Genomic DNA, 112156 nt, shown 5'->3' with positions numbered 1-112156 from the left:
TCGACCGTTTCGACCGCCTGAATCAGGCGTTGGGCCGCGCCGCGGGCGATGCTATTCTGCGCCAGTTGGCCGATCTGACAAGGAATCTGCTGCCGTCGTTCGACATGCTGGCGCGAGTGGGCGGCGATCGCTTCGCCGTGCTCGTTCCGGCTTCGCTGGCGGAGACGCTCGCCATGTGCGAACGCCTGCGCCTGCATGTGGGCGGACGCCAGTTCGCGCTGCGGGGCAGCCTGGGCACGCAGATCACCCTGTCGGTGGGCGTGGCCCAGGCACAAGGGGATTTCGAGGCGACGCTGTCCAGGGCGCAGGCGGCACTGGAGCGCGCCAAGACACGGGGCCGCAATACGGTCGAACCCCCGCCGGGCTGAGTCGTTTCTTCCTAAACCGCCGTGCCCCCAAGGAGGGTTCCATGGATAGCCCGGGTACCGAATTCGACAGTCTCCTGCCGCCCCTCGGCCTGAACCGGCGCGGCTTTCTTACCACCACGCTGGCCGGCGGCTTCACGCTGGCCGCGGGGCCCGTCATGGCCCAGACGGTGGTTCGCACCGATACGAACGGCCTGGTCGCGGGCGAGGTCAGGATTCCCGTGCGCGACGGCGAGATCCCCGCCTACCGGGCGGCGCCGGCCGGCACGAAGAACGCGCCGGTGGTGCTGGTGGTGCAGGAGATCTTCGGCGTGCACGAGTACATCCGCGATGTCTGCCGCCGCTGGGCCAAGGCCGGCTACCTGGCGGTCGCGCCCGAGCTGTATGCGCGCCAGGGCGACCCGTCCAAGTACACCGAGATCGCCAGGCTGTCCGCCGAAGTGGTCAGCAAGGTGCCCGACGACCAGGTCCTGGCCGATCTCGACGCCACCGCGCGCTGGGCCGCCGCGCATGGCGGCAGCCGTTCCCGGCTGGGCGTGACGGGTTTTTGCTGGGGCGGGCGCATCGTCTGGCTGTACGCGGCCCACAATCCCGCGGTGAAGGCCGGCGTTGCCTGGTACGGAAAGCTGGTCGGCGATCCCACCGCCTTGCAGCCGCTCAATCCCGTCGACATCGCCGCGCAGGTGAAGGCGCCGGTGCTGGGGCTTTACGGCGGCCAGGATGCGGGCATTCCGCTCACCTCCCTCAACGCCATGAAGGATGCCCTGGCCAAGGGGGGCCGGGCCGCCCGCGAGTCGAGCTTCGTGCTGTTTCGCGACGCGCCCCACGGATTCCACGCCGACTACCGGCCAAGCTACCGCGAAGCCCAAGCGAAGGAAGGCTGGCGGCTGGCCCGGGACTGGTTCGCGCGGCATCTGTGAACGCGGTTCCTCCGATATCCCGGCCGGTGGCGGACCCCCCGCCGCTATGGCTGGTCCTGGATGCCTGCGTGCTGATGTCCAGCATCCTGCGGCCGCTGTTCCTGGACCTGGCGCAGTCCGGCTGGTTCCGGCCGGTCTGGAGCGAGCGCATCGGGCTGGAATGGCGGCGCAACGCGGCTCGCATCTGGGAGGTCGCGCCGGCGCTGCTGGAAGAGGAGTGGGCGGCCATGGGCCGCCGCTTTCCCGAGGCCGACGCCGGCGATGTCTCGGCCTACGAGGTTGGCCTGCACTACAGCGATCCCAAGGATAGGCATGTGGTGGCCGCGGGGCTGGCCAGCCGTGCCCGCGGCGCCTCGGCGGTGCGCCCCGAGGTATGCGTGCTGACCTGGAACCTGAAGGATTTCAACCGTTCGGAACTGCGGCGCCTGGACGTGTCCGTCAGGGATCCTGACCGGCAACTGGCGGCCTGGGTGGACGGCGACCGGGCCGGTCTCGTGGCCGCGCTGCGGCGCCTGCCCGACTATGCCCGGATCCTGGGGCGCGAGGAGTCGCCAGCCGCCATCCTGAAGCGCGAACGCCTGTTCCGCACGGCGCGGCTGTTGGCCGACGACATCGGTTCGTAAAACTCCGGAAGTTACGTATACTTCTGTTTCTGCAACTGAGTTTCACGAGCATCCCGTGACCTTAACCTACATCCTGCTCGCCACGCTGGCGAGCGGAGTCCTGTCGGTGGTCGTTGCCGGCTGGCTGGCCTTCCGGTATTTCGCCCGCTTTCTTCACCAGATGATCAGCTTTTCGGTCGGGGTCATGCTGTCGGTGGCGCTGCTGCACACGCTGCCCGAGGCGTTCGAGTCCGAGGCCGACACGCGCGTGCTGTTCGCGCTGCTGCTGGCGGGCCTGCTGGGTTTCTTCATGCTCGAGAAGCTGGCGATCCTGCGGCACAACCATCACCACGAGCACGATGGCCACGGGCATCCGCCGGGGCATGATGCCCACGAGGCGGGGCGCGGCGGGATGGCCGTGCTGGTGGGGGACGGGCTGCACAATTTCTGCGACGGCATCGTCATCGCCGCCGCCTTCCTGGCCGACCCCATGCTGGGGCTGCTGACCACGCTGACCATCGCCGCGCACGAGATCCCGCAAGAACTGGGCGATTTCATCGTGCTGGTCAACGCCGGCTTCACCCGCAAGAAGGCGCTGCTATTCAACGTGCTGTCGAGCATGACTGCCATCGCCGGCGGGCTGGTGGGCTATTACCTGCTGGCCGGCTCCAAGCAGTGGGTGCCGTATGTGCTGACCCTGGCGGCCAGCAGTTTCCTGTACATCGCGGTGGCGGACCTGATGCCGCAGATGCAGCGCCGCACCACGGTGCGCGAGAGCCTGCCGCAGTTCGTGCTGATCGCGGCCGGCGTGCTGGCGATCTACGCCGTCAATTCCGTGTTCCACCGCCACGCCCATGGGCCGGAGGTGGGGCAATCGGCCGAGGCGGCCATTACCGCCGACCCCGTTTCCCCGCCTTCGCGGCCCACGCATTGAGCGTCATTCCGGCGTCCCGGCGGCTTCCGGGGCGCCGGCCGTGACCGGGGCCGTGCCGCCGGGCGCGCTTAGCACCTCCGGCGCGGCATAGGCCGCCGATGCCACCAGATGGCTGTTGATGCGGCGCAAGTCGCGCAGCACGTCCAGGTGCAGGGCGCTGGTTTCGGTGGTGTCGACCCGGCCGCTGCGCAGGCGCTCGAAATGGGTTTGCGTGGCCTGGCCTTCCATGCCGCGGAAGGTTTCCTTCTCGGCCGCGAGCAGCCGCGCGGCACGCGCGTCGGCCGTCACGAACAGCGAGGCGGCCAGGCGCAGGTTCGCTTCCAGCCGCCCATGCATGTCGTCCAGCTCGCGCCGCCCCTCGGGCGAGAAGGCGAGCCCTCGCTTGGTCAGCTTGCTGATGTCGTTCAGCAGGTTCTTGTCGACGACGTCGCCGGCATGTTCCAGGTTGGTGATGAAGGTCAGGATCTCATCGGCCCTGCGCCGGTCTTCGCGCGTCAGTTCGTCGGGGTCCAGGCCCGCGACGTAGGTCTTGATCGCGCCGTTCAGGCGATCGAGCACGTCGTCCAGGCGCCGCGCTTCCGCGACGCGCTTGCGGTCGCCGGTGGCCAGCGCCTGGCGCGAGTGGTGCAGCATGGTCTGCAAGGTATCTGCCATGCGCAGCGCTTCGCGCGCCGCATTGCCCAGCGCCACCACCGGCAGGTCGCGCGCGGCGCTGTCCAGGTACAGGGGCTGCCCGGGATCGGCGGCGGGGTTGGCCGGCAGCCAGCGGCGCAGCAGCGCGGCGTAGGGCGTCAGCAGCGGCAGGAATAGGGCGGCCAGCACCAGGTTGAAGACCGTGTGGAAGTTGGCCACGGCGCGCGCGTTGTCGCCCGCCAGCTGCGACATCCAGGGATGGATGTGGTGCAGCATGGCGAGTCCGATCAGCACCCCGACGACGCGGTTCAGCAGGTTGCCCACGGGTAGCCGGCGCGCCTGCGGGTCGTCCTTGGCGGAGCCTTCGAGCAGCGGATTGATCGCCGTGCCCAGGTTGGCGCCCAGCACCAGCGCGAAGGCGACGCTGATGGGTAGCAGCCCCTGGGCCGAGAAGGACATGACCAGGACCACGATCGCCACGCTGGAGTGCGCGGCCCAGGCCAGTACGGCGGCCAGCAGGATCGCCAGCCCGGGCTGGCCCGACAGGGCCTCCAGCGCCGAGCGCAAGGCGGGCAGGTCGCGATAGGGCTCGAGCTGTGCGAGCAGCAGGTGCAGGGACAGCAGCAGCAGGCCCAGGCCGATGAAGACCCGCCCCAGGTCGCGCACGTGCGTGGCGTTGCCGCGTCGGAACATGACCACGCCGATCAGCACCAGGATGGGCGCGATGCGCGAGATGTCGAACGACAGTACCTGGACGATGAGGGTGGTGCCGACGTTGGCGCCCAGCATGGCGGCCAGTGCGGGCACCAGGCCCACCAGGCCGTTGGCGGCGAAGCCCGCCACGATCAGGCCGGTGGCGGTACTGCTTTGCAGGACGGCCGTCACGCCCAGGCCGGCGAAGAAGGCGTAGACGCGATTGCCCAGCGCCACGCCCAGGGTGGTGCGCAGGCGCGGACCGAAGGCCCGCTGGATGCCGGTCTGCACCATGTGTACGCCCCACAGCAGCAGGGCCACGAAACCGGCGATATCGAAGAGCGTGAGATAGGCGTTCATGACGTTCAGCGGCCGTCCGGGGGCCGGTGCACGTCGTGTGTGACGAACGGATGGTCGGCGCTGGGTACCTCGAGCCAGGACGGATGTTCAAGTGTACGGCGTATGTCCGCCAGGCCCCCGCTCCAGCGTTCTTCCATGCTCAGCCGGCCGAACTGGTAGTCCTTGTAGGGCGCCTCGCATTTCTCGCCGCGGTAGATCAGGTGCAGCACGTTGATGCGCCGGTCGCTGGCCAGCTCGCGCGCCCGCTTCATCCACGGCTCGCGGCCGTGCCCGGCCGGCATGTGCTTGAGCAGTTCGCGCAGCAGGCCGCGGTACTCCTGGACCTCGCGCATGTAGTCGGTCACCAGGCGCGTGCGGCTGGAATACTGGATGTCCTTCTGGCGGATGGGCACTTCGCTCAGGTTGCCCGGCACCTGGCCGTGCGCGCTCCACAGGTCGACCTGGAAGACCAGCGAATAGCGGCGCGGACTCGATTGCAGGATCTGATGCAGCGGCGTGTTCGAGACGACGCCACCGTCCCAGTAGTATTCGCCGTCGATCTGCACCGGCGCGAAGCCGGGCGGCAGGGCGGCCGAGGCCATGATGTGGTCGGCCGTCAGCACCCGGGTGGTGTTGTCGAAATAGGCGAAGTTGCCGGTGCGGACGTTGACGGCGCCCACCGAGATGCGGGTCCCGCCGTTGTTGAGCCGGTCGAAGTCGACGAATTCTTCCAGCGTGCGCTTGAGCGGCGTGCTGTCGTAGACGCTGGCGGTGCCGGGATCGTGCTGCGTGGGCCATGAGGGCACCAGCCTGGGCACGAAGAAGCCGTTCTGTCCTTCCAGCACCGCGCGCCAGGCCTCCCAGGCGCTGAGCGCGGCGCCGGCCGGACCGGGAAGATGCGCCAGCGCATCGCGCAGCGCGTCGACCGGCGTGGGCGGCAAGAGCGGCGGACGGCAGATATGGTCCCAGAACCGCTGCAATTGTTCGACCCGGCGCTCGGGCGGATTGCCGGCGATGACGGCGGCGTTGATCGCGCCGATGGAAATGCCGGCGATCCAGTCCGGATGCAGCCCGGCCTCGGCCAGGCCTTCGTAGACGCCACCCTGGTAGGAACCCAGCGCGCCGCCTCCCTGCAGGACGAGCGCGACGGTGTCGTAGCCGAGTTCGCCGCGCCGCGATTGGATGGAACGAGTCATTTCAGTCACCCATGGCGCACGTAGCGGATGTCTCCGGACCCAGGGCACCGCGGATCCGGCTCCGCCGGTCCGCCAGTGCCGCCCCCTGGGGGGCGCGCGTAAGCGCGTAGGGGGGGCTCCCATCTCTAGTGCATATACCAGCCGTGGCTGACGACGAACGATTGTCCGGTGAAGGCCGCCGTGGGGAAGGTGGCCAGGAACAGCACGGTCTGCGCGACGTCCTGCAGCGTGGTGAATTCGCCGTCCACGGTGTTGCCCAGCATGACCTTCTTGATCACTTCGTCTTCCGGGATGCCCAGTTCGCGGGCCTGCTCGGGAATCTGCTTTTCCACCAGCGGCGTGCGCACGAAGCCGGGGCAGACCACGTGCGAGCGCACGTTGTGCCGGGCGCCTTCCTTGGCCAGCACGCGGGCCAGGCCGAGCAGGCCGTGCTTGGCGGTGACGTAGGCCGACTTCAGCGGCGAGGCCTCGTGCGAATGCACCGATCCGGTATAGATCACGATGCCGCCGCGATCGTCGCGGTACATGTGCTTGAGGGCCGCCTTGGTGGTCAGGAAGGCGCCGTCGACGTGGATGGCCATGACCTTCTTCCAGTCGGCGTACGCGAACTGGTCGATGGGATTGACGACCTGGATGCCGGCGTTGGACACCAGGATGTCCACGCTGCCGAAGGTGTCGACCACCAGTTGGGTGCCGCGCTCGACCGCCGCTTCGTCGGTCACGTCGAAGTCCACCGCCATCGCCTGGCAGCCCTTGAGCTTGAGTTCGTCCACCACCGCCTGGGCGGCCTTCAGGTTGATGTCCGCGATGGCGACGGCGGCGCCCGCCGCGGCCAGCGTATCGGCGATTTCCTTGCCGATGCCGCTGGCGGCGCCGGTGACGAGAGCGACTTTTCCATGAAGCTGCATGTTGGATCCCTTGGTATGCGCGTGGGGGGGAAGCGGTCAGGCCATCAGCGCCGAGGCCAGCAACTGGTAGCTGCGGACCCGGTACTCGTGGCTGTGGATCTGGGAGTTGACCATGACCTCGTCGGCCTGCGTGGCCCGGGCCAGCGCGCCGATCGAATCGGCCAGCGCCTCGGGCGTGCCGATGTGGATGCGGGTGCGGTTGTACTGGCGCAGCGCCTCTTCGTCGGGCTGGTAGACGTAGGCCAGGGCCTCCTCGACGCTGGGCAGCGGGGTGCGGGTGCGGCCGCTGCGCGTGCGCATCATGCTGAGGTCGGCGGTGGAGGCCAGGCGCTCGGCTTCGTCGGCGGTGGGCGCGCAGACGGCCGACACCGCCAGGATGGCGCGCGGCTCGTGGCCGAACGGCGACGCGCGGAATTCCTCGCGATAGAGCCGCATCGCCGCATGGACGTTCTCGGGCACGATGTGATGGGCATAGGCGAAGCCGAAGCCGTTGGCGGCGGCCACGCGCGCGCCGAACAGACTCGAGCCGAGTATCCAGATGGGCGGGCAGGGCACGCCCACGGGCGTGGCGCGCACCCGCGCATGGGGATGGTCGGACGGCATGACGTCCTTCAGATAGCCGACCAGGTCGGCCAGTTGCTGCGGGAATTCATCGGCATCGGCATGGCCGCGGCGCAGCGCGCTGGCGGTGACGGGGTCGGTGCCGGGCGCGCGTCCCAGGCCCAGGTCGATCCGGCCCGGGAACATCGCTTCCAGCACGCGGAAGGTCTCGGCCACTTTCAGCGGGCTGTGATTGGGCAGCATGATGCCCCCCGATCCCACGCGCAGCCGGGTGGTGGCGCCGGCGATCCGGCAGATCAGCAGTTCGGGCGCCGAGCACGCCAGCATGCCCGTGTTGTGGTGCTCCGCCAGCCAGTAGCGATGGTAGCCCGCGGCCTCGGCCTGGCGCGCGAGGTCCACGCTGTTGGACAAGGCATCGGTGGGCGTGTAGCCGGCGGGGATGGGGCTCAGGTCGAGGACGGACAGCTTCAGGGACATGGGGGAGGGAAGGACGGCGGTTAACGCATCAAGTGTGAACCCGGCGGCGTTTTGCTGCAACCCAGCATGGCCGGCGGGAAGAGTTCGGTGCGGTCGACCGCGGGCTCAGGCCCGCCGGGCCAGCGCCAGCGTGCGCCAGGTCGAGACCAGGCCCGCCGCCGCGATCAGCACCATGCCGGCCCAGCCCAGCATGTCGGGATGGTCGTCCCAGAACAGGTAGCCGAGCAGGACCGAGAACGGGATGGTGCTGTACTGGAGCACCGAGGACAGGGCGGCCGAGCCGCGGCTGAACGCGCGCGTCATCGCGAACTGGCCCAGCAGGCCGCTGATCCCGACGCCCAGCAGGGTGAACCAGCCATAGAGCGAGGGCGGTTGCCAGCCGGTGAGCGAGGTGGCGACGCCGCCGGTCAGGCAGGACGAGAGCGCGAAGAACAGCACGATGCGCCATTCGGGTTCGCCGGACTGGCCCAGTGAGCGCACCTGCATCACGGCGATCGCGGTCAGGCTGCCGGCGGTCAGGCCCAGCAGCGCCGCCAGCCACTGCGAGTGGTCCAGTGTGGGTCGCAGGATCGCGATCACGCCGATGAAGCCGATGACGACCGCCAGCGTGCGCAGCCGGTCGGTCAGGTCGTGCTGGCGCCAGATCATCCAGCCGGCGATGAACAGCGGCGAGGTGTAGTTCAGGGTGATCGCGGTCGCCAGCGGCAGCCGGCCCATGGCGAAGAACGACAGCCAGATCGACCCCACCCCGGCGATATTGCGCATGATGTGCAGCCGCCAGGTCGGCGGGATCACGACGCGCCGGGTGGCCCAGGCCCAGGCCAGGATGCCCGCCGCCGTGGGCAGCCCGCGGAACAGGATGATCTGCCCCAGGCTGGCCTCCTCGGAGGCGAATTTCACGAACATGGCCATGATCGCGAACATCAGCGAGGCGAAAAGCATCCAGAGGGCTTGCATGGAGGGCGGGCGGCGATGAGGTGGCCTCGATTGTAACTGCTGGGGTTAACCCCAGTATTCACCTTGAAATCATCGTCCCGGCTACCATATAGCCCCAACCGGGAAACGGGTATCGTCCCTCTCGCCGTTCTGCGGCGGCCGGAGGGAACTTCCCGATGCCTGTTGCCGTCACATTCGGCGCCGCGCGGGGCGGTTCCCGGTGGCCGAGGGGAAAACCCACCCCCGGAAAAAACATCAAAGGTTTTCGGAGCTTCCTGCCCTCATGAAACGCATCGTGCTATTTCTGGCGACCAACGTCGCGGTCATGCTGGTCCTGACGGCGACGCTGAGTCTGCTCGGCGTCAACCGTTTTCTGACCGCGAACGGCCTGGACATCCAGGCGCTGGCCATCTTCTCGCTCGTCGTCGGCTTCACCGGCTCCATCATCTCGCTCCTGATGAGCAAGCCGATGGCCAAGTGGAGTACCGGCGCCCGGGTCATCGACCCCAACGCGCCCAACGGGGCCGAGGAACAGTGGCTGGTCGACACCGTGCACCAACTGGCCGACCGCGCGGGCATCGGCCGCCCCGAGGTCGCCATCTACGAGGGCGAGCCCAACGCCTTCGCCACCGGCGCCTTCAAGAACGACGCGCTGGTCGCGGTCTCCACCGGCCTCTTGCGGGGCATGACCGAGGAAGAAGTCAGCGCGGTGCTGGGACACGAAGTGGCCCACATCGCCAACGGCGACATGATCACGTTGACCTTGATCCAGGGCGTGGTCAACACCTTCGTGGTGTTCCTGGCGCGCGTGGTCGGCTACGTGGTCGACCAGATGGTGCTCAAGAACGAACGCAGCGGCGGCATCGGCTATTTCGCCACCGTCATCGTCTGTGAACTCGTGTTCGGCATCCTGGCCTCCATCATCGTCGCCTGGTTCTCGCGCCTGCGCGAATACCGCGCCGACGCCGGCTCGGCCTACCTGCTGGGTTCGCGTGAACCGATGATCCGCGCCCTGGCCCGCCTGGGCGGCATGGAACCGGGCGACCTGCCCAAGAGCTTCGAGGCGTCCGGCATCGCCGGCGCGGCCAAGGGCTTCGGCGCCTTGTTCGCGTCTCACCCGCCCATCGAGCAGCGCATCCGCGCCCTGATGAACGCAAAAGGCTAGTAGAGGGCCCCCTACGCCCTGTGGGCGCCCCCTCAGGGGGGCGTTTTGGCTGGTCGCTGGTTGGAATGAGAAAACGGCTTCGCTTGTTTGAGCGAAGCCGTTTTTTATTGCGTGCGCGTCAGCGCACAGGGGCCTCTATCGAGGACTGTTCTTCACCCGCAGGTCGTTGCGGACGCTTTGGACGCCTTCGACGCCCCGGGCGACTTCCACGGCACGGGAGGCTTCGGCTTGGGAGTTGACGAAGCCGGAGAGCTGAACGGTGCGGCGGAAGGTTTCGACGTTGACGTCGACGGCGCTGACATCCTTGGCCGCGACCAGGGCCGCCTTGACCTTGGCGGTAATGGCGGCGTCGCTGGTATATTCGCCCGCGGATTGCTGGGTGCGGGTTGCCGTGCAGCCGCCCATGACCGTGGCGGTGCCTATGATGCCGGCGACGAGCAGGGTACGAACGTTCATGATTTTTCTCCTTGGGCGTGAATCATTTTCGGAACAGGCCGCTCAGCAGCGACAGGACCGCAAGCACGATGAAAATGAAGAACAATATCTTCGCGATCGACGCGGCGCCGGCAGCGATGCCGCCGAATCCCAAAACCGCCGCGATGATGGCGATGACGAAAAATACGACTGCATAATGCAGCATGCTTTTCTCCCGTCTTTTCTTGCTATGGCGAAAATCCGGCCTATATGCATCCGGGCCCGGCTTTCGTTTTAAAAGCTACGCGCCGGCTCCCCTGTTGACAAGGCGGCAGTGTATATATTTGTAATGATGCGCATGCCGTCGAGTGGCCGTGTATTTATTACAGATCGGTGGGTAGCGCCTTCAAACCCGTCATGAGCGACGGGGGCTTGCGGCGATTGAAAAAAAGAAAAGCGCCCGTGAAGGGCGCTTTGATGGGCAGTCGGACAAAAGTTACGTCTTCACATATTTTCCGGTTCGTCCATTACCTTCCGATACCACTCGTGGAAGTGCTGCATGCCGTCCTCCATGGGGGATTGGTAGGGGCCGGCCTCGTTGGCGCCGCGCTCCATCAATGCCTTGCGGCCGGCATCCATGCGTTCCGCGATCTCGTCGTCCTCGACGGCGGTTTCCATATAGGCCGCCTGCTGGGCCTCGACAAAATCCCGTTCGAAATGGACGATTTCCTCGGGATAATAGAACTCGACGATATTGACCGTTTCCTGTGGGCTCTTGGGGTAGAGCGTCGACAAGACCAGCGTGTGCGGATACAGCTCGATCATGTGGGTCGGAAAATGGGTGACCCAGATCGCCCCGAATTCCGGCGCGCTGCCATTGCGGTAGGCCAGCAGGGCATCGTGCCAGCGCTGGTAGACGCCCGAGCCGGGGTGCGCCAGCGCGTTGTGCACGCCCACCCGTTGCAGGCTGTAGTAGTCGCCGAATTCCCAGCTCAGGTCATCGCAGGTGACGAAGCGGCCCAGGCCGGGGTGGAACGGGCCGACGTGGTAGTCCTCGAGGTAGACCTCGATGAACGTCTTCCAGTTGTAGTTGCACTGGTGTACCTGCACCCGGTCCAGGACGTAGTCGCTGAAGTCGAACTCGGGCCTGCCGTCCAGGGCGGCAAGCTCGGTGGCGATCTGGCGGCCGCCCGCGCGAGGCGATTCGAACAGCGAGCCGTTCCATTCCTGCAGCTTGAAGCGTTGCAGGTCGAGGCCCGGTGTTTCGCTGAACAGCGGGGCGCCGATCAGCTTGCCGCGGGCGTCGTAGGTCCAGCGGTGCAGCGGGCAGACGATGTTGCCCGGGCGGCCCAGGTTGCCGCTGCAGTGCGCGGCCTGCCGTTCGCCGCCAGGCTGGTACTTGCCCAGCATCAGCGCCTGCCGGTGACGGCATACGTTGGACAGCAGCTCGACGCCGGCGTGGTTGCGCACCAGCACCCGGCCGTCGTTTTCCTGTATCAGGGTACGGTAGTCCCCGACTTCGGGGACGCCTTTCTGGTGGCCCACGTACATCGGGGCCTGGCCAAAGACGTTTTGCATTTCGCGCGCGAAGCGCGCTTCATCGAAATAGGCACTGACTGGGAGCTGCGCTCGGCTCGCCGCCACGTGTGCCACGCGACCGATATCGGTCATGACTTCCCTCCGCGAGAGTTGTGAAGCCAGTCCCCCTCGCTGCGAAACCACCCCTTACGCGACCTGGAGCGGTGTTTGGACTTCGCAGATGGTACTGGCGCGAAGAAAATGATCTGCCCGATCAAGCCGGCTATTGTACCCCGGACGGCCCGAGAAGTCCCCGCCGCCGCCCCGGCCCGGCCCGCCCTGTAGCGGGGGTGGAATCCCGTCATCCCGTACAATTCCGGGTTCGATGCCGTGACGAGATCCAGGAGGCTTGATTGGCCGACAAATTCGTGAATGTTCCCGATGCGCAGGGCGACGCCCCCGCGCAGGCCCTGCCTCAGGACTTCGAGGCCGCGCTGGGCGAGCTCGAGGCGCTGGTGGCGATGATGGAGGATGGTTCCATGCCGCTGGAGTCCTCGCTGGCCGCCTACCGGCGCGGCGTCGACCTCGTGCGGGTCTGCCAGGACAGGCTGGCGCGCGCCGAGCAGCAGGTCCGGGTCCTCGAGGGAGAATTGCTGCGTCCTTTCGAAGAGGCCGGGGACTGAGTTGATGGCTGGCAGTCGCGAAGAGTTTTCCGCCTGGATGGCGGCGTGCGGGGTGCGCGCCGAACAGGCGTTGGCGCGCTTGTTGCCCCCCCAGGACGCCGAGCCGCGCACGCTGCATGGCGCCATGCGCTATGCGGTGCTGGGCGGCGGCAAGCGCGTGCGCCCCATGTTGACCTATGCCGCGGGCGAAGCCTGCGCGGCATCCGGCGCCGGCAGCGAGGCGGCGCTGGACGCCGCCGCCGCCGCGGTCGAACTGATCCACGCCTACTCCCTGGTGCATGACGACATGCCGTGCATGGACGACGACGTCCTGCGCCGCGGCCGTCCGACCGTGCACGTGGAGTTCGGCCAGGCCACCGCGCTGCTGGTGGGCGACGCCCTGCAGGCCCTGGCCTTCGAAGCCCTGGCGGGCATGCCGATTGCCCCTGGCCTGACCGTGCAGGCGGTGCAGGTGCTGGCGACGGCGGCCGGCAGCGTGGGCATGGCCGGCGGCCAGGCCATCGACCTGGGCAGCGTCGGCAAGCCCTTGCAGCGGGACGAACTCGAGGCCATGCACCGGCTCAAGACCGGAGCGCTGCTGCGCGCCAGTGCCGCCCTGGGCGGCATCGTGGTGGGCGCGAGCTCGGCCCAGCGCGCGGCGCTCGACGCCTATGCGCAGGCAGTGGGGCTGGCGTTCCAGGTGGTCGATGACATCCTCGATGTCACGGCCGACTCGACGCGCCTGGGCAAGACGGCCGGCAAGGATGCGGCCGCCGACAAACCCACCTATGTATCCATACTGGGCCTGGACGAGGCCCGGACCCTGGCGGAGCGTTTGCGCCAGGCCGCGCACGAGGCCATCGCTCCGCTGGGCGCGGGCGGTGCGCGCCTGGCTGCGCTGGCCGATTTCATCGTGCTGCGCGACCGCTGAACGGAGATACCGAAACATGCCCACCGATATGCTCGACCGCATCGAATCTCCGGCCGACCTGAAAAAACTGGACCGCTGCCAGTTGTCGGCGCTGGCCGATGAACTGCGCGCCTTCGTGCTGGAGTCGGTGTCCCGCACCGGCGGCCACCTGTCGTCCAACCTGGGCACGGTCGAACTGACCCTGGCGCTGCACTATGTCTTCGATACGCCCGACGACCGCATCGTCTGGGACGTGGGACACCAGACCTATCCGCACAAGATCCTGACGGGCCGGCGCGCCGGCATGGCGACGCTGCGGCAGCAGGGCGGCATCTCGGGCTTTCCCCGCCGCAGCGAATCCGACTACGACGCCTTCGGCACCGCGCATTCGTCCACCTCCATCTCGGCCGCGCTGGGCATGGCGGCGGCCGCCCGCTATGCCGGCATCGACCGCAAGCATATCGCCGTGATCGGCGATGGCGCGATGTCCGCCGGCATGGCCTTCGAGGCGCTGAACAACGGCGGCGTCATGCCCGACGTGGACCTGCTGGTGATCCTGAACGACAACGACATGTCGATCTCGCCGCCGGTCGGTGCGCTGAACCGCTACCTCGCGCGCCTGATGTCGGGCAGGTTCTATGCCGCCGCGCGCAACGTGGGCAAGGCCGTGCTGTCGCACGTGCCGCCCGTGTTCGAACTGGCCCGCCGCATCGAGGAACACGCCAAGGGCATGGTCACGCCCGCCACGATGTTCGAGGAACTGGGCTTCAACTATGTCGGCCCCATCGACGGACACGACCTCGATTCGCTGATCCCCACGCTGCAGAACATGCGCAAGCTGTCGGGCCCGCGCTTCCTGCACGTCGTCACCCGCAAGGGACAGGGATACAAGCTGGCCGAGGCCGATCCCGTCCTGTACCACGGACCCGGCAAGTTCGATCCCGCAGTGGGCATCAGCAAGCCGTCCACGCCGCCCAAGAAGACCTTCACCCAGGTGTTCGGCGACTGGCTGTGCGACATGGCGGCCGAGGACACGCGCCTGATCGGCATCACGCCGGCCATGCGCGAAGGCAGCGGCCTGGTCGAATTCGAGCGGCGCTTTCCCGACCGCTATTTCGACGTGGGCATCGCCGAACAGCACGCGGTGACCTTCGCGGGCGGCCTGGCCTGCGAGGGGCTCAAGCCGGTGGTGGCCATCTATTCCACCTTCCTGCAGCGGGGCTACGACCAGTTGATCCACGACGTCGCGCTCCAGGACCTGGACGTGACCTTCGCGCTGGACCGCGCCGGACTGGTGGGCGCGGATGGCGCCACACATGCCGGCAACTACGACATCGCCTTCGTGCGCTGCATTCCCAACATGGTGGTGGCCACGCCGTCGGACGAGGCCGAATGCCGGCTGCTGCTATCGACCTGTTATCGGCATCCCGGACCCGCCACGGTCCGCTACCCGCGCGGCGCGGGCCGGGGGGCGTCGCCGGCGGCGAATCTCGATGCCGTGGCCCTGGGCAAGGGTGTCGTGCGGCGCGAAAGCGGCCGCGCGCAGCCCGGCGGCAAGGCGGGCGTCGCGATCCTCGCGTTCGGCACGCTGGCCGTTCCCGCCTTGCAGGCGGGGCAGGCGCTGGATGCGTCGGTGGCGGACATGCGCTTCGTCAAGCCCATCGACCGCGAACTCATCCTGGACCTGGCCGCGCGGCACGCGGCGCTGGTGACGGTGGAAGAGGGCAGCATCATGGGCGGCGCCGGCAGCGCCGTCTGCGAGGTGCTGAGCGAGGCCGGCGTGAGCGTGCCGGTGATGCAGCTCGGCCTGCCCGACCGCTTCATCGATCACGGCGACCAGGCCGCGCTGCTGGCGGGCCTGGGGCTCGACGCCGCGGGCATTGAAGCGTCCGTGCGCGGGCGTTTTCCCGATCAGGTGAGTTGACCCGAATGCGGGAAGCAGCCGCTTCCCGCTTCAGGCGCGCCGTGCATGACCGAGGGTTAGCCCCGTATGTGTGCCGCTCCCCGACAGGCGCAGAATTACTTTTGCTGAAGCGCTTTGCGAAGCGTTGCAATCGCGTCCAGTAAAAGTGATGTAAAAGCGGTAGATATAACGCGCTGTCGTGGGGAGTATGCGTCAATGCCCGCACCTCTGAGATCCCCCAATCCGTCGGCGTCCTTGACGACGCTGCGCGAGATCCTCGGCTACAACGTACGAGCGTTCCGGGTCGCGCAGAAGATGTCGCAGGAGCAGCTCGGGTTTGCCGCCCACCTCGACCGGACCTTCGTCAGTCAGGTCGAGCGGGCACGTGTCAACATCTCGGTCGACAACATCGAGAAGCTGGCCAAGGCGCTCGAACTCGACCCCGCCATGCTGTTCAAACGCCCCGTGCTTTGAGTCCCGGCGGGGCGTCCATGATCGTTACGCGAGCAGGACCGCTCAGTCCCTGAAGTTCTCGAAGCCCAGGGGCAGGTCGGTCACGTCCTTCTTCAGCAGCGCGATGGCGCTTTGCAGGTCATCGCGCTTGGCGCCCTGCACGCGCACGGTGTCGCCCTGGATGCTGGACTGGACCTTCATCTTGCTGTTCTTGATCAGGGCCACGATCTTCTTGGCGGCGTCCTGGGGCACGCCGTTGCGCACCGTCAGCACCTGCTTGACCTTGTCGCCGCCCATCTTCTCGACCTTGCCGTGATCGAGGAATCGCACGTCCACGCTGCGTTTGGTCATCTTGTTCAGCAGCACGTCACGCACCTGGTTCAACTGGAAGTCGCTGTCGGCATAGGCCGTGAGTTCCTTGTCGGTCTGTTCGACGCGGGCATCCGAACCCTTGAAGTCGAAGCGGGTGGTGATTTCCTTGTTGGTCTGCTCGACGGCATTGCGCAGTTCGACCAGATTGGGTTTGCAGACGACATCGAATGTAGGCATGGGTGAGCTCCTTGCATGCGGCTTGCGGCCTATCTTGGAATAGGGGAATTGTAGTCAAGTAAGATGGCGGGGCTGCGGGAAATCCGTCCCGCCGCCCTTGTTCGTCCCGCCTGGTGCCCAGATTGGCTGTCGCTCCTGATTCCGGCGCTCGCACGGGCCTCGTGCCCGGTGCCTGCGATCTTTCGTCTCTCAACACCCTGGGGCTGGCCAGTTCGGCGCCGGCCTGCGTCACGCTGAGCAGCCGCGACGAGCTGCCGGCGCTGGCCTGCCTGGCGCGTTCCGACGGTGCGGGGCTCCTGGTGCTGGGCGGCGGCAGCAACGTGGTCCTGCCGCCCCGGGTGCGCGGCCTGGTGGCGCGGATGGCGCTGCGCGGCATCCGGCTGTTGGCCCAGGACGACGAGTCCCGCGTGGTCGAAGCCGCGGCGGGCGAAATCTGGCACGACTTCGTTACCTATTGTGTCGAACAGGGCTGGGGCGGGCTGGAAAACCTCGCGCTCATTCCCGGTACCGTCGGCGCGGCGCCGGTGCAGAACATAGGTGCCTATGGTGTCGAACTGCGCGACCGCTTCGCCGGCCTGACGGCCTACGACCTGCAGCGCGACGCCTGGGTGGAGATGGACGCTGCGCAATGCGCCTTCGCCTACCGGGACAGCGTCTTCAAACGCGAACCCGGACGCTGGGTCATCACCGCCGTGCGGCTGCGCCTGCCCCGGCAATGGACGCCCGTGCTGGACTATCCCGATCTGCGGCGGCACGAGAGCCTGGCGGGCTCGCCCACGGCACGCGACGTATTCGAGGCGGTCTGCGCGATCCGGCGCGCCAAGCTGCCGGACCCGGCCGTGCTGGGCAATGCCGGCAGCTTCTTCAAGAATCCGGTGGTGCCGGCCGCGCAATACGAGCGGCTGCATGCCCGCTTTCCCGGCCTGGTGGCGTATCCGCAAGAGGACGGCGGCTACAAGCTGGCCGCCGGGTGGCTGATCGACCAATGCGGCTGGAAAGGGCGCCGCATGGGGCCGGTGGGGGTGCACGAGCGCCAGGCGCTGGTGCTGGTCAATCATGGCGGCGCGCAATCGGGCGACGTGCTGGCGCTGGCGCAGGCCGTGCGGCACGACGTGCGCGAACGCTACGGCCTGGAGCTGGAGATCGAGCCGGTCGTGGTGCCGGGCATCGATTCCTAGGCGGCTTCCCGCAACGCGGCGTGCTGCCGGACGAAGCGCAGCAGCAGTTCGCGGGCCTCGGGCGCGGGCCGCAGGCGGGTGCTCAGCGCCTGGACGTCGAAGCCTTCCTCGCCCAGCCTGGGGCCGAAATGCGTGAGATAGGTCCCCATGATGTCGGGGCAGAACTCCGGATGGTACTGGCTGGAAATCACGCCATCGCCGTATTGCACGATCTGGTGCGCGTCGTGGTCGGAGCGCGCGAGCACGGTGGCGCCGGCCGGTACCTCCATCACGCTCTGCTGGTGGATCAGGTGCGCCGGAAAGTGCGAGGGCAGCCCCGCCAGCAGGGGAACGTCGCCGGCGGCGGGCAGCAGTTCGACCGTCTGGGTACCCACTTCACGGCCGCGTGGATGGAAATCGACCCGGCCGCCCAGCGCGTGGGCCAGCAACTGGTGTCCGTAGCAGATGCCCAGGATGGGCAGGCCCAGGTCCACCGCCCGCCGTATCCAGTCGGCCGTGCGTTCGCTCCAGTCGGCCAGGTCGGTGACCATGGCGGGCGAACCGGTGATGATGGCGGCGCGATAGCTCGAAGGGGGCCGCAACTGGGCTCCCTGGTGCACGGCCACGATCTCGATGTCCCCGGCGCGCAGCCCGGCCGCTTCGCGGATCATGCAGCTGAAGGTGCCGTGCCGGTTGGACACCGGTTCGGGCGGGAGCCCGGTCTGGATGATGGCCAGGGGCGGATGGGTGTTCTCGTTCATGGCGCTCGAAAAACAAATCGGCGGCCCGAGGGCCGCCGACGGTAGGTCAACGCCAGCCCGTCTCCGGGCTGGTGCTGGGCACAGGTTCGGACGGTTGGTTCATCCGCGCTTGCGACGGGCGTTTTCCGCGATGCGCATGCGCAGGGCGTTCAGCTTGATGAAGCCGCCGGCATCCGCCTGGTCGTAGGCGCCGCCGTCGTCGTCGAAGGTCGCGATGGTCTGGTCGAACAGCGTGTTCTTCGAGTCGCGGGCAATGGTGTAGACGTTGCCCTTGTACAGCTTCAGGCGCACCCATCCGTTCACGGCCTGCTGGGTATGGTCGATCAGCACCTGCAGCGCCTTGCGCTCGGGGCTCCACCAGTAGCCGTTGTAGATCAGGCTGGCGTAGCGCGGCATCAGGTCGTCCTTGAGGTGGGCGACTTCGCGGTCCAGCGTGATGGATTCGATCGCGCGGTGGGCGCGCAGCATGATGGTGCCCCCCGGGGTTTCGTAGCAGCCGCGGGACTTCATGCCGACATAGCGGTTTTCCACCAGGTCCAGGCGTCCGATGCCGTGCTTGCCGCCCAGCTTGTTCAGCTCGGTCAGCACTTCGGCGGGCGTCATCCGCTTGCCGTTCAGGGCGACGATGTCGCCGTGCTCGAATTCGACGTCCAGGTATTCGGGGGCATCGGGCGCGGCTTCCGGGGCCACGGTCCAGCGCCACATGGATTCCTCGGCCTCGGCCTTGGGGTCTTCCAGGTGGCGGCCTTCGTAGCTGATGTGCAGCAGGTTGGCGTCCATCGAGTAGGGCGCGCCGCCCTGCTTGTGCTTCATCTCGATGGGGATGCCCGCCTTCTCGGCGTAGGCCAGCAGCTTCTCGCGCGAGAGCAGGTCCCATTCGCGCCACGGGGCGACGACCTTGATGCCCGGTTCCAGCGCGTAGTAGCCCAGTTCGAAGCGGACCTGGTCGTTGCCTTTGCCGGTGGCGCCATGGGAGACGGAGTCGGCCTTGACCTCGCGCGCGATCTCGATCTGGCGCTTGGCGATCAGCGGGCGGGCGATGGAGGTGCCCAGCAGGTACTCGCCTTCGTAGATGGTGTTGGCGCGGAACATCGGGAAGACGAAGTCGCGGACGAATTCCTCGCGCAGGTCGTCGATGTAGATGTTTTCCGGCTTGATGCCGAACTTCAGGGCCTTGGCGCGTGCCGGTTCGAGCTCTTCACCCTGGCCGATGTCGGCGGTGAAAGTGACGATTTCGCACTGATATGTGTCCTGAAGCCATTTCAGGATCACGGATGTGTCAAGACCGCCCGAGTAGGCAAGTACGACCTTCTTTACTTCGCTCATTGATGTTCCCAGGGCATGGACGGCCCGCGCTTGGGCGGTGCAGCTTTCTGGCCGGTCAGGTCACCGGATATGGGGGCGCACCCAGGGGGCGCTCCGTGCCATATGCGCGGGATCGTGCAATCGCCCCCCGGCCTAACAGGGACGATCTGTGATTGTACCACCCCCTACCCGCTTCGCGGGCCCCCTCAAGGGGGCGGCGCTGGCGGACCGGCAAAGGATCCGCGGCGCCCTGGGCCTAGTGCCTGTTTCTTGGTACGCCACACCGTTGCTACCGCTGGCAGCCAGCGAAGCCTGGGTGCGCAACCCAAAGAGCCGGTACTAGACCCAGGATGCGGTGGATCCGGCTCCGCCGGTCCACCCGCATCGCCCCTGGGGGCGCGCGTAAGCGCGTAGGGGGGGCTATAGCCGGCCTAGAAGGAGAAATTCCATCAGGGCCTTCTGGACGTGCATGCGGTTCTCGGCTTCGTCCCAGACCACGCTCTGGGGGCCGTCGATGACGTCGGCGGTGACTTCCTCGCCGCGGTGGGCGGGCAGGCAGTGCATGAAGACCGCGCCGGGGTCGGCCACGGCCATCATGTCGCCGTCGACGCACCAGTCGGCGAAGGCGGCGCGGCGTTCCTCGTTCTCGGCCTCGAAACCCATGCTGGTCCAGACGTCGGTAGTGACCAGGTGGGCGCCCTTGCAGGCTTCCATGGGATCGGCGAACTGCTTGAGCCGCTCGGCGTCGATGACGCCCGCGCGTTCGGGCTCGAGTTCGTAGCCGGGCGGGGTCGAGACGTGGAGGTTGAAGTCCAGCAGCTCGGCCGCCTGCAGCCAGGTGTTGCACATGTTGTTGGAGTCGCCCACCCAGGCTACGGTCTTGCCCTGGATCGAGCCGCAATGCTCGATGTAGGTGAAGATGTCCGCCAGGATCTGGCAGGGGTGGAACTCGTTGGTCAGGCCGTTGATGATGGGCACGCGCGAATAGGCGGCGAAGCGCTCGATCTTGGTCTGTTCGAAGGTGCGGATCATGACCAGGTCGACCATACGGGAGATGACCTGCGCCGAATCCTCGACCGGCTCGGAGCGGCCGAGCTGGGAATCACCCGTGGTCAGGTGGATGACCGAGCCGCCCATCTGGTACATGCCGGCTTCGAACGATACACGGGTGCGGGTGCTGGCCTTCTCGAACACCATGGCGAGGGTGCGGTCGCTCAGGGTGAAATGCGGCTCGTAGTTCTTGAACTTGCGCTTGATCAGCGCGGCGCGGCTGAACAGGTATTCGATTTCCTCGCGCGTGAGGTCGTTGAACTGGAGGAAATGGCGCAGGGGAGGATTGGTCTTCGAGTTTTGCTGGGGAGTTGCGTTCATACGACGCCTCTGACAGAGAGTTGCCGAATCGGCGGGCGGCGCCATGGCGCCGCGGGCCATCGACTCATCGGCTCGTTTCGCGGAAAGGATCAATGATACCCGAGGCATTGTTACAGGCGGCGGGGGCCAGATGGTGCGCGATCGCGTCGGCGACGAAGGTGGCGTGAGTCTGCGCCAGATCGTGATTTCCGCCGGGAACGACCTGCAGCCGTGCATGGCGGAGCAGCGAGGCCAGGCGCTGCCCGACGGCCAGGGGGCTGACGGGATCCCGGTCGCCCCAGAGCAGGAGGGTGGGGGCCGCGATCGACGGGATGTGCGCCGACAGGTCCTCCGGTGGGTCGGCGATCCATCGGGCCGCCCCGGGGTAGGCCAGGAAATAGTCGGTGCGCCAATCGGCTCCGCCAAGGTCCGCGACAGGGATGCCGCCCGAGGTGGCGGCCAGAACCAGGCGGTTGACCCGAGAGGGCGCCGCGAGCGCCAGGCGGATCGCGACCAGGCCGCCCATGGATTGCGCGACGATGTCGACCGGTTCGGTCATGTGGCGCAACGCCAGGTGCACGAGGTCGTCGATCCCGTTCACGTCGGGGTGGGCGGGCTCGTTTCCCAGTCCCGGCCATGCCAGCAGGGTCCCGTCCCGCCCGAGGCGGTCGGCGACCGGTTTCCAGAACGAGGCGCTTCCTCCGGCACCGGGAAGAAAGAGGGTTTTGGTGGTGTGGGCGGTCATGGTTTGGGGGTGACGGAAATCGTGCCGTGCGCTTTCGCGCCGTTCAGCGTGAGGGTGGAGGCCGGGTGGGTCGATAAGCTACAATGCCGAGCTTCTCTGGCGGGGCGTAACCCCGCCCGTCGCGAGTCCTGCCGGGCCCTATCGGGTCTTGCCTGGCCCGCGTCGAGTCCCGCGCCGCCGCGCGGGGCGGTCCGGCCGGCGCATGCAGCGCCTGTGTGCGACAGGCCGGGCTCAAGATCCAACGGGTTCACGAGACCCCTCACCGCGGACTCCTTCCGCAGACAACGACGATGGCTGAAAGCGTCAGGCAGTTCATTATCCAGGGTATCACTTCCGGTGGCAGCAAGTTCCGCCCCAGCGATTGGGCCGAGCGCCTGGCCGGGGTCATGTCGCCCTTTCGGCCCAAGGGGAGCGTGGCGAGCCCCTTTACCTATTCCCCCTATGTCGTGCCCACCTTCATCGACGGCGTCAAATGCGTGGTGGTCGACGAGCGGCTGCGGGCGCTCGAGCCCCTGGCCTGGCAGTTCGTCAACGATTTCGCGCGCGACAACGATTTGCGCACGGTCGAGGCCTGCCTGATTCCCGACGCGCCGGGCAAGCCGAAGCAGCCTTGAAGGGCTGATCTAGCCTGATCCCCGGGTTGGGGCGGGCTCTTGTCATGAAATGTATGGACGAACGAAAGCCAGCTTGGCGGGAGGGTATCCTGCCAAGCTGGCTTTCGTTGCTCGCGCGCGGCGCCAGGCCGCGCAGCGGAATCAGATCAGGCCAGGGCCTTGACGGCGGCGGCCAGGCGGCTCTTGTGGCGAGCGGCCTTGTTCTTGTGAATGATCTTCTTGTCCGCGACGCGGTCGATGACGCTGGTGGCTTTCTGCAGCACTTCCGTGGCGGCGGTCTTGTCGCCGGCTTCGACGGCCTGGCGCACGCGCTTGATCGACGTGCGCAGCATCGAACGCAGGCTGGAGTTGTGCTTGTTGCGGACCACTGCTTGGCGGGCGCGCTTGCGTGCTTGGGCGGTATTAGCCATGAAAATTCCGTATCTGGTAGGGCGAAGTCACGACTTGCTATATATGCTATACGCGGCGGCAGGAGCTTCGCAAAGCCAGAGACTATAGCCCCAAATGGCCGTAAAATCAAATGCTTCGTGGCCGGGTCCCCGTAAAACCACGAGCAAGGCAACCATACTCGCGCGGCGCCCCGCGTACAAGGTCATCCATGAATTTGCTGCGCGCCGCGGCCACCATCAGTAGTTATACCCTGTTGTCCCGCATTACCGGCCTCGTGCGCGACGTACTGATCGCCCGGGCCTTCGGCGCCGGCAGCCTGACCGATGCGTTCTGGGTGGCCTTCCGCATTCCCAACCTGCTGCGGCGGCTGTTCGCCGAGGGCGCGTTCTCGCAGGCCTTCGTGCCCATCCTGGGGGAGGCCCGGAACCGGCATGCGCCCGAGGACACCCGCCGCCTGCTGGACCACGTCGCCTCGCTGCTGACCTTCGCGCTGATGGCGGTGACCGCGGTCGGCGTGATCGCGGCGCCCTGGGTGGTCAGCGCGATGGGCAGCGGGCTGCGGGGCGCGGAGCGCGCGGCCGATTTCCAGGCGGCGGTCTGGATGACCCGCGTCATGTTCCCCTACATATTGTGCATGTCCCTGGTGGCCTTTGCCTCGGGCGTGCTCAATACCTGGCGGCATTTCGGCGTGCCGGCGTTCACCCCGGTGCTGCTGAACCTGTCCATGATCGCCGCCAGCCTGTGGCTGGCCCCACACCTGGAGGTGCCGCTTTACGCCCTGGCGGTAGGCGTGATGGCCGGCGGGGTGGCGCAACTGGCGGTGCAGTTCGCCGCCCTGGCGCGGCTGGGCCTGTGCCCCCGCATCGGGCTCGGGCTGCGCGCGGCCTGGGCGGACCCCTACGTGCGGCGCATCCTGCGGCAGATGCTGCCGGCCATCGTGGGCGTCTCGGTGGCCCAGGTATCGCTGCTGATCAATACCAACATCGCGACCTGGCTGGCGCCGGGCAGCGTCACCTGGCTGTCCTTCGCCGACCGGCTGATGGAATTCCCGACCGCGCTGCTGGGCATCGCGCTCAGTACCGTGCTGCTGCCCAACCTGTCGCAGGCGCATGCCGCCGGCCACGCCGAGGAATACAGCGCGCTGCTGGACTGGGGGCTGCGCCTGACGCTGCTGCTGGGCCTGCCCGCCTGCGTGGGGATGGCGCTGATGTCCGAGGCCCTGGTCAGCACGCTGTTCCACTACGGCGCCTTCACCGCCGCCGACGTCTCCCAGACCCGGATGGCGGTGGTGGCTTACGCGGTGGGCCTGATCGGGCTCCTGTCCGTGAAAATCCTGGCGCCCGGCTTCTACGCCAGGCAAGATATCCGCACGCCGGTCAAGATCGCGCTGGTGGTGCTGGTGGCCACGCAATGCCTGAACCTGGTGTTCGTGCCGTGGCTGCATCATGCCGGGCTGGCGCTGTCCATCGGCCTGGGGGCCTGCATCAACGCGCTGGCCCTGCTGACCGGACTGCGCCGCCGCGGCGTCTACCGGCCGGCGGCCGGGTGGGGCGGCTTCCTGGCCAGGCTGGTGGCGGCGCTGGCGGCCATGGGCCTGACGCTGTGGCTGGCCGAGCAGCGCGTGGACTGGCTGGGGCTGCAGGCCCACGCCTGGCTGCGGGTGGCGTTGCTGCTGGGCGTGATAGGCGGCGCCGCCGTGGTCTATTTCGGCGTGTTGTTCCTGCTGGGCTTCCGGCTGCGCGACTTCCGGCGCCGCACGGCCCCGCCCAGGGAATAGCCCGCGCCGGCAACCGGGAGCACCGACGCGATGCCTGAGGCGCCGATCAACCGCACCAGCGAATACCTTCCGCATACCGCGTTCTGGATCCGCGACCAGGCCACCTCGGTCGGGCAGCCGCCGCTGCACAAGCACGAGTATTTCCAGATCTATGTGAACCTGGCAGGCCGCACCGAGCATGTGCTGGGCGCGACGGTCCGGCCCATCCTGCCGGGCACGCTCAGCTTCATCATGCCGCTGCGCGTGCATTGCATCCGGCACGTCGAACCGGCGGAGTTCTTCGTCATCAATTTCCGTCGCGATTTCCTGCGGCCGGAGTCGCGCATCGACCTGCTGGAATTGGAGGACGTTGCCGTCGACGAGATGCCCGAACTCGCGCCCTTCCTGTACCAGGAACACCTGGATTTCGAACTCGGCGCCGACGAACTGGCCGAGGTGCGCCGCTTGTGCCTGCGCATGCAGGCCGAGCACGGCGGGGGCGGTTTCTATGCCGCCGAGTTCATCCGCGCCGACCTGTTCCGCCTGATCGGCCTGGTGTGCCGCCGGCACCAGGACGATCTCCAGGCCCTGGCCCGGACCTCGATGCTGCAGGGCAGCCGCCGGGCATCGCTGGCGCGCGTGAGCCGCTTCATGCGCGAGCACCTGGCCGAGCCCATCACGCTGGCGGACGCGGCGGCCGCCGCCTATCTGTCGACCCACTACCTGGCGCACCTGCTCAAGCGGGAGACCGGCAGGACCTTCACCGAGATCCTGGCCGACCAGCGCATGGACCTCGCGTGCCGGATGCTGGCGGGGTCGCCGCGCCCGATCGCCGAGATCGCGGCCAGCGTGGGCTTTCCCGACGAGGCCTACTTCGCCCGGCGTTTCCGCCAGTTGCGCGGCGTGACGCCCAGCGCCTACCGCGGCCAGGCCGGCGGCCGCGAGAACCCGGCCCAGCGGGGCGAGGCCACGCACGGACGTGATTTGTCCAAATAGTCGCCAATCCCGTCCATGGCCGGCGGCGGCCGCGCTTCCTATACTTTTCAGCACCGGAAAAAGGGAGGGGCGCCATGCATCGACCGTTACGCCGTCTGGGATTTGCCGCGTGCCTGTGGGCATGCGCGCTGGGAGCCGCCGCCGCGGCCGATGCGGACTATCCGTCCCGTGCGGTCCGCATGGTGGTGCCTTATGTCGTGGGCGGCAGCACCGACCTGCTGGGCCGCCAGTTCGCGCAGCGGCTGAGTACCGCGCTGGGCCAGCAGGTGTTCGTCGAGAACCAGGGCGGCGCAGGCAGCACGATAGGCACCGCCACGGTGGCGCGGGCGCAGCCGGATGGCTACACCATCGGCCTGCTGGACACTGCCTTCGCCATCAATCCCAGCCTGTACGCCAAGCTGCCCTATGACAGCCTGAAGGACTTCGATTTTCTGTCGGTGGTCGCTACCGCGACCGGCGTGCTGGTGGTCAACGCCAAGCGGGTCAAGGCGCGGACGCTGCAGGAACTGGTGGCCGAGGCCAAGGCCAGGCCCGACCAGCTAAGCTTCGCGTCCGCCGGCGCGGGCACGGTCGTCCATCTGCACGGCGAGACCTTCAAGACGGCAGCGGGCATCAAGCTGCTGCACGTGCCCTACAAGGGGGCGGGGCCGGCGATCGCCGATCTCCTGGGCGGGCAGGTCGACATGATGTTCAACCTGCCGGCGCTGGTCGCACCGCAGGTCAAGAGCGGCGTGTTGGCGCCGATCGCGGTCACCGGCGGCAAACGCTCGCCGATGTTCCCCGACACCCCGTCCTTCGCCGAGGCGGGCTATCCGGGCGTCGATGCCGTGTCGCTGTGGGTGGTGGCCGCGCCCAAGGGCCTGCCCGCCGCCGTCCACGACAAGCTGGTGGCCGCCATCGGGCAGGCCATGGACGGGCCGGACATGCAGGCCAAGCTGGCCGAGAGTTCGTTCGAGCGCACGGTCGTGCCGTATCCGCGCAGCGTGGATTTCGTGCGCGAACAGATGGCCAAGTTCGCCGCCGCGGTGAAGGCTTCCGGCGCGACGGTGAACTGATGCGTATCGTCCAGATCATCGAGCGCACGGTCGCGCTGGAATCGCGCTTGTCCAATGCCCGCTCCGACTTCAGCCAGATGACCGCCACGGTGGTGGCGGTGGTGTCGGACGTGATCCGCGACGGGCGGCCGCTGGTGGGTTTCGCGTTCAATTCCTTTGGCCGCTATGCCTGCGGCGAGCAGATCCGCGACCGGATCGCGCCGCGCATCGTGGGGGCCGATCCCGACAGCCTGCTGGATGCGACGGGACGCAATTTCGACCCCGCGGCGATCCTGGCCTGCGGGCAGCGGCGGGAGCGGCGCGGCGGCTACGCGGAGCGCGCCATTCCCATGGGCACGGTGGACGTGGCCGTGTGGGACCTGGTGGCCAAGGTCGAAGGCAAGCCGCTGCACGCCGTGCTGGCCGAGCGCCACGGCGGCGGCCGGGCGCGCACGCACGCGCCGGTGTACGTCGGCGGCGGCTGGTACTTTCCGGGACAGAACGCGCGCGACCTGAAGGACGAGATGATCCGGTACCGCGACGCCGGCTACCGGATGGTGAAGATGAAGATAGGGGGCCTGTCCGTGGCCGAGGACTGCCGGCGCATCGAGGCGGTGCTGAGCGAGATGGGCGACGGCCGGGCCCTGGCCGTGGACGCGAGTTGCGCGTTCGGCCGCGACACAGCGCTGGACTATGCGCGGGCCATCGCGCCCTACGGCCTGCGCTGGTACGAAGAACCCTGCGATTTCCTGGAGTACGGCATCTACGCCGACCTGGCCCGCGCCTACGAGGGGCCGCTGGCCACCGGCGAGAACATGGCCTGCGGCAAGGAGCTGGACCATTTCCTGTCCTATGCGGGCTTTCGCGCGGATCGCGACATCATCCAGCTCGATCCGCCGCTGTCCTTCGGCATCACCGAATACCTGAACGTGCTGGCGGTCGCCGGCAGGCATGGCTTCGCCCGCTCCGCGATGTATCCCCACGGCGGCAACCTGATGTGCCTGCACCTGGTCGGCGGCCTGGGGCTGGGGGGATGCGAGTCCTACCCGGACACGTTCGGCATCTTCAGCGGTTTTGGCCAGGAGGTCGCCATCGCCGATGGGCAGGCCACGCTGCCGCAGTCGCCGGGCATAGGTTTCGAGCGCCAGCCCGGCCTGTACGCCGTGATGAAGGACATGGCGGGATTCTGACACCAAGCGAGGAGTGAAGATGAAGATAGGACGCATGGCCACCGTGGCCGGAGCGCACGTGTGCGCGATCGAGGGCGATCGCGTGGTCGACCTGGCGCTGGCCGCCCATGCGGCGGGTCGCGAATGGATGGCGCCGCTGTTCCACGACCTGCGGCTGTTCCTGGCGGCGGGCGACATGGCCCGCGACGCGGCCGCCGGCCTGGCCGCGTCCGGTCCCGCCGTTGCGCTGGAGTCGGTGCGCCTGCTGGCGCCCATCGAAGCGGGATCGAAGATCCTCGCGCACGTCGTCAACTATTTCGACCATGGCGCCGAGGGCAAGCTGACGCCGCCCGAGCAGCCGTTCTTCTTCACCAAGCTGCCCGGCACGGTGGTGGCCCCCGGCGACCCCATCGGCGGCCACGATTTCTCGCGCAAGATGGACTACGAGGCGGAACTGGCGGTCGTGATCGGCCGGGAAGGGCGCGACATCGCCGAAGCGGACGCCTACGACCACGTGGCGGGCTATACCGTCTGCAACGACGTGAGCTACCGCGAGCTGCAGGCCAACGAGGCGGCGCCCACCCTGACCGGCCGCTATGGCCAGAACTGGATACAGGGCAAGAGCCTGGATCGTTCCTGCCCGCTGGGGCCGGTCATCGCGCTGGCACGGGACATTCCCCGGCCGTATCCGCTGCGCATTCAGTGCCGGGTCAACGGCGAAATCCGGCAGGATGCGTCCACCGAGCAGATGATCTTCAAGATTCCGACGCTGGTCGCGCACATTTCGCGCGCGATGACGCTGCGGCCGGGCGACGTCATCGCCACCGGCACGCCCGCGGGCTGCGGGGTGGCCGACGGCCGCTACCTGCGGCCGGGCGATGTCGTCGAATGCGAGATCGAGAAGGTGGGAAGCCTGCGCAATACGGTGATGGCGGCGGTCCGGGCCTGAGGGGCCCGGGCGCCGCCACCGCGCCCGGCCGCTAGAGCAGCGGCACCAGCAGCAGCGCGACGATGTTGACGATCTTGATCAGCGGGTTCACCGCGGGGCCGGCCGTGTCCTTGTAGGGGTCGCCCACGGTGTCGCCGGTGACGGCGGCCTTGTGGGCCTCGGAGCCCTTGCCGCCGTGGTGGCCTTCCTCGATGTATTTCTTGGCGTTGTCCCAGGCGCCGCCGCCCGTGCACATGGATATGGCGACGAACAGCCCGGTCACGATGGCGCCCATCAGCATGCCGCCCACCGCCATGCGCGCCGATTCGCCGCCCATCAGCACGCCGATGACCAGGGCCAGCACGATGGGCACCACCACGGGCAGCGCCGAGGGCACCATCATTTCCTTGATGGCGGCCTTGGTCAGCATGTCCACGGCCTTGCCGTACTCGGGCTTGCCGGTGCCTTCCATGATGCCGGGGATCTCGGTGAACTGGCGCCGGACCTCCACCACCACCGATCCCGCGGCGCGGCCCACGGCCTCCATGGCCATCGCCGCGAACAGGAAGGGGATGAGGCCGCCCACGAACAGGCCGATGATGACGGCCGGCTCGGCCAGCGAGAAGTCGACGTTCTTGCCGAGGTGGTCGAGCGCGTGGGTGAAGTCGGCGAACAGCACCAGCGCGGCCAGGCCGGCCGAGCCGATGGCATAGCCCTTGGTGACCGCCTTGGTGGTGTTGCCCACCGCGTCCAGCGGATCGGTGATGTTGCGCACCGATTCGGGCATCTGCGCCATTTCGGCGATGCCGCCGGCGTTGTCGGTGATGGGGCCGTAGGCGTCCAGCGCGACGATGATGCCGGCCATGGACAGCATGGCGGTGGCCGCGACGGCGATGCCGTACAGGCCCGCCAGCGTGTAGGCGCCGTAGATGGCCAGGCAGACCAGGATCACGGGCGCGGCGGTGGATTTCATCGAGACCGCGAGGCCGGCGATGATGTTGGTGCCGTGTCCGGTGGTCGAGGCCTGCGCCACGTAGCGCACCGGCTTGTATTCGGTGCCCGTGTAGTACTCGGTGATCCAGACGATCAGGCCGGTCAGCACCAGGCCCACCACGGTGCAGCCGTAGAGCCGGCCCAGGCTGTTGCCGTCGTCCAGCGGGGTGCCGGCGAAGACCCAGGCCGTCAGCGGATAGAACGCCACCAGCGCCAGGATGCCTGCCACCGCGAGGCCGCGGTACAGCGCGCTCATGATGCGCTTGCCGGGGCTGGCCTTGACCGCCATGCAGCCGAGGATGGACGCGATGATGGAGAAGCCGCCCAGGACCAGCGGGTAGATGACCGCCTGCAGCGGCGCCACCTCGATCACCAGCGACCCCAGCAGCATGGTGGCGACGATGGTGACGGCATAGGTCTCGAACAGGTCGGCCGCCATGCCGGCGCAGTCTCCCACGTTGTCGCCGACGTTGTCGGCGATGACGGCGGGGTTGCGCGGATCGTCCTCAGGGATGCCGGCCTCGACCTTGCCCACCAGGTCGGCGCCCACGTCGGCGCCTTTGGTGAAGATGCCGCCGCCCAGCCGGGCGAAGATGGAAATCAGCGACGAGCCGAAGGCCAGGCCGATCAGCGGCTGCAACTGCTCGTGCAGCCCGGCGCCATCGGCGCCCGACAGGTTGGTGCCCAGCAATACCCACAGCAGCACGGTGATGCCGGTCAGCCCCAGCCCCACCACCAGCATGCCGGTGATGGCGCCGCCGCGGAAGGCGACGGTCAGGGCTTCGTTCAAGCCCCGCGTGGCAGCCTGGGCGGTACGCACGTTGGCGCGCACCGAGACGTTCATGCCTATGAAGCCCGCGGCGCCGGAAAGCACGGCGCCCACTGCGAAGCCCAGTGCGCACGGCCAACCCAGGCCGGGCACGAGGCCGATGACGATGAACAGCACCACGCCGACGATGGCGATGGTCGTGTACTGACGGGCGAGATAGGCTTGAGCGCCCTGCTGCACGGCCGTCGCGATTTCCACCATGCGGGTGTTCCCGCTTTCCTGCTTGAGAATCCAGAAGGTGGAAATCGCGCCGAACGCGACGGCCAGAAGGCCGCATACGAGCGCAAAGGACAGACCGGTTGCCATGCAACTCCTCCTTTTGTTCAACTACGAAAGTTTCAAAAACTACCGAGCAAACAAAAACAGTGAAGCAGTTACCGCACCCGACCCAACCCCACCTCCACCCAGACCGGGGAAACCGCGGATCTGGCTTTGCCAGTCCGCCGGTTTCGCCCCCTGGGGGGCGCGCGTAAGCGCGTACGGGGGGGCTTTATTTCAACGCATCGAACAGGCGGGTCTTGATCTCGTCGACCGAGCCGACACCGGAGATCTTGCGATAGCGGGGCGCCTTCGCATCGCCTTCGGCGGCCCACTGCGAGTAATAGTCGACCAGCGGCCGGGTCTGCTGGCGATAGACCTCGAGACGCTTGCGCACGGTCTCTTCCTTGTCGTCGTCGCGCTGGACGAGCGGTTCGCCCGTGACGTCGTCGACGCCGGCGTTCTTGGGCGGATTGAAGCGCAGGTGGTAGGTGCGGCCGCTGGCCAGGTGCACGCGGCGGCCGCTCATGCGTTCGATGATCTCTTCCTCGGGGACGTCCACCTCGACCACGAAATCCAGCGACACGCCGGCCGAGCGCAGCGCCTCGGCCTGGGGAATCGTGCGGGGAAATCCGTCGAACAGGTAGCCGTTGGCGCAGTCCGCTTCCTTCAGCCTGTCCTGGACGAGGCCGATGATGATGTCGTCGGAGACCAGTCCGCCGGCATCCATGACTTTCTTGGCTTCGATGCCCAGGGGCGTGCCGGCCTTGACTGCGGCCCGCAGCATGTCGCCGGTGGATATCTGGGGAATGCCGTAGCGGTCCTTGAGGAACGCGGCCTGGGTGCCTTTGCCGGCGCCGGGCGCTCCGAGCAAGATTAGACGCATTGATGCTTCCTGATTGAGTTGGTGTTCTTGGCCTGCGGCGCTACCGGCGCACACACCGCTGGCCCGGCCCATCAGGGTCCAGGCTGCGAGCGAGTCGCCGGGATGGTGATGAAGGCCGATGCGCTGCGGCATGCGGTCGATGTCGGTATGCCGACCCCCCTATGGCCGCGTGTTTCAGGCACGAGTGCCCCCAAACTTACCTCAAGCGCGCGGCGCCGGTCAAATCAGCCTTGGGCGTCCACCAGCCGCCGCACGAATTCGAGATCGGCGGCCGTGTCGACGCCGGGCGCGGGGGCCTGCGGCGTGACGTGGACCTGGATGGCGTAGCCGTGCTCGAGCGCGCGCAATTGCTCGAGCGACTCCCAGCGTTCCAGGCGGCCCTGGGGCAGCGTGGGGAAGCGGCGCAGGAAGCCGACGCGGTAGGCGTAGAGCCCGATGTGGCGCAGGGCGGGCAGGCCGGGCGCGAAGACGCGCTCGCCGCCGGCCAGCGCATCGCGGGCCCAGGGGATGGGGGCGCGCGAGAAATACAGGGCATGGCCGTCGGCGCCGCAGACGACCTTCACGAAGTTGGGGTTGAACAATTCGTCGGCGGTGTCGATGGGATGCGCCGCCGTGGCGATGGCCGCCGCGCTGTGGCGGTCCAGCGTCTGGGCCACGTGGGCGACCAGCGCGGGATCGATCAGCGGCTCGTCGCCCTGGATGTTGACCACGATCTGCGTGTCGTCGAGTTCGAGCGCATCGCAGGCTTCGGCCAGCCGGTCGGTGCCGGTCGGATGGTCGACGCGGGTCATCAGGCTGTCGAAGCCGTGGGCGCGCACGGCGTCGCGGATGGCGGCGTCGTCGGTCGCCACCAGGATGCGCGATGCGCCGCTGGCCTGCGCCTGCCGCGCGACGCGGACGATCATGGGGACGCCGCCGATGTCCGCCAGCATCTTGCCCGGCAGGCGCGTGGAAGCGGCGCGCGCCGGGATGATGGCGGTGAAGTCGGCCGGATCAGGCATGGGGCGCCTCGGCGGCCGGGGCATCGGATTCGTCCTGCCACGGCTGGGCCTCGGATTCGAGCATGACCGGGATGCCGTCGCGGATGGGGAAGCTCAGGCGGTCGGTGCGGCAGCCTAGCAGGTGCGCGGCGCGATCGTGGCGCAGCGGGCCCTTGCAGAGCGGGCAGACCAGGATGTCAAGCAGGCGTATGTCCATGGAGTCGGGTTTCCAGCCAATCGAAGAACGCGGGGTCGGACAAATGCGCCGAAACCGTGACGGCCCACACGCGCGGGTCGTCCGCAGCCGGACATTTTACGGCGTCCTTGTCGGTGACGAGGATGATATCGGCCTCGATCGCGGCGAACGGCGAGCGGGTGTAATCATAGTGGTCGGGCAGGCCCAGCGTGGTGTCCAGCCGGATGCCGGCGCGGCGCAGCGTGGCGAAGAAGCGCTCGGGATTGCCGATGCCCGCCACGGCGGCGATACGAGGCATCGAGCCCAGCTCCGCCAGCGGCAGGCGCTTGCCGTCGGCCACGCGCCAGGCGCCGTCGATGACGAGGTCCATGTCCACCGCGCGCACGCCGTCCGGCGCGGCGGGCAGGGCGCCGGACGTGCCGCCGCTGCGATTGGTGACGATCGCGTCCACGCCGCGCAGGCGCGAGGCCGGCTCGCGCAGCGGGCCGGCGGGCAGCAGCCGGCCGTTGCCGATGCCGCGTTCGTCCTGCACCACGATTTCCACGTCGCGGGCCAGCGCCAGGTGCTGCAGGCCGTCGTCGGACAGGATCACGTCGACATGGGGATGCGCCGCCAGCAGGGCGCGGGCGGCGTCGGCGCGGCGGGGATGGACGGCCACCGGGACGTCCGCCTGGTGCGCGATCAAGGCCGGTTCGTCGCCGAAGTCCGCGGGATCCAGCCGGCCGCAGCCCACGCGGGGGGCGGGGCCGACCCGCACGCCGTAGCCGCGGCTGATCACGCCGGGATGGCGGCCGCGCGCCCGCAGCGCGTGCGCCGCGGCCACGATGAAGGGGGTCTTCCCGGTGCCGCCGACATAGACGTTGCCGACCACGACGACCGGCACGCCTACCCGCTCGGCCCGTCGCCAGCCTGCCCGGTAGGCGAGGCGCTTGGCGGCGACGGCAGCGGCGGCCAGCAGGGACAGGGGGGCAAGCAGCCACGACAGCCATCCGCCCGTCTGCCACTGGCGCTGCAGCACGGTGCGCAGGGCCGGGCCCGGCGTCATCTGCCCGATCCCGCGGGCGCGGCCTGCGTGGTGAATCCTATGCGCGAGATGCCGGCGCGCCCCGCCGCTTCCATGGCCCGCACCACGGCCTGGTGGGTGGCCGAGGCGTCCGCGTCGATCACCAGCGAGGGATCGTCCCGTCCGGCCGCCGCCTTGCGCAGCGCCTCGGACAACTGGTCGGCGTCGGTGATGGGCAGCGCCTTGCCGTTGAGCGCGTAGCGGCCGTCGGCGGCGACCGTGACGGTCAGGCCCGCGGCTGCTTCGGCGGACTGGGCGGCGGCGTCGGGCAGGCGCACGGACAACTGGCTGAAGCGCGAGAAGGACGTGCTGGCGGCCAGGAAGATCAGGATGACCAGCAGGACGTCGATCAGCGGGATCAGGTTGATGTCGGGTTCGTCGGTCTCGAGGTGGCGGCGGAAGTTCATGGCTGGGCGCCGGGCGGCATCACTCGGCTTGCAGGCTGTCGGCCAGGCGGGCGGCGGCCCGTTCCAGGTCGTGCAGGCTGTCGGTGATGCGGGCGCGGAAATAGCGGTAGAAGATCATGGCGGGAATGGCGATGAAAATGCCCAGCCCCGTGTTGTACAGTGCGACCGAGATGCCGTGCGCCAGTTGCGCGGGGTCGCTGCCGGCCGGCGCGTACGAGCCGAAGATCTCGATCATGCCGACCACGGTGCCGAACAGGCCCATCAGCGGCGCCACCGCGGCGATGGTGCCGATCGCGCCGACGTAGCGGTTCAGGTTGTGCGCGACCGTCTCGCCCGATTGCTCGAGCGCGTCCTTGAGCGCGGGGCGCGAGCGGTGGGCGTTGCGCAGTCCCGTGGCCAGGATGCGGCCCAGCGGCGAATCGGCTTCGAGCCGGGTCACGATCTCGGGGGTGATGCGCCGTTTCTGCACCAGGGCCAGGACGTCTTCCAGCAACCTGGGCGGGGCGATCCTGCTGCGGCGCAGGGCAAGCAGGCGTTCGACGATGAGCGTCAGCGCGATGAACGAAGTGGCGATCAGCGGCCAGATGGGCCAGCCGGCCTCGCGGACGATGGCGAGCAAGAAACCTCTCCTTTTCGATGAAGGCGAGAATGTACGGGCGCGGACGGACGAGGGCAAGTCGCCGGCCGGAAAGTATCCACAGAATCTGTGGATAATTATGTGTGTAACTTGGCCCGGGGCCACGGAATATGCGGTTCTTGCTAGGATGCCCGCTTTTGATTCAGTGGCTGGTGAAGTCAAAAAATCAATCAAATCAATGGCTTATAAGAAAATAATGCCGTCTGTGACAGAGAAATTACTTGACAACCATAGTTTTCAAGCCTGTGGAAAGCTTCTTGCCTGGAAACCCTCATGAATTCTGGTTTTGCGTCCGCACATGACGATTTCTCGCGGGGGATTCTGACTATCTCCCAGCTAAACCGCGCGGTGGCGGGCTTGTTGGAGCGCAACATTCCCCTGGTATGGGTGAGGGGTGAGGTGTCGAATTTCACCGCGGCGGCTTCCGGCCATTGGTATTTCACGCTCAAGGACGGCGGCGCCGCCGCGCGCGGCGTGATGTTCCGCGGTCGGGCCATGCTGGTGGGCTTCACGCCCCGCGAAGGCGACCGCATCGAGATCCGGGCCCGGGTATCGCTGTACGAACCGCGCGGCGACTACCAGTTGCAGGTCGAGGCCATGCGCCGGGCCGGCCAGGGCGATCTGTTCGAGGCCTTCCTGCGGTTGAAGGAAAAGCTGTCGGCCGAGGGACTGTTCGATCCGGCCCGCAAGCGCACGCCGGTGGCCGTGCCGCGCGCGCTGGGTGTCGTCACCTCGTTGCAGGCGGCGGCGCTGCGCGACGTATTGACGGCGCTGGCGCGGCGGGTGCCGCACGCCCGGGTGGTGATCTATCCGGCTCCGGTCCAGGGCGACGAGGCCGGCCCGCGGCTGGCGCAGGCCATCGCGCTCGCGAACCGGCGCGCCGAGGTCGATACCCTGTTGCTGGTGCGCGGCGGCGGCAGCATCGAGGACCTGTGGGCGTTCAACCATGAAGGGCTGGCGCGGGCCATCGTCGCCAGTGCGATCCCCGTCATCAGCGGCGTCGGCCACGAGACCGACTTCACCATCGCCGATTTCGCCGCCGATCTGCGGGCGCCCACGCCCACGGCGGCGGCCGAGATGGCGGGCCTGCCGCGCGAACAGTGGCTGGCGCGCCTGCGCCAGGCGGCCCAGGACCTGCGGCGGGCGCAGCGACGCCGCCTCGAGCAGGCCGGGCAGCGGCTGGACCGGGCGGCGGCGCAGTTGATTTCCCCGCGTGAACGCCTGGCGCGGCAGCAGGAGCGGCTGGCCGCGCTGGTGCGCGGCCTGGACGCGGCCTGGACCGGCGCCCAGCGCGACCGCGAGGCCGAGGTCGGCCTGTTGCGGCAGCGGCTGATCGCCCAGTTGCCCGATCCCGCGCGGCTGTCGGCGCGGGTGGACGACCTGGCGCGGCGCGTGCGGCAGTGCCAGGCGTACCAGCTCGCCCGCCTGCAGCAGCGGCTGGCCTCGCATGCCGCGCATCTGCGCGCGCTCGGGCCCGAGCAGACGCTGGCGCGCGGCTATGCCATCGTGCGCGACGAGCAGGGCGGCATCGTTCGGCAGGCACGCAGCTTGCAGCCTGGCGCCCGACTCGACCTCCGCTTCGCCGAAGGCGCGGCCCAGGCCTCGGTGACGGCGGTCGAAGCCGATCGCGGGCTGGTGTGACGGCCAGAATCCGCGCGGCCGCCAGGGCATGACATGACTGCGTCGCCCTGGCGCGTTAACCTTGCGTAACGCGGGGACTTCCGGGCCAAGCGGCATACTTGCCGATAAAATGCCCCCGCAAACCTCCCAACCAGAAGCAGGAGCTCAGATGGAACACACTCTTCCGCAATTGCCGTATCCCCAGGACGCCTTGGCCCCCACCATCTCCAAGGAAACGCTGGAGTACCACCACGGCAAGCACCACCAGACCTACGTCACCAATCTGAACAACCTCATCAAGGGCACCGAGTTCGAGAACGCCTCGCTCGAGGACATCGTCAAGAAGTCGTCCGGCGGCATCTACAACAACGCCGCCCAGCACTGGAACCACTCCTTCTACTGGAACTGCCTGACGCCCAAGAGCACGCCGCCCGCCGGCAAGCTGGCCGACGCCATCAATGCCAAGTGGGGCAGCTTCGACGCCTTCAAGGACACCTTCAACAAGCAGGCCGCCGCCAACTTCGGTTCGGGCTGGACCTGGCTGGTCAAGAAGGCCGATGGCTCGATCGACATCGTCAACACCGGCGCCGCGGGCAACCCGCTCACCACTGGCGACACCCCGCTGCTGACCTGTGATGTGTGGGAACACGCCTACTACATCGATTACCGCAATGCCCGTCCGAAGTACCTCGAGAGCTTCTGGGGCATCGTGAACTGGGAATTCGTGGCCAAGAACCTGGGCTGATTCCCGTCGCGGCCCCGCGGGGCCGCCGCATGACGCGCGCTGTCGCAAGCTCAGGCTTGAATGCTCAGCGCGCGTTTTTCATTGCCCCGCCCCAAGGTGAAAAACGCCCCCTTGGGGGCAGCGCCACCGCGAAGCGGCAAGCGTGGGGGCATTTTCTCATTGCTTCGCCTCCATGAAAGTCCGACGCTCAGTGCCCTGGCGCGACCAGGCCTCCATCACCGTGCGACGCAAGGGCCGGCAGGTCCTGCGGGTGTCGCGCAAGACCTTCCGCTACGCGCTCGTCCTGTGCGGGGCGGCGGTGGTGGCCTTGCTGTCGCTGGCGTTCGCCTGGCTGGCCGAGATCGCGCTGGAGTGGAACCGCCACTGGACCTCGGCCGCGCCGTGGGCCGCGCTGGTGGTCATCCCGCTGGCGATGGCGGGCCTGCGCTGGTTGACCTTGCGGCTCGCGCCGATGGCGCGGGGCAGCGGCATCCCCCAGGTGATCGCGGCCACTTCCATACCGGCACCCATCGCCTCCTCGGGGCTGGTGTCGCTGCGGCAGGCGCTCTGGAAGATTCCCTTGACCGCCGTGGCGCTGCTGGCGGGTGCCTCGGTGGGGCGCGAAGGACCTTCGGTGCAGGTGGGCGCGGCGGCCATGCTGGCCTGGGGCCGGTTCTGGCAGGAGCGGATAGGCGTCAAGCTGGAGTTCCGGGCGAACGAGCTGATTGCCGCGGGCGCCGCCGGCGGCCTGGCCGCGGCATTCAACACGCCGTTGGCCGGGGTGGTGTTCGCCATCGAGGAGCTGGGGCGGGGCGCCGCCGTGCGCTGGAACCGCCTGGCGCTGTCGGGCGTGCTGGCGTCGGGTTTCATCGCGCTGGCGATCGCCGGCAACAATCCTTATTTTCATGCCGCGGCGGCGGCCGGGTTCGTCCAGGGATCGTGGGGCTGGACCCTGGCCAGCGGCGTGCTGAACGGCGCCATGGGCGGACTGTTCGCCGCCACGATGGTGCGCGGCGTGACCGGGCTGGCCCCCGCGCGCTGGCGTCCCTGGCTGCAGCGCCATCCGGTGCGGGTAGCCTTCTTGTGCGGCCTGGTCGTGGCGGTGCTGGGCTGCCTGACGGGAGGCGCCACCTACGGTACCGGCTATGAACAGACCGCCGCGCTGCTGAACGGCCATCCCGTCGAGAGCGCCTGGTTCGGTATCGCCAAGTGGGTGGCGACCGTGGCCTCGTACGTGTGCGGCATTCCCGGCGGCATCTTCACGCCGTCCCTGGCCATAGGCGCCGGCATGGGCGAACACATCGTGCAACTGGCCGGACCCGCCGCCGATCCGCGCACGCTGGCGCTGGTGTCGATGGCGGCTTTCCTGGCGGCGGCCACCCAGGCGCCCATCACGGCCAGCGTGATCGTCATGGAGATGACGCGCAGCCAGGACCTGATGTTCCACCTGCTGATGGCCACGCTCGTCGCGTCGCTGGTGTCCCGGCAGTTCTGCCCGCGGCCGTTCTACCATGCGATGGCGCTGCGCTTTCACAAGGAAGTCATGCACCCTCATCATCGGCCATCCGCCGGCCCGGCAAGCGCCGCGCCGCCAAGTGGTGCCCAAATGTAATTTTGTGAAGTCCATGCTTCACAATAGGCGGGCTCTCACCCTCTAATAGCGCTACGGAAAGCACGCACGAAGGCGTGTCCGGGGGATTTCATGGCAGACAGGAAAAAGGCGGCCGCCTGGGCCGCGGGCGTGGTATTGCTGGCCGCGGCGGTGGGCGGCGCATGGTGGGCGGGCAAGCAGTCCGGCGGCGGAGGGGGCGAGCCGCCCGCTTCCGAGCTGGTCGGCAGTGCCGATCCCTTCACGTTGCTCGAATGCCGGACGCGCCTGTTCGACGAGTCGCTGGCGCTGGCCGTGACGTTCTCGCAGCCGCTCGATCGCCGCCAGTCGCTGGGCAAGCTGCTGCAGGTGGTGGACCTGGGCGCCGCTTCCGGCGATGATGAGGCCGCCAAGACCCTGGGCAAGCCGCAGCCCGGCCAGGCCCTGCCGGAAGGCAAACCGGTGGCGGGCGACTGGTCGCTGGGCGACAACCCGCGCGTCGCCTACTTCCCCTACATCCAGCCGAACCGCCGCTATGCGATCGCGGTGCCCGAGTCCGTCAAGGGCGCGGGCGGGCAGGCGCTGCCCGAGGCCTTCGGCTGCGAAGTGGCTAGCGAGGCCATGCCGCCGTCCTTCTATTTCGCCAGCCGCGGCGTGGTGCTGCCCGCAGGCCAGAACGGCGGGCTGCCGGTGGTCACGGTCAATACGCCCGAGGTCGACGTGCAGTTCCTGCGCATCGATCCCGCGCAATTCCCCCGCTTCTTCGAACAGGTGCTGGGCGTGCGCCGGCCCGTCGCCAAGACCGACCCGGATGCCGAGGACGACAGCGACGAAGACGACGAGTGGCGCTACAGCGGCAACCGCAGCCTGAAGGGGACGGTGGGAAGCTGGGACCTGGATCGCCTGAAGGATGTGACGCGCAGCGTCTATGCCGGCCGTTTCCTGACCGACGACAAGGCCAATCGCCGCCATGTCACCTTCCTGCCGGTCGAGGGCATCAAGGAACTGAAGGAGCCCGGGATCTACGTGGCCGTGATGAGCCAGTCCGGACGGTTCCGCGACGAATACCAGGTCACCTATTTCTACGTCAGCGACATCGGCCTGCACACGCGGCGCTACGCCGGCCAGCTCGATGCGTTCGCGACCTCGCTCAAGAGCGGCAAGGCCATGGACGACGTCGAGTTCGAGCTGCTGGACGCGAACGCGAAGTCGCTGGGCCGCGCCAAGGCCGACGGGCAGGGGCGCGCCGTGTTTTCGGGCAGCTTCGAGGCCGCGCGCATCCTGTTGGCGCGCCGGGGCGCGGAGCTGTCCGTGGTGGCGCTGGCCGAGCCGGCGCTGGACCTGTCCGAATTCGACGTGGGCGGCTATCCGTCCCGCGACAACAAGCTGTTCGTCTACGCCGGCCGCGATCTCTACCGGCCGGGCGAGCGCTTCGACGTTTCCGTGCTGGTGCGCGACGCCGACGGACGGGCGGTGCAGGCCGCGCCGGTCACGGCCACGCTGAAGCGGCCCGACGGCCGTACCGTGCGCACCGCCTTGTGGCGGCCCGATGCGCAGGTGCCGGGCTATGTGCGCCAGGCCATCGAGCTGCCGGCCGACGCGCAGACGGGCACCTGGCTGCTGGAGACGCGCCTGGACCCGGCGGCCCGCTCGGCCGATGCCTCGTGGAAATTCCAGGTGGAAGAGTTCCTGCCCGAGCGCATGAAGCTGGACCTGAAGTCGCGCGAAGGCGTGCTGGAGGCTGGCCGGCCCCTGAACGTGAAGGTGCAGGGCGACTACCTGTACGGCGCGCCCGCGGCCGGCAACCGGCTGCTGGGCACGGTGTCCATCGATCGCGACCGCTATGCGCTGCCGCAGCAATGGCCGGGTTTCCTGTTCGGCGATTTCGCCGACGACGACCGCAAGCAGCGGCGCGACCTGGACGAGACCACGCTGGACGACAAGGGCGCGGCGGCGGTTGCCGTCCCGGTGGATGTGTCCGGCACCGCCTCGCCCATGAAGGTGAAGGCAAGCTTCAGCCTGCTGGAGTCGGGCGGCCGGCCCGTCGTGCGTTCCATCGAGCGCAGCGTCTGGCCGGCGCCGGCATTGATCGGCGTGCGGCCGCTGTTCGACCGCGACGTCGCGCGCGAAGGGACGATGGCCGAGTTCGAGGCGGTGCGCGCGGATCCGCAGGGCAAGGTCGTGCCGCTCAAGCAGGCGCAGTTGCGGGTGTACCGCGAGGAGCGGGTGTACTACTGGCGCTTCGACGACCAGCGCGGCTGGAACAGCGGCTTCACCGAAACCGAGGAACTGGTCGAGTCGCGCGTGCTGGCGCTGCCCGATCGCGTGAAGTTCGGGGTGCCGGTCAAGTGGGGACGCTACCGGCTGGAGTTGAGCGATCCGGAAAACGGCGACACGCTGCGCTACCGCTTCTATGCCGGCTGGGGCGCGCAGGATGCCGAGGAAATGGGCAACCGGCCGGACCGGGTGCAGCTCAAGCTGGACCACGCGCCGGTGCGCGAGGGCGAGACGGTCAAGCTGTCGATCACGCCGCCCCACGACGGCGAGGCGCTGATCGCGGTCGAGGGCGGCACCATGCTGTGGAGCCAGCGCACCAGCGTGAAGGCGTCGGGCTCCACGGTCGAGATTCCCATCGGCAAGGACTGGAGCCGCCACGACCTGTACGTGTCGGTGACCGTATTCCGGCCCGGCAGCCAGGGCGATCGCGTCACGCCGGCACGCGCGCTGGGCCTGGTCTACCTGCCGCTGTCCCGCGACGATCGCAAGCTGGCCGTGGAGCTGGCCGCGCCGCCCAAGGTGCTGCCCGAGAAGCGGACCACCGTGAAGGTCAAGGTGGGCAACGCCGGGCAGGGCCAGCAGGCGTACGTGACGCTGTCCGCGGTCGACGTCGGCATCCTGAACATCACGCGCTATGCGACGCCCGATCCCTTCGACTTCTTCTTCGGCAAGCATCGCTACGCGCCGGAGCTGCTGGACCTGTACGGCAAGCTGATCGAGAAGATGGAGGGCACGCAGGGCAAGCTGAAATGGGGCGGGGATGCCGCGATGCGCGACACCCGCAGCATGCCGGTGAAGGTGCGGCTGGTGGACCTGTTCAGCGGTCCGGTGCGGCTGGACGAGCAGGGCGAGGCGCAGATTCCGCTGGACCTGCCCGACTTCAACGGCACGCTGCGCCTGATGGCCTCGGCCTTCACGCCCGACCGCTTCGGCAACGCGCAGGCCGAGATGGTGGTGGCGGCACCGGTGGTAGCCGAATTGTCGACGCCGCGCTTCATCAGCCCGGGCGACGAGGCCGCGATCGCGCTGGACGTGACCAACCTGAGCGGCGCGCCGCAGACGCTGACGGTGAACCTGGAGGGCCTGGACCCGGTGCGGATACGGGGCGGGTCGCAAAGCGTGAACCTGGCCCACCAGCAGCGCGCCACCCTGCGCTTCGTGGCCGAGGCCACGGGCGCCTACGGGCTGGGCCGGCTGCGATTGACGGTCGACGGCCAGGGAGGCGCGAACCCCATCCGCATCGTGCGCGAGTCGCTGTTGCAGGTCCAGCCGCCGGTCGCGGCGACGCGCGACGTGCGTCGCGTCCGGCTGGGGCAGGGCGAGAGCCTGAAGCTGGAGTCCAGCTGGATCGACAAGCTGTATCCGGATTCGGCCAGCGCCAGCGTGGCGATTTCCAACAAGCCGCCTTTCAACGTGAAGCGCCTGGTGCAGGGGCTGCTGGACTATCCCTATGGATGCCTGGAGCAGACCGCCAGCGCGGCCTATCCCCACGTCTTCATCGGCGAGGACGAGGCCCGCGCCTGGGGGCTGACACCGCGCACGCGGGCCGAGCGCGAACGCATGATCGAAGGCGCGGTCGGCCGCATCGCCGGCATGCAGAAGGCCGGCGGCGGCTTCGCGCTATGGGGCGACGGCGCGCAGGAGATCTGGCTGTCGGCTTATGTGGCGAGCTTCCTGCAGGATGCCCGCACGGCCGGCTTCAACGTGCCTGACCTGGTGTCGCGCCGAGCCTCCGACTGGCTGCTGGCCCAGTTGCAGCAATCGTCGGCCAACTTCCCCAGCCTGCCGCAGAACCTGCTGGCCCAGCTTGCCGCCGGTCCTGGCCAGCGGCTGCGCGACAATGACTACAACCTGCTGCGCGACAGCCACCGCCGCTTCGCCGAGCTGGCCAACGCGGCCTATGTGCTGGCGCGCGAGCAGAAAGCGCCGCTGTCCACGCTGCGGGTGCTGTACGACAACTACCGCGACCGGTCGCGCTCGCCGCTGCCCCTGGTCCACCTGGGCATCGCCCTGAAGCTGATGGGCGACGAGACGCGCGCGCGCTCGGCCTTCGACGAGGCGATGACGCGCGGCTACGGCATCGACGCCAATCGCTACGGCGGCTATGGTGAATGGCTGGGCGACTACGGCTCGGCCCTGCGCGACTACGCGATGTCCTACGCGCTGATGATGCAGCACCAGATCGACCATCCGCGCCGCGAGGCCCTGCTGGGCGACGTGGCCGGCCGCCTGGGCAGCCGCAGCTATCTGTCCACCCAGGAGCAGCTGGCGCTGTTCCTGGCCGCGCGGGCGGCGGGCGGCGTGGCCGGGGCGCAATGGACGGCGACGCTGCGCACGGGCCAGGGCGAGCAGCAGCTCAGTTCGCGCGACACCGAGGCGCGCAGCTTCACGGCCGCGCAGTTGGCCGCCGGCGTGGACATCGTCAACACGCAGGCCGATCCGCTGTTCGTCGAGGTGGACGTGCAGGGCTACCCGCGCCAGGCCGAGGCGCCGCGCGCCTCGGGCGTCACGATCGCGCGCAGCTGGTACGAATCGGACGGACGGCCCTGGAACGGCCGCCCGTTGCAGACCGGCGAGATGCTGATCGTCAAGCTGGACGTCGCCTCTGGTCGCCGCATCGAGGACGCGCTGGTGGTAGACCGGGTGCCGGCGGGGTTCGAGGTCGAGAACATGAACCTGAGCCAGGGGCCGGACATGGCGGATTGGAAGGTCGGCGGCGTGCAGGTGTCCGAGGCGCTGAACGATACGCGCATCAAGCATCGCGAGTACCGCGACGACCGCTACGTCGCGGCCGTGAGCATCCAGGGGCCGGTCACCGTGTTCTATCGCGTGCGGGTGGTCACGCCGGGCCGCTTCGTCGTGCCCGCGCCGGTGGTCGAGGACATGTATCGTCCCGAGGTCCGGGCGGTGGGCGCGTCTTCCGGCCCGCTGGTGGTCAACGACCCGCGCGGAGGCGCGCGCTGAGGCGGCGCTGGGTCGCCGCCACGGCGGCGGGGGCGATCGCGCTGGGGGCGCTGTGGGCGGCGGACCGGATGCATCCGCTGCCGGCCCAGGCCTTCCGGCCGGCCGATGGGGGCCTGGTGGTCACATCGGCCGACGGCATCCCCTTGCGCACCTATCCGGGCGAGGACGGCATCTGGCGCTACCCGGTCTCGCCCGAGGACGTGTCCCCGCTGTATCTGCAGGCGCTGCTGACCTACGAGGACCGCTGGTTCCACTGGCACTGGGGCATCAACCCCTACGCCATGGCGCGTGCGGCCTGGCAGTGGGCGACTTCGGGGCGCATCGTCTCGGGCGGATCGACGCTTACCATGCAGGTCGCGCGCATGATCGACCCGGCGCTGCGCGGAGCCCCGCGCAGCATGGGTATCAAGCTGCGCCAGATGGCGCGCGCGGCGCAACTGGAATGGCACCTGTCCAAGCGCGACATCCTGACCCTGTACCTGAACCATGCGCCCATGGGTGGCATCGTGGAAGGCGTGGAGATGGCCAGCCGCGCGTATCTGGGCAAGCCGTCGCGCCAATTGAGCCATGCCGAGGCCGCACTGCTGACGGCATTGCCGCAGGCTCCGTCACGGCTGCGCCCCGACCGCGCGCCCGAGGCGGCCCGGGCCGCGCGCGACAAGGTGCTGGCCCGCCTGGCCCAACGCGGCCGCTGGAGCGCCGAGGTGGTCGCCGACGCGCGCATCGAACGCGTGATCGCGCAGCCGCTGCGCGGCCACTGGCTGGCGCCGCTGGCCGCCGAACGCCTGCGGCAGCGGCCGCAGCAGGGAACCGCCGCCTCCCGCCGCGTGGTCCGGTCGACCCTGGATGCCGAATGGCAGTCCATCGTCGAGGACATGCTGCTGGACCGCGTGGACACGCTGCCGCCCAAGGTGTCCATGGCCGTGCTGGTGATGGACAACGACAGTCTGGAGGCGCGCGTTTACGCGGGGTCGGCCGATTTCTCCGACGCGCGCCGGGCGGCCCACGTGGACATGGTCCGGGGCGTGCGTTCGCCGGGGTCCACGCTCAAGCCCTTCCTGTACGCGATGGCGCTGGACGAAGGCATGGTCCATTCCGAGAGCCTGCTGGTCGATGCGCCGCAGACCTTCGGCGGCTACCGGCCGGGCAATTTCCAGGCCTCCTTCTCGGGCGCGGTCAGCGTGTCCGAGGCCTTGCAGCGTTCGCTCAACGTGCCCGCGGTCGACCTGCTCGATCGCATCGGCCCGGCGCGCTTCGCGTCGGTGCTGCGCGCGGGCGGCCTGCGCCTGCGCATCCCGGCGGGCGCGGCCCCGAACCTGAGCCTGATCCTGGGCGGGGCGGGCACCACGCTGGAAGAACTGGTCGGCGCCTACCGCGCGCTGGCCCGCGGCGGCCTGGCCGGCCGCGTGCGGCTGACCGCCGACGAGCCGCGCGTCGAGTCCCGCATCATGAGCGAGGGCGCGGCCTTCATCGTGCGCGACATCCTGGAGAGTGGCGGCCGGCCCGACCGGCCCTTCTACGCGGGCGGCCGGGGGTTGGCCTGGAAGACCGGCACGAGCTTCGGCTTTCGCGACGCCTGGGCCGTGGGCGTGACCGATGCCTGGACGCTGGGCGTCTGGGTGGGCCGGCCCGACGGTACGCCCAATCCCGGTTTCTTCGGCGCCAACGTCGCCGCGCCGCTGCTGCAGGACCTGGTGGCGGCGCTGCCGGCGGCCGCACCCATCCCCCGCATGCCGCCCGCCTCGGTGCGCGCGCAGTCCATCTGCTGGCCTCTGGGCCTGCGAGCCGACAGCACGCCCGAGGACATGTGCCTGCAACGCCGCCAGGCCTGGTCGCTGGACGATGCCGTGCCGCCCACGCTGCCCGATCGCGGAACACAGGGGGGCCTGGTGGAGACGATCTGGGTCGATCCCCGCTCGGGAATGCGCACGGATCCCGGCTGCCGCGTGCCGGGCACGCCCAGGCAGGTCGCGCGCTGGCCGTTGGCCTTGCAGCCGTGGGCGGAGGCGGGAATGCTGCCGGGAACCGGCGCGGCGCGCTGGCATCCCGCGTGCGGATCGGGCTCGCATGCGGGCACGGGCGTACGGCTCGAAGGCCTGGACACGGGCGCGATCCTGCGCCCGGTGCCGGGGCGCGACCGGATCGACGTGCAACTGCGGACGCTGGGCGGCGACGGCGCGCTGTGGTGGATGCTGGATGGCAAGCCGGTTCGCCGTACGGATGGCGCCGGTCCGGTCTCGCTGCGCTTCACCCGCAACGGGGTGCATACCGTCACCGTGATGGACGAGGGCGGCCGCTACGACAGCGTGCGCTTCACCGTGCGCGGGCTGCCGGAACACGCTCGGAATGACGGCCCGGGAGGCTTATGATGACTCTGGCCTCTTGCCCCTCGTGCGTAATCGATGTTTAATATTCGAACAATAGTTCGCGTATAGAACTTTTCCGTTTTGCAATCAGGTACGCCGCCTGCGTCCCCCCGGACGGCAGGCATCGTGCGGAGACATAGATGATCAACAAAATCGTGGCTTCGGTGGCCGAAGCGCTGGCCGGCGTCAAGGACGGCTCCACCATATTGGTAGGCGGGTTCGGCACGGCCGGCCTGCCCAACGCGCTGATCGACGGTCTGATCGAGCAGGGCGCCAAGGATCTCGTGGTGGTGAACAACAACGCCGGCAATGGCTATACGGGCCTGGCCGCGCTGCTGCAGACCGGGCGCGTGCGCAAGGTGATCTGCTCGTTCCCGCGCCAGACCGACTCCTACGTGTTCGATGAACTCTATCGCGCCAAGAAGATCGAGCTGGAACTCGTGCCCCAGGGCAACCTGGCCGAGCGCATCCGCGCCGCGGGCGCGGGCGTGGGCGCCTTCTACACGCCCACCGGTTTCGGCACGCTGCTGGCCGAAGGCAAGGAAACGCGGCACATCAACGGCCGCGACTACGTGCTGGAATACCCCATCCACGGCGACGTGGCGCTGATCTCGGCCTACAAGGGCGATCGCTGGGGCAACCTGACCTATCGCAAGACCGCGCGCAACTTCGGGCCCATCATGGCGACCGCCGCCAAGATGGCCATCGCCCAGGTGCACGAAACCGTCGAACTGGGCGAGCTCGATCCGGAAGCGGTCGTGACGCCCGGCATTTTCGTCAAGCGCGTGGTGGCCGTCGGGGCCCAAGCCAACGCCCAACAGGCCGCCTGAGGAACACGCACATGAACAAGATGAATCGAGACCAGATGGCCCAGCGCGTGGCGCGCGACATTCCCGAGGGCGCCTACGTGAACCTGGGCATCGGCCTGCCCACCCTGGTGGCTAACCATCTGCCGGCGGACCGCGAGGTCCTGCTGCACACCGAGAACGGCCTCCTGGGCATGGGCCCCGCGCCCGAGAAGGGCCACGAGGACTGGGACCTGATCAACGCCGGCAAGCAGCCGGTCACCGCGCTGCCCGGCGCCGCCTATTTCCACCATGCCGATTCCTTCGCGATGATGCGCGGCGGCCATCTGGACATCTGCGTGCTGGGCGCCTTCCAGGTGTCGGTCAAGGGCGACCTGGCGAACTGGCACACCGGCGCGCCGGATGCCATTCCCGCCGTGGGCGGCGCGATGGACCTGGCCATCGGCGCCAAGCAGGTGTTCGTGATGATGGACCTGCTGACCAAGACGGGTTCGAGCAAGCTGGTGGAAACCTGCTCCTATCCGCTGACCGGCGTCGGCTGCGTGAGCCGCGTCTATTCCGACCTGGCCGTGTTCGATATCAAGAAGGACGGCGTCTACGCCAGCGACGTGGTCGACGGACTGTCGTTCGACGAATTGCAGCGACTGTGCGGCGTGCCGCTGCGCAAGGCCTGACGCCATGGACGCCTTCGTCTACAACGCCAACGCCGCCCGCGTGGTGTTCGGCGCGGGCTCCCTGCAGCACCTGGAGCGGGAGATCGGGCTGCTGGGCGCGCAACGGGCGCTGGTGTTGTCCACGCCGGGCCAGCGCAAGCTGGCCGAGCGCGTGGCCGCCCTGCTGGGGGCGAAGGCGGCGGGCATCTTCGACGGGGCGGTCATGCATGTGCCCATCGAAGCGGCCCGCCAGGCGCGCGACGAGGCGCGCCGGCTGGACGCCGATTGCGCCGTCGCCATCGGCGGTGGCTCCACGGTGGGGCTGGGCAAGGCCATCGCGCTCGAGTCCGGGCTGCCCATCCTGGCCATTCCCACCACTTATGCCGGCTCCGAGATGACGCCGATCTACGGCATCACCGAAGGCGGCCTGAAAAAGACGGGCAAGGACGCGCGCGTGCTGCCGCGCACCGTGATCTACGACCCCGAGCTGTCGACGGGGCTGCCGGTGGCGCTGTCGGTCACCAGCGCGATGAATGCCATGGCGCATGCCGCCGAGGGCCTGTACGCGCAGGACAGCAACCCCATCATGTCGCTGATGGCCGAGGAAGGGCTGGCGGCCATCGCCCGCGCGCTGCCGGGCATCGTGCGCCAGGCCGGCGACATCGAGGCCCGGTCGCAGGCGCTGTATGGCGCCTGGCTGTGCGGCACCGTGCTGGGCAACGTCGGCATGGCGCTGCACCACAAGCTTTGCCATACGCTGGGCGGCAGCTTCAACCTGCCGCACGCCGAATGCCATACCATCGTGCTGCCGCATGCGATGGCCTACAACGCTCCGGCCGTGCCGGACGCCATGGCGCGCATCGCGCGCGCCATCGGTGCCCAGGACGCGGCGGCGGGGCTCCACGACCTTGCCCGCGACAACGGCGCCCCCGTTGCCCTGCGGGATCTCGGCATGCCGGAGGCCGATCTCGATCGCGCCGCCGACATCGCGGTGTCCAATCCCTATTGGAACCCGCGTCCCATCGAGCGCACGGCTATCCGCGCGCTGCTGCAGAACGCCTGGGCGGGTGTACGCCCGGTTACCAACGTCAGTCGCAACCCCTAGAACAGCTTTATCCCCCATCCGAGACAGAACATGACTACACACGCCTTCATCTGCGACGCGATCCGTACCCCCATCGGCCGCTACGGCGGCGCCCTGGCATCGGTGCGCACCGACGACCTCGCGGCGATCCCGCTCAAGGCCCTGATGGAACGCAACCCCCGCCTGGACTGGGCCGCCGTCACCGACATCATCTTCGGCTGCGCCAACCAGGCGGGCGAGGACAACCGCAACGTCGCCCACATGGCCTCGCTGCTGGCGGGCCTGCCGCTGGAGCTGCCGGGATCGACCGTCAACCGCCTGTGCGGCTCGGGCCTGGACGCGGTCGGCACCGCCGCGCGCGCGATCAAGTCGGGCGAGGCAGGGCTGATGCTGGCCGGCGGCGTCGAGAGCATGAGCCGCGCCCCGTTCGTGATGGGCAAGGCCGAGTCGGCTTTCTCGCGCAACGCACAGATCCATGACACCACCATCGGCTGGCGCTTCGTCAACAAGCTGATGAAGCAGATGTACGGCGTGGATTCCATGCCCGAGACGGCCGAGAACGTCGCCACCGACTACAAGATCGAGCGCGAAGCCCAGGACCGCATGGCGCTGGCCAGCCAGGCCAAGGCCGCCGCGGCCCAGAAATCCGGTGTGTTCGACGCCGAGATCACCCCCGTCACGATTCCCCAACGCAAGGGCGACCCCGTCGTCGTGACCAAGGACGAGCACCCGCGCGAGACCAGCATGGAAGCGCTGGGCCGACTGAAGGGCGTGGTCCGCCCCGACGGCACCGTCACCGCCGGCAATGCCTCGGGCGTGAACGACGGCGCCTGCGCGCTGCTGCTGGCCAGCGAGGCCGAGGCGGGCCGCCACGGCCTGACGCCGCGCGCCCGCGTGGTGGGCATGGCCACCGCCGGCGTGCCGCCCCGCATCATGGGCATGGGCCCGGCCCCCGCCACCCGCAAGGTGCTGGCGCTGACCGGCCTGAGCCTGGACCAGATCGACGTGATCGAGCTGAACGAAGCGTTCGCCGCGCAAGGCCTGGCGGTGCTGCGCGACCTCGGCCTGGCCGACGACGATGCGCGCGTGAACCCCAACGGCGGCGCGATCGCTCTGGGCCACCCGCTGGGCGCCAGCGGCGCGCGGCTGGCCACGACGGCGATCAACCAGCTGCACCGCACCGGCGGCCGCTACGCGCTGTGCACGATGTGCATCGGCGTGGGGCAGGGTATTGCCGTCATTCTCGAACGGGTCTGATCCCGGGCACCGGCGCCGCCCACGCGGCGCCCGGTATCGATGCCCCGCGGCGCAAGCCTCGGGGCATCGTCGTTTCAGCCCAGCATGCCCACGGTTGCGTGGCCGACGTAGCCCTGGTCCGGATTGCCTTTCATCGCGACGGTTTGCGCGGCGATCTCGGCCGGCGAGTTGTCGCTGAAGATGCCGTCCTTCGCGAGGCTGATGCGCGCGTAGGCATGCAGGCTGGACTCGTAGCCACGGGCCTCGCCGTAGACCGCGCCGCAGGCGTCCTGCGGCAGCACCAACTGGGACGTCAGGTACTTGCGGTCGTAGCGCGGGGTACCGTCTGCCGTGGGGTAGACCTCCAGGTGCAGGTGCGGATAGCGGCCCGGGTAGCAACCCGGGAAGATGGTCTGGAAGCGGACCTCGCCCTGGGCGTCGGCCACCTGCACGCCGCGCAGGAAGTTCTCGTCGCGCAGTGCGCGGGTGTACAGCGAATAGCCGCCGTCGCGCGTGCAATGCCACAGGTAGACCGCCCGGCCCGGCAGCGGCGCGCAGCCGGTGCTGACGTCGACCAGCCTGATCGTCAATTGCAGCGGTACGCCCTGGGCTGTGCCGGTCGGGCCGCCGAAGCTGTCGCGCAGGTCGCTGCGCACGACGCCGGACGAGGCCAGGACGTTGGCCGCGCTGCTGGTGGGGCCGCCGCCGTTGGCCGGATAGGGGCCGGCGGTTTCCTCGGGCAGCGCGATGCAGGCGCCCGAGGGCGCGGCATCGCCGGCGCGCGCGAGACCCGGCAGGCCAAGCGCCGCGGCGCCCGCGCCCAGCATGCGGGCCAGCGCGAGCCGGCGGGCCGGAAGGCGGGCCATCCGGAGCAGGTCGCGCTCCAGTTCGGTTGGGGCAGGCACCGGTTGCGGTTCTGTCATGTGTCTTCCATCGCGGGTCGCCGTGCCGGGCGAAGGGAGGGGAGGAGGCCGCACGCGGCGGCGCCGCTATGGTACTTCGGCGCGCCGGCTCGCGGCATGAGCGTTTCGCAAGCAGACGCAACCGGGCTTGGGGCGTGAACAGGGCCCTAGTTGGCCCACTTGCGGTCGAAGTCCATCTTGCGGAAGTGTTCCACCATGAAATCGATGAACGTGCGCGTCTTGGCCGGCAGGTACTGCCGGTGCGGATAAGCCAGGTTGATGGTCAGGCGCGGCAGGTCCCAGTCGTCCAGCACCGGCACCAGCCGTCCGGCCACGATGTCGTCGTAGATGATGTACTTGGGCTGGACCAGGATGCCCAGGCCCTCGCGCGCCGCGGTGCACAGCACCTGGCCGTCGTTGGCTTCCAGCACGCCCTTCACCGGCAGCACGCGGACTTCGTTCGCGCGCGAGAAGCGCAGCTCGTCGTAGCGGTTGGAATAGGTGTAGAGCAGCAGCCTGTGGCTGGCCAGCTCGTCGATGGTGCGCGGCGTGCCGTGGCGGTGCAGGTAGCCTGGCGAGGCGGCCAGGATGCGTCGTGTCTCGGCCAGCCGGCGGATGGTCAGGTTGGAGTCGGATTCGTATTCGCGCGTGCGCACCGCCAGGTCGATGCCGTTGTCGATCAGGTCGTAGTAGCGGTTGGCGGTGATCACGTGGACGTTCACGTTGGGAAAGCGTCGGTTGTACTCGGGCAGCAGCGGCGCGATGTGGCGCATCGCGAACGACAGCGACGAGGTGACGCGCAGGTCGCCCACCGGATTGAGCACGGTGGCGTTGACGGCGGACTCGGCCTCCTGCATCTCGCCCAGGATGTTCTTGCTGCGCCGGTAGAACTCCTGTCCGACCTCGGTCAGGTACAGGCGTCTGGTGTTGCGCTCGACCAGCCGGGCCGACAGGCGCTGTTCCAGCGTGGCCAGGTGCCGGCTCGCGGCGGCGGTCGACAGGCCGGCGGCTTCGGCGGCGCGCGTCAGGCTGCCGAGTTCCGCGATGTGGACGAACAGCTCCAGTTCGCGCCAGCGGTCCATGCTTCTCCCTCGATTATTAGCAGAATTGCAAAAGTGATTTCCGTTTGCCGGGGCTATACCGGTGTTTTTTGTCCGGGCTGCGCACTTATAATCCGGAGCCTCACGACTATTCCGCCCAATCGGAGCTCTTCATGGCCATCATTTCGCAGGAAGCCCTGGACCAGTTGTTCACGTCCGCCCGCACGCAGAACGGCTGGCTGGACAAGCCCGTGTCCGACGAGCAGCTCAAGCAAGTCTACGACATTGCGAAAATGGGACCGACCTCGATGAACTGCCAGCCGATGCGCGTGGTGTTCCTGCGCACGCAGGAAGCCAAGGAACGGCTCGTGCCCGCGCTCAGCCCGGGCAACCTGGACAAGGTCAAGGCCGCGCCGGTCACGGCCATCATCGCCACCGACACGCGCTTCCACGAGTTCATGCCGCAGCTCTGGTTCCGCGAGGGCGCCAAGGAAATGTTCGAGGGCAATGCCGCGCTGGCCGCCGCCACCGCTGCCCGCAACGGCACGCTGCAGGGCGCCTATTTCATCATCGCGGCCCGCGCCATCGGCCTGGATTGCGGCCCGATGAGCGGCTTCGACATCGCCAAGGTCAACGCCGAGTTCTTCCCCGACGGCCGCCTGACCGCCAACTTCATCTGCTCGCTGGGCTACGGCGATACGTCCAAGCTGTTCGACCGCCAGCAGCGCCTGTCTTTCGAGCAGGCCGCCACGCTGCTCTGATCCTCCGGGCCCGCCGTCCGGTCCCGGCAGCCGCCGGGACCGATGGCACCGGGATCGGGCCTATTGCTGTTCGATGCCGGCTTTCTGCATGACCGTGCGCCACCGCTCGATCTCGGCGCCGACGTGGCTGGTCATTGCCTGCGGCGTGGAGGCCTCCGGCAGGCAGGCCGCCGCCAGCGTCTGCTTGCGGAGGTTCTCGTCGGCCAGCGCCCGGCGCACCGCCTGGTTCATCTTGTCGACGATGGCGGTGGGCGTGCCGGCCGGGAAGGCCAGCCCGTACCAGGTCGTCACGTCGTAGCCGGCCACGCCCGACTCCAGCGCCGTGGGCGTCTGGGGCAGGCCTTCGTAGCGCCGCGGCGAGGTCACCGCCAGGGGTTTGAGTTCCCCGGCGCGGATGTGGCCCAGCAGGGGCGAGGCCACGTCCACCAGCAGTTCCACCTCGCCGCTCAGCACGGCCGCCACCGCGTTCGGCGTGCCCTTGTAGGGGACGTGGACGATGTCGATACCGCTGACCTGCCGCAGCAGCTCGCCGGCGAAATGCTGGGTGCTGCCGATGCCGACGCTCGCGTAGTTCAGCTTGCCGGGCTGCGCCCTGGCCAGCTTCACCAGCCCGGCGATGTCGGCGGCCGGGAAGTTCTTGCCGGCCGCCACCACCAGCGGCTGGGCGCACAGCATGGAGACGGGCGCGAAGTCCTTGACCGAGTCGAAGGGCAGCTTGCGGTAGATGGCCGCCGAGACCGCGTGGCCATTGTTCATGACGAATACCGTGTGGCCGTCCGGCGCGGCGCGCGCCACCGTGCCCGCGGCCAGGGTGCCGCCGGCGCCGGGCTTGTTCTCCACCACGATGGGCTGGCCCAGGATTTCTGCCAGCGGCTGGGCCACCATCCGGGCGATGATGTCGGTGCCGCCGCCGGGCGCGAAGCCCACCACCATGCGCACGGGCCGGCTGGGCCAGTCCTGGGCGGCCGCGGGCAGGGCCAGGGTCATGGCGAGCGCGCACAGCAACGCGCCCGGCCGTTTCGGGTCGGTATGGAACATGGATAGTCTCCTGGGTGCTTCTTATTGTGGTTTGCCGCCGCTGCAGGGGCGGCGGCAAGCTTGCCCGCGAGGCGTCAGGGCCGCGCGGATCCCGCCAGCCAGGCTTTGCCGCGAGCGTACAGCGCCTGGACTTCCTGGCCGTGCAGGCCGGGCATGGTGGTCTTGACGTCCATGCCTATCTTGACCTGCAGATAGGCCAGGTGGCGATAGCCCTCGGGGAAGCGGGCCAGCAGCGCCGCGTCCAGTTCCGGGCGGGCGGCCGGGTCCACCGGGTCCATCCGGTCCTTTTCGTAGATCGGCTGGCGTTCGACCATGCCCCAGCGGCCGCCGCGCTTTTCCAGGAAATCGTAGAAGCGGCCGGTGCACACCACGTCGCACGGCACGCCGTCCACGGTGGCGCGCTGGGAAATGGTCATCTTGGTCTGGACGACGGCCCGGTCGCCTTCGCGGTCGATGGTCATGCCGCCCAGGAAGTGCAGGATGTTGACGCCGCGCTCCATCCCTTCGCGGCTCTGCCGGATGAATTCGGTGGCCGAGGCCTGGCACCAGGTCGCGTTCATGCGGCCGTCCTCATGCCAGACGGTGGCGAAGCGCTCCCAGTCGCCGGCGTCGCGCCACAGCGCCCAGTTCTCCACCAGTTCGCGTATGGCGAGTTTTTCTTGGTCGTACATGTCTCCTCCAGTCAGGGAAGTCAGGGGGCGGATCCGGACGCCGGGTTCAGCACGAAGTCGAAGTCCAGGGTGTGGAAGGGCTGCGCGCTGGTGCCGCCGTCGGGCGTGGGGCCGGGCTCGTGCCGCAGCCATTGCGCGATCAGCGACGAGCGCACGCCGAACACCGCGTCGGAATCCAGATACTGGTCGCCGTCGCGGAACACGTGGGTCACCAGGGTCTCGTAACCCTCGGCGCGGATCATGAAATGCAGGTGGGCCGGCCGCCAGGGATGGCGGCCCAGCGCGGCCAGCATGCGGCCGACCGGGCCGTCGTGGGGGATGGGATAGGCTTCGGCCAGGATGGAGCGGAAGTGGAAGCTGCCGTCGGGCGCGGAATGGATGCGTCCCCGGCCCCGATGCGTGGGATCGTCCGGGTTCTGCACGTCGTAGAAACCTTCGGCGTCCGCCTGCCAGACCTCCATTTCCGCGCCGCCCACGGGGGTGCCATCCGCACTCCGGACCGTGCCGCGCACGAAGCACGGATCGCCCTTGGCGCCGTTGGCGATGTCCTCGCCCAGCGCGTAGTCGGGCGCGCCTTCGACGAAGAAGGGGCCGAAGACCGTGGCTTCCGTACAGGCGGGCGGCTTGCGGTGGTTCATCGCCGTCACCAGCGTCGACAGGCCGAGCGTGTCGGACAGCAGGATGAATTCCTGGCGCTTGTCGTCGGTGATGTGGCCCGTGGCGGTCAGGAATTCGATGCCCGCGGCCCATTCGGCCTCCGTCAGCTTCACCTCGCGGGCGAATTCGTGCAGGTGCTGCACGAGGCTGGTCATGATCTCTTTGAGACGGGCGTCGGGCGCCTGGGCGTGCCGGGCCAGGACGGCCTGGGTGATGGTGTCTTCGTTCAGGTTGCGCATGGCGCCTGGTCTCCTGGATGCTTGGGTCTTTCGCCTGCGGTGGGCGTGCTCAGGCCGGCTACTGTAGACGTGGCCGGGAACGATTGAAATGGAAAAATCGGAAAAGAGTTTTACGCCAGGCGCAAGGCCGGGGGGACGGCTAGCGGGCGCGGGGTATGCCTTCCAGGCGCGAGCCGGCCTTCAGTCCGCGCTTGGCGAACCAGCCGCGCTCCATTTCCAGCGCGTAGCGGACGGGCTGGACCGCGCAGTGGCTGTCTTCCGTCTTGGGGGCCATGTCTTCGATGTTCGCGATGGTGCCGTCATCGGCGATGAAGGCCACCGACAGCGGGATCAGCGTATTGCGCATCCACATGCACTGGGTGCCGGGCATCTCGAAAATGAAGAGCATGCCCTGGTTGGGCCCCAGCTGTTCGCGGAACATCAGGCCGCGCTCGCGGGTGGGCGGGGTGCTGGCGACCTCGGCGTGGATGAGGTGCATGCCGGCCCGCAGCGTCTGCACGGGCAGCGTGGCCTGCGCCGAGGCGGCCGGGGCCAGGAGGGCGGCGGTAAGGCAGGCGCCTGCGGCGGTAGCCAGGCGCGGCAGGAAGGAACGGATGCGGGTCATGACGTCGGCAGGGAGCGGAAAAGGACACAGATGGACCGCCACGGCGCAAGGCCGCCGCGGGAGGCTCCCGGCGAGGGTAGCATGACCTGGCCCACGGCAAGGTTAAAGGCGCGTCGGGCCGGCGCTGGAGGCAGAATGTATAAGGCCCGCCGGAGCGGACAGGTCTGGCGGGCCGGGGGCGGTTCAGGCGGCGGTGCCGCGGCGGATCAGGCCGCCTCGCTGATGTTCAGCGCCTGCTTGCCCTTGGGACCCTGGGCGGCCTCGAAGGTGACCTTCTGGCCTTCTTTCAGGGTCTTGAAGCCGTTCATCTGGATGGAGGAGAAATGGGCGAACAGGTCGTCGCCGCCATCATCGGGCGTGATGAACCCGAAGCCCTTGGCGTCATTGAACCATTTGACGGTGCCGCTACCCCTCTTGCCTTCGTTGATATCGCTGGACATGACGTAATGCCTTCTTCTAGTCGGTTACAACATATGCGAGGCGCGCTCCCCCGGTGCCGTAGGCAAACGATTGTGCGCTTCGCAGGTGCGAGTTTTGGTGGGTTTGCTACTTCCGGGGCTTGATAAATCAGGCCCCGGACATCAAATAATGGGAAAGATGTCACGCTGCGTCAAGCTCGGGATGGCCCGGGCATATAGGAGTATGCTGACGGCTTGCGGGGCACTTTCAAGTGGATAGAATAGGCGCATGGGCACCGGGTTCGATTCTCAACCGGATCAGACAACGCTGCTTGAGCGGGAACCGTCGAAGACCAAACCACCTCCAATGTTCACGGTGGTGTTGTTGAACGATGATTTCACGCCGATGGAGTTCGTTGTGCTGGTATTGGAGAAATTTTTCAGCAAGGGGCGCGAGCAGGCCACCCAGATCATGCTCAAGGTGCATCACGAGGGTCGCGGCGTCTGCGGGGTCTATCCGCGGGACATCGCCAGGACCAAGATCGACCAGGTAAGCCGTTTTTCTCGGCAGAACCAGCATCCGCTTCAGTGCATCATGGAGGAAGCGTGATTTCTCAAGAATTGGAAGTTAGCCTTCACATGGCGTTCGTCGAGGCCCGTCAGGCTCGGCACGAATTCATCACGGTAGAGCATCTGCTGCTCTCGCTGCTCGACAATCCGTCGGCGGCCGAGGTGCTGCGCGCTTGCGCCGCCAACCTGGACGACCTGCGCCGCAACCTGCGCAATTTCGTCAATGACAACACGCCCGTGATCCCGGGCACGGAAGAAGCCGATACCCAGCCCACGCTGGGATTCCAGCGCGTCATCCAGCGCGCGATCATGCACGTGCAGTCCACGGGCAATGGCAAGAAGGAAGTGGCCGGTTCGAACGTGCTGGTCGCCATCTTCGGCGAAAAGGATTCCCACGCGGTCTATTACCTGCACCAGCAGGGCATCACCCGCCTGGACGTGGTCAATTTCATGTCCCACGGCATCACCAAGCAGCCGCAGCTGGAAGCCTCCACCACGCCCAAGGAACCCGAGGCGGAAGCCGAGGCCGAGGCCAAGCAGTCGCCGCTGGACCAGTACACCCAGAACCTGAACATGGCGGCCAAGGCCGGGAAGATCGATCCCCTGATCGGCCGCGACAGCGAGGTCGAACGGGTCATCCAGGTGCTGTGCCGCCGCCGCAAGAACAACCCGCTGCTGGTGGGCGAGGCCGGCGTGGGCAAGACCGCCATCGCCGAGGGCCTGGCCTGGCGCATCACCGAGGGCGCCGTGCCCGACGTGCTGGCCGACGCCTGCGTCTATTCCCTGGACATGGGCTCGCTGCTGGCGGGCACCAAGTACCGCGGCGATTTCGAGCAACGCCTGAAGGCGGTGCTCAAGCAGCTCAAGGAAAGCCCCAAGGCGGTGCTGTTCATCGACGAGATCCATACGCTCATCGGTGCCGGCGCGGCGTCGGGCGGCACGCTGGACGCCTCCAACCTGCTCAAGCCGGCCCTGTCCTCGGGCCAGTTGAAGTGCATAGGCGCGACCACGTACACCGAATACCGCGGCATCTTCGAGAAGGACCACGCGTTGTCGCGGCGCTTCCAGAAAATCGACGTCAACGAGCCCAGCGTCGAGCAGACCGTGCAGATCCTGCGCGGCCTGAAGCAGCGGTTCGAGGACCACCACAGCGTCAAGTATTCGTCGGCGGCGCTGTCGGCGGCGGCCGAGCTGTCGGCCAAGTTCATCAACGACCGCCACCTGCCGGACAAGGCCATCGACGTCATCGACGAGGCCGGCGCGGCCCAGCGCATCCTGCCCAAGTCGCGCCAGAAGAAGGTCATCGGCAAGGCCGAGATCGAGGACATCGTGTCCAAGATCGCCCGGATCCCGCCGCAGTCCGTCTCCAGCGACGACCGCAGCAAGCTGGCCACGCTCGAGCGCGACCTGAAGGCCGTGGTGTTCGGCCAGGATGCCGCCATCGATGCGCTGTCCGCGTCCATCAAGATGGCGCGCTCGGGGCTGGGCAAGCCCGACAAGCCCATCGGCGCCTTCCTGTTCTCCGGCCCCACGGGCGTCGGCAAGACGGAAGTGGCCAAGCAACTGGCCTTCATCCTGGGCATCGAGCTGCTGCGCTTCGACATGTCCGAGTACATGGAGCGCCATGCCGTGTCGCGCCTGATCGGCGCGCCGCCGGGATACGTGGGCTTCGACCAGGGCGGCCTCCTGACCGAGGCCATCACCAAGAAGCCGCACTGCGTGCTGCTGCTGGACGAAATCGAGAAGGCCCACCCCGAGGTCTTCAACATCCTCCTGCAGGTGATGGATCACGGAACGCTGACGGACAACAACGGCCGCAAGGCGGATTTCCGCAACGTCATCATCATCATGACGACCAACGCCGGCGCCGAAACCCTGCAGAAGAACGTGATCGGGTTCTCCGGCGCGCGCGAGCAGGGCGACGAGATGGCGGAAATCAAGCGCATGTTCACGCCCGAGTTCCGCAACCGCCTGGATTCGACCATTTCGTTCAAGGCGCTGAACGAAGAGATCATCCTGCGCGTGGTCGACAAGTTCCTGATGCAGCTGGAAGAGCAACTGCACGAGAAGCGCGTCGAGGTCATCTTCACCGATGCGCTGCGCGCCTACCTGGGCAAGAAGGGCTTCGATCCGCTGATGGGCGCGCGTCCCATGCAGCGCCTGATCCAGGACACCATCCGCCGCGCGCTGGCCGACGAACTGCTGTTTGGCAAGCTGGTCAGCGGGGGCAGGGTGACCGTGGACATGGTCGACGACGAGATCAAGCTCAACTTCGACGACACACCGCCCAAGTCAGCGCCGCAGCCGGAGGTGGAACTGGCTGATTAGGCCCCCCGTACGCGCTTACGCGCGCCCCCCAGGGGGCGGCACTGGCGGACCGGCGGAGCCGGATCCGCTGTGCCCTGGGTCTGTGTGGGGCCGTCGACGGTTGTTGGCGGCCTGTTTTTTTGCCGCCGGGCCGCCCCAAGGCAAAAAAGCGCCCTCTCGGGGGGCAGCGCCGCCGCGTAGCGGCAAGCGTGGGGGCATTTTTTGCTGCCGGGCCGCCCCAAGGCAAAAAAGCGCCCCCTCGGGGGGCAGCGCCGCCGCGTAGCGGCAAGCGTGGGGGCATTTTTTATGGGGTGTGTGGTTTTGCGGAGGGTGGGGGTATCTATTAGGGTAAATCTGGGGTATTATTGCTGTACTGCACAAATCACGCCACCGCCCTGTCGGGCACCGGTGTGGCCTTCATGCAGACGATCGGTAACCAGATGGGTTGACCGAAAACTGCATCGTCTCTGACCTCGTTTTTCCCTTTGCGTTGCGCGCACGGTGATATCGGTCGGCGCCGATGATCCGTCCGGAGCGGCCGTGTCCGTCTCCGCAGCGTAGCGCCAGCTTTCCAGGCTCGATGAATCCGGCACCGTCCTTTGGCGGGGCCATGGCCGCGTTTTGCGCGTCCGGGGAACATCCCGCGAGGGAAGGCTTGCGTTGCGCATACGTAACGTAAGGAATGAATATGTCTTTCACTGAACTCGGTCTTGCCCCCGCCATCGTTGGCGCGCTGACCGAAGCCGGCTTCGTGGAACCCACGCCGGTCCAGGCCCGGGCCATCCCGCTGGCGCTGGAAGGGCACGACCTGATGGTGTCGTCCCAGACCGGCAGCGGCAAGACCGCCGCCTTCATGCTGCCGGCGCTGAACAAGCAGGTCGAGACCTCGCCGCTGCGCACGCCCGGCGTGCGCGTGCTGGTGCTGACTCCCACGCGCGAACTGGCCCAGCAGGTCTCGGACGCCACGCGCACCTATGGCAAGGCGCTGGGCTGGCTGCGCACGGCCACGGTCGTGGGCGGCATGCCCTACGGCGCCCAGTTGAAGGCGCTGTCGCGCCGCGTCGATGTGCTGGTCGCGACGCCCGGCCGCCTGCTGGACCATGTCCAGTCCGGCAAGGTGAACCTGTCCGAAGTCGAGGTGCTGGTGCTGGACGAAGCCGACCGCATGCTGGACATGGGCTTCATCGACGACATCGAAGCCATCGTGGCGCGTACGCCCGCCACCCGGCAGACGCTGCTGTTCTCGGCCACGCTGGACGGCTCGGTGGCCCGCATGGCCGCCAAGATGATGCGCGAGCCCCAGCGTATCGAGATCGCCAGCCAGAAGGAAAAGCACGCCAACATCACCCAGGCGCTGCTGTACGCGGACGACATGGCCCACAAGATGCGCCTGCTGGACCACCTGCTGCGCGACGCCAACATCCAGCAAGCCATCGTCTTCACCTCGACCAAGCGCGCGGCCGATGAACTGGCCGATGCGCTGGCCGACCAGGGCTTCGCTGCCGAAGCCCTGCATGGCGACATGAACCAGCGCCAGCGTACGCGTACGCTGGGCAACATGCAGCGCGGTCGGGTGCAGATCCTCGTTGCCACCGACGTGGCGGCGCGGGGAATCGACGTGCAAGGCATCAGCCACGTCGTCAATTTCGACCTGCCCATGCAGGCCGAGGACTACGTGCACCGCATCGGCCGTACCGGCCGCGCGGGCCGCGATGGCCTGGCGTTCACGCTGGCCGCGCATGGCGAGCGCCACAAGGTCCGTTCCATTGAACGCTATACCGACCAGAGCATCCCGGTCCAGGTCATCCCCGGGCTCGAGCCGCAGCGCGCGCCGCGGCCCGGTTCCGACCGTCCGCGCCGCGGCGGCCCTGGCGGCAAGCCGGGCGGCTGGCGCCAGGGCGGCCGTAGCGGCTACCAGAATCGCGAAGACGGCCAGCGGCAGTACGAAGGCCGGGGCCATTTCGAGCGCAACCGCGACGAGCGTCCGGCTTTCGGCGACCGTCCGCGTGGCGATCGCCAGGAGCGCCGCTACGGCGACGCGCCCCAGGGCGCACGCCAGGGCTACGGCGAACGCCGGTACGAGCCGCGTATCCAGGACGACCGCCGCGAGCGTGCGCCGGAAGGCCAGGGCTACGCCGCCCGGCCGCGTGGCGACCGGCCGCAGGGCGAGCGCACCTGGGGCGATCGTCCCCAGGGCCGTCCCGAAGGCGACCGCCGCGAGCGCCCGGCCCAGGCCTGGGCCGACCGCCCCCGCGCGGCTCGTCCGGAAGGCGATCGTCGCGACGCCCCCGTGCGCCGCTTCGACTCCCGTCGCCGCGCCGCCTGACGGCATCCCGCGCGGCCGCTAGCCGCCGCGCCCCAGGGGCTTGCTCCGCGCAACCCCTGGTCCCGACGCCCCCGACCTGCGGTTCGATCCGCACGCGGGGGCGTTTTCACGTCCGCGCCATCGATCCCGTACAGATCATTCGCCTTCAATTGATTTGAACTGAAATATTATTAAGCGATATGATTTGCCTTGGTATTACCCGGGCAGCTCATGACTCGTTTTCTTCTCGCGATGTGGACGGCGGTAGGGGTGGCAGGCATCGCGCCTCCTGCGGGAGCGGCCGATACCGGGGCCGCGAACCCGCCCGACAGCCTGCAGCGCGCCATCCAGGCCGGCAGGCTGCGCATCGGCTACGCGAACGAAGCGCCGTTTGCCTACATGGACAGCCGGGCGGGTCGATTGACCGGCGAAGCGCCGGAGATCGCCCGCGTGATCCTGGGGCGGTTGGGCATAGGCGATGTCGAGGGCGTGCTGACCGAGTTCGGCGCGCTGATCCCGGGCCTTCTGGCCGGCCGTTTCGACATGATCGCCGCCGGCATGTACGTGCTGCCCGAAAGGTGCCGCCAGATCGCCTTCTCGAACCCCACCTACGGCGTGGGCGACGGGTTTCTCCAGCGTACGGACAATCCCCGCGAGCTGCACGGCTATGCGGACGTGGCGGCCGATCCGGCGGCCCGCGTGGGGGTAGTGGTCGGGGCGGTGCAGAACGACTATGCCGCGCGCGCGGGCGTGCCGCCGTCGCAGGTCGTGGTATTTCCCGACGTGGTCAGCGCGGTCGAGGGCGTGGTGGCGGGGCGCGCGGACGTCTATGCCGCGACGGCCCTGACCCTGAACTATGTGCTGACCAAGGTGCCGGACTGGCAGATCGATAAGGTGGCCCGGTTCGTCCAGCCCACCGAGAACGGCGAGGCGGTTCGGGGATACGGCGCCTTCGGCTTCCGCAAGGGCGACGTGGCGCTGCGCGTAGCCTTCGACCGCGAGCTGGCGCATTTCATCGGGACGCCGGAACACCAGAGCCTGGTCGAACCCTTCGGCTTCACCGGGACCGAACTGCCGGGCGGCGTCACCGCGGAGCAATTGTGCGGTCAGGCGCCCGCCGCGCCCGCCCCGGCTCCCGATCCGTCATGATCGACCTCCAGGAGCTGTTGCCGCCGCTGCTGCGCGGCCTGTGGGTTACCTTGCAGCTTACCGCCGGCGCGGCGGTGCTGGCGGTGCCGGCGGCGCTGCTGGCCGGCCTGGGGCGCATGTCGCGGCGGCCCTATCTGTCGTGGCCGGCGGCCTGCTACGTGGAGGTGTTCCGCGGGACCTCGGCGCTGGTGCAGCTGTTCTGGGTGTACTACGTGCTGCCGCTGCTGGGCCTGCGGTTGCCGGCGGTCTGGGCGGGCATCCTGGTGCTGGGCCTGCACACCGGCGCCTATGGTGCGGAGGTCGTGCGCGGCGCGATCGCCAACGTGCCCAAGGGGCAGGCCGAGGCCGCGGTCGCGCTGAACATGACGCCGCTGGCCACGCTGTGGCGCATTCTGGTGCCCCAGGCCGTGCCGCTGATGCTGCCGCCGGCGGGCAACCTGCTGATCGAACTGCTCAAGAACACGGCGCTGGTGTCGCTGATCACCATCACCGACCTGACCTTCAGCGCGCAACTGCTGCGCAGCGAGACCTTCCGCACCGTGGAGGTGTTCAGCATCGCGCTGCTGATGTATTTCGTCGCCGCCCAGGTGTTGAACGGCGGCATGCGGCTGCTGGAACGGCGCGCCGCGCGCCACCGGGAGCGGGCATGACCGCGGCCGCCAGCCAGCCGTTGTTCGACTGGGCCTACGCCCGCGCCGTGCTGCCCACCTTGCTGGACGGCCTGGCGATCACCGTGCAGGCCACGCTGCTGGGCATGGTGCTGGCCGTGACGCTGGGGCTGGTGCTGGCGCTGATGCGGCGGGCGCCGGTGCGGCCGCTGGCCTGGGGCGCTGCGCTGGTCATCGAGTTCGTGCGCAGCACGCCGTTGCTGATGCAGCTGTTCTTCCTGTTCTACGTGCTGCCGGTCACGGGCGTGCGGTTCTCGCCGCTGACCACCGGCGTGCTGGGGCTGGGGGTGCATTACGCCGCCTACTGCGCCGAGGTGTACCGGGCCGGCCTGGACAGCGTGCCGCGCGGTCAGTGGGAGGCGGCACTGGCACTCAATCTGGACCGCTGGCGGACGCTGCGCGACGTCATCCTGCCCCAGGCGATCCCGCCCATCGTGCCGGCGCTGGGCAATTACTTCGTCGCCATGTTCAAGGACACGCCGCTGTTGTCGGCCATCACCGTGGTGGAGCTGCTCCAGGCCAGCAAGATCGCCGGCTCGGCCACGTTCCGCTATACCGAGCCGCTCACGCTGGTGGGGCTGATCTTCCTGGCATTGAGCCTGTTGGCGGCCTGGGGCGTGAGGCGCCTGGGCGCCCGGCTGCGCTAGGGCGACGACATGAAGGAGGAAGCATGAGCGCCAGTGTCACGTTGGAGAATGTTCGCAAGCGCTACGGCGACGTCGAGGTGCTGCGAGGCATCGATCTGCACATTCCGGCTGGCCAGACGGTCGCGCTGATCGGCCCGTCGGGATCGGGCAAGTCCACGCTGCTGCGGCTGCTGATGACGCTGGAGCGGCCCGATGCCGGCCGCGTGCTGATCGACGGCGAATCCATGTGGACCGAGCCGCGGGGCGGCCAGGAGGTCCCGGCCCGCGCCGCCCACCTGCGCAGGGTGCGGGGCCGGATAGGCATGGTGTTCCAGCACTTCAACCTGTTCCCCCACATGACGGCGCTGCGCAACGTGGCCGAGGCGCCCAGGCACGTGCTGGGGCTGGGCCGCGAAGAGGCCGAGCAGCGGGCGCGCGAGTACCTGGACATGGTGGGGTTGGGCGACAAGCTGGACCAGTATCCGGGCAAGCTTTCCGGGGGCCAGAAGCAGCGCGTGGGCATCGCTCGCGCGCTGGCCATGCGGCCCGAGGTCATGCTGTTCGACGAGGTGACCTCGGCGCTGGATCCGGAGCTGGTGGGCGGCGTGCTGGAGATCATGCGGGAATTGTCCGCGCGGCGCACCATGACGATGATCATCGTGACGCACCAGATGAAGTTCGCCGAGTGCAGTTCCGACCGCACGCTGTTCTTCGAAGGCGGCCGCATCGTCGAGGACGGCCCGTCCGCCCAGGTGTTCGGCCATCCGGCCGAGGCGCGCACGCGCCAGTTCCTCGAGGCCGTCATCGAGGCCTGAGCGGGCGGGCCCCCATCGCGGCAACGAAGGGTAGACTATAAGGAGCCCGGCGCCGTCCATGCGCGCCGGATCCTCATCAGTCGGGAATCGTTAGCCGCCATGCGTTGCCTGGTCATCGAAGACGAAGTCGATACTTCGCGCTATATCTGCAACGGCCTGAAGGAAGCCGGCCACGAGGTGGCGGCCTGCCGCGACAGCGCCGACGGGCTCAATCGCGCCATGACCGAAGCCTGGGATGTCATCATCCTGGACCGCATGCTGCCCAACGACGTGGACGGCCTGTCCATCCTGACCACGCTGCGGGGCATAGGCAAGACCACGCCCGTGCTGATCCTGAGCGCGCTGGCGGGGCTGGACGAGCGCGTCAGAGGGCTGCGCGGCGGCTGCGACGACTATCTGACCAAACCGTTCGCGTTCTCCGAACTGGCGGCCCGGGTCGAGGCCCTCTACCGCCGGGCCAGCGCGCGCGACGACGTGCGCGAACTGCGCATCGCCAACCTGCGGGCCGACCTGACCAAGCGCACCGTCGAGCGAGACGGCAAGACCATCACGCTGCAGCCGCGCGAGTTCCGCCTGCTGGTCTACCTGCTGTTGAACCAGGAACAGGTCGTGACCCGCACCATGCTGCTCGAGGCGGTCTGGGACTATCGCTTCGATCCGCAGACCAACGTGATCGACGTGCAGATCAGCCGCCTGCGCAACAAGATCGACAACGGCTTCACGCCCCCTCTGATCCATACCGTGCGCGGGGTGGGGTACATGATTTCGGCGGCGCCGCGTTGAGCTCGGCCTACGACGACTATCCCGGCCGCCAGACCGGGCCGCTGGCCTTCGTCCGGCGCCTGTGGCAGTCGGTCGCGTTCCGGCTCGCGCTGGGCTATGGCGTGTCGGTGGTGCTGTTCATGATGGTGCTGCTGTCGGTGCTGTACGTGCAGACCATCGGCGTGCTGCAGAACCGGATCGACCGGCAACTGATCTCGGCCAACCACCGCATGGTCAGCCATTTCGAGGCTTACGGCCTGGAGCGGCTGGCCGACGACATCACCGAGACCTTGACCGACGGCGTCAACTCCGACACCGAGGTCTACCTGCTGACCACCGCCGCGGGCAAGAAGGTGGCCGGCAACATCGCCGTTTCCCGGGACCTGCTCAAACCCACCTTCGGGATCGTGGAAAAGCAGGTGCTGCGGGACGGGCGCATCTCCTACAGCCGGTTCCGCACGGAACTGCTGGCCGACGGCTCCGTCCTGCTGGTCGGCCGCGACATGCGCGACCAGAAGGACCTGGAACAATTGGTGGGCAACGCGTTGATGGCGGCGGCGGTGGTCTCGGTGCTGCTGGCCATCATCGGCGCCATCGTGTTCCGCGACCAGCTCGAGGGCCGGGTCGGCGCGATCCGGCGCACCGCCGCCCAGATCGAGGCCGGCGACCTGACGCAGCGCATCCCGGTGTCCGGCAAGGACGACGAATTCGCGCGCCTGAGCCACGACATCAACCTGATGCTGGACCGGATCGAGATACTGATGGACGGCGTGCGGCACGTCTCCAACACCATCGCCCACAACCTGCGCACGCCGCTGTCGCGCATCCGCGCCAAGCTGGAGGTGGCCAGCCGCCCGGGCACGGACCCGGCGCAGGTGGCCCAGGCCACGACGTTCGCCATCCGCGAGATCGAGGAACTCACCATCGTCTTCGACAAGCTGCTGCAGATCGCCGAGGCGGAGTCGGGCGCGCGGCGCCAGGCTTTCCAACCGGTATCCCTGAATGACATCGTGGCCGACGTGGTGGAGCTGTACGAGCCGGTGGCCGAGGAAAAGGGCGTGGAGCTGCGCGTGCGCATGGACGAGGACGTCATGGCGGCGGGCGACCGGGACCTGCTGGCCAGCGCGGTGGCCAATCTGCTGGACAACGCGATCAAGTATGCCGGCAGTCCCGCCCGCGTCACGGTCAGCACGCGGCGCGACAGCGACACGGTTTCGCTGGTGGTGCAGGATAACGGGCCGGGCATCCAGGCCATCGAACGTTCCAAGGTGGGGACCCGGTTCTTCCGGCTGAACCGCCGCGTGCCGGGCTACGGCCTGGGGCTGGCCAGCGTGACGGCCATCGCCAGCCTCCACAACGCGTCGCTGGATCTGGACGACGCCGCCCCCGGCCTGGTGGCCCGTATCACGCTGCCCAGGCTGGGGAACATGACTAAACGGTAATGTTTCGGCCATGCTTTCCCGCTCGCCCGGTCGCTAACATCACGCGATCCGGATTTCGAGTACGTTGCGCCGTGGGACGCGTCGACGATCGGTCCGAGCCGTAAAATCGTCAAAGGGTTCTCATGCCGCGTTTTGCCCATTTCGTCGCCGTCACCTGTCTGCTTGCCCTGGCGGCATGCTCGGACAAGCAGGAAGCTCCCCCGGCTCCCACCGAAAACGCCGCGCCGCTCGCGCCCGGCCAGGTCCGCGTCAAGCCTGCTTCGCTCAAGTACATGGAAATCCAGGAAATGGGGACCCAGGGCGCGATGCACGTCGTCTGGGCGCCTGCCCGGGTGGCTTTCCGCGAGGAACAGGTGGCCGAGGTGGTGGCGCCGGCGTCCGGCCGCATTCTCCAGGTCCAGGCCCAGGTGGGCGACGTGGTCAAGGCCGGGGCGCCGCTGGCGACGCTGTCCAGCCCGGACGCCTCGCGCGTGCGCGCCGACTACGCCAACGCCCAGGTCGAACTGCGGGTGGCGCAGGCCGAAGCCAAGCGGCAGCGGCTGATGATGGAGAAGGGTATAGGCATCGAGGCCGAACTGGTCGTGGCCGAGGCCAAGCTGCAGGAAGCTCAGCATAACGCCGACGTGGCGTCGCGGGCGGCCAGCTTCCTGGGCGGCGGCGGCAGCGACACCCTGCTGCTGCGCGCGCCCCGCGCCGGCGTGGTCATCAACCGCAACACCATGCCCGGCGCGTCGGTGGGGCCCGATTCCGGATCGCTGTTCACCGTGGGCGACCCGACCGCGCTGTGGATCAACGCCGACGTTTTCGAGAGCGACCTCAGCGCCATCACCCAGGGGGCGGCGGTGCAGGTCGTGGTGTCCTCGCTCGATCGCCCGCTGGCGGGCAAGGTGTTGCGCGTGGGCTCGGCCCTGAACGCCCAGACCCGCCGCGGCCAGGTGTTCATCACGCTGGACGAGTCCAATCCCAACCTGCGTGCCGGCATGCTGGCACGGGCCGGCATCCAGAGCCGTGCCGCCGAAGGATTGTCGGTGCCCGTCACCTCGGTGCTGATCAAGGACGGCCAACGCTCCATCGTCTTCATCCAGGTGTCGGACAACGTGTTCGAGGCACGTACCGTGTCGCTGGGCCAGCCGTCCAACGGCTACATCCCCGTGTTGTCGGGCATCCAGCCCGGCGACAAGGTGGTCACCAAGGGCGGCTTGCTGCTCGACGGCGCCGCCAACCAACTGCTGTAAGGATCCGCCATGCGTTCACTAATCGCGCTGGTGGTCCATCGCCGCCTGGTGGCGTTGACCGCGACGCTGATCGTCGCCATCTATGGCGTCTACGCCTTCCTGAACACCGCCATCGAGGCGTATCCGGACGTCACCAACGTCCAGGTGGGCATCATCTCGCTCGCGCCCGGCCTGGCGCCGGAAGAGGTCGAGCGGCAGGTCACATTCCCGCTCGAGCGGGCCTTGAACGGGACCCCCGGCCTGGTGTCGCTGCGGTCCGAGAGTTATTTCGGGCTGTCGATGATCACCATGGTCTTCGACGACAAGACCAAGAGCTTCGATGCGCGCGTGCAGGTCACCCAGCGGCTGCCGTCGGCCGACCTGCCCGACGGCGTGACGCCGGAGATGGCGCCCGACAACACGCCGCTGGGCAAGATCTTCTATTACCGGCTCAACAGCGACCGCCACACGCTGGCCCAGCTGCGTTCGGAGCAGGAGTGGACCGTGGCCCGGGTCCTCAAGCAGATCCAGGGCGTAGCCGACGTGGTCAGCATGGGCGGCTTCGTCAAGGAATTCCACATCGAGGTGGATCCGGCCAAGCTGATGGCGCACAACCTGACGCTGGACCAGGTGGTCGAGGCCGTCTCGAAGTCCAACCAGAACGTCGGCGGCGGGCTGCTGCGCCGCGGCGAGCAGTCCCTGATCATCCGCGGTATCGGCCTCTTGCGCACGCCGCGCGACATCGAGACCATCGTGCTGGACGTGCACAACAACACGCCGGTGCGCGTCAAGGACGTGGCCCGAGTGGTGCAGTCGTACACGCCGCGCCAGGGTTCGGTGGGCATGAACGACGAGGACGACATCGTCGAAGGCATCGTGCTGCTCAAGCGCGACGAGAATCCCAGCAAGGTCCTGGACCAGGTCCACGCCAAGGTGGACGAGATCAACACGCACATGCTGCCCGCCGGCATGCGCATCGAACCCAGCTACGACCGCTCGCACCTGGTCGGCCATACGCTGCAGACGGTCTATCACAACCTGTTGTTCGGCGCGACGCTGATCGTGGGCGTGTTGTGGCTGTTCCTGCGCAGCCTGCGCGGTTCGCTCATCGTCGCGGTGGTCATTCCGCTGTCGCTGCTGGTGGCGTTCATAGGCCTGCACTTCCTGGGCATGCCGGCCAACCTCATTTCCATGGGGGCGATCGACTTCGGCATCATCGTCGACGGCGCGGTGGTGCTGACCGAGGCCATCATCCACAAGGCCAGGCTGCGAAAACCCTCTTCGCGCCGCGACATGTTCGAGCTGATCATCGAGGCCGCCATGTCGGTGGCCAAGCCGACGCTGTTCGCGATGGCCATCGTGATCGCGGCGCTGATCCCCGTGTTTTCGCTGGAAAGCATCGAGGGGCGCATCTTCCGCCCGCTGGCCATGACCTATACCTTCGCGCTGATCGGCGCGCTGGTGTTCGCGCTGACGCTGGTGCCCGCGCTGTGCGCGCTGCTGCTGCGCCCCAAGGACGTGGTGGCGCCCGAACCGGCGGTGTTCCTGCGCATGCATCATGCGTATTCCCGCTGGATCTCGCGCGTGCTGGAAAGCGGCCGCAACCGGCGCAACGTGTTTGCCGGGGCTATGGTGGCGCTGCTGCTGGGGTTGTATGCCGGCTCGCACCTGGGCACGGAGTTCCTGCCTGAGCTGGACGAGGGCGACGCCTACGTGCTCGTGCAGATGCCGCCGTCGATTTCGCTGGAGAAAGGGCAGGAGCTGCTGCGCACCATACGCACGCGGCTGAAAGAGGTGCCCGAGGCCATTTCCGTTACCAGCGAGCAGGGGCGGCCGGAGGACGGCACCGACAACGAGACCATCAATGTCGCCAAGGTGCTGGTGCGCCTGAAGGAACGCGCGCAGTGGCGCAAGGGCTTGACCAAGGACGAACTGGTGGCCCAGATGCGCCAGTCGCTGGCCGACATCCCGGGCGTGCAGTTCAACTTCGCCCAGCCCATCCGCGACAGCGTCGAGGAATCGACCTCGGGCGCGCGCGGCCATGTGGTGCTGAAGGTGTTCGGCACCGAGATCGAGACCATGCGCGGCATCCTGCAGCAAACCAAGGAAGTCGTCAGCCATATCGACGGCGTGGTCGACCTGGACCTGTACCGCGACGCCCCGGCGCCGCAGCTGCACATCGAGTTCAACCGCGACGCGTTGGCCCGCTACGGCATTTCCATGGAAGTGGCCGATACCGCGGTCGAGACCGCGCTGGCCGGCAAGGTGGTCACCACCGCCTGGGAAGGCGAGCGCAGCGTGCCCGTGCGGGTGCGCCTGCCGTATGTGGACCGGATGGACGAGGCGCGCATACGCGAGATTCAGGTCTCGGCGCCCGACGGCACCTACGTGCCGCTGCACGCGTTGGCGAGCATCAGCTTCAAGGTGGGCAACTCCTCGATCTTCCGCGAGGGCAACGCACGCTACATGGCGCTGAAGTTCAACGTCCAGGGGCGCGACATGGGCTCGGTCGTGAAGGATGCCATCGCCGCCTTCAAGAAGGACGTGAAGATGCCCGAGGGCTACATCGCCCAGTGGGGCGGCCAGTGGGAGAACCAGCAGCGGGCCTCGGCGCGCCTGAAGATCGTCGTGCCGCTTTCGCTGCTGGTGGTGTTCGTCCTGCTCTTCAGCGCCCTGGGCAGCGCCCGCAGCGCATCCATCATCCTGCTGACCGCGCCGTTCGCCATGATAGGCGGCATCATCGCGCTGCACCTGACCGGCATCGACCTGTCCATCAGCGCGGCGATCGGCTTCATCGCGCTCCTGGGGCAGGTGGCGCTGGCCGGCCTGCTGGTCCTGAGCGCGGTCGAGAACCTGAGGCGCGAAGGCGTGGCGCTGATCCCGGCGTTGATCGAGGGGGCCGCCGAGCGCATGCGCTCCATCCTGATGGTGGCGCTGCTGGGCCTGATCGGCCTTCTGCCGATGGCTTTGTCCACCGGCGTGGGCAGCGAGACCCAGCGTCCGTTCGCCTCCGTGGTGGTGGGGGGCATGGCGGTGCTGCCGCTGGTGGCGCTGTTCGTCCTGCCCGTGCTGTACGCCTGGCTGGGGCCCCGGCGCATGCTGACCGCCGAGGAGCGCGACGCGGCAACTATGGACAACGATCATGCGTAAGTATCTAGGTATCCTGCTGGTGGCGCTGTGCCTGCCGGCCGCGCGGGCCGCCGATATTCCCCCGGCGCTGGGCACCGAGGTGTCGCTGCCCCAACTGCTGGAGCTGGTCAAGACCTCCAGCCCCGCGTTGCAGGCCGAGCGCACGCAGGTGGCGATGGCCGAGGCCGACCTGATGACGGCGCAGACCTTCTCCAACCCCAGCGTGGGCTACACCCACAAGCGGGGCGAGAAGGAAACCACGATCTCGCAGGACATTCCCATCTTCGGCCAGCGCGGCGCCCGCATCGAGAGCGCCAAGAGCGGGGTCGAGGCGGCCCGGGCGCAACTGCGCCTGGTCTATGCCCAGGCCTTGCAGGACGCGGCGCGGGATTTCATGTCGCTGCTGGTGTCGCAGGAACGCGAGAAGCGCTGGCTGGACGCCAAGGACGACCTGGAAGGCGCCTTCCGCATCGTGCAGGGGCAGGTGCAGGCGGGTGCCCGCAGCCGCTACGACCTGACCCGGCTCGAGGTGGAGCGTGCCTCGCTGGACGCGCAACTGGCCCAGGCCCAGGCCGAGACGCTGCAGGCGTCGGCCCGGGTGGCGGCCGCCGTGGGCGCGCCGGCATGGCGGCCGCGCGCGGCCGGTTCCATCGTCTCGCACTGGACGGCGCTGAACTTCGACGCCATCTGGCCGCAGGCGCAGAACCGCCTGCCCACGGTGCGCGCCGCACTGGCCCAGCAGGCCTTCGCCGAGAAACAGCTGGAAGCCGAACGGCGCCAGGCCTATCCCACGCCCACCTTCATGGTCGGGCGGCTGAACAACAGCGAAGGCCGCAGCACCGAGTACGGCGTATCGGTGGCCATTCCGCTGTTCGATCGCAATCAGGGCCCCATCGCGCGTGCCGCCGCCGAGGCCGATGGCATGCGCTTGCGCAGCCGCGCCATCGTCGTGGCCGCGGAAAGCGAGCTGCGCCGCGCCACCGAGCAGCTCAGCCGCCGCCAGCAACTGGCCGACCGCTTCGAGAAGGAAGGCCTGTCCATGATCCCCCGGCTGCGGCAGATGGCGCAGGATTCCTACACGCTGGGCCGGGGCAGCATCCTCGACCTGGTCGATGCGATCCAGGCCGTGGCCGAGAAGAAGAACACCTATCTGGACCTGCTCGAGGCCGTGATGCAAGCGGAAGTGGACGTGCGCATCGCCTCCGGCGAGCTGGGGGCGGACCTGCTCGAATGACCCGGGAACGGCCCGCCGCCGCCCCCCCCCGGCGGCGTAAACTAGCGGACATGGCCGGCCCCACCGCGTGGGTTTTTTCCGGCCGGTTCTCATTCCGGGGGTTCAAATGAAATCATGGGCATTGCGCGGCTTCCTGCTGGCCGGGCTGGCGCTGGCGTCGGCCGCGAAAGCGGACATTACCGTCGGCATCGACCTCGCCACCACCGGTCCGGCCGCGGCGATCGGCATCCCGTCCAAGAACGTGGTCATGATGTGGCCGCCCACGCTGGGCGGCGAGAAGGCCAACTACATCATTCTGGACGATGCGTCCGACCCCACCAACACCGTTACCAACGTGCGCAAGCTCACGTCCGAGCAGCACATCGACGTCCTGGTCGGCCCCAACACCACGCCGGCCGCGCTGGCGGTACTGGACGTGATCGCCGAAAGCCGGACGCCCATGGTGGCCCTGGCGGCCAACGCCTCCATCATCGAGCCCCATGCCGATGCCAAGCGCAAATGGGCGTTCAAGATGCCGCAGAACGATTCGCTCATGGCCAGCGCCATCGTCGGCCACATGGCCCGCGCCGGCGTGAAGACGGTCGGCTTCATCGGCTTCAACGATTCCTACGGCGAGAGCTGGTGGAACGAGTTCTCGCCGCTGGCGCAGAAGGCCGGCATCAAGGTCGTCGCCAACGAGCGCTACAACCGCACCGACACCTCGGTGACCGGTCAGGTGCTCAAGCTGATGGTGGCCAAGCCCGACGCCATCCTGGTGGCGGCCTCGTCCACGCCGGCGCTGCTGCCGCAGAAGACGCTGGTGGACCGCGGCTACCGCGGCAAGCTCTACCAGACCCATGGCATCGCCACGCCCGAGTTCCTGCGCCTGGGCGGCAAGGCCGTGGAAGGCACGCTGTTCCCGACCGGCCCCGGTGTGGTGGCGCACGGCCTGCCGGCCTCGCATCCGGTCAAGAAGGTGGCCACCGAGTTCGTCGACCGCTATGAAGCCAAGTTCGGCGCCGGCTCGGTCACCCAGTTCGCGGGCGACGCCTGGGGCGCCTGGATGCTGCTGGACGACGCCGTGGGGCGCGCGCTGAAGAAGGGGGCCAAGCCCGGGACGCCGGCCTTCCGCGCCGCGCTGCGCGACGCGATCGAGTCGACCTCCAACCTGACCGTGCCCAACGGTGTGCTGAACATCTCGGCCAGCGACCACCAGGGTTTCGACGAACGTTCGCGCGTGATGGGTATCGTGCGCGACGGCAAATTCGCGTACGAAGGGGAAGGCAAGAGCAGGTAGGCGGGGCAAGGGGCGGACAGGGAGTCCGCCTTTTTTCTTGTTCAATAAAATTGTCGACAATAATAAAACAGGCAATTATAGTGAGCTGAATTTCACCGATCCCAGGAGACGGCATGAGCTGGCGGGCGGAAGCGGACGAGATCCGGCGCAGGCGGGAACTGGCGCGGGCATGCGGTGGCGAGGCGTCGGTGGCGCGCCAGCACGAGGCCGGCAAGCTCACGGTGCGCGAGCGCATCGGCAAGCTGCTGGATGCGGGTTCGTTCCAAGAGGTGGGGCAGTTGGCGGGGCGGGCGGTCTACACGGAAGGCAAGCTGACCGGCTTCGAGCCCGCGCCCTATGTCATGGGCCTGGGGCGTATCTCCGACCGGCCCGTGGCGGTGGGGGGCGAGGACTACACCATCCGCGCCGGCACCGGCTTCGGCAGCGACCGCCGCAAGGGTGGGCAGGGCGGCTTCGTCGAGGACCTGGCCTTCCACTACCGGATCCCGCTGGTCAACCTGATCGACGGCACTGGCGGCACCGTCAACACGGTCAAGCGCAAGGGCTATTCGGTCACGCCCGGCTACGGCCAGGATGGCTTCGAGCGTTCGGTGTCGCTGATGGGCATGGTGCCCGTGGTGAGCGCGGTCATGGGCACGGTGGCGGGCGGCCCGGCGGGGCGCGCCATGCTGGCCCACTGGACCGTCATGGTGCGCGACAGCAGCCAGATATTCGCCGCCGGCCCGCCGGTGGTCGAGCGTGCCTTCGGCGTCAAGCTGCACAAGAACGACCTGGGCGGCGCCAAGATCGCCGCCGACACCGCCGGCACCATAGACAACGTGGCGCCGGACGAGGAAACCTGCCTGGCGCAGATCCGGCGCTTCCTGTCGTACATGCCGCAGAACGCCTGGGAACTGCCGCCCGTGCTGATGTCGGGCGATCCCGTGGACCGCTGCGAGGACGCGCTGGTCGACATCGTGCCCCGTTCCGAGCGCCAGGCCTACAACATGAAGAAGCTGGTGGGCATGGTCGTGGACCGCGGGTCGGAGTTCGAGATCCAGCCGGGCTTCGGCCGGGCCGTCATCACGATGCTGGCGCGCATGAACGGCAAGGTCGTGGGCGTGGTGGCGAACAACCCCATGTTCGGCGGCATCGTCGACGTGAAGGCGGCACGCAAGCAGACGCATTTCATCGACCTGTGCGATGCCTTCAACATCCCGCTGGTCTTCTTCGTCGACGTACCGGGCCTGCTGATCGGCGTCGAGTCCGAATCCGAGGCGATCATGCGCTTCGGCATCCAGCAGCGCTACGTGCTGGCGCAGGCCACGGTGCCGATCTACACGGTGCTGGTGCGCAAGTGCTTCGGCGTCGCGGGCGGCAGCGTGATCGACCGCGCCGGGCTGAACTTCAAGATCGCCTGGCCGTCCGCCAGCTGGGGTTCGCTGCCCATCGAAGGGGGCGTCAAGGCGGCTTACCGGGCCGACATCCAGGGCGCCGCCGATCCGGCCGCGCGCGAAGCCGAGATCGAGGCCGAACTGCGGGCGCTGTCCTCGCCCTTCCGCACCGCCGAGGCCTTCGCGGTCGAAGACCTGATCGATCCCCGCGAGACACGGCCCTACCTGTGCCAGTTCATCGATGCCGCGCAGGGCCGGCTGCGGACCACGCTGGGGCCCAAGCTGCGCGCGGGAGTGCGCCCGTGACACCGGCACGGCCCGCGCCGCCCGACACCAGCCGCGCCGCGGCGTTCCTGCAGGCCTTCGAAGAGGACCGCGGCACGCCCATCGCGTTCTGGTGGGTGTTCGCCGGGCCGTCCAACACGCTGACGCTGCCCGAGCAGATCGCGGCCAGCGTTGGCGACCGCATCATCTCGCATGCCATCGCCCCGGGCGAATGGATACGCGAACAGGAAATCGGCCAGCAGTTCGGCGTCAGCCGCAGTCCGGTGCGCGAGGCCATGCGTCTGCTGGAGCGCGAGGGCGTGGTGCGCATACACGCCAGGCGGGGCGCCCGCGCGACCTTCCTGGCGCAGAAGGAAATCCAGGATCTGTTCGAGGTGCGCGCCAGCCTGGTGCGCCTGGTCGGGCGCCGCGCCGCCGAGCACCGTCCCGAGCGGCTGCTGGAGCTGCTGGAGATCGGTTTCTGCACCCTGGGCGAGACGGCCGACGATCCGGCCGCCGCGCGCCGCTACGGCGAGACCGCGGCCCAGATGACCCTGCTGTGCGCGGCGCTGTGCGGCAACGACCGCCTGTTCCCGCTGATCGCCTCGCTGTCCATGCAGATGCTGCGCTACACCAGCCTGGGGCTGAAGTCCCGGGATCGGCGCCGCCGTTCCATCGTCCTGTGGCGCGGCGCCATCGATGCCATCCGGCGCGGCGATGCCGACGCCGCTGAACAGTTTTTCGCCAGTCGCCTGGAAGAGAACTGGCGGGAGATCCGCCGTTTGCTGGAGACCGAAGTGATCGCGTAGACCACATTCCCGTCAGGAGGGAAGCATGGAGACTATCTATCAGGGCCGCCGCCGCGCCATCGCCGCGCTGGGGACGGGCATGGGGGGATTGCTGCTGGGGGCGGCGGCACGGCCCGCGTGGGCCGCGTGGCGGCCGGACCAGAACGTGGAGTTCGTCGTGCCGGCCGGGCCGGGCGGCGCGCTGGACCAGACCGGCCGGGCGATGAAGCAGTTCTACGACGAAAGCCACGTGCCGGGCGGCAAGACCTTCCTGGTCACCAACAAGCCGGGGGCGAACGGCAAGATCGCCTTCGAAGTGCTGTTGCAGAAACGGGCCGATCCGCACTACCTGTCGATCAATTCCCACGGCTACATCTCGAGCTACCTGACAGGCAATCTCGACATCCTGCCCCATCGGGACCTGACTCCCATCGCCGTGATCCAGGACGAGTTCGTGGTGGCGGCGGTGCGCACGGAGTCGCCCGTGCAATCCGCGGCCGATCTGGCCGAGCGGCTGCGCAAGGATCCCACCAGCCAGCGCATAGGCGTGGCCACCAGCATCGGCAATCACATCCACATCGGCACCGCCAAGGCCCTGGGCGCGGCGGGCGTGGACGTGCGCAAGCTCGTGGTGGCGCCGTTCAAGTCCTCGGCCGAGTCCATGGTCGCGCTGGTGGGCGGCCACCTGGACGTGGTGGCCGCCACCACGCCCAACGTCATCGCGCTGAAGAAGGCCGGCAAGATTCGCGTGCTCGCGGTCAGCGCGGGCCAGCGGCTGGGCGGGCAGTTCGCGGACGTGCCGACGTGGAAGGAGCAGGGCATCGATTCGACCTTCAGTTCGGCCATGGGCATCGTCGCCGCCAAGGGCATCTCCGAGGACCAGATCCAGTTCTGGGAAGACATGTGCCGGCGCATGAGCAAGTCGCCGATGTGGGAGCAACTGGCCGAGACCAACCAGAGCCGGCCCAATTTCATGGGGCACCGCGACGCGGCGCGGTTCTACGAAGAGGAGTACCAGGGCATGCGCGAGATCGTCGCCAAGCTGGGCCTGCTGGGGGCGGGCAAATGAGCAATGCCAGGCTGACCGGGCATACCGGCCCGCTGAGCGGCTACAAGGCGATCGAGATCTGCTCCACGGTGGCCGGTCCCGCGTGCGGGCGCATCCTGGCGGATTTCGGCGCGGACGTCATCAAGGTCGAGCCGCCCAGCGGCGATCCGCTGCGCAACATGGGCAAGCACGTGGGCGATGTGTCGCTGTACGCCGCCACGGCCCTGCGCAACAAGCGTGCGATGGTGATCGACCTGAAGACCGAGGAAGGCCGGGACCTGGTGCGCCGGTTGGCGGCCAAGACCGACGTGCTGGTCGAGAACTATCGGCCCGGCGTGATGGAGCGGCTGGGGCTGGGCTACGAGGACTTGTCGCGTGACAACCCGGGCCTGGTCATGGTGCGCATCAGCGGCTATGGCCAGAGCGGCCCCTACAGGATGCGGCCCGGCTACGGCGCGATTTGCGAGGCGATGGCCGGCGTGCGCCACCTGACCGGCGATCCCGACCGGCCGCCGGCGCGCGTGGCGGTGGCCACGACCGATTACCTGTCGGCGGTTTATGCCGCGTTCGGCACGGTATCGGCGCTGCTGAACCGGACCCGCACGGGCAAGGGGCAGGTGGTGGACGTGGCCCTGTACGAGACGGCGTTCACGCAGATGGAAGTCTACGTGCCCGCGTTCAAGACCCTGAATCTGATTCCCAAGCGGGTAGGCCCCAACCTGCCCAACATGGCGCCCAACAGCCTGTATCCCACCCGCGACGGCGGCTATGTGCTGATCGCCGCCAACAGCAATCCCACCTTCGAACGGTTGATCGCCGTCATGGGCCGCCCCGAGCTGATCGATGATCCGCGCATGAGTTCGATCCGCGCGCGCGGATCGAACATTCCCTATTGCAACAGCGTCGTCAGCGAATGGACGCTGCAGCACGATGGCAGCGAGATCGAGCGCATGCTGCTCGAGGCGGAAGTGCCGGTGTCGCGGGTCTACACGATGGCCGACATCTTCGAGGATCCGCAGTTCGCCGCGCGCGGCATGCTGCCGGAAATCCCGCATCCCGAGCTGGGCTCGCTGCATCATCCCGGCATCGTGCCCAGGCTGAGCGACACCCCCGGCCAGATCATGCATACGGGCCCGGACCTGGGCCAGGATACGCGGCAGGTGCTGGCCGACGAACTGCAACTGTCGCCGCGCGAGATCGACGCCCTGGTCGAGCGCGGCATCGTGGCCTGCGGCGCATCCGGGGAGCCGGCATGAGGAGCGACCGCCATGTTCCATAAGGTGCTGGTGGCCAATCGCGGCGCGGTCGCAGCCCGCGTGCTGCGCGCGCTCAAGCAGCTCGGTATCCGGACCGTTGCCGTGTATTCCGAGGCGGACCGCGACCTGCCCTATCTGGCGTTGGCCGACGAAACCCGCGCGATCGGGCCCGCCGATGCGCGCGCCAGCTACTTGAACCAGGACGCGCTGCTCGCGGTGCTGGCCGACACGGGGGCCGACGGCCTGCACCCCGGCTATGGATTCCTGTCCGAGAACGCCGGCTTCGCGCGCCGCGTGGCCGAGCAGGGCGCTGGCTTCATCGGGCCGGGCGCGGACTGGATCGAGGCCATGGGCCACAAGACCCGGGCCCGCGACCTGATGGCCGCGCGCGGCATGCCGCTGGGGCCCAGTTCCGGGCTGCTGGACGACGATGCCGAGGCGACCCTGGCGGCCGCGCGGCGTATCGGCTATCCGGTATTGGTCAAGCCCGCCGGCGGCGGTGGCGGCATAGGGATGCTGGCCGCGCACGACGACGCGCAACTGCTGGCCGCCGTCGCGCAGGCGCGTTCGCTGTCCCAGCGCAGCTTCGGCTGCGCCGATCTCTACCTGGAACGCCTGGTCGAGCGGCCCCGGCACATCGAGTTCCAGGTGCTGGCCGACCGGCACGGCAACGTGCGGCATCTGTACGAGCGGGAATGCTCGGTCCAGCGGCGCCACCAGAAGGTCGTGGAAGAAGCGTCGGCGCCCGGTCTGCCGCGCGCCGCGCTGGATGCCGCGGCCGACCGTGTCACCCGCATCCTGGCCGACATGCGCTACGATGTGATCGGCACGGTCGAGACCTTGTACGACGGCGAGGGCGGCTTCAACTTCCTGGAAATGAACACCCGGCTGCAGGTGGAGCACGCGGTCACCGAGGCGGTCACCGGCATCGACCTCGTGCAGGCCCAGGTGCGGCTGGCCTTCGGCGAACGGCTGGATGCGGTGCTGCCGTCCTCGGTCGGCCTGAACGGCCACGCGATCGAAGCGCGCATCTATGCCGAGGACCCGCTGCGCTTCCTGCCTTCGCCCGGGCCGCTGGCCAGGCTGGAATGGCCGTCCGGCCCCGGCATACGGGTGGAGACCGGCTATGCCCAGGGCAACCGCGTCACGCCGTACTACGACCCCATGATCGCCAAGCTCATCGTGCATGCCGAGGATCGCCCGCGCGCGCTGGCCGCGCTGGAGGAGGCCCTGCGCGCCACGGTGGTCGAGGGGGTCAGGACCAACATTCCGTTCGTGCTGGCGCTGCTGCGCAACGAACGGTTCGTCAACGCGGACATCGACACCGGCCTGGCGGCCGAGGTCGTGCGGGACATGAAGGCGGCCGCCGCGGCGAACGCCGCGTAAGGCCGGCGGACATAGACAAGGGAGGGCGGCATGGCGCGTATCGAAGTGCTATCGGAAATCACCGGCACCGTGTGGAAGGTGGAGGCTTGCGTGGGGGCGGCCGTGGAGGCGGAGGCGGCGCTGTTGATCGTGGAGTCCATGAAGATGGAGATCCCCGTCCCGGCGCCCGCCGCCGGGACGGTACTGGAACTGCGCGTGGGCGAGGGCGACCCGGTCGAGGAAGGCCAGGTCGTCGCCGTCATCGAGGGGTAGCATCCGTCGCCAGGCGCAGCGCGTAGTCGCGCACGTCGGCCGGCCAGTCGCGCAGCTGCGCCGCGTAGCGTTCGCCGTCGCCCGCGAACAGCGCGCGGGCGGCTTCCTCGAACCCGGGCAGGTCGCCCGCCATGGCGGACATGAAATGGTAGGCCGCCTCGCGCGCGCGCCGCTGGCCGTCCTGGTCCGCGTGGGCGCGGCGGGCCTCCTCCACCAGCTTGCGCAGCGCCACCGACGCGCCGCCGGGCTGGGCATTGAGCCATTCCCAGTGGCGCGGCAGCAGCGTGACCTCGCGCGCGACCACGCCCAGCCTGGGCCGACCCTTGCCTCGTGGCGCCAGGGGTTGCTCGGCTGCGCTGGCTTCGTCGGGGACGGCTGACGGCGGCGGACCCAGGCGTGCCAGCACCTCGCGTTCCGAGCCGCGCGTGTCGATGTCGAAGGCTTTCCCGGTCGCGTCGTCGAAGATGAGAATCGGCGCGTGGTCCGGCGCGCGCGCGGCACGCCGCACGGCCAGCGCGACGTCGCGCAAGAGGCCGCTCGCGAGCAGGCGATGGCCGCCGAAGGCGGTGCAGGTCAGGGCAGTCATGGCATTCACCACAAGAAAGAAAGTGGTGATAATTTACCCGGATAAAAATAGAATTTCAATATTACCCGGGTAAATTTACGGGTATGTGGCAGCCCCGCAACGGCGGCTTCAGGTGTAGCCCGATGCGGCGGGATTGGCCGCGTCGCCGCGGGCACGCGCCAGCTCCTGCCGCGTGCCTGCCTGGAGCAGCGCGCTGTCCTTGGCGATGGTGATGAAGCCGAATCCCTGGTCGGCATAGCGGCGTCCCGAGGCGCCTCCCGAGCACTGGATGCCCGCCACGCGCCCATGGCGGCGGCAGGCCTCGAGGATGGCCGCGACGGCGTCGGCATGTTCCTTCTCCGGCTTGTCCAGGTCGGGCTCCAGCCCGAGTCCCAGCGCCAGATCGGCCGGGCCGACGTAGATGCCGTCCAGGCCGGGCGTGGCGACGATGGCTTCCAGGTTGTCGAGCCCCCGGCGGCTTTCGATCATCACGAAGCACATGGGCTCGTCGCCCAGCGTGGCCGTATCGCGCGCCTGGCGCACCAGCGCCGAACGGATGGGGCCGTAGGAGCGGATGCCGGTGGGCGGGTAGCGGCAGGCCGCGACCGCGGCGGCCGCCTGCTCGGGCGTCTCGCACATCGGCACGATCACGGCCTGCGCGCCCGCGTCCAGCGCCTTGGCGATCATCCAGTCGGTCGAGGCGGGCACCCGCGTCACGGGAATGGCGCCGGCGCGTTCGATGGCGGTGAACATGGGCGTGACGTCGGCATAGTCGATCAGGCCGTGCTGCTGGTCCACGCAGACGTAGTCCAGTCCTCCCGCAGCCAGGAGTTCCGCGCCGAAGGCGCAAGGTAGCGCGCACCATCCGCCGAACACGGTGCGTTTTTCGGCGATCGCCAGGCGAAGGACTTTGGACATGACTGCCTCCCGTTGGGGGTTTTCACGCATGGGCGTGGATTCGAACGAAAAGTGATTGACAAAGATTCTGGCTGCCAACAGACTAAAAGTGTATCCACTTTTTCACGACAGAGATAGTGTCAAAGGCAAGCATGAGCAGGACACCAGAGATCGATGTTGGGGACTACGTCCGCGAGATACCCGGGCAGCAGTTCCTGGTCCGCACCGAGGCGTATACGGACGAGGACGTCTTCGAGCTGGAGATGAAGCGCATCTTCGAGCGGACCTGGATCTACGTCGGACACGAATCCGAGTTTGCGTCGGCGGGCAGTTTCAAGACCGCCTACGCCGGCCGCCAGCCCATCGTTGTGATCCGCGACAAGGAAGGGAAGATCGGCGCCTTCTTCAACCGCTGCATGCACCGCGGCGCGACCCTGCTGCGCGAGCCGCAGGGCGTCGTGCAGGAAATGCGCTGCCCGTACCACGGCTGGATCTTCGACCTCGCGGGCAGGACGCGCCTGGTGTCCGAGCGGGGCGACCCCGGCGGCTACGGCGCCAACTTCCTCGAACCGCAAGGCCTGCTGCGCGTGCCGCGCATGGAAAGCTACCGCGGCCTTCTGTTCGTGTCGCTCGACGCCGGCATCGAGCCGCTGGCGTCCTACCTGGGCGAGCTCAAGGCCGTCATCGATGCCAAGCTCGACCTCTCGCCGGTGGGGCGCATCGCGATCGCCTCCAAGCCCTACGTCTGTCGATACAAGGGCAACTGGAAGCTGCAGACCGAGAACATCGTCGACGCCTACCACTTCATGCATACCCACGGCGCCTTCGTGAAGCTGCAGGCGAAGTACGGCGACAGCACCGGCGACTTCGGCGTGCACAAGGGACGCAGTTCGCGCGAGATGCGGGAGCAGCGCTTTCGCGGCGAGACCTGGTCCTGCCGGCAAGGGCATGGCTTCGCGCGGGTGCCGGCGGCCGATCCGGGCTATCTGCTCGACGGCGAGTTCGGACGCATGTATCGCGAATTGCTGGACAGGCACGGCGAAGCGGCCTTCGCGGGCATCACCGCCAAGGCGACCTCCACGGTATTCCCCAGCATGGGCATGATCCACCAGCAGATCCGGGTCTGGCGTCCGATCTCGGTCGACGAGACCGAGGTGCTGATCTACCCCTACGAGATCGAGGGTGCGCCCGATGCGTTCAACGCCGGCATGCTGCGCAGCCAGGAGCGGTTCTACGGGCCGTCGGGTTTCGGCATGGCCGACGACACCGAGATATTCGCCCGCGTGACGCAGGGCCTGCGCGCCAGCAGCGTGGAGTGGCTGGTGTTCGACCGCGGCATGGACAGCGACGAGAGGACCGAGAGCGGCGACTACCGCGGCCTGCCGTCCAGCGAAGCGCCGCAGCGCGCTCTGTGGCGGGCCTGGGAAAACATGATGCGGCAGGCATCGAAGCACGCTTGAGGCGGGAATCGAGTATGGAAAGCGCAATGTTGCAAGACATCACCCAGTTCATCTATCGCGAAGCCCGGTTGCTGGACGACCGGCGGCTCGACGATTGGCTGAGCCTGTTCGACGACGACGGCCTCTACATCGTGCCCCTGGTGGACGAGGCGCTGCCGGGGCGGCAGGCCGCCATCGTCAACGACGACAGGATGGCCCGCGAAGAACGCGTGTATCACCTGGTCAATCACTGGTTTCCGGCGCAGCAGCCGCCGTCGCGTACGCTGCACTTCGTTTCGAACGTGGTGGCAGACGAGCGCGACGGCCTCTGGTCCGTATCGAGCAGTCAGTTGATCCACGAGACCCGCGGCGGCGACTGGACCCAGGTCGGCCTGGGCGAGAAGAACGCCATCGTCGCCCGCGTCGACTATCTCCTGCGCCGCGGCGACAAGGGATTCCGGATCCACGAGAAACGCGTCCACCTGCTCGACCGCGCGGGCTGGCAGGGCAATCTCGCCTTCATCTACTGATACACGGGGAGCACGGCACATGAAGTTGGTCAGGTATGGCGCCCAAGGGTGCGAGCGGCCGGGCATGCTGGACGGGCAGGGCGGGTTGAGGGATTTGTCCGGACTGCTGCGGGACATCGATCCACGGGCCATGGCGCGTGGCCTCCAGGACAGCCTGGGCGCGGTCGACGCCGAGCGCCTGCCCCGGGTCGACGGGACGCCGCGCCTGGGATCGCCGCTGGCGCGGCCGGGCAAGATCATCGCCATCGGCCTGAACTACGTCGACCATGCCAAGGAATCCGGCATGGCGATTCCGGCCGAGCCCGTGGTGTTCATGAAGGCGCCGTCGACGCTGTCCGGACCGTACGACGACGTGCCCAGGCCGGCCAGGGCCGAGAAGATGGATTGGGAAGTCGAGCTGGGCATCGTCATCGGCAAGCCTTGCCGCGACGTGTCCGAGGTCGAGGCGGCCGGCAGCATCTTCGGCTACGTGTTGGCCAACGACCTGTCCGACCGGGCTTTCCAGCTCGATCGCGGCGGCCAGTGGGACAAGGGCAAGAGCTTCGATCGTTTCTGCCCCGTCGGGCCCTATCTCGTGACGCACGACGAGATCGCCGACGTGCACGCGCTCGACATCTGGCTCTCGGTGGATGGCGAGCGGGTGCAACAGAGCAATACCCGCCAGATGATCTTCAAGTGCCCGGCCATCGTCAGCTACCTGAGCCAGTGCATGACCCTGGAACCGGGCGACCTCGTCATCACCGGCACGCCGGCGGGCGTCGGCCTGGGCATGAAGCCCCCGCGCTACCTGCGGGGCGGCGAGCTGGTCGAACTGGGCATCGCCGGCCTGGGCACGCAGAAATACCGCATCACCCGCTGATCCGCCGTCAACCCTTCGCCACAGGAATTCCGCATGCGCGCTGTCTCTCCCAACGATGCGTTTCTTGACCACCTGGCCGCGTTCTGTATCCGTGCCCGCCGCTTCGAGATCGATGCCGTCTGCCGCGACGCCGTCAGGAAAATCGTGCTGGATTCGTTCGGCGTGGTGCTGGGCGCGCTGGACCACCGCGCCGCCCAGCGCGCGCGCAAGTTCGCCGCCTGTTTCCCGGTGCCCGAAGGCGGAGCCAGGCTGTGGGGAACCGGCGAGCGTGTCGGCATCGAACACGCCGCGCTGCTCAACAGCCCGCCGCTGCGTGCCTACGATTTCAACGACTTCTATCTCGGCCGCCTGGGTGGCGCGCATCCCAGCGACATCCTGACCGGCGTGATTGCCGTGGCGGAGTCGGCCGGCGCGGGCGGCCTGGACGTGGCACGGGCCCTGTGCCTGGGCTACGAGATGATCGTGGCCATGAGCGACTACATCGATCCCGACCGGGCCGGCTGGGACTACCCGTGCCTGACCGCGCTGGGCGCCACGGCCGCGATCGGCGGCATGCTGGAACTCGACCATGCGCAGTTCCGGCAGGCATTCTCGATCACCGTGAACGCGAACTATCCGTCGCTGGAAGCGGAGTCCTCCGAGTTCGATGCGCATGGCGAGCTGACCATGTGGAAGCGCTTCAACGGCGGCGACGGTGTGCGGCACGCGATCTACGCCTGCTATCTGGCCAAGTGCGGCGTGGAGGGCGTGGTTCGTCCCTTCGAGGGGAAGTTCGGCTATCTCGCCAAGCTGCAGGCCACCGCCGACGAGGCCGAGCAGGCCGTGCGGCGCATTCAGGGCATCGAGCGCTTCGAGGGCATTGCCCGCGGCAGCTTCAAGCGCTGGCCGGTCGGATCGCGCGGCCAGAGCGCCATCCAGTCGGCGCTGCGCGCGCGTGCCGCGTGGCGGGAGGCAGGGCGGTCGCCGGACGCGATCGCCAGGGTGACGGTGCATGCCGATCCTGGCGTGTATCGCCACCTGTACGAGATCCGCGTCGATCCGTTCGCGCCCCGCACGCGCGAGGCGGCCGATCATTCCCTGCCTTATATCGTGGCGGCCGCCCTGGTGCAGGGCGGCATCAGTCCGGCCAGCTTCGAGGCGCCGCTGCGCGAGTCGCCCGAACTGCGCCGGCTGCTGGATGGCCGCATCGAGGTGGTGCAGGCCGGGCAGGCCTCGCCGTCCAACCTGTTGTCGGAGGTGGTGATCGAGGACGAGTCCGGCCATCGCTGGAGCGGCGGCCGCGAGGCCGCGCCCGGGTCGGCCGGCGTGCCGATCTCGTTCGACACCCTGGTCGAGAAGTTCAAGGAGAACCTGGGGGCGGGCCGGGCCGCGCGGGCCGAGGCCTTGATCTCGGCGGTCGCGAACCTCGATGCCTGCGTCGACGTACGGAAACTGGTGGACGAGACGGTGGCCTGAAGGCCATCGCCTCTGGATGCCGAGCAGGCTATGCGCCTGCCGGTGGATGTGCCTGTGTAGAGCTTCTATGAGAGGTCCTTGCCATGCTTACCCGTTCAGTCTGGAAATTCCTGCTTGTCCTCTTCTGTGCCGCGAGTTCGTCAGCGGCGCTGGCCGACGATTTCCCCAACAAGGCCGTGCGGTTCATCGTGCCCTTCTCGCAGGGCACGGGGCCTGACCGCCTGGCCCGCCTGGTCGGCGAAGAATTGACGAAGGTCTGGAAAGTCCCGGTCGTGGTGGAAAACCGCCTCGGGGCGTCGGGCCACGTGGGCGCCCAGGTCCTGGCCCAGTCGCAGCCCGACGGCTATACCGTCGGCGTCATGGGCAGCAACATCTCGGTGACCGCCCACCTGATGAAATCCGATACCTTCGTACCGATGCGAGACCTCCAGCCCCTGGTCATCGCCGGCTATGGCGACATGACGCTGGTGGTGTCGGGCAAGTCGCGCTTCAATACGCTGACGGAGTTCCTGGACTACGCCAAGGCCAACCGCGGCAAGGTGGCGTTCGCCAGCGCCGGAATAGGCTCGCCCTCGCACATCTTCATCGCTCAGTTGCAGCAGAAGACGGGCACCGAGTTCCTGCACGTGCCGTACAAGGGCACGGCCCCGGCCGTGACCGATCTGATCGGCGGCCAGGTCGAGGCGTTCTTCATCGCCACCCATACCGTCAAGCCCTACCTGGCCTCGGGCCAGTTGAAGGCGCTGGGGGTGGGCGCCGAGCAGCGCAATTCCCATGCACCCGAGATTCCTTCTTTCGCCGAGCTGGGCGTGAAGGACTTCTCGACCGAGGCCTGGTACGGCTTCATGCTGCCGACCGGCGTTCCCGCGCCGATCGCCGAAAAGCTGTACCGCGACATCCATGCGATCGTCAGCAACGACCCCGTACGCGGCCAGCTCGACAAGTTCGGCCTGACGATGCGGCCGTCCACGACCGCCGAGATGCGTGAATTCGTCGGCAAGGAATTCCGGCGCTACGGCGAAGTCATCGCGCAATACAACATCAAGGCGGAGGAGTAAGGCGATGCAGGCAGGCGCGCAGCAGTTTCCCGCGGTGATCGACGTCACCGGCATGTCGGTGCTGGTGGTGGGGGCGGAGGGCGGTGTCGGGCCCGCCGTGGTCGACGGTTTCGACGCGCATGGCGCCAGGGTCCATGCCGGTTATCTGGCGCCGGGCGGCAGCAGCGCGGACCGGCCCGGCGACCGCGTGCCGGCCGGCGCGGATCCGGCCGCGATCCGCGATTTCCTGGATCGGGTGGAGGCCGCCAATGGTCCGCTCGATGCCTTGATCTTCGTCTCGCCGCCGGTCTCGGTGGGCAAGGCGCTGGACCTCGATCCGGGGCTGTACGCCCAGGTCGCGCGCGACGAGCTTGTCCTGCCGGTGCTGTTGCTGCGCGAAGCCGCCGGGCGCATGGCGGGACGCGGATTCGGGCGCCTGCTGTCGTTCTGCTCGATGTCGGGCAAGACCGGCGCGCACCCGGGCGTCAGTCCCTACGCCGCGGCCAAGGGCGGCCTGATCGCGTTCAGCCGTTCGCTGGCGGCCGAGCTGGCGCCGCAGGGGGTTACGGTCAATGCCATCGCCACCGCGCTGTTCGACGTGCAGGTGACCAAGACGGGGGAAGACCTGGAGCACGTGCTCAAGGGCATCCCGGTCGGGCGCGTGGGGCGCTCGCAGGAGGCTGCCGCGGCGGCCTTGTTCCTGACCTCGCGCCTGTCCGGCTACATCACGGGGGAAACGCTGAACATGTCGGGCGGGCGCTTCATGGACTGAACCCCGCCCCGGACTACAGGCGCACGCGCAGGACCGCGACCGCGTTCTGCATGAAGACCGGCGCGTAGTCCGGGTCGATCAGCTTGATCGACGCCGTGGCCGAACGCACGAGCTGCAGGGTCTGGATACGCTGCGCCGCCTGGAGATCTTCGGTTTCGTAGGCGTGCAGCAGCCCGGCATGGTCGCCCAGGTCGTCGGCGAAGAGCGAGGGCGAGGTCTGTTCGAGCGAGTAGCGCGCGCGTTCGGTCCGATGCCAGTATTCGTCCATCTTGTCGATGTACATCCGGCCCGCGGGCCGGTTCAGGCGGCGGTGGAAATCCAGGTGCAGGTCGCGCCAGTGGCTGGACTGCTCGTCGTCCTGGCGCGACATCCTGTCCACGACCTTCTTGCAGGCGGCCAGTTCGGTCCGGCTCAGGCGCCCCATGGAAACCTGGGTGGCGATGGCCTGGCAGGCGATCCACAGTCCGTAGATCTGGTCGACTTCCTCGGCCGTGAGCTGGGTGACCGTCATCCGGTACTTGAAGCGTGCCTCGGCCAGCCCGTCGGCCTGGAGCATGCGCAGCGCTTCGCGCACCGGCGTGCGGCTGACGCCATATTTCTGCGAAATATGGACCTGGTTCAGCTCATGGCCGGGTTGGAACTCGCCCTGGAAAATGCGTTTGCGCAGCGCCTCGTAGATGCGCACTGCCTCGAGATCCGTCTCGGCCCCCTCGCTGTCGGTCTTCGCCATGGACGCGCGGTCAATGCTTGCCGGTGCTTCCGAATCCGCCCGCGCCGCGGTCGGATTCCGTGAAATCGTCCACCACGTTGAAGCTCACCTGGGCTACCGGTACGATGATCATCTGCGCCAGGCGTTCCATGGGCTGGAGCACGAAGGCTTCCTGTCCGCGGTTCCAGGTCGAGACCATCAACTGGCCCTGGTAGTCGGAATCGATCAGCCCGACCAGGTTGCCCAGCACGATGCCGTGCTTGTGGCCCAGGCCCGAGCGCGGCAGGATCATCGCGGCGTAGCCGGGATCGGCGATATGGATGGCCAGGCCCGTGGGCACCAGCACGGTCTGGCCGGGCTGGATGGTTTGCGGGGCTTCCAGGCAGGCGCGCAGGTCCAGGCCGGCGGAGCCCGGAGTGGCGTAGGCGGGTAGGTAGTCGCGCATGCGCGCGTCGAGGATCTTCAGGTCTACGGATTTCATGCGTTGCGGTGGGATGAACGTTGATTGCGGTTGGGCGGCACGAAGGGCGGCAGCGTCGTGCCGGGTATGCCTTGCGCGCCGCGCAGCGTCTGGCGACCGCGCCGGAACAGCGAGCGCGCGACGAAGAACAGGATAAGGGTGCGGACGATGTTGAAGGGTTCGAGCGGATCGTGGTCCATCAGCGCCGAAGCGATGCTGCCGATGGTCAGGAAGCCGAACAGCACGCCCAGCAGGACCTGCACGGCGCCCTTGACCGCGCTGTTGCCCTGCGCCGCCAGCGTGGACTGCGAGGCCGGTTCGCTGACGCCGGCCGGCATGTTGGCCGAGGGAGCCGACGGCGCCGTGGGGGCGGACGGGATGCCGGTGCCGGCGGTGTATTGCTGGCCCGGGCTGCGCGTGTCCTTCTGCGAGCCCGGCAGCCGCAGCGCCGAGCGGAAGCCGCCCGTGCCGGTCTTGAGCAGGCCTTGTTCCCCTGGCGTGCCAGCGCCGCGGTTGACCATCTTGTCGATGTAGGCGGCGTAGTCGCCGTTTGGGGGTTCCGCGTCGAAGGGCATGACGGTCCTCCTCGGATCGTTCACGAGCCGGCGCGCCGGCCGATTTCTGCCACCAGCTGTCGCGCGGCCGCGAGCTTGGACAGGCGGGCCAGCGGATGTTCGCCGGCATCGTCGTACAGTACCAGGGTGGTGTCGTCGCGGCCCAGCACGTCCTGGGCCAGGTTGCCCACCAGCAGCGGCACGCGCTTGCGCGCGCGCTTCTCGGTGGCGTGGCGGGCCAGGTCCTCGGTCTCGGCGGCAAAGCCCACGCAATAGGGCGGGCGCGGCAGGGCCGCCACCGTACCCAGGATGTCGGGGTTCTGCACGAACTCCAGGGCCGGCGGGCCGCCGTCGGTCTTCTTCAGCTTGCTGGCGCTGACCTCCTTGACCCGCCAGTCCGCCACTGCCGCGACGGCGACGAAGATGTCGGCATTTTGCACGTCCGCCATCACGGCATCGAGCATGTCGCGCGCCGTCATCACGTCGACCCGGCGCACCCCGCGCGGCGCGGCCAGCGCGGTGGGGCCGGACACCAGCGTGACCTCGGCGCCGGCCTCGCGCGCCGCGCGCGCGATGGCATAGCCCATCTTGCCCGAGGACACGTTGGTCAGCACCCGCACCGGGTCGATCGGCTCGGAGGTGGGGCCGGCCGTGATCAGTATCCGCTTGCCGGCCAGGACCTTGGGCTGGAAGTGGGCGATCAGGTCTTCAAGGATCTCGTGCGGTTCCAGCATGCGGCCGGAGCCGACTTCGCCGCAGGCCTGGTCGCCTTCGGCCGGGCCCAGCAGCGTGACGCCGTCGGCGCGCAACTGCGCGGCGTTGCGCTGGGTGGCCGGATTGGCCCACATCTCGCGGTTCATCGCCGGCACCACCAGCAGCGGGCAGGCGCGGGCCACGCACAGCGTGGTCAGCAGGTCGTCGGCCATGCCGTGCGCCAGCTTGGCCAGGAAATCGGTGCTGGCGGGCGCGATCAGCACCGCGTCCGCGCCGCGCGTCAGGTTGATGTGCGCCATGTTGTTGGGCATGCGCGCATCCCACTGGTCCACGTAGACCGGCCGGCCAGACAGCGCCTGCATCGTGACCGGCGTGACGAAATGCGTCGCGGCCTCGGTCATGACCACGTCCACCGTCGCGCCGCGCTCGGTCAGGCGCCGCACCAGCTCGCAGATCTTGTAGCAGGCGATGCCGCCGGTCATACCGAGGACGAGGCGCTTGTTGGCGAGGTCGGACATGGGGCCGGACTGGGGAAATTGGAATGGTTCATTATACGGCTCCACTTCGCCGCGCCTTCCCCTGCGCGCAGGAGCCCGTGGGGCTCCTGTCAGCATGAACGGGCCCTCTACTCGAACCTGGACACTACACGCCGCTCCCGTTAAAATAGGGCTGAATTTAGCCCTATTTAGGAGGCGGCATGGAAGAGATCCATAGCTTGCTGAGCGTCAGCATCTCCGAGTTCAAGCAGAACCCTGGCAAGGTGGTCGAGGAGGCCCATGGACAGCCGGTGGCCGTGCTCAACCACAACCGCCCTGCCTTCTACACCGTCTCCCCAGAGCTCATGGCGAAAATGGCCGAGTTGTACGACGAACGCCAACTCGAACCCTTGGTGCGCTCGCGCCTGAAATCCCTCGACCAGGCTGTCGAAGTCAGCCTCGACGACCTGTAAATGTCGTACAAACTATTCTTCCTGCCTGAGGCTCGGCAAGAGTGGGATGGGTTGGATGGTTCGCTCAAGACCCAGTTCAAAGCCGCGTTAAAAAAGCGGCTGGAGACTCCACGGCTACCAGGCTCACAGCTTCGCTCGCCCTTGGTCGATTGCTACAAGATCAAGCTACGCGGCGTCGGCTACAGATTGGTCTATTTGGTGCGGGACGAGGCGATCCCACCAGACATTGTCGTTCTGGTCGTAGGGCGCCGAGATGGTGGGATCTACGAAGCTGCGGCCGAAATGCTGGAGTCAGGCCGCAACGTGGACAAATAGCTGCTCTATTATGCAGAGGAAGGTTTCTTCCTTACTTCATCGATGATCAGCAGCACCGCGCCGACCGTGATGGCCGAGTCCGCCAGGTTGAAGGCGGGGAAGAACCAGTCGCCGTAGTGCACCAGCACGAAGTCGATGACGTGGCCGTGGATGAAGCGGTCGATCACGTTGCCCAGGGCGCCGCCCAGGATCAGGGTCAGCGCCCACGAGAACAGCCGCTGGTGGCCGTGGCGGGACAGCATCCAGACGATGAAGCCGGAGACTCCCAGCGCCAGGATGGTGAAGAACCAGCGCTGCCAGCCGTCGGCGCCGGCCAGGAAGCTGAAGGCCGCGCCGCGGTTGTACAGCAGGGTGAAGTCCAGCACCGGCAGCAGCGGCAGCCGCTCGCCATAGGCGAACAGCTTGTCCACCGCGACCTTGGTGACCTGGTCGGCGACGATGATGAGCGCGGCGATGGCCAGCCAGGCCGCCAGCCGGGAACGCGGGGCGGGCGCGCCCATCAGGCGAACTCGCGCGGTTCGCCCGTGCCCTCGAGGTTGGCGACGCAGCGGCCGCAGATCTCGGGCTGTTCGGGATCGACGCCCACGTCCTCGCGCCAGTGCCAGCAGCGCTCGCACTTCTTGTGGCCGGACGGGGCGACGTCGATCCGCAGGTCGCCTTCGGCGGCATGCAGGCCCACGCGCGAGACGATCAGCACGAAGCGCAGGTCCTCGCCCAGGCTGGCAAGCAGCGCGTGGTCGGACGCCGGCGCGTGGATGTCGATCTCGGCCTGCAGCGAGGAGCCGATGCCGCCCGCCGCGCGGACTTCTTCCAGCTTCTTGGTGACTTCCCCGCGCAGGTGGCGCAGGCGGCCCCATTTCTCGAGCAGGGCCTGGGCGTCCGGCTGCGCCGGCACGGCGTGGAAGGTTTCCGTGAAGATCGTGAGCGAACCCTGTTTGACCAGCGCCCAGGCTTCCTCGGCGGTGAACGACAGGATGGGCGCCATCAGCTTGAGCAGCGCCTGCGTGACGTGCCAGAGCGTGGTCTGCGCCGACCGCCGGGCCACGCTGCCGGGTGCGGTGGTGTAGAGGCGGTCCTTCAGAATGTCGAGGTAGAACGCGCCCAGGTCTTCGGAGCAGAAGGTTTGCAGCCGCGCCGTGGCCGGGTGGAATTCATAGCGGTCGTACAGCGCCGTGATCTCTTCCTGCAGGCGGGCGGTCATGGCCAGCGCGTAGCGGTCGATCTCGAACATCTGCGCGTCGGGCACGGCCTGGGTGGCGACGTCGAAGTCGCTCAGGTTGGCCAGCAGGAAGCGCAGCGTGTTGCGGATGCGGCGATACGACTCCACCACGCGCTTGAGGATCTCGTCCGAGATCGACAGTTCGCCCGAGTAGTCGGTGCTGGCGATCCACAGGCGAAGGATCTCGGCGCCCAGCGTGTCGGAGATCTTCTGCGGCGCCAGCGTGTTGCCCAGCGACTTGCTCATCTTGCGGCCCTGTCCGTCCACGGTGAAGCCGTGGGTGAGCAGGGCCTTGTAGGGCGGCGTGCCGTTCAGCATGCAACTGGTCAGCAGCGACGAATGGAACCAGCCGCGGTGCTGGTCCGAGCCTTCCAGATACAGGTCGGCGGGCCAGGCGCCGTCGGCGGCGTGCGAGCCGCGCAGCACGGTCTGGTGGGTGGTGCCGGAATCGAACCAGACGTCCAGCGTGTCGCGGTTCTTCTCGTACAGGTCGGCCTCGTCGCCCAGCAGCTCGCGCGGATCCAGCGATTGCCAGGCCTCGATGCCGTCCTGTTCGATGCGCTGCGCGACCTGTTCGATCAGCTCGGGCGTGCGGGGGTGCAGCTCGCCCGTTTCGCGATGCACGAAGAAGGCCATGGGTACGCCCCATTGGCGCTGGCGCGACAGCGTCCAGTCCGGCCGGTTGGCGATCATGGCGTGCAGCCGCGCCTTGCCCCAGGAAGGGTAAAAGCGGGTCGCCTCTATGCCTTCCAGCGCGCGTTCGCGCAGCGTGCCGCCGCCTTCGGCGGGCAGGATGTCCATGCCGGCGAACCATTGGCTGGTCGCGCGGTAGATGATGGGGGTCTTGTGGCGCCAGCAATGCATGTAGCTGTGGCGCAGCTTCTCGACCTTGAGCAGCGTGCCGGCTTCCTCCAGCGTGGCGACGATCCGGGGATTGGCGTCCCAGATGGTCAGGCCGCCGAACAGCGGCAGCGTCGAGGCGTAGCGGCCATCGCCCATGACCGGGCTGATGATGTCCGCGTCCGGCATGCCGTTGCTCTTGCAGGAGATGAAGTCTTCGATGCCGTAGGCCGGCGCCGAGTGCACGATGCCGGTGCCGGTGTCCAGGGTCACGTAGTCGCCCAGGTAGACGGGCGAGAGCCGGTCGTAGCCCGGGTCCTTGCGGGCCAGCGGATGGTGGAAGGCGATGTGGTCCAGCGCCAGGCCCTTGCAGGTGGCGACGATCTCGCCTTCCAGGTCCCAGGCCTGCAGGCAGGCCTCGACGCGCTCGCGGGCGAGGATCAGCAGCGTGCCCCAGGCCTGCGGCGTCTTCACGCGCACCAGCGCGTAGTCGATCTCGGGGTGGACGTTCAGCGCCTGGTTGGACGGGATGGTCCACGGCGTGGTGGTCCAGATGACGATGGCGCCTTCCTCGTCGATCGAGGGCAGCCCGAAGGCCTTGGCCAGCGCCGCGCGATCGGCGAAGGGAAAGGCCACGTCGATGGCGGGGTCGGTGCGGTCGGCGTACTCGACCTCGGCCTCGGCCAGCGCCGAGCCGCAGTCGAAACACCAGTTCACCGGCTTCAGGCCGCGGAAGACGAAGCCTTTTTCAAGGATGGCGCCCAGCGCGCGCAGTTCGTCGGCCTCGTTGCGCGGATTCATGGTCAGGTAGGGGTGGTCCCAGTCGCCCAGCACGCCCAGGCGCTTGAAGTCCTTGCGCTGCCGGTCGATCTGCTCGGTCGCGTAGGCGCGCGCCTTGGACTGCACCTCGGCCACCGGCAGCCCCTTGCCGTATTTCTTCTCGATCTGGATCTCGATGGGCATGCCGTGGCAGTCCCAGCCGGGCACGTAGGGCGCATCGAAGCCGGCCAGCGTGCGGCTCTTGACGATGATGTCCTTCAGGATCTTGTTGACCGCGTGCCCCAGGTGGATGTCGCCGTTGGCGTAGGGCGGGCCGTCATGCAGCACGAAACGCGGCCGCCCGGCGCTGGCCGCGCGGATGGCCTGGTACAGGTGTTTTTCTTCCCAGGCCGCGACCCAGCCGGGCTCGCGTTTGGCGAGATCGCCGCGCATGGGGAACGGAGTGTCGGGAAGATTGAGAGTTTTCTTGTAGTCCATATCGTTGCCCCCCCCTACGCGCTGACGCGCGCCCCCCAGGGGGCGATGCGGGTGGACCGGCAAAGCCGGATCCACCGCATCCTGGGTCCAGGGGAAGTGTCTTGGCCTGCTGCGTTGTTGCTATCGCTGGCTGCCAGCGGTAGCAACGGTGCGTCAGCCCAGGATGATTTCCCTAGGTTCAGGAAACCGCGGATCTGGCTTTGCCAGTCCGCCGGTTTCGCCTCTGGGGGAGCGCGTCAGCGCGTAGGGAGGAGACCAAAATATTTGCGCGCCTGGAGAGCATCGTCTTCAATGGCCGCCTTCAGGGTCGGCAGGTCGACGAACTTCTCTTCGTCGCGCAGCTTTTTCAGGAATTCCACCTGCACGAGTTTACCGTATGCGTTGCCGCTGAAATCGAAGACATGGACTTCCAGCAGGACCCGGCCGCTGTCGTCGACCGTGGGGCGCACCCCCAGGCTGGCCACGCCGGGCAACGGTTCGGGGGCCAGCCCGTGCACCTGCACCACGAAGATGCCGGACAGGGCCGGGCAGCGGCGCGAGACGCGCAGGTTCAGAGTGGGAAAACCCAGCGTGCGGCCCAGCTTCTGGCCATGGATGACGTGGCCGCTGACGCTGTAGGGATGGCCCAGCAGTTCGGCGGCGCGGTCCAGGTCGCCGACCGCCAGCGCCGTACGGACGGCGGAACTGGAGATGCGCTGGCCCTGGTCGGTGACGGACTCCATGGATTCGACCTCGAAGCCATGCTGGGCGGCGCTGGCGCGCAGCATGGCGATGTCGCCGGTGCGGTGGGCGCCGAAGCGGAAGTCGTCTCCCACCAGCAGCCATTTCACGTGCAAGCCCTCGATCAGCAACTGGTCGATGAAGGACTGGGCCGGCATCGAGGCCAGGCGCGCGTTGAAGCGTTCCACCACCACGTGCTGCATGCCGTAGCGGGCCAGCGCGCACAGCTCGTCGCGCAATCCGGCGATGCGGGTAGGGGCCAGTTCGGGGCGCTTGTGCAGTTCGGCGAAGAATTCGCGGGGGTGGGGCTCGAAGGTCATGACCGTCGGCACGAGTCCCCGGGCATGGGCCGCTTCGCGCACCCGGGCCAGGATGGCCTGGTGGCCGCGGTGCACGCCGTCGAAATTGCCGATCGCCAGCGCGCACGGACGACGCAGCGAAGGCGGCGGCAGGCCCCGGAAGATACGCAGGGCGGACGGCGGAGCGGACGAGGCGGACGGATTCAAGCCGGTGGCAAAGCGGAAGCTGGGAGTCGAATTCTAGCTGCCCGGGGGCAGATCGTTGATTATAGGCGCGTCGCCGCCCGCCCGGGCGCCGCGCAGATTGACCACCACGCCCTGCAGGTGATCGCGCATGGCGTCGGCCGCTTCCCGATTGCGGCCGGCCTCGATCAGATCGAGGATGTGCAGGTGCTCCCGCGCCTGGCGGTAATAGCGCTGGCGGTCGACCATGGCGCGGTACACCAGCAGGCGGCGCACCTTGTTGACCCGGCGCAGCACGTCGCTGAAGAACGGGTTTTGCGACGCCTCGGCCAGGGTTTCGTGGAATTTCACCGCGTGTTCGTACAGTTCGTCGGCCGTCATGGTGTCGGCGCCGCCGGCCAGGATCTGGCCCTCGACTTCGCGCAGCCGGGCGGCGGCCTCGGGGCTCAGGTGAAAACTCGGTTCCAGCAGGCTGGCCGGTTCGATCGCCAGCCGCAGGCTGTAGGTCTGCTCCAGCGCCTCGGGCGTGCGCAGGATGGGCGAGAAGGTCCAGCCGTAGCCGATCCGCCGTTCCGCCCAGCCTTCGCGCGAGATCTTGCGCAGCAGTTCGCTCAACTGCCGGTGCGTGAGCCGGTAGGTCTGGCGCAGATAGGTTTCGGTGACGTGGTCCTTGAGCTGGCCGCGCAGCCGGTCTTCGGCGATCTGGAAGTAGACGCGGGTCAGTTCCGGCTGGGCGCTCAGGCCCAGTTGTTCGGGCGCCGCCAGTTCGGCGTCGGACAGGAAATAGCCGCGATTGGCCTCGTGGCGCAGCACGCCCTTGTCGGCCAGCAGCTGCAGGGCCTGGCTGACGGTCCAGCGCGATACGCCGAAATGATCGCCCAGCGACTGGGCCGTGAGGTGGGTGCCGGCAGGCAGCCCCTGGGCGTTGGCGTGGGCGAGGATGCGGCCGGCCAGTTCGGGGACGACGGCTGTGCGGGATTCGCTGCGCGGACGTTGGGCGGTCGACATGTTCCGGAGTGGGGACTATCAGCGTGTCGGAGAAAAGCAGAGGCTGCGCACCGCGAATCCGGCACGCAGACAAGATGTTAGCGGTTTTCCGCCGCCGCCCTGTCCTGGTCGGATTGCATCAAGATTGCATTTATATGCATAAATATGCAATCATGGGCCACAAAAAACGAGGAGACACATCATGAAGACCCACCTACGCACGATTCAAACCCTGTTCGCCGTGGCCGTACTGGCCGCCGGGGCGCCGGCCCACGCGCAGGACTATCCCAGCCGGCCCGTCAGCCTGGTGACGCCATTCCCGCCAGGAGGCGCGGCCGATGTGGTGATCCGCCTGATGGCCCAGGAGCTGGGCAAGGAAATGGATGCGACCTTCATCGTCGACAACCGCGCGGGCGCCGGCGGCGCCATCGGCACGAGCTACGTGGCGCGGGCCCATCCCGACGGCTATACGCTGTTGCTGACATCGTCCAGCACGATGTCGATCAACCCGCACCTGACGGCCAAGCGGCCATACGACCCGTTCACCAGCTTCACGCCCATCTCCCTGGTCGGCTATGCCACCAATGAACTGGTGGTGACGAGCACGCTGCCGTACAAGACCGTCGGCGACGTCATCGCCGCCGCCAAGGCCGCGCCGGGCAAGATCGCGTTCGGCTCCAACGGGGTCGGTACGCTCAGCCATCTGATGGGCGAGATGTTCATGCAGCAGGCGGGCGTGAAAATGCTGCACGTGCCCTACAAGGGCGCGGCGCCGGCCGTGGCCGATACCGCCGCGGGCCAGGTATCGGTGCTGTTTTCCAACTACGCCAGCGTGGCGCCCATGGTCAAGTCGGGCAAGCTGCGCGGCCTGGCCATCACCAGCCTGAAGCCAACGCCGCTGGCGCCGGGGCTGCCCACCATTGCCGAGTCCGGCCTGCCGGGTTTCGAGGCCAACCAGTGGTGGGGCCTGTGGGGGCCGGCTGGTTTGCCCAAGGAAGTCGTCGACAAGCTCAATGCCGCGGCAACCAAGATCCTGACCAGCCCCGAGGCCATCAAGCGTTTCAATGCGGAAGGGGTGGACCTGCTGAGCGGCACGCCGGCCGATCTGACGGCCTATCTGCGAGCCGACTACGATCGCTGGGGCAAGGTGGTCAAGGCCGCCGGCATTTCGCCCGAATGATGTTCCGCGCCGTCCCTTTCCGTCCTGCCGCCTGAAGTCCCTGCCATGAACCCAGCCCAATCTTCGTCCATTGCCGTCACCGACGAGCTGGCGCGCTTCGCCGCCGCGCTCGACTGGGAGACGGTGCCGCCGCATGTCCAGGCCATCATGCCGGTGCTGATGATCGACATGTTCCGCGCGGCCGCGGTGGGAAGCGACAAGCCCTGGACACGTGCCGTCGGGCAGGCCTTCGGTTCGGCCAGCGGCGCCGACTGCGCCAGCCTGCTGTACGCGGGCCGGCGGGTCGAGGCCGGCCGCGCCGCCTTCATCAACGGCACGGCCGCCGGCGGCCTGGACTGGGACGATTCCCACGTTGCCGCCATCATCCATCCCGGCGTATGCACCTGGCCGGCGGCGCTGGCCGCGGCCGAGATCGCCGGCGCCAGCGGCCGCGAGCTGCTGACCGCGGTGCTGGCCGGCTACGAGGTGGCCATTCGCGTCGGCATGTCGATCCAGCCCGAGCATTCGCTGCGCGGCTTCCAGGGCACGCCCACGTGCGGCGCGCTGGGCGCGGCCGTTGCCTGCGCGCGCCTGTTCCGGCTGCCTGCCGAGCGCCTGCGCGATGCGCTGGGTATCGCCGCCACCTTTGCCTGCGGCCTGTCGCAGTTCTTCGTGTCAGGGTCCGACATCAAGCGCTTCCATGCCGGCAAGGCGGCCGCCAACGGCATCGAGGCCGCGCTGCTGGCACGCGCCGGATTGACCGGTCCGCGCGACGCCATCGAGGGTAGCCAGGGATTCGGGCGGGCTTTTTCCGACCGCTTCGACCCGTCCACGGCGGTCAAGGACCTCGGCCGGCATTTCCCCACGGAATGGGTCTCGCTCAAGCCGCATGCCGGCAGCGTGCGCATGCAGGCCGCGATCGAAGGCGCGGCGATGCTGGCGCGCGCCGGCGCGCGGGTCGAACAGGTGGCGTCGATGGAGCTGGGCGTGCATGGCGCGATGATGAGCAAGCTGGCAGCCAACAGGCCGGTCGACTACCAGCAGGCGCAACTGAGCACGCCGTTCGCCGCCGCGATGGCCGTGGCGCTGGCGCCTGGGCGCGAAGGCCCGTTGACGCTGTCGGTCGACGATTTCGAGCAATATCTGGACGACCCCGCCATCCGCGACCTGTCGGCCCGTACCCGATGCGTGGTCGATGCCAGGGTCGAGGCATTGACGACGGCCGAGGCGGTGCCGGCGCGCGTCACCATCACGATGAAGGACGGCAGCCGGGTCGAGCAATTCGTCGAACACCCGAAGGGCTGTCCGCGCAATCCCATCACGGCCGACGAAGTCGTGCAGCGGTTTGCCGCCATCGCCGCGCCGCGCTTTGGCGCCGGTCCGGTCGATGCCTGGCTGGAACAGGCCCGCCATCCCGAACGGCTGGCGTCGGTGGCGCCGTTGTTCTCGCTGCGTGGATGAATCAGGAGCAATCATGGAAAGACCGGCCCCGACGCTGGAACTGGCGTCATTCGCCGCCGCGCTGACCTACGGACGGCTGCCGACGCCCCTGCGGTCCGCCTTGTTCGAATTCGCGCTCGACTACCTGCGCGTCGCATCGCTGGGCGAGCGCATGCCCTGGAGCCAGTGGGCGCGCGACTATGTCCGGCAGACCGGCGGCCTGGGCAAGGCGCCGGTGTTGTTCTCTGACCAGCGCACGGATCCGGCCAGCGCCGCTTTCCTGAACACGGTCTATGCCGGCAGCATCGATGCCGACGATACGCACGTCGGTGCGATGCTGCATCCCGGTTGCATCGTTTTTTCGGCGGCTCTGGCCATCGGCCAGAGCCGGGGGTTCGCGGGCGAGCGCATGCTGGCGGCCGTGGTGGCCGGCTACGAGGCGATGATCCGCATCGCGCTGTGCATCCAGCCCAGCCATTTCAAGCGGGGTTTCCAGAGCACGGCCACCTGCGGCGTGTTCGGCTCGGCGGTCGCGGCGTCGGCCTTGCTGTTCCCCGGCGACGCGCGCCGCATCGCGCAGACGATGGGCCTGGCGGCATCGTTCAGTGGCGGGCTGGTGCAGTTCTTCCATTCGGGGTCGACGGTCAAGCGTATCCATGCCGCCCAGGCGGCGCGTTCCGGCGTACATGCCGCCTTGTTGGCCGAGGCCGGTTTTTCGGGCCCGCTCGACATCCTTGAGGGGCAGGACGGCTTTGCCCGCGCATATGCCGATCAGATCGATTTCGCGCCGCTGTCCGACCGGCTCGGCTCCGTCTATCGGATGACGGAGGTATCGATCAAGCCGCATGCGTGCAGCGCCCGCGTGCTGGCGGCGGTCGAGGCGGCGGTGGACCTGTGCCGCGAGCACGATGTGGCGGCCGGCGACATCAAGGCCGTCACGCTGGGCATTCCGCGCGTCATCCAGGGCCGCCTGACCGGCAATGCGCCCGCCAGCCTGCAAGGCGCGCAAATGAGCGCACCCTTCAGCGTGGCGCTGGCGATCCGCAAGCGGATCCGCAGCGAGGTCTACGCGCTGAACATCGACGATTTCGAGGCAGGCCTGGAGGATCCCGTGGTGATGGGGCTAGCCGCCAAGGTCGAGTGCGTGATCGACGACGAGGCCGAGCGCGCCAGCACCGCCGAATCGGTCGGGGCCCGCGTGACGCTGGCCTTGCGCGACGGCCGGCGCGTGAACCGGTTTGTCGCGGCACCGAAGGGCTCGGTGTCGCGGCCCTATTCACAAGAAGACCACGTGATGCGTGTTCGTGCCGAACTGGCGCGGCGCTATACGGAACCCGAGGTTGACCGGCTGGTCGACCAGGTGCGGGGCTTGCCGCAGGCGAAGGACGTCGGTGTGCTGGCGCCGCTGGCGGCCGGTCGCAGATAGCATCGAGCCGCAGCGTCAGGGCATGCGCTGCTACAGATTCGCCGAAACGAAATCGAGGAAGGCGCGCGTCTTGGCGGGCATGAGCCGCGTCGCCGTCAGCGCGTAGGCCGACACCGGCGGGGCGCTCCAGTCGTCCAGCACGCGCACCAGACGGCCTTCCTGTACGTCCTGCCGGCACAGCTTCTCGGGAAGAATGGCGAGGCCACCACCTGCCTGCACGACCTGGCGGATGATGCCGACGCTGTTGAACGACATGGTGCCTCCGACCATGACCTCGATGCGCCGGCGGCCGCTGCGCAGCCGCCAGACGCCCTGGTTGCCGACGTGGTCGATGCGGGTGCCGAGTACGCAGGTGTGGGTCGACAGATCCGCCGGTACGGCCGGTTCGCCGTGCGCCGCGAGATAGGCCGGCGAGGCGTAGACGTACATCGGGATGTCGGCCAGCTTCCTGGCCGTCAGGCCGGAGTCGGCCGGTTCTCCGAAGCAGATCGCGATGTCGCAGTTTTCGCTGACGGGGTCGACCGGGCGCATGGTGAAGTCGAACTCCATGTGCAGTTCCGGGTGTTTCGCGGCAAACGCGGGCAGGTTGTCGATCAGGCGCAAGGCGAAACTGGTGGGGATCGCCACGCGCAAGTGTCCCTGGACCCGGTGCCGGGCGCTGAGCAATTCGTCGTGGGTGGCTTCCAGTCCTTCGAGCAGCGTGCGGCATGACGCGTAATAGTTCATGCCTTCCTCGGTCAGTTGGACGATGCGCGTGGAGCGCTTGAGCAGGCGCAGCCCCACGTCCCGCTCCAGCTCGCGGATGCGCCTTGAGACGGTGGACTTGGGCAGGTCCAGCGCGGATGCCGCCTTGGTGAAACTCCTGGCCTTGGCCACTTCGACGAATACCGCGACATTGCGCAGCAGTTCGGGCTTCATCGGTGCTCCTGGATTGTGCCGTGTATGGAACAATTATTTCCAAAAGACCCGATTGAATCAATTCGCTGATTCGCTGAATATCTGCCCCATACCCATGGCCGCACGCAGACGGCGCACAAGGAGACATCCCATGAGTTCTCGCAGAGCGTTGCTCGCACTGGCCGCGCTGGCGGCGGTGCTGCCGGCCGTGGCTTCGGCTCAGGCCTATCCCTCGCGCCTGGTGCGGATCGTCATCGGCGTTCCGCCCGCGGGCGTGCAGGACCTGCTGGCGCGCGGCGTGGCCGAGCGGTTGTCCAAGGCCTGGGGCCAGCCGGTCATCGTCGAGAACCGGCCCGGAGCCACCGGCAGCATCGCCGGCAATCAGGTCGCCAAGGCCGAGGCGGACGGTTATTCCATTCTCATGAGCACGGCCAACAACATGGAAGCCGCGCCGCTGCTGCAGAAGAACCTGCCGTTCGACCCGGTCAAGGACTTCATCCCGGTGGTCGGGCTGGCCCAGGTCCGGTCGGTAGTCTCCATCAGCAACGGCATTCCCGCCAACGACGTCAAGGAACTCGCCGCGCTGGCGCACAAGCAACCGGGTACCCTCAACTACGGAAGCTGGGGCGTCGGCAGCGTCGCCCACCTCGACGCCGCCGCCTTCGCCAAGGGGATCGATGCCGAGTTCTCGCACATTCCCTACAAGGGCGGCAACGAACTCATGCTGGCGCTGGCGTCCAATCAGGTACAGATGGCGGTGACCACCGTCAGCACCGCGCTGCCGCTGGCCAGGCAGGGCCGCATCAAGACCATCGCCTACACCGGCAGCCAGCGGTCCAAGCTGCTGCCCGATGTCCCGACGCTGGCCGAACTGGGGTACAGCTTCGACCGTCCGAGCGGGGTGTTCTCGTTCTACCTGCCCGCGGGCACGCCCAAGGCGATCGTCGACAAGCTTGCCGAGGACACCGCCAGGATCGTCGATGCGCCGGCGTTCGCCGAAGAGTTCCTCGATATCAACGGCATGGAAGCCTATCCCTATCGCGGCGCCGAACTGGCGAAGCAACTGGATGCCTCGCGCAAGAACTATCTCGCGCGCATGAAAGACCTCAAGATCGACTGAAGAGAGCACGCCCGCAATGAGCCACCCTTCCGAGTCCGCGGCGCCATCGGCGCTGCGGGTCGCCGTCGACATCGGCGGCACGTTCACCGACCTGGCCGCGGTCGACCCGAGTACCGGCGAACGCTGGTTCGCCAAGGCGTCGACCACGCCCGACGATCCGTCGCGCGGCATCCGCGACTGCCTGGCCAAGTTGGGCAGATCGCCCGAGGAGTTCGAGACATTCGTGCACGGCACCACGCTGGTCATCAATGCCTGCCTGGAAAAGAAGGGCGCGCGCACGGCCCTGATCACCACCGACGGCTTTCGCGATGTCCTGGAGATCGGCCGGGGCAACCGGACCGAATCATTCAATTACCTGTTCAAGCGCCATGAACCTTTCGTGCCGCGCGAGTTCCGGCTCGAAGCGAACGAGCGCATGGGCGCCGACGGCAAGGCCGTCGTGCCGCTGGACGAGGCGCAACTGCGCGAGGTACTGGCCGAGGCCCGGGACAAGGGCGCCGAGGCCACCGCCATCTGCTTCCTGCATTCCTATCGCAATCCCGAGCACGAACGGCGCGCGGCCGAGATTGCCGCCGAGTGTGGCGACTGGTTCGTGACGGCATCGCATACGTTGTCGCAGGAGTACCGCGAGTATGAACGCACGTCCACGGTGGTGCTCAACGCCTTCGTCGGACCCAAGGTCAGCACCTACCTGGGCAAGCTCGAGAGGCTGCTGGCCGAAGGCGGCTTCAAGGGCCGGTTTTTCCTGATGGAGTCGAACGGCGGCGTGGCCGACGTCGCGACCGTCAAGCGCCTGCCCGTGCTGCTGATGGAATCGGGGCCGGTCGGCGGGATCGCAGGCGCGATCAAGCTTGGTGAAAAGTTGGGGCGGCGCAATCTGATCACCTTCGACATGGGGGGCACGACGGCCAAGAGCGCACTCGTGCAGGACGGTGTGGTCAGCTTCGATTCGCTGTACTACGTGGATGGATTCGAGCACGGCTATCCGCTGCAGACCTCGGTGGTCGACATGGTCGAGGTGGGGGCCGGCGGCGGCAGCATCGCGGCGATCGACGAGCTTGGCGCGCTGCGCGTGGGGCCGTGCAGCGCCGGCGCCTATCCGGGGCCGGCCGCCTATGGCCTGGGCAACGACCAGCCCACCGTCACTGACGCCAACATCGCGCTCGGACGTCTGGACCCCACGCGCTTTCTGGGCGGGGAGATGAAGATCGACGGCGACCTGTCCATGAAGGCGCTCCGGAATCTGGGCGCGAAGCTGGGCTATGACGCCCGCACGATGGCCGCGGGCATCATCCGGATCGCCAACGTGACGATGTCGGGCGCGTTGCGCCGCGTCTCGATCGAGCGTGGCAAGGATCCGCGCGACTTCACCCTGGTGGCCTGCGGCGGCAATGGCCCGTTGCATGCCGCCGAGCTTGCCGAGGAACTGGGCATCCGGACGCTGCTGATTCCCAGCATGCCCGCGCACTTCTCGGCGTTCGGCATGCTGTACGCCGATGCCCGTTACGATGCCTCGCGCACCTGGACTTGCGACCTGCCCGAGCACGGAGCGGAGGTTCCCGGCCTGGCCGATGTGCTGCGCACGCTCGAGCAGGGCCTGGCGGGCACGGTAGCCGAAAAGCTGGGGGCGTCGCGCGAGATGCGGTTCGAGAACTATGCCGAGATGCGCTATCGTGGCCAGGACCAGACCGTCAAGGTGCGCCTGCTGGACGACCTGAGCCCGGCCGCGCTCCAGCGCGGCTTCGATCAGATCTATGCGGAACGCTACGGCCACGTCAGTCCCATACCGGTGCAGATCGTGTCGCTGCGCGTGAGCTGCCAGGCGGCGCTGGGAGACGGGCAGGATGCCAGCGTGCCGTCGGCGCGCGTGCACGAGGCGTCCACCTCGCGCCAGGTCTACTCGATTCAGGCCGGCGACTTCCAGACTTACGCCGTGCACCGCCGCGGTGGCATGGCTGCTGGTGCGTCCTATCCCGGACCTTGCCTGATCGAGGACCACGCGACCACCACGCACGTGCCGCAGGGATGGAACGTCAGGCTGCTCGAGGACGACGTGCTGGAGATGTCATGGAGCGAATGAGGTTCGCGCGACAAGGCCGCCGGGAATTGCCATGAAAATCGCCAAATACGGAAGCGGCCGAATCGCCGCCGTCGTCGGGGAACGGCTCGTCGACCTGAACCGCGCCCGTTCGGCACAGTTGCGCGGGGCCGACAAGGGCGAGGTGCCGGCCGATCTGCTCGATTTCATCAAGGCGGGCCCGGCGGCGCTCGATGCGGCTTACGCGGCCTTGAACTTCGTGCTGGCCGAAGGGTCGGCGCCGCGCGCCACGGCGGACGGGCCGCTGGTCATGGACCTGGCGGCCACGCCATTGCTGGCCCCGCTGCCCAGCCTCGGCTCCAAGCTGATCTGCATGGGCCGCAATTTCGCCGGGCACAGCAAGGCGGCGCAGAAAGCCAATGCGGAACGTGCCGCGGCGGGCGACACGCGGCCGCAGATGCCGGCCAGCGCTCAGATTCCCAAGCGGCCCGCCGGTTTCATCAAGTTCGCCGACACCGTGGTCGGGCCCGACGAGCCGGTCCTCTACCCATCGCGCACCCGCAAGCTGGACTACGAAGTCGAGATCGCCCTCATCATCGGCGCGCAGGGCAAGGATATTCCGCGCGAACAGGCGCTGCGCCATGCCTTCGGCTACACGGTGTTCTGCGACTACAGCGCCCGCGACCAGAACAGCGACCTCGAAGACATGAACTGGGTGCGGCACCACAAGAACTTCGATTGCGCCGCCTCGATGGGGCCGTGGATCGTGACGGCCGACGAAGGGCTGGATCCGCACGACGTGGCGATCCGCACGTGGGTCAACGGCGAACTGCGGCAGGACGGCACGACGGCCGACATGATCCACGATTTCGCCCGCATCATCGAGTACTACTCGGTGGACCAGACGCTCTATCCCGGTGACCTGTTCGCTTCCGGCACATGCGAGGGCACGGGCATGGAGAAAAAGGACGGCTCCTGGTTCCTGCAGCCCGGCGACCGCATCGAGTTCGAAATCCCCCGGATCGGGCGCTACGGCAACCCGATCGTCGCGAAACCCCCAGCAGGGAGCCCCGCATGACCGCCATGCCCAAGCCGCGTACCGGACCGGGCGCGCGCCGCGTCGACCCGATCACCCTCGAAGTCATCCGCTATTCGCTGGTGGCGATGATGGACGAGACCGAGGCCAATCTGACGCGTACCGCGTTTTCCACCATCATCCGCGAGTTCAAGGACTACAGCGTCGGCCTGGTGACGGCCAGGGGCGAGACCATCGCCCAGGGCCGCGGCAGCATTCCTTCGTTCGTGGCCGACCTGGGCACGCCCGTGCTCGACGGCGTGGCCATGTGGGGCGACGACCTGCACGACGGCGACTACCTGATCAACAACCACGCGGGCGTCTGCGGCCAGCACCTGAACAACGTCGTGATGTACACCCCGATCTTCGACGGCGGGCGCATCATCGCCTTCTCGGCGCTGCGCACGCACTGGCCGGATGTCGGCGGCGGCTTCCAGGCTCGGCCGGCCACCGAGATCTACCAGGAAGGCATTCAGTTCCGCAACGCGAAGATCTACAAGAACGGCAAGATCGACGTCGAGCTCGAACGCATCATCCGCTACAACACCCGGCACTCGGACGAGACCTTCGGCGACCTGGAAGCGCAGATCGCGGGTTGCCAGCTGGCCAAGCGCCGCTTCGAGGAACTGGTCGCGCGCTATGGCTGGGACCAGGTCGAGGCGGCGATCCACGAGTGCTGGGACCAGTCCGAGCGCTACGTGCGCCAGCGCATCCGCCAGATTCCCAACGGCCGCTATTACGCAGAGTCTTTCCTGGACGGCGACGGCATCACCGACGACCCGGTGCCGATCCGCGTCACGGTGGTAGTCGAGGACGAGGACATCACGGTCGATCTCACCGACATGCCGCCGCAGGTGGCCGGGCCGTTGAACTCGGGCGCCACGGGGGGAGGCGAGAGCGCCGCCAAGGTAGCCTTCAAGGGCGCGGTGGCGCCATTCCTGCTTCCCAACGAGGGCGAGTTCCGGCCGTTGAAGATCGCGCTGAAGCCCGGCACGCTGGTGAGTGCTTCGGAAGACGCGGCGATGGGACTCTGGTCGACGCCGATCAAGACGATCATCGACGTGATCCTGAAGGCGTTCTCGCAGGCTATTCCGAACGAGATCCCGGCGGGCAACAACGCGCAGTACGGGCGTGGGCGCGTGCGCGCCCGCTACGCCGGCACGCGCCAGTTCTGGCAGGGCGGCGGCAATACGCTGGGCGGCTGGGGCGCGCACTGGGGCGGCGATGGCCAGTCCGCATTGCACACGACTACCCATGGCGATTGCCGCCGTGTGCCGATCGAAGTGGAGGAAAGCGAGGGCCTGGGCCTGGTCCGGCGCTTCGAACTGGTGACCGATTCCGGCGGGGCCGGGCGTTGGCGGGGCGGACTGGGGACCCGCATGGAGGTGGTGACTCCGACGCCCGCCACGGCGACCCTGGACTTTGACCGCAGCAAGTTCCCGCCCTGGGGCCTGTTCGGCGGCAAGGACGGCATGCCTGGCCATGGCGAGATCCACAAGCCGGGGGAGGACCAGCCCATCACCGGGACGCGGGTGGCGGTGCAGGTACCCGCCGGGACCCGGGTCTGTGCCGCCAACAACGGTGGCGGGGGCTGGGGGGATCCGTTGGAGCGAGAACTGCCGGCCGTCGAATGGGACGTGCGGCAGGGTTATGTCTCGCGCGAGGCGGCGATCCGCGACTATGGCGTCGTGTTCGGCGCCGATGGCGGGATCGATGCGCCGGCGACCGAGCGGAACCGCGCCGCACGCAAGGAGGCCGCCGCGGGCTGATGCCGCTGCGCCGTATCAGCGCATGGCGGAAAACGCCGTCGGTACCAGGATCTGGTTGGAAATGGCGGCGACGATGGGGCCGTTCTTTTCGGTCTCGGCCTTGGCCGCGAGCCACTCGGGATCGCTCGCGAAGGCGTTCCATTTGTGTTCTCGCTCCGCCAGGTTTTCCCATTCCAGCAGGTAGTAGAGGTCCTGGCTGTCCTGGCCGATGTAGACGGTCCAGAAGCCGGCTTGGCGGATGCCGTGCCGTTTCCAGAGCGCGAGCGTGGTGGTTTCGAAGCGCCGGGCGACGTCCGCAAGGCGGCCGGGCATACAGCGGTAGATGCGAAGTTCATGCAGCATGGCTATTCTCTTTGGGAGTGGTCTGCGGCCGGGTTCAGCGGCGGGAGTCGGGAGGCTTCGGTGCCACGAAAGGATACCTCGCTCTGCCTTTGGCCTCCGTGGCCGATCCGTTCTCGCCGCTGCGCACGAATTGGCGGGAGGCGTCCCGGCGTGGCTCGTAGTCCCAGGGGGGGAACTGCCCGGCCTGGCGGGTGCGCTGGATGAACAATCTCTGTCCGGCGCTCGTCACCATGTCTTTCGCCAGCCGGGCGGTATCCCAATGGCCATGCACCAGCGCATGCAGTTCCTGCTCGATGCGCAGGGTTTCGCCACGGCCCGCAAGATTTCGCGTCTCGTCGGGATCGTCCTCCACCTGGAACAACTGGGGAGGGTCGCTTTCCGCGTAGATGTATTTCCACGGACCGCGGCGTACCATCAGGCAGGGGCCCAGCGCGCCGTCGGCATTCATTTCCGCGAATACCGGGCGATCGGGGCGGGGGCGCTGGCGGCCTTCCAGCCAGGGCAGCAGGCTTTCGCCTTCCATGTCCGACACCGGTTGCAGGTCCCGACCTCCTCCCAGGTCCATCAACGTGGGCAGCAGGTCCAGCAGCGACACCGGATCGCGGACCCGTCCTGGCAGCTGTCCCGGTGTGGCGACGATCAAGGGGATGCGGACCGCGCCTTCGAGCAGCGTCCATTTGTACCAGAGCCCTCGCTCGCCCAGCATGTCGCCATGATCGGAAGTGAACACCACCACGGTGTCGTCTTCCAGATCCATGTCGCGCAACGCCTGCAGGATGCGGCCGACCTGGTCGTCGACGTAGCTGATCATGGCGTAGTAGGCATGGCGCGAGCGCCGGACGTCTTCGGCGTCGACGCGGTACTCGTCGAAACGGTAGATCTCCCGCAGGCGGCGGCTGTGCGGATCGTCCTGCGCAGGGGCCGGTGGCGGCACCCGCGGAGCGTCGATGTCCGCGGGGTCGTACCGGTTCCAGTATTCGTCGGTGATGACGTAGGGATTGTGCGGGTGGGTAAACGACACGGTGAAGAAGAAGGGGCGGCAGGCCGGGTCACGTCCGTAGTCGTAGATGCGCTGGATCGCCCGGGCCGTGACTTCGTCGTCATAGTCCAATTGGAGGCTGCGCCGGCAGGTTCCGGACTCCACGACGCTGCGCAGGTTCAGGCCCGTGGCTGCCACGGGAATCATCAGCCGCCAGTCCGGGGTCCAGCCGAAATCCGAAGGGTAGATGTCGGTCGTCAGCCGCTCCTGGTAGCCGTGGAGCTGGTCGGGTCCGATGAAGTGCATCTTGCCCGCCAGACTGGTGTGATAGCCGAGCGCGCTCAGGTAATAGGCGATGGTGGGCGCGCTGGATGGAAACTCGCAGGCATTGTCGTAGACCCCGAGCCTGGACGGCAGCCGTCCGGTGAGCATGGACGCGCGCGAAGGCGCGCAGACGGGGAAGTTGCAGTAGCAGTTCTCGAACATCGTGCCGCGCGCGGCGAGCGCATCGAGATGAGGGGTCTGGCAGACGCGGTTGCCATACGCGCGAAGCGCGAAGGCGGTCAATTGATCTGCCATGATGTGAAGGATATTCGGCCTGCCGTTCATTCCCGCCTCGTTGTCGTTCTGGTTGCCCATGGTCGTACCTGTGCGACGGTCAGTCGGCGCTGGCGCCGGAATTGCGCACGACCGCCGACCATACTTTCAGTTCGCTGCCGATGAACTTGCCGAATTCCGCCTGCGACATGAGGCGCCGTTCCAGCCCCGTCGCGGCCAGGCGTTGCGACGCTTCGTCCGACATCATGGTGTCGCGCACCGCGCGCTCCAGGGTGTCCAGCACGGCGGGGGGCGTGCCGCGTGGCGCGAGCAGGCCGAACCATGCCGCTACGTCGAACGGTTTCACGCCGGCCTCTTCCATCGTCTTGACGCCGGGCAGGGATGCCAGCCGGCTGGACGTCGTCACGGCCAGCGCCTGCAGCTTGCCAGCCTTGATGTGCGGCAGGACCGACGAAATGCCGTTGAACATCAGGTCGGTCTGTCCGCCGAGCAGGTCCGTGGTCGCCGGGGCGATCCCCTGGTAGGGCACGTGGACGAGATCGATCCCGGCCGCCGCTTTGAACAGTTCGCCTGCCAGGTGGTTGGCCGATCCGACACCTCCCGAGGCGTACGTCAAGGCGGGTTTGCGCGTCCTGGCCATGTCGATCAGCCCGGCAACGCTGTCGGCGCCCAGTCCCGGACGGGTTACCAGGACCAGCGGGCTGGTAGCCAGCAGCGCCACAGGGGAGAAGTCCTTGATCGGATCGAAGCCCGGGTTCTTGTACAGCGAGGGATTGACGGCGAACGGCCCGATGTAGCCGATGACGAGCGTGTAGCCATCCGCGTCGGCCCGGGCCGCCTGCGCCGTGCCGATGTTGCCGCCGCCGCCCGGCTTGTTTTCCACGATCACCGTGGCCTTCAGCCGGCTCGCCAGGCCGTGGGCGACCAGGCGGCCCAGGATGTCGGCGGGCCCGCCTGCCGCGAAGGGTACGACGATCTTCACGGGACGATCCGGATAGGCGCCTGAGGCGGCGCCGCAGAATCCCAGCATGGTGGCCGCGGCGAGGCCGCTCGCCCGCGCTATTTGCGCGAGATATGTTCTTTCCATGGCGTGCTCCTTTTTTTGCGGTCGGACCGCTCAATGCCGGGCGATCATGTGGCCAGTTGCGTGACGAACTTCGGGGTCAGGTAGGCGGACAAGCCTTCGGTTCCCCCTTCCGAGCCGTAGCCGCTTTCGCGGACACCGCCGAACGGAGCTTCAGCGATCGAAATCGCCAGATGGTTGATGCCGACCATGCCGGCCGACAGGCCGCGCGATACTGCCGCCGCGGTACGTGGCGATTCCGTGAAGGCATATGCCGCGAGGCCGTACGGCAGGCCGTTGGCACGGGCAAGCGCCTCGTCCAGCGTATCGAACGTCGTCACCGGAGCGATCGGACCGAATGTTTCGTCGCGCATCGCTGCCGCGTGGTCCGGCATTCCGCTCAGCACGGTGGGTTCGAAGAAAAAGCCTGGCCGATCGGGTTGCCGTCCTCCTGTTTCCAGGCGGCCTCCGGCCTGCAACGCATCCTGTACGTAGTGCTTCATCGCCGCCAGTCGGCGCGGGTTGGCCAGTGGCCCCATCGTCGTGGCGGTATCCAGTCCGTTGCCCAATACGAGGGCCCGGGCGGCCTTGGCCATCTCGGCGGCGAAGCGTTCGGCCACGCTACGATGGACGTAGAACCGCGACGGCGCCACGCATACCTGGCCCGCATTCCGGAATCGTCCGGCGGCGCTGACCTGCGCGGCGCGCTCGACATCGGCGTCGTCGAAGACCAGGACCGGGGCATGGCCGCCAAGCTCGAGCGTGCAGCGTTTCAGTCCGTTCGAGGCCGCGAGTTGTGCCAGGTGCTTGCCCACCGGTATCGATCCGGTGAACGTGATCTTGCGTATGGGCGAACTGCGGACGAGGAATTCCGATATCTCGGCCGGCGCGCCGAAGACCACGTTCAGCACGCCGGGAGGCAGGCCGGCGTCGACGCAGGCGCGCGCCAGTTCGAGCGCGGTCGCCGGTGTTTCTTCCGACGGCTTGATGACCAGTGTGCAGCCAGCGGCCAGCGCGCCGGCGATCTTGCGGGCAGGCGTCAGTGCAGGGAAATTCCACGGCGTGAATGCCGCCACGGGGCCGACCGGTTCGTGATGCACTGCCTGGGTCACGTCCAGGGCCCGTGCGGGAATGATCCGTCCATACAGGCGCCGCGTTTCCTCGGCATACCATTCGAAAACTTCGATTGCCGTCGTCAGCTCGGCCTGGGCCTCGGCCAGTGGCTTGCCTTGTTCGAGCGTGAGCGTGCGGGCGATCGTGGCGCTGCGCTCCTCCAGCAGCCGGGCTGCCCGCAGTAGCACCTGCCGCCGGGCGAGGGCCGGCGTGGCCGACCAGGCGCCGAAGGCCCGTTCCGCCGCCGCGACGGCCCGCCCCAGCTCGTCGGGCGAGGCATGCGGCAAGCGCCCCAGGCTGTCGCCGGTCGCCGGGTTCACGACGGTTTCGCCA

The 112156-nt window shown here is 68.1% G+C and carries 103 protein-coding genes (2 of these 103 cut by a window edge); 60 read left to right on the top strand and 43 right to left on the bottom strand.

Annotated features, from left to right (window positions below):
• The 4 genes in view from EGT29_RS18625 to EGT29_RS18610 are tightly spaced (at most 55 nt apart) and all read left to right on the top strand, a layout consistent with a single transcriptional unit that may run on beyond the window.
• On the top strand, window positions 1–368 hold the 3' end of the coding sequence (locus EGT29_RS18625; RefSeq protein ID WP_124690378.1) for a GGDEF domain-containing protein. The gene continues 625 nt to the left of window position 1, outside the view; only the last 368 of its 993 coding nucleotides appear in the window; its start codon lies off the left edge, out of view; the stop codon is at window positions 366–368.
• A 41-nt stretch (window positions 369–409) separates the two neighbouring features.
• Window positions 410–1285, top strand: a complete 876-nt coding sequence (locus EGT29_RS18620; protein WP_124690377.1) for a dienelactone hydrolase family protein — start codon at window positions 410–412, stop codon at window positions 1283–1285.
• A 26-nt stretch (window positions 1286–1311) separates the two neighbouring features.
• Complete coding sequence (locus EGT29_RS18615) at window positions 1312–1908, top strand: PIN domain-containing protein (protein WP_255465708.1); 597 nt, start codon at window positions 1312–1314, stop codon at window positions 1906–1908.
• Between the two features lie 55 nt (window positions 1909–1963).
• Window positions 1964–2821, top strand: a complete 858-nt coding sequence (locus tag EGT29_RS18610; RefSeq protein WP_124690376.1) for a ZIP family metal transporter — start codon at window positions 1964–1966, stop codon at window positions 2819–2821.
• 3 nt (window positions 2822–2824) lie between these two features.
• On the opposite strand, the gene EGT29_RS18605 is transcribed toward EGT29_RS18610, so the two are convergent.
• The 5 genes from EGT29_RS18605 to EGT29_RS18585 all read right to left on the bottom strand — a co-directional run bounded on the left by EGT29_RS18605 (window position 2825) and on the right by EGT29_RS18585 (window position 8585).
• A complete protein-coding gene (locus EGT29_RS18605) occupies window positions 2825–4507 on the bottom strand; it encodes a Na/Pi cotransporter family protein (protein ID WP_124690375.1) in 1683 nt (560 codons plus the stop codon).
• Between the two features lie 5 nt (window positions 4508–4512).
• Complete coding sequence (locus tag EGT29_RS18600; RefSeq protein WP_238160091.1) at window positions 4513–5682, bottom strand: patatin-like phospholipase family protein; 1170 nt, start codon at window positions 5680–5682, stop codon at window positions 4513–4515.
• Window positions 5683–5807: 125 nt separating this feature from the next.
• Window positions 5808–6590: a 3-hydroxybutyrate dehydrogenase gene (locus EGT29_RS18595; protein WP_124690373.1), complete on the bottom strand. Its 783-nt coding sequence runs from the start codon at window positions 6588–6590 to the stop codon at window positions 5808–5810.
• Window positions 6591–6626: 36 nt separating this feature from the next.
• Window positions 6627–7628, bottom strand: a complete 1002-nt coding sequence (locus tag EGT29_RS18590; protein WP_124690372.1) for an LLM class flavin-dependent oxidoreductase — start codon at window positions 7626–7628, stop codon at window positions 6627–6629.
• Between the two features lie 105 nt (window positions 7629–7733).
• A complete protein-coding gene (locus tag EGT29_RS18585) occupies window positions 7734–8585 on the bottom strand; it encodes a DMT family transporter (protein WP_124690371.1) in 852 nt (283 codons plus the stop codon).
• Between the two features lie 262 nt (window positions 8586–8847).
• Between EGT29_RS18585 and htpX the strand changes: the two genes are divergently transcribed.
• A complete protein-coding gene (gene htpX / locus EGT29_RS18580) occupies window positions 8848–9729 on the top strand; it encodes a protease HtpX (RefSeq protein ID WP_124690370.1) in 882 nt (293 codons plus the stop codon).
• Window positions 9730–9864: 135 nt separating this feature from the next.
• On the opposite strand, the gene EGT29_RS18575 is transcribed toward htpX, so the two are convergent.
• The 3 genes from EGT29_RS18575 to EGT29_RS18565 form a co-directional block, all read right to left on the bottom strand.
• Entirely contained in the window at window positions 9865–10185 is a 321-nt protein-coding gene (locus tag EGT29_RS18575) for a BON domain-containing protein (RefSeq protein ID WP_124690369.1), read from the bottom strand.
• 22 nt (window positions 10186–10207) lie between these two features.
• Window positions 10208–10369, bottom strand: coding sequence for a DUF1328 domain-containing protein (locus EGT29_RS18570; RefSeq protein ID WP_087780828.1), 162 nt, complete (start codon window positions 10367–10369; stop codon window positions 10208–10210).
• 278 nt (window positions 10370–10647) lie between these two features.
• A complete protein-coding gene (locus tag EGT29_RS18565; protein ID WP_124690368.1) occupies window positions 10648–11814 on the bottom strand; it encodes an aromatic ring-hydroxylating dioxygenase subunit alpha in 1167 nt (388 codons plus the stop codon).
• A gap of 275 nt (window positions 11815–12089) precedes the next feature.
• On the opposite strand from EGT29_RS18565, the gene EGT29_RS18560 reads away from it, so the two are divergent.
• The 4 genes from EGT29_RS18560 to EGT29_RS18545 all read left to right on the top strand — a co-directional run bounded on the left by EGT29_RS18560 (window position 12090) and on the right by EGT29_RS18545 (window position 15610).
• On the top strand, window positions 12090–12344 hold the full coding sequence (locus EGT29_RS18560; protein WP_124692427.1) for an exodeoxyribonuclease VII small subunit: 255 nt from the start codon (window positions 12090–12092) through the stop codon (window positions 12342–12344).
• Between the two features lie 37 nt (window positions 12345–12381).
• Window positions 12382–13254 (top strand): polyprenyl synthetase family protein, encoded by an 873-nt coding sequence (locus tag EGT29_RS18555; protein WP_238160473.1) that lies wholly within the window; start codon window positions 12382–12384, stop codon window positions 13252–13254.
• A gap of 16 nt (window positions 13255–13270) precedes the next feature.
• Window positions 13271–15157: a 1-deoxy-D-xylulose-5-phosphate synthase gene (dxs, locus tag EGT29_RS18550; RefSeq protein ID WP_124690366.1), complete on the top strand. Its 1887-nt coding sequence runs from the start codon at window positions 13271–13273 to the stop codon at window positions 15155–15157.
• A 195-nt stretch (window positions 15158–15352) separates the two neighbouring features.
• Window positions 15353–15610 carry a helix-turn-helix domain-containing protein gene (locus tag EGT29_RS18545; protein ID WP_087780824.1) on the top strand — a complete coding sequence of 86 codons (258 nt, stop codon included), beginning with the start codon at window positions 15353–15355 and terminating at the stop codon, window positions 15608–15610.
• 42 nt (window positions 15611–15652) lie between these two features.
• Here the strand turns inward: EGT29_RS18545 and EGT29_RS18540 are convergent, their stop codons facing one another.
• Window positions 15653–16138, bottom strand: coding sequence for a YajQ family cyclic di-GMP-binding protein (locus tag EGT29_RS18540; protein WP_124690365.1), 486 nt, complete (start codon window positions 16136–16138; stop codon window positions 15653–15655).
• A 122-nt stretch (window positions 16139–16260) separates the two neighbouring features.
• On the opposite strand from EGT29_RS18540, the gene murB reads away from it, so the two are divergent.
• Complete coding sequence (gene murB / locus EGT29_RS18535) at window positions 16261–17316, top strand: UDP-N-acetylmuramate dehydrogenase (protein ID WP_124690364.1); 1056 nt, start codon at window positions 16261–16263, stop codon at window positions 17314–17316.
• Here the strand turns inward: murB and EGT29_RS18530 are convergent.
• From EGT29_RS18530 to EGT29_RS18515, 4 genes are all read right to left on the bottom strand, one after another.
• Window positions 17313–18056, bottom strand: coding sequence for a glutamine amidotransferase (locus EGT29_RS18530; protein ID WP_124690363.1), 744 nt, complete (start codon window positions 18054–18056; stop codon window positions 17313–17315). The genes murB and EGT29_RS18530 overlap by 4 nt on opposite strands.
• 99 nt (window positions 18057–18155) lie before the next feature.
• Entirely contained in the window at window positions 18156–19382 is a 1227-nt protein-coding gene (locus EGT29_RS18525; RefSeq protein ID WP_124690362.1) for an argininosuccinate synthase, read from the bottom strand.
• A gap of 399 nt (window positions 19383–19781) precedes the next feature.
• The gene (gene argF, locus EGT29_RS18520; protein ID WP_124690361.1) at window positions 19782–20732 is read right to left on the bottom strand and encodes an ornithine carbamoyltransferase; all 951 of its coding nucleotides are present in this window, start codon (window positions 20730–20732) and stop codon (window positions 19782–19784) included.
• Window positions 20733–20796: 64 nt separating this feature from the next.
• Window positions 20797–21456 (bottom strand): alpha/beta fold hydrolase, encoded by a 660-nt coding sequence (locus EGT29_RS18515; RefSeq protein ID WP_124690360.1) that lies wholly within the window; start codon window positions 21454–21456, stop codon window positions 20797–20799.
• A gap of 290 nt (window positions 21457–21746) precedes the next feature.
• On the opposite strand from EGT29_RS18515, the gene EGT29_RS18510 reads away from it, so the two are divergent.
• Entirely contained in the window at window positions 21747–22070 is a 324-nt protein-coding gene (locus EGT29_RS18510; protein ID WP_124690359.1) for a DUF3579 domain-containing protein, read from the top strand.
• 146 nt (window positions 22071–22216) lie between these two features.
• Here EGT29_RS18510 and rpsT read toward each other — a convergent pair whose 3' ends face one another.
• Window positions 22217–22480 carry a 30S ribosomal protein S20 gene (rpsT, locus tag EGT29_RS18505; protein WP_124690358.1) on the bottom strand — a complete coding sequence of 88 codons (264 nt, stop codon included), beginning with the start codon at window positions 22478–22480 and terminating at the stop codon, window positions 22217–22219.
• 188 nt (window positions 22481–22668) lie between these two features.
• Between rpsT and murJ the strand changes: the two genes are divergently transcribed.
• The 5 genes from murJ (at window position 22669) to EGT29_RS18480 (ending at window position 28364) form a co-directional block, all read left to right on the top strand.
• Complete coding sequence (murJ, locus tag EGT29_RS18500; protein ID WP_124690357.1) at window positions 22669–24237, top strand: murein biosynthesis integral membrane protein MurJ; 1569 nt, start codon at window positions 22669–22671, stop codon at window positions 24235–24237.
• A gap of 30 nt (window positions 24238–24267) precedes the next feature.
• Window positions 24268–25212 (top strand): AraC family transcriptional regulator, encoded by a 945-nt coding sequence (locus EGT29_RS18495; RefSeq protein WP_124690356.1) that lies wholly within the window; start codon window positions 24268–24270, stop codon window positions 25210–25212.
• 74 nt (window positions 25213–25286) lie between these two features.
• Window positions 25287–26267, top strand: a complete 981-nt coding sequence (locus EGT29_RS18490; protein WP_124690355.1) for a tripartite tricarboxylate transporter substrate binding protein — start codon at window positions 25287–25289, stop codon at window positions 26265–26267.
• Window positions 26267–27436 carry an enolase C-terminal domain-like protein gene (locus EGT29_RS18485; RefSeq protein WP_124690354.1) on the top strand — a complete coding sequence of 390 codons (1170 nt, stop codon included), beginning with the start codon at window positions 26267–26269 and terminating at the stop codon, window positions 27434–27436. The genes EGT29_RS18490 and EGT29_RS18485 overlap by 1 nt, the downstream gene beginning before the upstream one ends.
• 19 nt (window positions 27437–27455) lie before the next feature.
• On the top strand, window positions 27456–28364 hold the full coding sequence (locus EGT29_RS18480; RefSeq protein WP_124690353.1) for a fumarylacetoacetate hydrolase family protein: 909 nt from the start codon (window positions 27456–27458) through the stop codon (window positions 28362–28364).
• Between the two features lie 31 nt (window positions 28365–28395).
• Here EGT29_RS18480 and EGT29_RS18475 read toward each other — a convergent pair whose 3' ends face one another.
• The 7 genes from EGT29_RS18475 to EGT29_RS18445 form a co-directional block, all read right to left on the bottom strand.
• Window positions 28396–30471, bottom strand: a complete 2076-nt coding sequence (locus EGT29_RS18475) for a sodium-translocating pyrophosphatase (protein WP_124690352.1) — start codon at window positions 30469–30471, stop codon at window positions 28396–28398.
• Window positions 30472–30655: 184 nt separating this feature from the next.
• Entirely contained in the window at window positions 30656–31309 is a 654-nt protein-coding gene (gene adk / locus EGT29_RS18470) for an adenylate kinase (protein ID WP_124690351.1), read from the bottom strand.
• A gap of 224 nt (window positions 31310–31533) precedes the next feature.
• Window positions 31534–32310: a 3-deoxy-manno-octulosonate cytidylyltransferase gene (gene kdsB / locus EGT29_RS18465; protein WP_124690350.1), complete on the bottom strand. Its 777-nt coding sequence runs from the start codon at window positions 32308–32310 to the stop codon at window positions 31534–31536.
• The gene (locus tag EGT29_RS18460; protein ID WP_124690349.1) at window positions 32303–32506 is read right to left on the bottom strand and encodes a Trm112 family protein; all 204 of its coding nucleotides are present in this window, start codon (window positions 32504–32506) and stop codon (window positions 32303–32305) included. Before EGT29_RS18460 ends, kdsB begins: the two co-directional genes overlap by 8 nt.
• Window positions 32487–33530, bottom strand: coding sequence for a tetraacyldisaccharide 4'-kinase (lpxK, locus tag EGT29_RS18455; protein ID WP_124690348.1), 1044 nt, complete (start codon window positions 33528–33530; stop codon window positions 32487–32489). Before lpxK ends, EGT29_RS18460 begins: the two co-directional genes overlap by 20 nt.
• A complete protein-coding gene (locus EGT29_RS18450; RefSeq protein ID WP_124690347.1) occupies window positions 33527–33955 on the bottom strand; it encodes a biopolymer transporter ExbD in 429 nt (142 codons plus the stop codon). Before EGT29_RS18450 ends, lpxK begins: the two co-directional genes overlap by 4 nt.
• 19 nt (window positions 33956–33974) lie before the next feature.
• Window positions 33975–34574, bottom strand: coding sequence for a MotA/TolQ/ExbB proton channel family protein (locus EGT29_RS18445; RefSeq protein ID WP_124690346.1), 600 nt, complete (start codon window positions 34572–34574; stop codon window positions 33975–33977).
• Between the two features lie 291 nt (window positions 34575–34865).
• Between EGT29_RS18445 and xseA the strand changes: the two genes are divergently transcribed.
• The 9 genes from xseA to pcaF all read left to right on the top strand — a co-directional run bounded on the left by xseA (window position 34866) and on the right by pcaF (window position 49931).
• On the top strand, window positions 34866–36233 hold the full coding sequence (gene xseA / locus EGT29_RS18440) for an exodeoxyribonuclease VII large subunit (RefSeq protein ID WP_124690345.1): 1368 nt from the start codon (window positions 34866–34868) through the stop codon (window positions 36231–36233).
• Between the two features lie 148 nt (window positions 36234–36381).
• A complete protein-coding gene (locus EGT29_RS18435) occupies window positions 36382–36957 on the top strand; it encodes a superoxide dismutase (protein ID WP_124690344.1) in 576 nt (191 codons plus the stop codon).
• Between the two features lie 172 nt (window positions 36958–37129).
• Complete coding sequence (locus tag EGT29_RS18430) at window positions 37130–38548, top strand: chloride channel protein (RefSeq protein WP_124690343.1); 1419 nt, start codon at window positions 37130–37132, stop codon at window positions 38546–38548.
• A 90-nt stretch (window positions 38549–38638) separates the two neighbouring features.
• Window positions 38639–43765: an alpha-2-macroglobulin gene (locus EGT29_RS28775; RefSeq protein WP_124690342.1), complete on the top strand. Its 5127-nt coding sequence runs from the start codon at window positions 38639–38641 to the stop codon at window positions 43763–43765.
• A gap of 68 nt (window positions 43766–43833) precedes the next feature.
• Window positions 43834–46134 (top strand): penicillin-binding protein 1C, encoded by a 2301-nt coding sequence (pbpC, locus tag EGT29_RS18420; RefSeq protein WP_124690341.1) that lies wholly within the window; start codon window positions 43834–43836, stop codon window positions 46132–46134.
• 137 nt (window positions 46135–46271) lie between these two features.
• Window positions 46272–46961: a 3-oxoacid CoA-transferase subunit A gene (locus EGT29_RS18415; protein WP_124690340.1), complete on the top strand. Its 690-nt coding sequence runs from the start codon at window positions 46272–46274 to the stop codon at window positions 46959–46961.
• Window positions 46962–46972: 11 nt separating this feature from the next.
• Complete coding sequence (locus EGT29_RS18410; protein ID WP_124690339.1) at window positions 46973–47611, top strand: 3-oxoacid CoA-transferase subunit B; 639 nt, start codon at window positions 46973–46975, stop codon at window positions 47609–47611.
• A gap of 4 nt (window positions 47612–47615) precedes the next feature.
• Complete coding sequence (locus tag EGT29_RS18405; RefSeq protein WP_124690338.1) at window positions 47616–48695, top strand: maleylacetate reductase; 1080 nt, start codon at window positions 47616–47618, stop codon at window positions 48693–48695.
• Window positions 48696–48725: 30 nt separating this feature from the next.
• The gene (gene pcaF, locus EGT29_RS18400; protein ID WP_124690337.1) at window positions 48726–49931 is read left to right on the top strand and encodes a 3-oxoadipyl-CoA thiolase; all 1206 of its coding nucleotides are present in this window, start codon (window positions 48726–48728) and stop codon (window positions 49929–49931) included.
• 74 nt (window positions 49932–50005) lie between these two features.
• Here pcaF and EGT29_RS18395 read toward each other — a convergent pair whose 3' ends face one another.
• Both EGT29_RS18395 and EGT29_RS18390 read right to left on the bottom strand, forming a co-directional pair.
• Window positions 50006–50833, bottom strand: coding sequence for an intradiol ring-cleavage dioxygenase (locus EGT29_RS18395; RefSeq protein WP_202865547.1), 828 nt, complete (start codon window positions 50831–50833; stop codon window positions 50006–50008).
• A gap of 146 nt (window positions 50834–50979) precedes the next feature.
• Window positions 50980–51894 carry a LysR family transcriptional regulator gene (locus EGT29_RS18390; protein ID WP_124690336.1) on the bottom strand — a complete coding sequence of 305 codons (915 nt, stop codon included), beginning with the start codon at window positions 51892–51894 and terminating at the stop codon, window positions 50980–50982.
• A gap of 131 nt (window positions 51895–52025) precedes the next feature.
• Between EGT29_RS18390 and EGT29_RS18385 the strand changes: the two genes are divergently transcribed.
• Complete coding sequence (locus EGT29_RS18385) at window positions 52026–52613, top strand: malonic semialdehyde reductase (RefSeq protein WP_124690335.1); 588 nt, start codon at window positions 52026–52028, stop codon at window positions 52611–52613.
• 60 nt (window positions 52614–52673) lie between these two features.
• Here the strand turns inward: EGT29_RS18385 and EGT29_RS18380 are convergent, their stop codons facing one another.
• The 5 genes from EGT29_RS18380 to EGT29_RS18360 form a co-directional block, all read right to left on the bottom strand.
• Complete coding sequence (locus tag EGT29_RS18380) at window positions 52674–53651, bottom strand: tripartite tricarboxylate transporter substrate binding protein (RefSeq protein ID WP_124690334.1); 978 nt, start codon at window positions 53649–53651, stop codon at window positions 52674–52676.
• Between the two features lie 74 nt (window positions 53652–53725).
• The gene (locus tag EGT29_RS18375; protein WP_124690333.1) at window positions 53726–54322 is read right to left on the bottom strand and encodes a nuclear transport factor 2 family protein; all 597 of its coding nucleotides are present in this window, start codon (window positions 54320–54322) and stop codon (window positions 53726–53728) included.
• 20 nt (window positions 54323–54342) lie between these two features.
• Complete coding sequence (locus EGT29_RS18370) at window positions 54343–55218, bottom strand: intradiol ring-cleavage dioxygenase (RefSeq protein ID WP_124690332.1); 876 nt, start codon at window positions 55216–55218, stop codon at window positions 54343–54345.
• 139 nt (window positions 55219–55357) lie between these two features.
• Entirely contained in the window at window positions 55358–55822 is a 465-nt protein-coding gene (locus EGT29_RS18365; protein ID WP_124690331.1) for a DUF192 domain-containing protein, read from the bottom strand.
• A 206-nt stretch (window positions 55823–56028) separates the two neighbouring features.
• Window positions 56029–56262, bottom strand: coding sequence for a cold-shock protein (locus EGT29_RS18360; protein ID WP_124690330.1), 234 nt, complete (start codon window positions 56260–56262; stop codon window positions 56029–56031).
• A 247-nt stretch (window positions 56263–56509) separates the two neighbouring features.
• On the opposite strand from EGT29_RS18360, the gene clpS reads away from it, so the two are divergent.
• From clpS to EGT29_RS18265, 19 genes are all read left to right on the top strand, one after another.
• Window positions 56510–56830: an ATP-dependent Clp protease adapter ClpS gene (clpS, locus tag EGT29_RS18355; RefSeq protein ID WP_124690329.1), complete on the top strand. Its 321-nt coding sequence runs from the start codon at window positions 56510–56512 to the stop codon at window positions 56828–56830.
• A complete protein-coding gene (gene clpA, locus EGT29_RS18350) occupies window positions 56827–59118 on the top strand; it encodes an ATP-dependent Clp protease ATP-binding subunit ClpA (protein WP_124690328.1) in 2292 nt (763 codons plus the stop codon). The genes clpS and clpA overlap by 4 nt, the downstream gene beginning before the upstream one ends.
• A 667-nt stretch (window positions 59119–59785) precedes the next feature.
• Window positions 59786–61423, top strand: a complete 1638-nt coding sequence (locus EGT29_RS18345) for a DEAD/DEAH box helicase (protein ID WP_124690327.1) — start codon at window positions 59786–59788, stop codon at window positions 61421–61423.
• A 210-nt stretch (window positions 61424–61633) separates the two neighbouring features.
• The gene (ehuB, locus tag EGT29_RS18340) at window positions 61634–62551 is read left to right on the top strand and encodes an ectoine/hydroxyectoine ABC transporter substrate-binding protein EhuB (protein WP_124690326.1); all 918 of its coding nucleotides are present in this window, start codon (window positions 61634–61636) and stop codon (window positions 62549–62551) included.
• The gene (ehuC, locus tag EGT29_RS18335; RefSeq protein ID WP_124690325.1) at window positions 62548–63201 is read left to right on the top strand and encodes an ectoine/hydroxyectoine ABC transporter permease subunit EhuC; all 654 of its coding nucleotides are present in this window, start codon (window positions 62548–62550) and stop codon (window positions 63199–63201) included. Before ehuB ends, ehuC begins: the two co-directional genes overlap by 4 nt.
• Window positions 63198–63866 carry an ectoine/hydroxyectoine ABC transporter permease subunit EhuD gene (ehuD, locus tag EGT29_RS18330; RefSeq protein ID WP_124690324.1) on the top strand — a complete coding sequence of 223 codons (669 nt, stop codon included), beginning with the start codon at window positions 63198–63200 and terminating at the stop codon, window positions 63864–63866. Before ehuC ends, ehuD begins: the two co-directional genes overlap by 4 nt.
• Before the next feature lie 23 nt (window positions 63867–63889).
• Window positions 63890–64660, top strand: coding sequence for an ectoine/hydroxyectoine ABC transporter ATP-binding protein EhuA (ehuA, locus tag EGT29_RS18325; protein ID WP_124690323.1), 771 nt, complete (start codon window positions 63890–63892; stop codon window positions 64658–64660).
• Window positions 64661–64759: 99 nt separating this feature from the next.
• Window positions 64760–65443 carry a response regulator transcription factor gene (locus EGT29_RS18320; RefSeq protein WP_124690322.1) on the top strand — a complete coding sequence of 228 codons (684 nt, stop codon included), beginning with the start codon at window positions 64760–64762 and terminating at the stop codon, window positions 65441–65443.
• On the top strand, window positions 65440–66864 hold the full coding sequence (locus EGT29_RS18315; RefSeq protein WP_238160089.1) for a HAMP domain-containing sensor histidine kinase: 1425 nt from the start codon (window positions 65440–65442) through the stop codon (window positions 66862–66864). Before EGT29_RS18320 ends, EGT29_RS18315 begins: the two co-directional genes overlap by 4 nt.
• 122 nt (window positions 66865–66986) lie before the next feature.
• Window positions 66987–68099: an efflux RND transporter periplasmic adaptor subunit gene (locus tag EGT29_RS18310; RefSeq protein WP_124690321.1), complete on the top strand. Its 1113-nt coding sequence runs from the start codon at window positions 66987–66989 to the stop codon at window positions 68097–68099.
• A gap of 9 nt (window positions 68100–68108) precedes the next feature.
• Window positions 68109–71228 (top strand): efflux RND transporter permease subunit, encoded by a 3120-nt coding sequence (locus EGT29_RS18305; protein WP_124690320.1) that lies wholly within the window; start codon window positions 68109–68111, stop codon window positions 71226–71228.
• Window positions 71221–72441, top strand: coding sequence for a TolC family protein (locus EGT29_RS18300; RefSeq protein ID WP_124690319.1), 1221 nt, complete (start codon window positions 71221–71223; stop codon window positions 72439–72441). Before EGT29_RS18305 ends, EGT29_RS18300 begins: the two co-directional genes overlap by 8 nt.
• A gap of 106 nt (window positions 72442–72547) precedes the next feature.
• Window positions 72548–73717 (top strand): ABC transporter substrate-binding protein, encoded by a 1170-nt coding sequence (locus EGT29_RS18295; protein WP_124690318.1) that lies wholly within the window; start codon window positions 72548–72550, stop codon window positions 73715–73717.
• Window positions 73718–73830: 113 nt separating this feature from the next.
• Window positions 73831–75396, top strand: coding sequence for an acyl-CoA carboxylase subunit beta (locus EGT29_RS18290; protein ID WP_124690317.1), 1566 nt, complete (start codon window positions 73831–73833; stop codon window positions 75394–75396).
• Window positions 75393–76163 (top strand): GntR family transcriptional regulator, encoded by a 771-nt coding sequence (locus EGT29_RS18285; RefSeq protein WP_161567869.1) that lies wholly within the window; start codon window positions 75393–75395, stop codon window positions 76161–76163. The genes EGT29_RS18290 and EGT29_RS18285 overlap by 4 nt, the downstream gene beginning before the upstream one ends.
• Window positions 76164–76188: 25 nt before the next feature.
• Entirely contained in the window at window positions 76189–77211 is a 1023-nt protein-coding gene (locus EGT29_RS18280) for a tripartite tricarboxylate transporter substrate binding protein (protein WP_124690315.1), read from the top strand.
• Window positions 77208–78446 (top strand): CaiB/BaiF CoA-transferase family protein, encoded by a 1239-nt coding sequence (locus EGT29_RS18275; RefSeq protein WP_124690314.1) that lies wholly within the window; start codon window positions 77208–77210, stop codon window positions 78444–78446. Before EGT29_RS18280 ends, EGT29_RS18275 begins: the two co-directional genes overlap by 4 nt.
• A 12-nt stretch (window positions 78447–78458) precedes the next feature.
• A complete protein-coding gene (locus EGT29_RS18270) occupies window positions 78459–79832 on the top strand; it encodes an acetyl/propionyl/methylcrotonyl-CoA carboxylase subunit alpha (RefSeq protein WP_124690313.1) in 1374 nt (457 codons plus the stop codon).
• A gap of 30 nt (window positions 79833–79862) precedes the next feature.
• Window positions 79863–80084: an acetyl-CoA carboxylase biotin carboxyl carrier protein subunit gene (locus tag EGT29_RS18265; protein WP_124690312.1), complete on the top strand. Its 222-nt coding sequence runs from the start codon at window positions 79863–79865 to the stop codon at window positions 80082–80084.
• On the opposite strand, the gene EGT29_RS18260 is transcribed toward EGT29_RS18265, so the two are convergent.
• On the bottom strand, window positions 80071–80670 hold the full coding sequence (locus EGT29_RS18260) for a DUF2239 family protein (RefSeq protein ID WP_124690311.1): 600 nt from the start codon (window positions 80668–80670) through the stop codon (window positions 80071–80073). The genes EGT29_RS18265 and EGT29_RS18260 overlap by 14 nt on opposite strands.
• Before the next feature lie 108 nt (window positions 80671–80778).
• A complete protein-coding gene (locus tag EGT29_RS18255) occupies window positions 80779–81567 on the bottom strand; it encodes an HpcH/HpaI aldolase/citrate lyase family protein (protein WP_161567868.1) in 789 nt (262 codons plus the stop codon).
• 131 nt (window positions 81568–81698) lie between these two features.
• Here EGT29_RS18255 and EGT29_RS18250 point away from each other — a divergent pair, with 131 nt between their 5' ends.
• The 6 genes from EGT29_RS18250 (at window position 81699) to EGT29_RS18225 (ending at window position 87638) form a co-directional block, all read left to right on the top strand.
• Complete coding sequence (locus EGT29_RS18250) at window positions 81699–83006, top strand: aromatic ring-hydroxylating dioxygenase subunit alpha (RefSeq protein WP_124690309.1); 1308 nt, start codon at window positions 81699–81701, stop codon at window positions 83004–83006.
• 26 nt (window positions 83007–83032) lie between these two features.
• Window positions 83033–83515 (top strand): aromatic-ring-hydroxylating dioxygenase subunit beta, encoded by a 483-nt coding sequence (locus EGT29_RS18245; RefSeq protein WP_161567867.1) that lies wholly within the window; start codon window positions 83033–83035, stop codon window positions 83513–83515.
• A 19-nt stretch (window positions 83516–83534) separates the two neighbouring features.
• Window positions 83535–84374: a fumarylacetoacetate hydrolase family protein gene (locus tag EGT29_RS18240; RefSeq protein ID WP_124690307.1), complete on the top strand. Its 840-nt coding sequence runs from the start codon at window positions 83535–83537 to the stop codon at window positions 84372–84374.
• Window positions 84375–84407: 33 nt separating this feature from the next.
• The gene (locus tag EGT29_RS18235) at window positions 84408–85829 is read left to right on the top strand and encodes an MmgE/PrpD family protein (protein WP_124690306.1); all 1422 of its coding nucleotides are present in this window, start codon (window positions 84408–84410) and stop codon (window positions 85827–85829) included.
• An 83-nt stretch (window positions 85830–85912) separates the two neighbouring features.
• Window positions 85913–86887 carry a tripartite tricarboxylate transporter substrate binding protein gene (locus EGT29_RS18230; RefSeq protein WP_124690305.1) on the top strand — a complete coding sequence of 325 codons (975 nt, stop codon included), beginning with the start codon at window positions 85913–85915 and terminating at the stop codon, window positions 86885–86887.
• Window positions 86888–86891: 4 nt separating this feature from the next.
• Entirely contained in the window at window positions 86892–87638 is a 747-nt protein-coding gene (locus EGT29_RS18225) for an SDR family NAD(P)-dependent oxidoreductase (protein ID WP_124690304.1), read from the top strand.
• Between the two features lie 13 nt (window positions 87639–87651).
• On the opposite strand, the gene EGT29_RS18220 is transcribed toward EGT29_RS18225, so the two are convergent.
• From EGT29_RS18220 to coaBC, 4 genes are read right to left on the bottom strand one after another with little or no spacing between them, the layout of a single operon-like run.
• Window positions 87652–88368 carry a GntR family transcriptional regulator gene (locus EGT29_RS18220; RefSeq protein ID WP_124690303.1) on the bottom strand — a complete coding sequence of 239 codons (717 nt, stop codon included), beginning with the start codon at window positions 88366–88368 and terminating at the stop codon, window positions 87652–87654.
• Between the two features lie 10 nt (window positions 88369–88378).
• Complete coding sequence (dut, locus tag EGT29_RS18215) at window positions 88379–88828, bottom strand: dUTP diphosphatase (RefSeq protein ID WP_124690302.1); 450 nt, start codon at window positions 88826–88828, stop codon at window positions 88379–88381.
• Window positions 88825–89382 carry a hypothetical protein gene (locus tag EGT29_RS18210; protein ID WP_124690301.1) on the bottom strand — a complete coding sequence of 186 codons (558 nt, stop codon included), beginning with the start codon at window positions 89380–89382 and terminating at the stop codon, window positions 88825–88827. Before EGT29_RS18210 ends, dut begins: the two co-directional genes overlap by 4 nt.
• Window positions 89383–89402: 20 nt before the next feature.
• Window positions 89403–90593: a bifunctional phosphopantothenoylcysteine decarboxylase/phosphopantothenate--cysteine ligase CoaBC gene (gene coaBC / locus EGT29_RS18205; protein ID WP_124690300.1), complete on the bottom strand. Its 1191-nt coding sequence runs from the start codon at window positions 90591–90593 to the stop codon at window positions 89403–89405.
• A gap of 179 nt (window positions 90594–90772) precedes the next feature.
• Here coaBC and EGT29_RS18200 point away from each other — a divergent pair, with 179 nt between their 5' ends.
• Window positions 90773–91024, top strand: a complete 252-nt coding sequence (locus EGT29_RS18200; RefSeq protein WP_124690299.1) for a type II toxin-antitoxin system Phd/YefM family antitoxin — start codon at window positions 90773–90775, stop codon at window positions 91022–91024.
• Window positions 91025–91339, top strand: a complete 315-nt coding sequence (locus EGT29_RS18195) for a type II toxin-antitoxin system RelE/ParE family toxin (protein ID WP_124690298.1) — start codon at window positions 91025–91027, stop codon at window positions 91337–91339.
• An 8-nt stretch (window positions 91340–91347) separates the two neighbouring features.
• Here the strand turns inward: EGT29_RS18195 and lspA are convergent, their stop codons facing one another.
• The 4 genes from lspA to EGT29_RS18175 form a co-directional block, all read right to left on the bottom strand.
• Window positions 91348–91839, bottom strand: a complete 492-nt coding sequence (lspA, locus tag EGT29_RS18190) for a signal peptidase II (protein ID WP_124690297.1) — start codon at window positions 91837–91839, stop codon at window positions 91348–91350.
• The gene (gene ileS, locus EGT29_RS18185) at window positions 91839–94655 is read right to left on the bottom strand and encodes an isoleucine--tRNA ligase (RefSeq protein ID WP_124690296.1); all 2817 of its coding nucleotides are present in this window, start codon (window positions 94653–94655) and stop codon (window positions 91839–91841) included. Before ileS ends, lspA begins: the two co-directional genes overlap by 1 nt.
• 236 nt (window positions 94656–94891) lie before the next feature.
• Window positions 94892–95845 carry a bifunctional riboflavin kinase/FAD synthetase gene (locus EGT29_RS18180; RefSeq protein WP_124692424.1) on the bottom strand — a complete coding sequence of 318 codons (954 nt, stop codon included), beginning with the start codon at window positions 95843–95845 and terminating at the stop codon, window positions 94892–94894.
• A gap of 69 nt (window positions 95846–95914) precedes the next feature.
• Entirely contained in the window at window positions 95915–96865 is a 951-nt protein-coding gene (locus EGT29_RS18175) for a GntR family transcriptional regulator (RefSeq protein ID WP_124690295.1), read from the bottom strand.
• Between the two features lie 181 nt (window positions 96866–97046).
• Between EGT29_RS18175 and EGT29_RS18170 the strand changes: the two genes are divergently transcribed.
• From EGT29_RS18170 to EGT29_RS18160, 3 genes are read left to right on the top strand one after another with little or no spacing between them, the layout of a single operon-like run.
• A complete protein-coding gene (locus EGT29_RS18170; RefSeq protein ID WP_124690294.1) occupies window positions 97047–98024 on the top strand; it encodes a tripartite tricarboxylate transporter substrate binding protein in 978 nt (325 codons plus the stop codon).
• A gap of 45 nt (window positions 98025–98069) precedes the next feature.
• Window positions 98070–99464: an MmgE/PrpD family protein gene (locus EGT29_RS18165; RefSeq protein ID WP_124690293.1), complete on the top strand. Its 1395-nt coding sequence runs from the start codon at window positions 98070–98072 to the stop codon at window positions 99462–99464.
• Between the two features lie 13 nt (window positions 99465–99477).
• The gene (locus EGT29_RS18160) at window positions 99478–100869 is read left to right on the top strand and encodes an MmgE/PrpD family protein (protein ID WP_161567866.1); all 1392 of its coding nucleotides are present in this window, start codon (window positions 99478–99480) and stop codon (window positions 100867–100869) included.
• A gap of 30 nt (window positions 100870–100899) precedes the next feature.
• Here the strand turns inward: EGT29_RS18160 and EGT29_RS18155 are convergent, their stop codons facing one another.
• The gene (locus EGT29_RS18155) at window positions 100900–101787 is read right to left on the bottom strand and encodes a LysR family transcriptional regulator (protein WP_124690291.1); all 888 of its coding nucleotides are present in this window, start codon (window positions 101785–101787) and stop codon (window positions 100900–100902) included.
• A 130-nt stretch (window positions 101788–101917) separates the two neighbouring features.
• Here EGT29_RS18155 and EGT29_RS18150 point away from each other — a divergent pair, with 130 nt between their 5' ends.
• Genes EGT29_RS18150 through EGT29_RS18135 form a run of 4 tightly spaced genes read left to right on the top strand, consistent with a single transcriptional unit; the run spans window position 101918 to window position 107768 of the window.
• Complete coding sequence (locus tag EGT29_RS18150) at window positions 101918–102886, top strand: tripartite tricarboxylate transporter substrate binding protein (protein ID WP_161567865.1); 969 nt, start codon at window positions 101918–101920, stop codon at window positions 102884–102886.
• A 16-nt stretch (window positions 102887–102902) separates the two neighbouring features.
• Entirely contained in the window at window positions 102903–104966 is a 2064-nt protein-coding gene (locus EGT29_RS18145; protein ID WP_124690289.1) for a hydantoinase/oxoprolinase family protein, read from the top strand.
• 31 nt (window positions 104967–104997) lie between these two features.
• Complete coding sequence (locus EGT29_RS18140; protein ID WP_124690288.1) at window positions 104998–106002, top strand: fumarylacetoacetate hydrolase family protein; 1005 nt, start codon at window positions 104998–105000, stop codon at window positions 106000–106002.
• Window positions 105999–107768 (top strand): hydantoinase B/oxoprolinase family protein, encoded by a 1770-nt coding sequence (locus EGT29_RS18135; RefSeq protein ID WP_161567864.1) that lies wholly within the window; start codon window positions 105999–106001, stop codon window positions 107766–107768. The genes EGT29_RS18140 and EGT29_RS18135 overlap by 4 nt, the downstream gene beginning before the upstream one ends.
• A gap of 15 nt (window positions 107769–107783) precedes the next feature.
• On the opposite strand, the gene EGT29_RS18130 is transcribed toward EGT29_RS18135, so the two are convergent.
• The 4 genes in view from EGT29_RS18130 to EGT29_RS18115 are tightly spaced (at most 49 nt apart) and all read right to left on the bottom strand, a layout consistent with a single transcriptional unit that may run on beyond the window.
• The gene (locus tag EGT29_RS18130; RefSeq protein ID WP_124690286.1) at window positions 107784–108110 is read right to left on the bottom strand and encodes an NIPSNAP family protein; all 327 of its coding nucleotides are present in this window, start codon (window positions 108108–108110) and stop codon (window positions 107784–107786) included.
• Window positions 108111–108144: 34 nt separating this feature from the next.
• Complete coding sequence (betC, locus tag EGT29_RS18125; protein WP_124692423.1) at window positions 108145–109698, bottom strand: choline-sulfatase; 1554 nt, start codon at window positions 109696–109698, stop codon at window positions 108145–108147.
• A gap of 49 nt (window positions 109699–109747) precedes the next feature.
• Entirely contained in the window at window positions 109748–110734 is a 987-nt protein-coding gene (locus EGT29_RS18120; protein WP_124690285.1) for a tripartite tricarboxylate transporter substrate binding protein, read from the bottom strand.
• Between the two features lie 44 nt (window positions 110735–110778).
• Window positions 110779–112156, bottom strand: partial view of an NAD-dependent succinate-semialdehyde dehydrogenase gene (locus tag EGT29_RS18115; RefSeq protein ID WP_124690284.1) — the 3' portion only. The gene runs 86 nt beyond the window's last position; the window shows 1378 of its 1464 coding nt (coding positions 87–1464); the start codon falls outside the window, past its right edge; the stop codon is at window positions 110779–110781.

This window comes from Pigmentiphaga sp. H8, assembly GCF_003854895.1.
Taxonomy (GTDB): Bacteria; Pseudomonadota; Gammaproteobacteria; order Burkholderiales; family Burkholderiaceae_B; genus Pigmentiphaga.
This window is presented reverse-complemented; position numbering and strand designations above follow the sequence as displayed.

What these genes read in the sequence shown, in the direction of transcription:
- EGT29_RS18200 (WP_124690299.1), top strand. Translation starts at nt 90,773, where the DNA reads ATGGAAGAGATCCATAGCTTGCTGAGCGTCAGCATCTCCGAGTTCAAG.
- EGT29_RS18540 (WP_124690365.1), bottom strand. Translation starts at nt 16,138, where the DNA reads ATGCCTACATTCGATGTCGTCTGCAAACCCAATCTGGTCGAACTGCGC.
- EGT29_RS18375 (WP_124690333.1), bottom strand. Translation starts at nt 54,322, where the DNA reads ATGTACGACCAAGAAAAACTCGCCATACGCGAACTGGTGGAGAACTGG.
- EGT29_RS18545 (WP_087780824.1), top strand. Translation starts at nt 15,353, where the DNA reads ATGCCCGCACCTCTGAGATCCCCCAATCCGTCGGCGTCCTTGACGACG.
- EGT29_RS18195 (WP_124690298.1), top strand. Translation starts at nt 91,025, where the DNA reads ATGTCGTACAAACTATTCTTCCTGCCTGAGGCTCGGCAAGAGTGGGAT.
- EGT29_RS18260 (WP_124690311.1), bottom strand. Translation starts at nt 80,670, where the DNA reads ATGACTGCCCTGACCTGCACCGCCTTCGGCGGCCATCGCCTGCTCGCG.
- EGT29_RS18485 (WP_124690354.1), top strand. Translation starts at nt 26,267, where the DNA reads ATGCGTATCGTCCAGATCATCGAGCGCACGGTCGCGCTGGAATCGCGC.
- EGT29_RS18210 (WP_124690301.1), bottom strand. Translation starts at nt 89,382, where the DNA reads ATGCCCTTCGACGCGGAACCCCCAAACGGCGACTACGCCGCCTACATC.
- EGT29_RS18370 (WP_124690332.1), bottom strand. Translation starts at nt 55,218, where the DNA reads ATGCGCAACCTGAACGAAGACACCATCACCCAGGCCGTCCTGGCCCGG.
- EGT29_RS18510 (WP_124690359.1), top strand. Translation starts at nt 21,747, where the DNA reads ATGGCTGAAAGCGTCAGGCAGTTCATTATCCAGGGTATCACTTCCGGT.
- EGT29_RS18320 (WP_124690322.1), top strand. Translation starts at nt 64,760, where the DNA reads ATGCGTTGCCTGGTCATCGAAGACGAAGTCGATACTTCGCGCTATATC.
- murJ (WP_124690357.1), top strand. Translation starts at nt 22,669, where the DNA reads ATGAATTTGCTGCGCGCCGCGGCCACCATCAGTAGTTATACCCTGTTG.
- EGT29_RS18155 (WP_124690291.1), bottom strand. Translation starts at nt 101,787, where the DNA reads ATGAAGCCCGAACTGCTGCGCAATGTCGCGGTATTCGTCGAAGTGGCC.
- betC (WP_124692423.1), bottom strand. Translation starts at nt 109,698, where the DNA reads ATGAACGGCAGGCCGAATATCCTTCACATCATGGCAGATCAATTGACC.
- EGT29_RS18530 (WP_124690363.1), bottom strand. Translation starts at nt 18,056, where the DNA reads ATGAACGAGAACACCCATCCGCCCCTGGCCATCATCCAGACCGGGCTC.
- EGT29_RS18555 (WP_238160473.1), top strand. Translation starts at nt 12,382, where the DNA reads ATGGCGGCGTGCGGGGTGCGCGCCGAACAGGCGTTGGCGCGCTTGTTG.
- EGT29_RS18435 (WP_124690344.1), top strand. Translation starts at nt 36,382, where the DNA reads ATGGAACACACTCTTCCGCAATTGCCGTATCCCCAGGACGCCTTGGCC.
- EGT29_RS18600 (WP_238160091.1), bottom strand. Translation starts at nt 5,682, where the DNA reads ATGACTCGTTCCATCCAATCGCGGCGCGGCGAACTCGGCTACGACACC.
- dxs (WP_124690366.1), top strand. Translation starts at nt 13,271, where the DNA reads ATGCCCACCGATATGCTCGACCGCATCGAATCTCCGGCCGACCTGAAA.
- EGT29_RS18405 (WP_124690338.1), top strand. Translation starts at nt 47,616, where the DNA reads ATGGACGCCTTCGTCTACAACGCCAACGCCGCCCGCGTGGTGTTCGGC.
- EGT29_RS18220 (WP_124690303.1), bottom strand. Translation starts at nt 88,368, where the DNA reads ATGGCGAAGACCGACAGCGAGGGGGCCGAGACGGATCTCGAGGCAGTG.
- EGT29_RS18150 (WP_161567865.1), top strand. Translation starts at nt 101,918, where the DNA reads ATGAGTTCTCGCAGAGCGTTGCTCGCACTGGCCGCGCTGGCGGCGGTG.
- rpsT (WP_124690358.1), bottom strand. Translation starts at nt 22,480, where the DNA reads ATGGCTAATACCGCCCAAGCACGCAAGCGCGCCCGCCAAGCAGTGGTC.
- EGT29_RS18170 (WP_124690294.1), top strand. Translation starts at nt 97,047, where the DNA reads ATGAAGACCCACCTACGCACGATTCAAACCCTGTTCGCCGTGGCCGTA.
- EGT29_RS18495 (WP_124690356.1), top strand. Translation starts at nt 24,268, where the DNA reads ATGCCTGAGGCGCCGATCAACCGCACCAGCGAATACCTTCCGCATACC.
- EGT29_RS18515 (WP_124690360.1), bottom strand. Translation starts at nt 21,456, where the DNA reads ATGACCGCCCACACCACCAAAACCCTCTTTCTTCCCGGTGCCGGAGGA.
- EGT29_RS18265 (WP_124690312.1), top strand. Translation starts at nt 79,863, where the DNA reads ATGGCGCGTATCGAAGTGCTATCGGAAATCACCGGCACCGTGTGGAAG.
- coaBC (WP_124690300.1), bottom strand. Translation starts at nt 90,593, where the DNA reads ATGTCCGACCTCGCCAACAAGCGCCTCGTCCTCGGTATGACCGGCGGC.
- EGT29_RS28775 (WP_124690342.1), top strand. Translation starts at nt 38,639, where the DNA reads ATGGCAGACAGGAAAAAGGCGGCCGCCTGGGCCGCGGGCGTGGTATTG.
- EGT29_RS18235 (WP_124690306.1), top strand. Translation starts at nt 84,408, where the DNA reads ATGCGCGCTGTCTCTCCCAACGATGCGTTTCTTGACCACCTGGCCGCG.
- EGT29_RS18230 (WP_124690305.1), top strand. Translation starts at nt 85,913, where the DNA reads ATGCTTACCCGTTCAGTCTGGAAATTCCTGCTTGTCCTCTTCTGTGCC.
- EGT29_RS18120 (WP_124690285.1), bottom strand. Translation starts at nt 110,734, where the DNA reads ATGGAAAGAACATATCTCGCGCAAATAGCGCGGGCGAGCGGCCTCGCC.
- EGT29_RS18565 (WP_124690368.1), bottom strand. Translation starts at nt 11,814, where the DNA reads ATGACCGATATCGGTCGCGTGGCACACGTGGCGGCGAGCCGAGCGCAG.
- EGT29_RS18345 (WP_124690327.1), top strand. Translation starts at nt 59,786, where the DNA reads ATGTCTTTCACTGAACTCGGTCTTGCCCCCGCCATCGTTGGCGCGCTG.
- EGT29_RS18460 (WP_124690349.1), bottom strand. Translation starts at nt 32,506, where the DNA reads ATGGACATACGCCTGCTTGACATCCTGGTCTGCCCGCTCTGCAAGGGC.
- EGT29_RS18575 (WP_124690369.1), bottom strand. Translation starts at nt 10,185, where the DNA reads ATGAACGTTCGTACCCTGCTCGTCGCCGGCATCATAGGCACCGCCACG.
- clpS (WP_124690329.1), top strand. Translation starts at nt 56,510, where the DNA reads ATGGGCACCGGGTTCGATTCTCAACCGGATCAGACAACGCTGCTTGAG.
- pcaF (WP_124690337.1), top strand. Translation starts at nt 48,726, where the DNA reads ATGACTACACACGCCTTCATCTGCGACGCGATCCGTACCCCCATCGGC.
- EGT29_RS18380 (WP_124690334.1), bottom strand. Translation starts at nt 53,651, where the DNA reads ATGTTCCATACCGACCCGAAACGGCCGGGCGCGTTGCTGTGCGCGCTC.
- EGT29_RS18165 (WP_124690293.1), top strand. Translation starts at nt 98,070, where the DNA reads ATGAACCCAGCCCAATCTTCGTCCATTGCCGTCACCGACGAGCTGGCG.
- EGT29_RS18570 (WP_087780828.1), bottom strand. Translation starts at nt 10,369, where the DNA reads ATGCTGCATTATGCAGTCGTATTTTTCGTCATCGCCATCATCGCGGCG.
- EGT29_RS18605 (WP_124690375.1), bottom strand. Translation starts at nt 4,507, where the DNA reads ATGAACGCCTATCTCACGCTCTTCGATATCGCCGGTTTCGTGGCCCTG.
- EGT29_RS18240 (WP_124690307.1), top strand. Translation starts at nt 83,535, where the DNA reads ATGAAGTTGGTCAGGTATGGCGCCCAAGGGTGCGAGCGGCCGGGCATG.
- EGT29_RS18360 (WP_124690330.1), bottom strand. Translation starts at nt 56,262, where the DNA reads ATGTCCAGCGATATCAACGAAGGCAAGAGGGGTAGCGGCACCGTCAAA.
- EGT29_RS18430 (WP_124690343.1), top strand. Translation starts at nt 37,130, where the DNA reads ATGAAAGTCCGACGCTCAGTGCCCTGGCGCGACCAGGCCTCCATCACC.
- EGT29_RS18590 (WP_124690372.1), bottom strand. Translation starts at nt 7,628, where the DNA reads ATGTCCCTGAAGCTGTCCGTCCTCGACCTGAGCCCCATCCCCGCCGGC.
- lspA (WP_124690297.1), bottom strand. Translation starts at nt 91,839, where the DNA reads ATGGGCGCGCCCGCCCCGCGTTCCCGGCTGGCGGCCTGGCTGGCCATC.
- EGT29_RS18130 (WP_124690286.1), bottom strand. Translation starts at nt 108,110, where the DNA reads ATGCTGCATGAACTTCGCATCTACCGCTGTATGCCCGGCCGCCTTGCG.
- ehuB (WP_124690326.1), top strand. Translation starts at nt 61,634, where the DNA reads ATGACTCGTTTTCTTCTCGCGATGTGGACGGCGGTAGGGGTGGCAGGC.
- EGT29_RS18250 (WP_124690309.1), top strand. Translation starts at nt 81,699, where the DNA reads ATGAGCAGGACACCAGAGATCGATGTTGGGGACTACGTCCGCGAGATA.
- EGT29_RS18295 (WP_124690318.1), top strand. Translation starts at nt 72,548, where the DNA reads ATGAAATCATGGGCATTGCGCGGCTTCCTGCTGGCCGGGCTGGCGCTG.
- pbpC (WP_124690341.1), top strand. Translation starts at nt 43,834, where the DNA reads ATGCATCCGCTGCCGGCCCAGGCCTTCCGGCCGGCCGATGGGGGCCTG.
- ehuA (WP_124690323.1), top strand. Translation starts at nt 63,890, where the DNA reads ATGAGCGCCAGTGTCACGTTGGAGAATGTTCGCAAGCGCTACGGCGAC.
- ehuC (WP_124690325.1), top strand. Translation starts at nt 62,548, where the DNA reads ATGATCGACCTCCAGGAGCTGTTGCCGCCGCTGCTGCGCGGCCTGTGG.
- argF (WP_124690361.1), bottom strand. Translation starts at nt 20,732, where the DNA reads ATGAACGCAACTCCCCAGCAAAACTCGAAGACCAATCCTCCCCTGCGC.
- EGT29_RS18410 (WP_124690339.1), top strand. Translation starts at nt 46,973, where the DNA reads ATGAACAAGATGAATCGAGACCAGATGGCCCAGCGCGTGGCGCGCGAC.
- EGT29_RS18480 (WP_124690353.1), top strand. Translation starts at nt 27,456, where the DNA reads ATGAAGATAGGACGCATGGCCACCGTGGCCGGAGCGCACGTGTGCGCG.
- EGT29_RS18305 (WP_124690320.1), top strand. Translation starts at nt 68,109, where the DNA reads ATGCGTTCACTAATCGCGCTGGTGGTCCATCGCCGCCTGGTGGCGTTG.
- EGT29_RS18385 (WP_124690335.1), top strand. Translation starts at nt 52,026, where the DNA reads ATGGCCATCATTTCGCAGGAAGCCCTGGACCAGTTGTTCACGTCCGCC.
- htpX (WP_124690370.1), top strand. Translation starts at nt 8,848, where the DNA reads ATGAAACGCATCGTGCTATTTCTGGCGACCAACGTCGCGGTCATGCTG.
- EGT29_RS18270 (WP_124690313.1), top strand. Translation starts at nt 78,459, where the DNA reads ATGTTCCATAAGGTGCTGGTGGCCAATCGCGGCGCGGTCGCAGCCCGC.
- EGT29_RS18225 (WP_124690304.1), top strand. Translation starts at nt 86,892, where the DNA reads ATGCAGGCAGGCGCGCAGCAGTTTCCCGCGGTGATCGACGTCACCGGC.
- EGT29_RS18140 (WP_124690288.1), top strand. Translation starts at nt 104,998, where the DNA reads ATGAAAATCGCCAAATACGGAAGCGGCCGAATCGCCGCCGTCGTCGGG.
- EGT29_RS18290 (WP_124690317.1), top strand. Translation starts at nt 73,831, where the DNA reads ATGAGCTGGCGGGCGGAAGCGGACGAGATCCGGCGCAGGCGGGAACTG.
- kdsB (WP_124690350.1), bottom strand. Translation starts at nt 32,310, where the DNA reads ATGCCTGATCCGGCCGACTTCACCGCCATCATCCCGGCGCGCGCCGCT.
- EGT29_RS18450 (WP_124690347.1), bottom strand. Translation starts at nt 33,955, where the DNA reads ATGAACTTCCGCCGCCACCTCGAGACCGACGAACCCGACATCAACCTG.
- EGT29_RS18300 (WP_124690319.1), top strand. Translation starts at nt 71,221, where the DNA reads ATGCGTAAGTATCTAGGTATCCTGCTGGTGGCGCTGTGCCTGCCGGCC.
- ehuD (WP_124690324.1), top strand. Translation starts at nt 63,198, where the DNA reads ATGACCGCGGCCGCCAGCCAGCCGTTGTTCGACTGGGCCTACGCCCGC.
- ileS (WP_124690296.1), bottom strand. Translation starts at nt 94,655, where the DNA reads ATGGACTACAAGAAAACTCTCAATCTTCCCGACACTCCGTTCCCCATG.
- xseA (WP_124690345.1), top strand. Translation starts at nt 34,866, where the DNA reads ATGAATTCTGGTTTTGCGTCCGCACATGACGATTTCTCGCGGGGGATT.
- adk (WP_124690351.1), bottom strand. Translation starts at nt 31,309, where the DNA reads ATGCGTCTAATCTTGCTCGGAGCGCCCGGCGCCGGCAAAGGCACCCAG.
- EGT29_RS18160 (WP_161567866.1), top strand. Translation starts at nt 99,478, where the DNA reads ATGGAAAGACCGGCCCCGACGCTGGAACTGGCGTCATTCGCCGCCGCG.
- EGT29_RS18395 (WP_202865547.1), bottom strand. Translation starts at nt 50,833, where the DNA reads ATGACAGAACCGCAACCGGTGCCTGCCCCAACCGAACTGGAGCGCGAC.
- EGT29_RS18275 (WP_124690314.1), top strand. Translation starts at nt 77,208, where the DNA reads ATGAGCAATGCCAGGCTGACCGGGCATACCGGCCCGCTGAGCGGCTAC.
- EGT29_RS18390 (WP_124690336.1), bottom strand. Translation starts at nt 51,894, where the DNA reads ATGGACCGCTGGCGCGAACTGGAGCTGTTCGTCCACATCGCGGAACTC.
- EGT29_RS18365 (WP_124690331.1), bottom strand. Translation starts at nt 55,822, where the DNA reads ATGACCCGCATCCGTTCCTTCCTGCCGCGCCTGGCTACCGCCGCAGGC.
- EGT29_RS18145 (WP_124690289.1), top strand. Translation starts at nt 102,903, where the DNA reads ATGAGCCACCCTTCCGAGTCCGCGGCGCCATCGGCGCTGCGGGTCGCC.
- EGT29_RS18255 (WP_161567868.1), bottom strand. Translation starts at nt 81,567, where the DNA reads ATGTCCAAAGTCCTTCGCCTGGCGATCGCCGAAAAACGCACCGTGTTC.
- lpxK (WP_124690348.1), bottom strand. Translation starts at nt 33,530, where the DNA reads ATGACGCCGGGCCCGGCCCTGCGCACCGTGCTGCAGCGCCAGTGGCAG.
- EGT29_RS18415 (WP_124690340.1), top strand. Translation starts at nt 46,272, where the DNA reads ATGATCAACAAAATCGTGGCTTCGGTGGCCGAAGCGCTGGCCGGCGTC.
- EGT29_RS18620 (WP_124690377.1), top strand. Translation starts at nt 410, where the DNA reads ATGGATAGCCCGGGTACCGAATTCGACAGTCTCCTGCCGCCCCTCGGC.
- EGT29_RS18175 (WP_124690295.1), bottom strand. Translation starts at nt 96,865, where the DNA reads ATGTCGACCGCCCAACGTCCGCGCAGCGAATCCCGCACAGCCGTCGTC.
- EGT29_RS18490 (WP_124690355.1), top strand. Translation starts at nt 25,287, where the DNA reads ATGCATCGACCGTTACGCCGTCTGGGATTTGCCGCGTGCCTGTGGGCA.
- EGT29_RS18585 (WP_124690371.1), bottom strand. Translation starts at nt 8,585, where the DNA reads ATGCAAGCCCTCTGGATGCTTTTCGCCTCGCTGATGTTCGCGATCATG.
- dut (WP_124690302.1), bottom strand. Translation starts at nt 88,828, where the DNA reads ATGAAATCCGTAGACCTGAAGATCCTCGACGCGCGCATGCGCGACTAC.
- EGT29_RS18525 (WP_124690362.1), bottom strand. Translation starts at nt 19,382, where the DNA reads ATGAGCGAAGTAAAGAAGGTCGTACTTGCCTACTCGGGCGGTCTTGAC.
- EGT29_RS18245 (WP_161567867.1), top strand. Translation starts at nt 83,033, where the DNA reads ATGTTGCAAGACATCACCCAGTTCATCTATCGCGAAGCCCGGTTGCTG.
- EGT29_RS18135 (WP_161567864.1), top strand. Translation starts at nt 105,999, where the DNA reads ATGACCGCCATGCCCAAGCCGCGTACCGGACCGGGCGCGCGCCGCGTC.
- EGT29_RS18280 (WP_124690315.1), top strand. Translation starts at nt 76,189, where the DNA reads ATGGAGACTATCTATCAGGGCCGCCGCCGCGCCATCGCCGCGCTGGGG.
- EGT29_RS18310 (WP_124690321.1), top strand. Translation starts at nt 66,987, where the DNA reads ATGCCGCGTTTTGCCCATTTCGTCGCCGTCACCTGTCTGCTTGCCCTG.
- EGT29_RS18475 (WP_124690352.1), bottom strand. Translation starts at nt 30,471, where the DNA reads ATGGCAACCGGTCTGTCCTTTGCGCTCGTATGCGGCCTTCTGGCCGTC.
- EGT29_RS18595 (WP_124690373.1), bottom strand. Translation starts at nt 6,590, where the DNA reads ATGCAGCTTCATGGAAAAGTCGCTCTCGTCACCGGCGCCGCCAGCGGC.